The organism is Nocardia sp. NPDC059240, from assembly GCF_042753865.1.
Classification (GTDB): Bacteria; Actinomycetota; Actinomycetes; order Mycobacteriales; family Mycobacteriaceae; genus Nocardia.
Genome location: NZ_JBHZAC010000013.1, coordinates 114,067 through 229,409 on the forward strand (window position 1 = coordinate 114,067; position 115,343 = coordinate 229,409).

101 protein-coding genes and 4 tRNA genes (2 of these 105 only partly in view) are annotated in these 115,343 nt (G+C 66.4%); 51 read left to right on the plus strand and 54 right to left on the minus strand.

The window, feature by feature from the left end:
* Positions 1-675: the 5' portion of a helix-turn-helix domain-containing protein gene (locus tag ACFXHA_RS36975; protein WP_379364584.1), read on the minus strand. It extends 234 nt beyond the left edge of the window; 675 of the gene's 909 nt are visible here — the first part of the coding sequence; its start codon is at positions 673-675; its stop codon lies off the left edge, out of view.
* 86 nt (positions 676-761) lie between these two features.
* On the opposite strand from ACFXHA_RS36975, the gene ACFXHA_RS36980 reads away from it, so the two are divergent.
* The 10 genes from ACFXHA_RS36980 (at position 762) to ACFXHA_RS37025 (ending at position 7,736) form a co-directional block, all read left to right on the plus strand.
* Entirely contained in the window at positions 762-2,000 is a 1,239-nt protein-coding gene (locus ACFXHA_RS36980) for a DUF445 domain-containing protein (protein WP_379364586.1), read from the plus strand.
* 217 nt (positions 2,001-2,217) lie between these two features.
* A complete protein-coding gene (locus ACFXHA_RS36985; protein WP_379364588.1) occupies positions 2,218-3,639 on the plus strand; it encodes a short-chain fatty acyl-CoA regulator family protein in 1,422 nt (473 codons plus the stop codon).
* A gap of 243 nt (positions 3,640-3,882) precedes the next feature.
* Positions 3,883-4,275 carry a hypothetical protein gene (locus tag ACFXHA_RS36990; protein ID WP_379364590.1) on the plus strand — a complete coding sequence of 131 codons (393 nt, stop codon included), beginning with the start codon at positions 3,883-3,885 and terminating at the stop codon, positions 4,273-4,275.
* Positions 4,265-5,134 carry a hypothetical protein gene (locus ACFXHA_RS36995; RefSeq protein WP_379364592.1) on the plus strand — a complete coding sequence of 290 codons (870 nt, stop codon included), beginning with the start codon at positions 4,265-4,267 and terminating at the stop codon, positions 5,132-5,134. Before ACFXHA_RS36990 ends, ACFXHA_RS36995 begins: the two co-directional genes overlap by 11 nt.
* 126 nt (positions 5,135-5,260) lie before the next feature.
* The gene (locus ACFXHA_RS37000) at positions 5,261-5,650 is read left to right on the plus strand and encodes a roadblock/LC7 domain-containing protein (RefSeq protein WP_379364594.1); all 390 of its coding nucleotides are present in this window, start codon (positions 5,261-5,263) and stop codon (positions 5,648-5,650) included.
* Positions 5,651-5,674: 24 nt separating this feature from the next.
* Positions 5,675-6,046 carry a hypothetical protein gene (locus ACFXHA_RS37005; RefSeq protein WP_379364596.1) on the plus strand — a complete coding sequence of 124 codons (372 nt, stop codon included), beginning with the start codon at positions 5,675-5,677 and terminating at the stop codon, positions 6,044-6,046.
* A 223-nt stretch (positions 6,047-6,269) separates the two neighbouring features.
* A tRNA-His gene (locus tag ACFXHA_RS37010) sits at positions 6,270-6,341 on the plus strand.
* Positions 6,342-6,368: 27 nt separating this feature from the next.
* A tRNA-Glu gene (locus ACFXHA_RS37015) sits at positions 6,369-6,444 on the plus strand.
* Positions 6,445-6,753: 309 nt separating this feature from the next.
* Positions 6,754-6,975 (plus strand): DUF397 domain-containing protein, encoded by a 222-nt coding sequence (locus ACFXHA_RS37020; RefSeq protein WP_379364598.1) that lies wholly within the window; start codon positions 6,754-6,756, stop codon positions 6,973-6,975.
* A gap of 44 nt (positions 6,976-7,019) precedes the next feature.
* On the plus strand, positions 7,020-7,736 hold the full coding sequence (locus ACFXHA_RS37025) for a hypothetical protein (protein ID WP_379364600.1): 717 nt from the start codon (positions 7,020-7,022) through the stop codon (positions 7,734-7,736).
* Positions 7,737-7,756: 20 nt separating this feature from the next.
* On the opposite strand, the gene recG is transcribed toward ACFXHA_RS37025, so the two are convergent.
* Together recG and ACFXHA_RS37035 are read right to left on the minus strand one after the other, a co-directional pair.
* Entirely contained in the window at positions 7,757-10,030 is a 2,274-nt protein-coding gene (gene recG, locus ACFXHA_RS37030; RefSeq protein WP_379364602.1) for an ATP-dependent DNA helicase RecG, read from the minus strand.
* A complete protein-coding gene (locus tag ACFXHA_RS37035) occupies positions 10,031-11,893 on the minus strand; it encodes a DAK2 domain-containing protein (RefSeq protein ID WP_379364604.1) in 1,863 nt (620 codons plus the stop codon).
* A gap of 223 nt (positions 11,894-12,116) precedes the next feature.
* Here ACFXHA_RS37035 and rpmB point away from each other — a divergent pair, with 223 nt between their 5' ends.
* Both rpmB and ACFXHA_RS37045 read left to right on the plus strand, forming a co-directional pair.
* Positions 12,117-12,308 carry a 50S ribosomal protein L28 gene (gene rpmB, locus ACFXHA_RS37040; RefSeq protein WP_011210730.1) on the plus strand — a complete coding sequence of 64 codons (192 nt, stop codon included), beginning with the start codon at positions 12,117-12,119 and terminating at the stop codon, positions 12,306-12,308.
* Between the two features lie 87 nt (positions 12,309-12,395).
* Complete coding sequence (locus ACFXHA_RS37045; protein ID WP_379364606.1) at positions 12,396-12,893, plus strand: GNAT family N-acetyltransferase; 498 nt, start codon at positions 12,396-12,398, stop codon at positions 12,891-12,893.
* Here ACFXHA_RS37045 and ACFXHA_RS37050 read toward each other — a convergent pair.
* From ACFXHA_RS37050 to ACFXHA_RS37060, 3 genes are read right to left on the minus strand one after another with little or no spacing between them, the layout of a single operon-like run.
* The gene (locus tag ACFXHA_RS37050) at positions 12,877-13,137 is read right to left on the minus strand and encodes a hypothetical protein (RefSeq protein ID WP_379364608.1); all 261 of its coding nucleotides are present in this window, start codon (positions 13,135-13,137) and stop codon (positions 12,877-12,879) included. The genes ACFXHA_RS37045 and ACFXHA_RS37050 overlap by 17 nt on opposite strands.
* 35 nt (positions 13,138-13,172) lie before the next feature.
* Positions 13,173-13,850 carry a uracil-DNA glycosylase gene (locus ACFXHA_RS37055; protein ID WP_379364610.1) on the minus strand — a complete coding sequence of 226 codons (678 nt, stop codon included), beginning with the start codon at positions 13,848-13,850 and terminating at the stop codon, positions 13,173-13,175.
* A gap of 47 nt (positions 13,851-13,897) precedes the next feature.
* Complete coding sequence (locus tag ACFXHA_RS37060; RefSeq protein ID WP_379364833.1) at positions 13,898-14,857, minus strand: thiamine-phosphate kinase; 960 nt, start codon at positions 14,855-14,857, stop codon at positions 13,898-13,900.
* A 109-nt stretch (positions 14,858-14,966) separates the two neighbouring features.
* Here ACFXHA_RS37060 and ACFXHA_RS37065 point away from each other — a divergent pair, with 109 nt between their 5' ends.
* Positions 14,967-15,668, plus strand: a complete 702-nt coding sequence (locus tag ACFXHA_RS37065; RefSeq protein WP_379364612.1) for a DUF3515 domain-containing protein — start codon at positions 14,967-14,969, stop codon at positions 15,666-15,668.
* A gap of 12 nt (positions 15,669-15,680) precedes the next feature.
* Here ACFXHA_RS37065 and ACFXHA_RS37070 read toward each other — a convergent pair whose 3' ends face one another.
* From ACFXHA_RS37070 to ACFXHA_RS37080, 3 genes are all read right to left on the minus strand, one after another.
* On the minus strand, positions 15,681-15,980 hold the full coding sequence (locus ACFXHA_RS37070) for a DUF6191 domain-containing protein (RefSeq protein WP_379364614.1): 300 nt from the start codon (positions 15,978-15,980) through the stop codon (positions 15,681-15,683).
* A gap of 77 nt (positions 15,981-16,057) precedes the next feature.
* Positions 16,058-17,155, minus strand: a complete 1,098-nt coding sequence (locus tag ACFXHA_RS37075; RefSeq protein ID WP_379364616.1) for a D-alanine--D-alanine ligase family protein — start codon at positions 17,153-17,155, stop codon at positions 16,058-16,060.
* A 44-nt stretch (positions 17,156-17,199) separates the two neighbouring features.
* Entirely contained in the window at positions 17,200-18,195 is a 996-nt protein-coding gene (locus ACFXHA_RS37080) for an NAD(P)H-dependent glycerol-3-phosphate dehydrogenase (RefSeq protein ID WP_379364618.1), read from the minus strand.
* A gap of 105 nt (positions 18,196-18,300) precedes the next feature.
* On the opposite strand from ACFXHA_RS37080, the gene cofC reads away from it, so the two are divergent.
* From cofC to ACFXHA_RS37095, 3 genes are all read left to right on the plus strand, one after another.
* Positions 18,301-19,002, plus strand: coding sequence for a 2-phospho-L-lactate guanylyltransferase (gene cofC, locus ACFXHA_RS37085; RefSeq protein ID WP_379364620.1), 702 nt, complete (start codon positions 18,301-18,303; stop codon positions 19,000-19,002).
* A gap of 62 nt (positions 19,003-19,064) precedes the next feature.
* Positions 19,065-21,230, plus strand: a complete 2,166-nt coding sequence (locus ACFXHA_RS37090; protein WP_379364622.1) for an RNA degradosome polyphosphate kinase — start codon at positions 19,065-19,067, stop codon at positions 21,228-21,230.
* Positions 21,227-22,210, plus strand: coding sequence for an NUDIX domain-containing protein (locus ACFXHA_RS37095; RefSeq protein ID WP_379364624.1), 984 nt, complete (start codon positions 21,227-21,229; stop codon positions 22,208-22,210). Before ACFXHA_RS37090 ends, ACFXHA_RS37095 begins: the two co-directional genes overlap by 4 nt.
* Positions 22,211-22,373: 163 nt before the next feature.
* Here ACFXHA_RS37095 and ACFXHA_RS37100 read toward each other — a convergent pair whose 3' ends face one another.
* The 3 genes from ACFXHA_RS37100 to leuC form a co-directional block, all read right to left on the minus strand.
* Entirely contained in the window at positions 22,374-23,012 is a 639-nt protein-coding gene (locus tag ACFXHA_RS37100; protein WP_379364626.1) for an HU family DNA-binding protein, read from the minus strand.
* A gap of 156 nt (positions 23,013-23,168) precedes the next feature.
* Positions 23,169-23,777, minus strand: coding sequence for a 3-isopropylmalate dehydratase small subunit (leuD, locus tag ACFXHA_RS37105; RefSeq protein WP_379364628.1), 609 nt, complete (start codon positions 23,775-23,777; stop codon positions 23,169-23,171).
* Positions 23,778-23,834: 57 nt separating this feature from the next.
* Positions 23,835-25,259, minus strand: coding sequence for a 3-isopropylmalate dehydratase large subunit (leuC, locus tag ACFXHA_RS37110; RefSeq protein ID WP_379364630.1), 1,425 nt, complete (start codon positions 25,257-25,259; stop codon positions 23,835-23,837).
* 131 nt (positions 25,260-25,390) lie between these two features.
* Here leuC and ACFXHA_RS37115 point away from each other — a divergent pair, with 131 nt between their 5' ends.
* Entirely contained in the window at positions 25,391-26,092 is a 702-nt protein-coding gene (locus ACFXHA_RS37115) for an IclR family transcriptional regulator (protein WP_379364632.1), read from the plus strand.
* Between the two features lie 160 nt (positions 26,093-26,252).
* On the plus strand, positions 26,253-26,753 hold the full coding sequence (locus ACFXHA_RS37120; protein ID WP_379364634.1) for a pyridoxamine 5'-phosphate oxidase family protein: 501 nt from the start codon (positions 26,253-26,255) through the stop codon (positions 26,751-26,753).
* Between the two features lie 103 nt (positions 26,754-26,856).
* Here ACFXHA_RS37120 and ACFXHA_RS37125 read toward each other — a convergent pair.
* From ACFXHA_RS37125 to ACFXHA_RS37140, 4 genes are all read right to left on the minus strand, one after another.
* A tRNA-Glu gene (locus ACFXHA_RS37125) sits at positions 26,857-26,929 on the minus strand.
* Positions 26,930-26,995: 66 nt separating this feature from the next.
* Positions 26,996-27,067 (minus strand) — tRNA-Gln (locus ACFXHA_RS37130).
* A 134-nt stretch (positions 27,068-27,201) separates the two neighbouring features.
* Complete coding sequence (gltX, locus tag ACFXHA_RS37135) at positions 27,202-28,668, minus strand: glutamate--tRNA ligase (RefSeq protein WP_379364636.1); 1,467 nt, start codon at positions 28,666-28,668, stop codon at positions 27,202-27,204.
* Positions 28,669-28,681: 13 nt separating this feature from the next.
* Positions 28,682-29,455, minus strand: coding sequence for a fumarylacetoacetate hydrolase family protein (locus ACFXHA_RS37140; protein ID WP_379364638.1), 774 nt, complete (start codon positions 29,453-29,455; stop codon positions 28,682-28,684).
* A 327-nt stretch (positions 29,456-29,782) separates the two neighbouring features.
* Here ACFXHA_RS37140 and ACFXHA_RS37145 point away from each other — a divergent pair, with 327 nt between their 5' ends.
* A complete protein-coding gene (locus ACFXHA_RS37145) occupies positions 29,783-30,985 on the plus strand; it encodes an MFS transporter (RefSeq protein ID WP_379364640.1) in 1,203 nt (400 codons plus the stop codon).
* A gap of 288 nt (positions 30,986-31,273) precedes the next feature.
* Here ACFXHA_RS37145 and ACFXHA_RS37150 read toward each other — a convergent pair whose 3' ends face one another.
* Together ACFXHA_RS37150 and ACFXHA_RS37155 are read right to left on the minus strand one after the other, a co-directional pair.
* Positions 31,274-32,281 carry a 3-isopropylmalate dehydrogenase gene (locus tag ACFXHA_RS37150; protein WP_379364642.1) on the minus strand — a complete coding sequence of 336 codons (1,008 nt, stop codon included), beginning with the start codon at positions 32,279-32,281 and terminating at the stop codon, positions 31,274-31,276.
* A 128-nt stretch (positions 32,282-32,409) separates the two neighbouring features.
* Positions 32,410-32,721: a hypothetical protein gene (locus ACFXHA_RS37155; RefSeq protein WP_379364644.1), complete on the minus strand. Its 312-nt coding sequence runs from the start codon at positions 32,719-32,721 to the stop codon at positions 32,410-32,412.
* A gap of 60 nt (positions 32,722-32,781) precedes the next feature.
* Here ACFXHA_RS37155 and ACFXHA_RS37160 point away from each other — a divergent pair, with 60 nt between their 5' ends.
* Positions 32,782-33,024, plus strand: a complete 243-nt coding sequence (locus ACFXHA_RS37160) for a hypothetical protein (protein ID WP_379364646.1) — start codon at positions 32,782-32,784, stop codon at positions 33,022-33,024.
* Between the two features lie 23 nt (positions 33,025-33,047).
* The gene (locus ACFXHA_RS37165) at positions 33,048-33,290 is read left to right on the plus strand and encodes a hypothetical protein (protein ID WP_379364648.1); all 243 of its coding nucleotides are present in this window, start codon (positions 33,048-33,050) and stop codon (positions 33,288-33,290) included.
* Positions 33,291-33,372: 82 nt separating this feature from the next.
* Here ACFXHA_RS37165 and serA read toward each other — a convergent pair whose 3' ends face one another.
* The 4 genes from serA to ACFXHA_RS37185 form a co-directional block, all read right to left on the minus strand.
* A complete protein-coding gene (serA, locus tag ACFXHA_RS37170; RefSeq protein WP_379364650.1) occupies positions 33,373-34,971 on the minus strand; it encodes a phosphoglycerate dehydrogenase in 1,599 nt (532 codons plus the stop codon).
* A gap of 219 nt (positions 34,972-35,190) precedes the next feature.
* The gene (locus ACFXHA_RS37175) at positions 35,191-35,595 is read right to left on the minus strand and encodes a globin domain-containing protein (RefSeq protein WP_379364652.1); all 405 of its coding nucleotides are present in this window, start codon (positions 35,593-35,595) and stop codon (positions 35,191-35,193) included.
* A 101-nt stretch (positions 35,596-35,696) separates the two neighbouring features.
* The gene (locus ACFXHA_RS37180; protein ID WP_379364654.1) at positions 35,697-36,425 is read right to left on the minus strand and encodes a DivIVA domain-containing protein; all 729 of its coding nucleotides are present in this window, start codon (positions 36,423-36,425) and stop codon (positions 35,697-35,699) included.
* Positions 36,416-37,582, minus strand: a complete 1,167-nt coding sequence (locus ACFXHA_RS37185) for a globin domain-containing protein (protein ID WP_379364656.1) — start codon at positions 37,580-37,582, stop codon at positions 36,416-36,418. Before ACFXHA_RS37185 ends, ACFXHA_RS37180 begins: the two co-directional genes overlap by 10 nt.
* Before the next feature lie 650 nt (positions 37,583-38,232).
* Between ACFXHA_RS37185 and ACFXHA_RS37190 the strand changes: the two genes are divergently transcribed.
* Positions 38,233-39,036, plus strand: a complete 804-nt coding sequence (locus ACFXHA_RS37190) for a DNA polymerase beta superfamily protein (protein ID WP_379364658.1) — start codon at positions 38,233-38,235, stop codon at positions 39,034-39,036.
* Positions 39,037-39,099: 63 nt separating this feature from the next.
* Here ACFXHA_RS37190 and ACFXHA_RS37195 read toward each other — a convergent pair whose 3' ends face one another.
* Both ACFXHA_RS37195 and ACFXHA_RS37200 read right to left on the minus strand, forming a co-directional pair.
* Positions 39,100-39,318 (minus strand): cold-shock protein, encoded by a 219-nt coding sequence (locus ACFXHA_RS37195; protein WP_379364660.1) that lies wholly within the window; start codon positions 39,316-39,318, stop codon positions 39,100-39,102.
* Positions 39,319-39,939: 621 nt separating this feature from the next.
* Complete coding sequence (locus ACFXHA_RS37200) at positions 39,940-41,991, minus strand: ATP-binding protein (RefSeq protein ID WP_379364661.1); 2,052 nt, start codon at positions 41,989-41,991, stop codon at positions 39,940-39,942.
* Positions 41,992-42,352: 361 nt separating this feature from the next.
* Here ACFXHA_RS37200 and ACFXHA_RS37205 point away from each other — a divergent pair, with 361 nt between their 5' ends.
* Together ACFXHA_RS37205 and ACFXHA_RS37210 are read left to right on the plus strand one after the other, a co-directional pair.
* A complete protein-coding gene (locus ACFXHA_RS37205; RefSeq protein ID WP_379364663.1) occupies positions 42,353-43,450 on the plus strand; it encodes a heparan-alpha-glucosaminide N-acetyltransferase domain-containing protein in 1,098 nt (365 codons plus the stop codon).
* A gap of 93 nt (positions 43,451-43,543) precedes the next feature.
* Positions 43,544-44,551, plus strand: a complete 1,008-nt coding sequence (locus ACFXHA_RS37210; RefSeq protein WP_379364665.1) for an MBL fold metallo-hydrolase — start codon at positions 43,544-43,546, stop codon at positions 44,549-44,551.
* Positions 44,552-44,579: 28 nt separating this feature from the next.
* On the opposite strand, the gene ACFXHA_RS37215 is transcribed toward ACFXHA_RS37210, so the two are convergent.
* Positions 44,580-45,041, minus strand: coding sequence for a winged helix-turn-helix transcriptional regulator (locus ACFXHA_RS37215; RefSeq protein WP_379364667.1), 462 nt, complete (start codon positions 45,039-45,041; stop codon positions 44,580-44,582).
* A gap of 82 nt (positions 45,042-45,123) precedes the next feature.
* On the opposite strand from ACFXHA_RS37215, the gene ACFXHA_RS37220 reads away from it, so the two are divergent.
* Complete coding sequence (locus ACFXHA_RS37220; protein ID WP_379364669.1) at positions 45,124-45,801, plus strand: nitroreductase; 678 nt, start codon at positions 45,124-45,126, stop codon at positions 45,799-45,801.
* On the opposite strand, the gene ACFXHA_RS37225 is transcribed toward ACFXHA_RS37220, so the two are convergent.
* The 3 genes from ACFXHA_RS37225 to ACFXHA_RS37235 all read right to left on the minus strand — a co-directional run bounded on the left by ACFXHA_RS37225 (position 45,802) and on the right by ACFXHA_RS37235 (position 49,518).
* Positions 45,802-46,296, minus strand: a complete 495-nt coding sequence (locus ACFXHA_RS37225; protein WP_379364671.1) for a GNAT family N-acetyltransferase — start codon at positions 46,294-46,296, stop codon at positions 45,802-45,804. It lies immediately after the preceding gene.
* A gap of 4 nt (positions 46,297-46,300) precedes the next feature.
* Positions 46,301-48,370, minus strand: coding sequence for a neutral/alkaline ceramidase (locus tag ACFXHA_RS37230; protein ID WP_379364673.1), 2,070 nt, complete (start codon positions 48,368-48,370; stop codon positions 46,301-46,303).
* Between the two features lie 269 nt (positions 48,371-48,639).
* Positions 48,640-49,518 (minus strand): alpha/beta fold hydrolase, encoded by an 879-nt coding sequence (locus tag ACFXHA_RS37235; RefSeq protein WP_379364675.1) that lies wholly within the window; start codon positions 49,516-49,518, stop codon positions 48,640-48,642.
* A 653-nt stretch (positions 49,519-50,171) separates the two neighbouring features.
* Between ACFXHA_RS37235 and ACFXHA_RS37240 the strand changes: the two genes are divergently transcribed.
* The 4 genes from ACFXHA_RS37240 to drmB are packed head-to-tail and all read left to right on the plus strand — an operon-like array spanning position 50,172 to position 61,414.
* A complete protein-coding gene (locus tag ACFXHA_RS37240) occupies positions 50,172-54,923 on the plus strand; it encodes a sacsin N-terminal ATP-binding-like domain-containing protein (protein WP_379364677.1) in 4,752 nt (1,583 codons plus the stop codon).
* Positions 54,920-56,437, plus strand: coding sequence for an NERD domain-containing protein (locus ACFXHA_RS37245; RefSeq protein ID WP_379364679.1), 1,518 nt, complete (start codon positions 54,920-54,922; stop codon positions 56,435-56,437). Before ACFXHA_RS37240 ends, ACFXHA_RS37245 begins: the two co-directional genes overlap by 4 nt.
* The gene (locus tag ACFXHA_RS37250) at positions 56,437-59,589 is read left to right on the plus strand and encodes a helicase-related protein (protein WP_379364681.1); all 3,153 of its coding nucleotides are present in this window, start codon (positions 56,437-56,439) and stop codon (positions 59,587-59,589) included. Before ACFXHA_RS37245 ends, ACFXHA_RS37250 begins: the two co-directional genes overlap by 1 nt.
* Position 59,590: 1 nt before the next feature.
* A complete protein-coding gene (gene drmB / locus ACFXHA_RS37255; protein ID WP_379364683.1) occupies positions 59,591-61,414 on the plus strand; it encodes a DrmB family protein in 1,824 nt (607 codons plus the stop codon).
* Positions 61,415-61,438: 24 nt separating this feature from the next.
* Here the strand turns inward: drmB and ACFXHA_RS37260 are convergent, their stop codons facing one another.
* On the minus strand, positions 61,439-62,632 hold the full coding sequence (locus tag ACFXHA_RS37260) for a DNA cytosine methyltransferase (protein WP_379364685.1): 1,194 nt from the start codon (positions 62,630-62,632) through the stop codon (positions 61,439-61,441).
* Positions 62,633-62,816: 184 nt separating this feature from the next.
* Between ACFXHA_RS37260 and ACFXHA_RS37265 the strand changes: the two genes are divergently transcribed.
* Entirely contained in the window at positions 62,817-63,965 is a 1,149-nt protein-coding gene (locus ACFXHA_RS37265; RefSeq protein ID WP_379364687.1) for a DNA cytosine methyltransferase, read from the plus strand.
* A 19-nt stretch (positions 63,966-63,984) separates the two neighbouring features.
* On the opposite strand, the gene ACFXHA_RS37270 is transcribed toward ACFXHA_RS37265, so the two are convergent.
* The 4 genes from ACFXHA_RS37270 to ACFXHA_RS37285 form a co-directional block, all read right to left on the minus strand.
* On the minus strand, positions 63,985-66,918 hold the full coding sequence (locus ACFXHA_RS37270; RefSeq protein ID WP_379364689.1) for a Z1 domain-containing protein: 2,934 nt from the start codon (positions 66,916-66,918) through the stop codon (positions 63,985-63,987).
* Between the two features lie 17 nt (positions 66,919-66,935).
* Positions 66,936-67,913, minus strand: coding sequence for a PD-(D/E)XK motif protein (locus ACFXHA_RS37275; protein WP_379364691.1), 978 nt, complete (start codon positions 67,911-67,913; stop codon positions 66,936-66,938).
* Positions 67,906-69,438, minus strand: a complete 1,533-nt coding sequence (locus ACFXHA_RS37280; RefSeq protein WP_379364693.1) for an ATP-binding protein — start codon at positions 69,436-69,438, stop codon at positions 67,906-67,908. Before ACFXHA_RS37280 ends, ACFXHA_RS37275 begins: the two co-directional genes overlap by 8 nt.
* A 140-nt stretch (positions 69,439-69,578) precedes the next feature.
* Positions 69,579-70,235: a TetR/AcrR family transcriptional regulator gene (locus ACFXHA_RS37285; RefSeq protein WP_379364695.1), complete on the minus strand. Its 657-nt coding sequence runs from the start codon at positions 70,233-70,235 to the stop codon at positions 69,579-69,581.
* A 123-nt stretch (positions 70,236-70,358) separates the two neighbouring features.
* Between ACFXHA_RS37285 and ACFXHA_RS37290 the strand changes: the two genes are divergently transcribed.
* The 3 genes from ACFXHA_RS37290 (at position 70,359) to ACFXHA_RS37300 (ending at position 72,604) form a co-directional block, all read left to right on the plus strand.
* Entirely contained in the window at positions 70,359-71,129 is a 771-nt protein-coding gene (locus tag ACFXHA_RS37290; protein WP_379364697.1) for an SDR family NAD(P)-dependent oxidoreductase, read from the plus strand.
* Positions 71,130-71,397: 268 nt separating this feature from the next.
* Positions 71,398-72,117 (plus strand): hypothetical protein, encoded by a 720-nt coding sequence (locus tag ACFXHA_RS37295; protein ID WP_379364699.1) that lies wholly within the window; start codon positions 71,398-71,400, stop codon positions 72,115-72,117.
* A 166-nt stretch (positions 72,118-72,283) separates the two neighbouring features.
* On the plus strand, positions 72,284-72,604 hold the full coding sequence (locus ACFXHA_RS37300; protein WP_379364701.1) for a hypothetical protein: 321 nt from the start codon (positions 72,284-72,286) through the stop codon (positions 72,602-72,604).
* A 106-nt stretch (positions 72,605-72,710) separates the two neighbouring features.
* Here the strand turns inward: ACFXHA_RS37300 and ilvC are convergent, their stop codons facing one another.
* The 3 genes from ilvC to ACFXHA_RS37315 all read right to left on the minus strand — a co-directional run bounded on the left by ilvC (position 72,711) and on the right by ACFXHA_RS37315 (position 76,206).
* Positions 72,711-73,712, minus strand: a complete 1,002-nt coding sequence (gene ilvC, locus ACFXHA_RS37305; RefSeq protein ID WP_379364835.1) for a ketol-acid reductoisomerase — start codon at positions 73,710-73,712, stop codon at positions 72,711-72,713.
* A 74-nt stretch (positions 73,713-73,786) separates the two neighbouring features.
* On the minus strand, positions 73,787-74,290 hold the full coding sequence (gene ilvN, locus ACFXHA_RS37310) for an acetolactate synthase small subunit (RefSeq protein WP_379364703.1): 504 nt from the start codon (positions 74,288-74,290) through the stop codon (positions 73,787-73,789).
* Positions 74,287-76,206, minus strand: coding sequence for an acetolactate synthase large subunit (locus ACFXHA_RS37315; protein ID WP_379364705.1), 1,920 nt, complete (start codon positions 76,204-76,206; stop codon positions 74,287-74,289). The genes ilvN and ACFXHA_RS37315 overlap by 4 nt, the downstream gene beginning before the upstream one ends.
* Positions 76,207-76,527: 321 nt before the next feature.
* On the opposite strand from ACFXHA_RS37315, the gene ACFXHA_RS37320 reads away from it, so the two are divergent.
* The 3 genes from ACFXHA_RS37320 (at position 76,528) to ACFXHA_RS37330 (ending at position 79,246) form a co-directional block, all read left to right on the plus strand.
* Positions 76,528-77,010: a PH domain-containing protein gene (locus ACFXHA_RS37320; RefSeq protein WP_379364707.1), complete on the plus strand. Its 483-nt coding sequence runs from the start codon at positions 76,528-76,530 to the stop codon at positions 77,008-77,010.
* 67 nt (positions 77,011-77,077) lie between these two features.
* On the plus strand, positions 77,078-78,919 hold the full coding sequence (ilvD, locus tag ACFXHA_RS37325) for a dihydroxy-acid dehydratase (protein ID WP_379364709.1): 1,842 nt from the start codon (positions 77,078-77,080) through the stop codon (positions 78,917-78,919).
* A gap of 27 nt (positions 78,920-78,946) precedes the next feature.
* Positions 78,947-79,246: a hypothetical protein gene (locus tag ACFXHA_RS37330; RefSeq protein WP_379364711.1), complete on the plus strand. Its 300-nt coding sequence runs from the start codon at positions 78,947-78,949 to the stop codon at positions 79,244-79,246.
* A 60-nt stretch (positions 79,247-79,306) separates the two neighbouring features.
* Here ACFXHA_RS37330 and ACFXHA_RS37335 read toward each other — a convergent pair whose 3' ends face one another.
* Positions 79,307-80,281, minus strand: coding sequence for a DoxX family protein (locus tag ACFXHA_RS37335; protein ID WP_379364713.1), 975 nt, complete (start codon positions 80,279-80,281; stop codon positions 79,307-79,309).
* Between the two features lie 179 nt (positions 80,282-80,460).
* On the opposite strand from ACFXHA_RS37335, the gene ACFXHA_RS37340 reads away from it, so the two are divergent.
* A complete protein-coding gene (locus ACFXHA_RS37340; RefSeq protein ID WP_379364715.1) occupies positions 80,461-81,630 on the plus strand; it encodes a PQQ-dependent sugar dehydrogenase in 1,170 nt (389 codons plus the stop codon).
* 297 nt (positions 81,631-81,927) lie between these two features.
* Here ACFXHA_RS37340 and ACFXHA_RS37345 read toward each other — a convergent pair whose 3' ends face one another.
* From ACFXHA_RS37345 to ACFXHA_RS37365, 5 genes are all read right to left on the minus strand, one after another.
* The gene (locus ACFXHA_RS37345) at positions 81,928-82,743 is read right to left on the minus strand and encodes a MerR family transcriptional regulator (protein WP_379364717.1); all 816 of its coding nucleotides are present in this window, start codon (positions 82,741-82,743) and stop codon (positions 81,928-81,930) included.
* 48 nt (positions 82,744-82,791) lie between these two features.
* A complete protein-coding gene (gene gatB / locus ACFXHA_RS37350; RefSeq protein WP_379364719.1) occupies positions 82,792-84,306 on the minus strand; it encodes an Asp-tRNA(Asn)/Glu-tRNA(Gln) amidotransferase subunit GatB in 1,515 nt (504 codons plus the stop codon).
* A gap of 102 nt (positions 84,307-84,408) precedes the next feature.
* A complete protein-coding gene (locus ACFXHA_RS37355; protein ID WP_379364721.1) occupies positions 84,409-86,910 on the minus strand; it encodes an FtsX-like permease family protein in 2,502 nt (833 codons plus the stop codon).
* Positions 86,907-87,701, minus strand: coding sequence for an ABC transporter ATP-binding protein (locus ACFXHA_RS37360; protein ID WP_379364723.1), 795 nt, complete (start codon positions 87,699-87,701; stop codon positions 86,907-86,909). Before ACFXHA_RS37360 ends, ACFXHA_RS37355 begins: the two co-directional genes overlap by 4 nt.
* Positions 87,702-87,739: 38 nt before the next feature.
* Complete coding sequence (locus tag ACFXHA_RS37365; protein ID WP_379364725.1) at positions 87,740-88,087, minus strand: hypothetical protein; 348 nt, start codon at positions 88,085-88,087, stop codon at positions 87,740-87,742.
* A 201-nt stretch (positions 88,088-88,288) separates the two neighbouring features.
* Here ACFXHA_RS37365 and ACFXHA_RS37370 point away from each other — a divergent pair, with 201 nt between their 5' ends.
* The 6 genes from ACFXHA_RS37370 (at position 88,289) to ACFXHA_RS37395 (ending at position 95,273) form a co-directional block, all read left to right on the plus strand.
* Positions 88,289-89,614: a sensor histidine kinase gene (locus ACFXHA_RS37370; RefSeq protein WP_379364727.1), complete on the plus strand. Its 1,326-nt coding sequence runs from the start codon at positions 88,289-88,291 to the stop codon at positions 89,612-89,614.
* 29 nt (positions 89,615-89,643) lie between these two features.
* Positions 89,644-90,297 (plus strand): response regulator, encoded by a 654-nt coding sequence (locus ACFXHA_RS37375; protein WP_379364837.1) that lies wholly within the window; start codon positions 89,644-89,646, stop codon positions 90,295-90,297.
* 58 nt (positions 90,298-90,355) lie between these two features.
* Complete coding sequence (locus ACFXHA_RS37380) at positions 90,356-92,182, plus strand: serine/threonine-protein kinase (protein ID WP_379364729.1); 1,827 nt, start codon at positions 90,356-90,358, stop codon at positions 92,180-92,182.
* Positions 92,172-93,125 carry a hypothetical protein gene (locus tag ACFXHA_RS37385; protein ID WP_379364730.1) on the plus strand — a complete coding sequence of 318 codons (954 nt, stop codon included), beginning with the start codon at positions 92,172-92,174 and terminating at the stop codon, positions 93,123-93,125. Before ACFXHA_RS37380 ends, ACFXHA_RS37385 begins: the two co-directional genes overlap by 11 nt.
* A 134-nt stretch (positions 93,126-93,259) precedes the next feature.
* Positions 93,260-94,153 carry a hypothetical protein gene (locus ACFXHA_RS37390; protein WP_379364732.1) on the plus strand — a complete coding sequence of 298 codons (894 nt, stop codon included), beginning with the start codon at positions 93,260-93,262 and terminating at the stop codon, positions 94,151-94,153.
* 88 nt (positions 94,154-94,241) lie between these two features.
* Positions 94,242-95,273: an ATP-dependent 6-phosphofructokinase gene (locus ACFXHA_RS37395; RefSeq protein ID WP_379364734.1), complete on the plus strand. Its 1,032-nt coding sequence runs from the start codon at positions 94,242-94,244 to the stop codon at positions 95,271-95,273.
* Positions 95,274-95,361: 88 nt separating this feature from the next.
* Here the strand turns inward: ACFXHA_RS37395 and ACFXHA_RS37400 are convergent, their stop codons facing one another.
* Positions 95,362-95,943 (minus strand): CGNR zinc finger domain-containing protein, encoded by a 582-nt coding sequence (locus ACFXHA_RS37400; RefSeq protein WP_379364736.1) that lies wholly within the window; start codon positions 95,941-95,943, stop codon positions 95,362-95,364.
* Positions 95,944-96,052: 109 nt separating this feature from the next.
* Between ACFXHA_RS37400 and ACFXHA_RS37405 the strand changes: the two genes are divergently transcribed.
* The 3 genes from ACFXHA_RS37405 (at position 96,053) to ACFXHA_RS37415 (ending at position 97,202) form a co-directional block, all read left to right on the plus strand.
* Complete coding sequence (locus tag ACFXHA_RS37405; protein ID WP_379364737.1) at positions 96,053-96,547, plus strand: carboxymuconolactone decarboxylase family protein; 495 nt, start codon at positions 96,053-96,055, stop codon at positions 96,545-96,547.
* A 50-nt stretch (positions 96,548-96,597) separates the two neighbouring features.
* Positions 96,598-96,816 (plus strand): hypothetical protein, encoded by a 219-nt coding sequence (locus ACFXHA_RS37410; RefSeq protein ID WP_379364739.1) that lies wholly within the window; start codon positions 96,598-96,600, stop codon positions 96,814-96,816.
* 116 nt (positions 96,817-96,932) lie between these two features.
* Positions 96,933-97,202, plus strand: a complete 270-nt coding sequence (locus tag ACFXHA_RS37415) for a hypothetical protein (protein WP_379364741.1) — start codon at positions 96,933-96,935, stop codon at positions 97,200-97,202.
* A gap of 2 nt (positions 97,203-97,204) precedes the next feature.
* Here ACFXHA_RS37415 and ACFXHA_RS37420 read toward each other — a convergent pair whose 3' ends face one another.
* Both ACFXHA_RS37420 and ACFXHA_RS37425 read right to left on the minus strand, forming a co-directional pair.
* Positions 97,205-97,402 carry a DUF397 domain-containing protein gene (locus ACFXHA_RS37420; RefSeq protein ID WP_379364743.1) on the minus strand — a complete coding sequence of 66 codons (198 nt, stop codon included), beginning with the start codon at positions 97,400-97,402 and terminating at the stop codon, positions 97,205-97,207.
* Positions 97,399-98,280, minus strand: a complete 882-nt coding sequence (locus tag ACFXHA_RS37425; RefSeq protein ID WP_379364745.1) for a helix-turn-helix domain-containing protein — start codon at positions 98,278-98,280, stop codon at positions 97,399-97,401. The genes ACFXHA_RS37420 and ACFXHA_RS37425 overlap by 4 nt, the downstream gene beginning before the upstream one ends.
* A 334-nt stretch (positions 98,281-98,614) precedes the next feature.
* Here ACFXHA_RS37425 and ACFXHA_RS37430 point away from each other — a divergent pair, with 334 nt between their 5' ends.
* Together ACFXHA_RS37430 and ACFXHA_RS37435 are read left to right on the plus strand one after the other, a co-directional pair.
* Positions 98,615-98,824, plus strand: coding sequence for a hypothetical protein (locus tag ACFXHA_RS37430; RefSeq protein ID WP_379364747.1), 210 nt, complete (start codon positions 98,615-98,617; stop codon positions 98,822-98,824).
* Between the two features lie 120 nt (positions 98,825-98,944).
* Positions 98,945-99,622, plus strand: a complete 678-nt coding sequence (locus ACFXHA_RS37435; protein ID WP_379364749.1) for a type 1 glutamine amidotransferase domain-containing protein — start codon at positions 98,945-98,947, stop codon at positions 99,620-99,622.
* Positions 99,623-99,628: 6 nt separating this feature from the next.
* On the opposite strand, the gene ACFXHA_RS37440 is transcribed toward ACFXHA_RS37435, so the two are convergent.
* The 4 genes from ACFXHA_RS37440 to ACFXHA_RS37455 form a co-directional block, all read right to left on the minus strand.
* Entirely contained in the window at positions 99,629-100,534 is a 906-nt protein-coding gene (locus ACFXHA_RS37440; protein ID WP_379364751.1) for a LysR family transcriptional regulator, read from the minus strand.
* The gene (locus tag ACFXHA_RS37445; protein WP_379364753.1) at positions 100,531-102,867 is read right to left on the minus strand and encodes a protein kinase; all 2,337 of its coding nucleotides are present in this window, start codon (positions 102,865-102,867) and stop codon (positions 100,531-100,533) included. Before ACFXHA_RS37445 ends, ACFXHA_RS37440 begins: the two co-directional genes overlap by 4 nt.
* 68 nt (positions 102,868-102,935) lie before the next feature.
* On the minus strand, positions 102,936-103,595 hold the full coding sequence (locus tag ACFXHA_RS37450) for a response regulator (protein ID WP_379364755.1): 660 nt from the start codon (positions 103,593-103,595) through the stop codon (positions 102,936-102,938).
* Positions 103,596-103,679: 84 nt separating this feature from the next.
* Positions 103,680-104,894 (minus strand): sensor histidine kinase, encoded by a 1,215-nt coding sequence (locus ACFXHA_RS37455; protein ID WP_379364757.1) that lies wholly within the window; start codon positions 104,892-104,894, stop codon positions 103,680-103,682.
* A gap of 166 nt (positions 104,895-105,060) precedes the next feature.
* Here ACFXHA_RS37455 and ACFXHA_RS37460 point away from each other — a divergent pair, with 166 nt between their 5' ends.
* The gene (locus ACFXHA_RS37460; protein WP_379364758.1) at positions 105,061-105,894 is read left to right on the plus strand and encodes a hypothetical protein; all 834 of its coding nucleotides are present in this window, start codon (positions 105,061-105,063) and stop codon (positions 105,892-105,894) included.
* A gap of 266 nt (positions 105,895-106,160) precedes the next feature.
* A complete protein-coding gene (locus tag ACFXHA_RS37465; RefSeq protein WP_379364760.1) occupies positions 106,161-107,438 on the plus strand; it encodes an alpha/beta-hydrolase family protein in 1,278 nt (425 codons plus the stop codon).
* Here ACFXHA_RS37465 and ACFXHA_RS37470 read toward each other — a convergent pair.
* The 3 genes from ACFXHA_RS37470 to gatC all read right to left on the minus strand — a co-directional run bounded on the left by ACFXHA_RS37470 (position 107,399) and on the right by gatC (position 111,357).
* The gene (locus tag ACFXHA_RS37470; protein ID WP_379364762.1) at positions 107,399-109,387 is read right to left on the minus strand and encodes an ADP-ribosylglycohydrolase family protein; all 1,989 of its coding nucleotides are present in this window, start codon (positions 109,385-109,387) and stop codon (positions 107,399-107,401) included. The two genes, ACFXHA_RS37465 and ACFXHA_RS37470, sit on opposite strands and share 40 nt — an antisense overlap.
* A 204-nt stretch (positions 109,388-109,591) precedes the next feature.
* Positions 109,592-111,061, minus strand: coding sequence for an Asp-tRNA(Asn)/Glu-tRNA(Gln) amidotransferase subunit GatA (gene gatA, locus ACFXHA_RS37475; RefSeq protein ID WP_379364764.1), 1,470 nt, complete (start codon positions 111,059-111,061; stop codon positions 109,592-109,594).
* Positions 111,058-111,357, minus strand: a complete 300-nt coding sequence (gene gatC / locus ACFXHA_RS37480) for an Asp-tRNA(Asn)/Glu-tRNA(Gln) amidotransferase subunit GatC (protein WP_379364766.1) — start codon at positions 111,355-111,357, stop codon at positions 111,058-111,060. Before gatC ends, gatA begins: the two co-directional genes overlap by 4 nt.
* 243 nt (positions 111,358-111,600) lie before the next feature.
* Between gatC and ACFXHA_RS37485 the strand changes: the two genes are divergently transcribed.
* Positions 111,601-112,251: an amino acid-binding protein gene (locus ACFXHA_RS37485; protein ID WP_379364768.1), complete on the plus strand. Its 651-nt coding sequence runs from the start codon at positions 111,601-111,603 to the stop codon at positions 112,249-112,251.
* Positions 112,252-112,266: 15 nt separating this feature from the next.
* On the opposite strand, the gene ACFXHA_RS37490 is transcribed toward ACFXHA_RS37485, so the two are convergent.
* Together ACFXHA_RS37490 and ACFXHA_RS37495 are read right to left on the minus strand one after the other, a co-directional pair.
* Complete coding sequence (locus tag ACFXHA_RS37490) at positions 112,267-112,998, minus strand: hypothetical protein (protein ID WP_379364770.1); 732 nt, start codon at positions 112,996-112,998, stop codon at positions 112,267-112,269.
* A 61-nt stretch (positions 112,999-113,059) separates the two neighbouring features.
* On the minus strand, positions 113,060-115,343 hold the 3' portion of the coding sequence (locus ACFXHA_RS37495; protein WP_379364772.1) for an amino acid adenylation domain-containing protein. Its footprint extends 2,234 nt past the window's final position; the window shows 2,284 of its 4,518 coding nt (coding positions 2,235-4,518); its start codon lies off the right edge, out of view; its stop codon occupies positions 113,060-113,062.

The following is a 115,343-nucleotide window of genomic DNA, read 5'->3' on the forward strand; positions in this document are numbered from 1 at the left end:
GGCGGCCAGCTGGGCCAGCACGCGACCGCGCAATTCCTTGCTGGCGGGCTGATCGGCGAGGTGGTCGGCGACCTCGGACAGCACGCGCAGGTTGGGGAGGCTGTCGGATTCGAGCTTCCAGACGCAATGGCCGGTGGCGCGCAGCGCGGCCAGCACGGCACGGTATTCATCGCGGCGTTCGGGGCCGCGGGTCTCGAGCCAATCCTGTTGGCGGGCAGTGCCCCAGTGCGCGATGATCGCCGCCCCGGCGGGGGCCAGCAACGGGATACGCGCACCGGATTCGATGCCGACGGTGTAGCGGTCGCGGGTCACCGCCAGGAATTCCACGTGATCGAGGGTGATGGTGGTCAGCGCCGCACCGCAGTCGACCCGGTCGGCCAGGTGTTCCAATTCCCGTTCCAGCCAAGCATGGTCGTCATCGGCCTCGGCCGCGCGCCGGCCCAGGGTGGCGATCGCGGGGCCGAGTTCGTAACTGAGATCGGGCAGCCGCCGCACCCAGCCGCGTTCGGTGAGCGCGGCCAGGATCGCGCCCGCCGTGGACCGGTTCAACTCCAGCCGATCCGCGATCTCGGCCGACGTCCGCGGCCCGGAGGCGGCGGCCAGTAACTCCACGATCGCGATGACCCGTTGCGTCGGCGGCGAGCTCGGAACCGACCTGGTCTTGCCAGCGGGCACGCGGGTCTCCTAGCCTGAGCCGTCGATACGAATAATCGTCATCCGAAATACGAATACTCGCACCGAGGAGCAGGCATGGCAACCACGTGGACGCAGGAGCGCAGCGCGTCGTGATCGCGGACTTCGCCGACCACTGGCTGCTCTACTGCTCGATACCCGTCGTCGCCGCGCTGATCGGCTGGATCACCAAGATCGTGGCCGTGCGGATGCTGATGTATCCGCTCGAATTCAAGGGCATCCCACCGTGGCTGGGCTGGCAGGGCGTGATCCCCCGCTCCGCGCCGCGGATGGCCACCATCGCGGTGGACCTGATGTTCGGCAAGCTCATCGATCCGCAGGACATCATCGCCCGCATCGATCTCGCCGAACTGACCACGCGCCTGCGCGAACCCCTGGACGCCGGTGTCGATTACATGGTCCGCGCCATGATGCTCAAACATCAGCCCCGGCTGTGGGTGAACATGCCCGATTCCGCGCAGCGCGCCATCATCGAACGCGCGCAACGGGATCTGCCGCAGTTGATCGAGGACCTCGTCTACGACCTGCGCACCAATATCGACCAGGTGATGGACCTGCGCGGCATGGCCATCAGCGCGCTGGTGGACGACAAGTCGCTACTGGTGGAGATGGTGCGGCGGGTGGGCCGCAACGAGTTGCGCTTCATCGTGCGCTCGGGCCTGATCTTCGGCACGGTGCTCGGCTTCGTGCAGATGATCACGTGGTCACTGACCCATTCCTCCTGGCTCATGCCCGCTTTCGGCGGTTTCACCGGGTTGGTCACCGACTGGCTGGCACTGCAGATGATCTTCCGGCCGATCCGCCCGGTCGGTATCGGACCGTTCAAGTGGCAGGGCCTCTTCCACAAGCGCCGCGAGGAGGTCTGCACCGACTACGGCGACCTCATCGCCACCGAGATCCTCACCCCGGCACGCATTCTCGAAGCGGTCCTCAACGGGGAACGAGCCGACCGGTTGGCCTCGATCCTCAGCCGCCACGTCAGCGACTTCCTGGAGTTGCAGACCGGCCCCGCCCGCCCACTCATGCTGATGGTGGCCCGCGACAGCTACACCGCCCTGGAACGCGATGCCGTCACCTTCGTGCTCGATCACGTCAAGGCCGCCGCACACTCCGGCTTCGACCGGCACGCCATGGAGGCCCTCGATGTCCGCAACCTGGTGATCGAGAAGACGAAACAACTGACCGACGACGAATACGAGGGCCTGCTGCGCCCGGCCTTCAAACAGGACGAATGGAAGCTGGTCGCCATCGGCGCGGTCCTCGGGTTCCTGGTCGGCGAACTCCAGGTTCACCTGATTTTGGGATGAACCCGCTGATATCGCGGCACATTCCGGATGCCGTTCCACCTCGGTGGCGTCGGGTTGGTCGTACGATGGGGACTCGCTTCAGAAACCGCCCGTAGTACCGAATTCGCATGCTACGCAGCACCGCCGTCACGATGAAGTGGCACGCAGGGTGGGCGAAATCCTGGCGAGTCTCCCCAATTTGCGATGTTTGCGAAGCCGAATCGGTACCATCCTGCACGTGCGCAAGATGTATGCGGGGGCCCGACTACGACGGTTGCGCGAGGAACGGCGGATGACCCAGGCGGCCTTGGCCAAATCCCTGGATCTGTCCCCCAGCTACCTCAACCAGCTCGAGCGCGATCAACGACCGCTCACCATTCCCGTGCTGCTGAAGCTGAATTCGACGTTCGATCTTGATGTCCAGTTCTTCGCCGCGGACTCCGACGCCCGCCTGGTGTCGGACCTACACGAGATCCTGGTCGAGGCGGCGGGCGGGAACGCCGCCCCGGTGGCCGAGGTCGAAGACCTCGCCACCCGCATGCCCGAGGTCGCGAAAATCGTTGTGGCCATGCACCGCCGACTACGCGCGGCGACCGACCAGTTGGACCTCTTGTCCTCCAAGGTGGCCACCCCCACCGGCGCACCCGGGGTCCCCATGCCCTACGAGGACGTGCGCGACTTCTTCTACGACCATCACAATCACATCGCCCAGCTGGATCTCGCGGCCGAGCGGCTGTTCGACGAGAGCGGGCTGACCATCGGCTCACTGGACCGGCAGCTGGCCCGGGTGGCCGAGGAACGCGCCGGAGTCACCGTGCTGGTACGCGGCGACGGAGCCGATCCGAACATCCCCAAGCGCCACTACGAACCCGAGTCGCGCACCCTCACCCTGGCCCGGCGGCTGCGCCCCGGACAGCGCGCCTTCCAGATCGCCACCACGCTCGCCTTCCTGCTGCACGGCGCGTTGCTGGACGAGGTGCTGGACGAAAGCCCCACGCTCACCGACGAATCCCGCACCCTGGCCCGCATCGGGCTGGCGAACTACTTCGCGGGCGCGCTCATCCTGCCCTACGGCAAGTTCCTGCGCTCGGCCGAGGAACTGCACTACGACATCGATCTGCTGAGTCTGCGTTTCGAGGTCGGCTTCGAGACGGTCTGCCATCGCCTGAGCACCCTGCAGCGGCAGGGGCAGCGCGGGGTGCCGTTCTTCCTGATCCGCACCGACCGGGCCGGCAATATCTCGAAACGCCAGTCCGCCACCGCCTTCCACTTCTCCCGGGTCGGCGGCAGCTGCCCGCTGTGGGTGGTGCACGAGGCGTTCAATCAGCCCGGCCGGATGCTCAGTCAGATCGCGGCCATGCCGGACGGTCGCCGGTATCTGTGGGTGGCCCGCACCACCACGCCGACACCGACCGGGTTCGGAACGGCCGGTAAGGAATTCGCCATCGGACTGGGCTGCGATATCGAGTACGCCGACCGGCTGGTGTACTCCCGCGGCCTGGAACTGGACGATCCGGCCGCGGCCGTCCCCATCGGCGCGGGCTGCAAGGTGTGCGAGCGCCCCAACTGTGCCCAGCGCGCCTTCCCGCAGATCGGCCGGCCACTGGCGATCAGCGAGCACACCAGCTCGGACTTGCCGTATCCCCGTATGCCCCGGTGACTTTCTCCCCTATCGCGGGGAAACGTGGTGCGGTATTGCGCAATTCCCGCATCCATATTGGATATCCACTGCGTCGCATTGCATCAGAACCGAAAGGTATCTAATACCGTCAAGTATTCTTGATCCGCTACCGGCGAGAACGATGACAGCTATCGATTAATCCGGCGTTTGCCACACATCACGAGCACATCATGTGTAGCGTCTGGATTCGCTCGAAGTCTCTCGATAACAAGCGGTGGCGCGGTGATCGGTATTGACGGATGTCTCAAACGCATCATGGACATTCCCGGCGCACGCAGCGTCACCCTCGTAGACGGCGCGAGCGGTCTGGCCATTGCGGCCGCCGGGCGTCACGACGTGGTCGACCAGCACGAAGACGCCGCCGCCGCAACCGATGTCGTGCGGTCGGTGCTCACCTCACCGGCCCTCGTCACCGGACTCCCCGGCGACGACATCACCGAGATCATCGTGTGCGGAACGCGGGGATATCACCTGCTGAATTTGATCGACGGCGATTTCGACGGGCGGCTTTTCGTGCACATCCTCTTCGACGGCGACAGTGGCAATCTCGCCATGGCCCGATACCAGCTGCGGGCAATTCTCGCCGAATTTGCCGAGGACGATCATGGACAGTGAACTCCTGATCGAACTGCGGCGGCTCGAGCAAGAACACGGTACCGGCGTACTGACCGTGGGCGACGGCGCATTTCACCTAGTCGAAGGAGCCATCGTCGCCGCCGAATGCGAGCGCACCACCGGACTCGACCGGATGGTGGTGGCGTCCGGAGTGGCGACCACCGAGCATTGGCGGCGCGCTCGCACCGGCGGCGACGATCGGCTACTGACCAGCCCACGTTTGGAAACCCTTGCGCTGCTGTCGGTCTTCGACGCCGCCTACGTGATGCTGGGGGCGCCGGTACTGCTGCCCCAACCGCCGGACGCACCGGTGGTGGAGTTCCGGCCCGGGCCCAAACACCGTCTCGCCCATGCCTGCCGGATCACCCCGGGTGCGCTCATCCACGAATGCGCGCGGCGCGGCGACCCCGGCGCGGGGGTGTGGCCGGTCGAACTGATCGACCGCGTCACCGTCGTCCCGGCCCGGCGGGTGCGCCGCCGGCGTGTGGTCCTCACCGGCGGCCAGGCCGAGGTGCTCGCCGCCGTCGACACCCGCCGCACCGTCAGCGCCCTCGCCGAGGAACTGGGGCGCACCACCTACGGCTGCCTGCTGGCGGTCCGTGAACTCACCGCGATCGGACTGATCGAGCCACCGGTCACGGTGACTCTCACCGACCGCGTCAGCACCGCACCGGCCGCGCCCCTCGCGGCCGGTGCGGTCGGTACGGAGGAGGCCGAACCCGCCACCGCCGCACCGGATTCCCCGCCGCCCCTGCGTCGGCGGGTCCGGCAGGCCGCCGTGGTCGCCGTCCCCGACCGCTGGGAACCGCCCGACCGGGACGTACTCATACGCCTGCGTGCGGCGCTGGAGGAGCTGTGAAGCAACAGATAGGGAGGCGGCCTTGGAGGAACTCGCGTGACCGCGCGGAAGAGGCGGCTCGGTGAATTGATAGGAAGGTTGACCAAAGTGGCGATGTCCGGCCCAGAACCGAACACGCAGGTAGTCATGGAGCTGAAAGCACTGCGGGACCGGGTACCGCAGCTGATCGGCACCCTGGTGGCATCCACCGACGGGCTGCTCATCGCGCACGATCTGCCCCCGAACATCGAGCCCGCGGGCATGGCGGCGCTGACGGCGGCGCAGCTGTCGCTCTCACATCGACTGGCCGCCACCGCCAATGGCGGCGGCTTCCACGAGGTGGTGGTACACGGCGAAGGCGGGGACGTCGTGATCTACGCCGTCGGCTGGACCGCCTCGCTCACCGTACTCACCGGCCCCGGCGCGAATATCGGCCGCCTGCACCTGGAATCGCGGCCGGCCGCCCGCACCATCGCCGATCAATTGGCGGCCGTCGCCCCCGAGGCCGCCCCGACACCGACTCCCAACCCCAAGTGATAACACCGATTGAAAGGAAAACCCATGTCCAACATGGATATAGCACTGAAGGACATGATGGTGATCGACGGCGCCATCGGCGCGGCCGTGGTCGACTACAACAGCGGCATGGCACTGGGCATGCTCGGTAGCTCCAAGGCCCTCGACCTGCAGGTCGCCGCCGCCGGCAACACCGAGGTGGTGCGCGCCAAGATGCGCACCATCGACCAGCTGGGCATCAAGGAGGACATCGAGGACATCCTCATCACGCTCAGCGGGCAATACCATGTCATCCGGCCCATGACCGGGCGGAAATCCAAGGGACTGTTCCTGTATCTCGCGCTGGACCGCGGCCGCGCCAACCTCGCCATGGCCCGCCACCGGCTCAAGGGGATCGAGGAAGACCTCGAGGTGTGAGACCAACCCCGAGATAAATAGGTGGCGTCGGCCGCGCGGCGGAGTTAGCGTTACATCCATCATCCCGCCGACGACGAAAGGACCGGCAGTGCAGCATCATTCGACCTCCGTCGCCGCCGCGTCGTCGTCCGCCTTCCGAGAACATCTTGCGCCGGAAGCGCTTACCTCAGACCATCGCAGCCGCTGACTATCCGCACGGCTCCACCCCGTGCGCACCCCATGTTGAGCGAAGCCGAAGTGGTCGAGGCACCGGTTTGTGACACCGGTATCAGCGGGTTCGAGTCCCGTCGCTCAGCCTTCTTCCCTGGATAGTCAGCCTCACGGCGCAGTTGCTCTGCTGGCATGGGCAGCCTGATTTTCACTCAGGACCCTCGTCGGTTCGATTCCGACTTGCGTCACCGCAGGCAACGGTGCTTGACGCGCCGATTGCCACCCACTGCGGATTCCCACATACACCCCGAACAGGCGAAAGCCGCGCTCCCCCAGGCTGTCGGCCCGAGGCTTCATTCTTGAATCTTCATAATGGGTTGTCGTTTCGAGTCGATCGGAGCAATGGTTCGCCCTGGCTTCGGTAGTGTGGTTGCGATCGCGAAACGATCGAAATTCGCTCAGCCGATGCCAGACGGCGTTGTCCCGCATCGCGGACCTGTCCGGCTGCCTCCCTTGTCCTCGGCCCGGACCACACCAGGATTGGGAAGGAATCGGTGATGATCACCAAGGCGGACCTGCCCACGGGGCTCCTGCCGCAGCACACCGCGGTCGGCGATCCCGAGCGCAGCTGCGTCCAGGTGGGCTATCTACCCGGCCGCGGCATCGTGGTCGCCCACAGCCAGGAAGGCGGCAACGGTGCGGTGCTGCTGTTCACGGTCCGCGAATGGGAAGCCTTCATCAGAGGCGTGAAAGCCGACGAATTCCCCGCCATGGCCTAGCCGAGAGCAGACGCTCGGGCCGCGACGCATTAGGTTCGGTGGCTGTGGCGGTCGAATATCGGGTCGGGGACATAGTCGAATTGTCCTGTCCGTTCACCGAAGCCAGGGTGAACGCGCTGACCGAGGACGAGGTCCCGGTCGAATGGCCGTGGCGGGCCGCGGATCCCGACGGTGCCGGGGGCGCGGGTCGGATTGGCATTCCGCCGACACTGGTCCGGATCACCGAGGTGAGTCACCGACAAATCGGCTTCGTGCCCGCGGGCCCGCACCGGGGACCCGACGCCGAACCGCACACCGCCACCTTCGATCTTGATGACGCCGTCCCCCGCACCGTGGAATTGCGGTTCCGCCCTTACGTATTCCTCGAACCCGGCGACGAGGTCGCCGACGCCGCGGCGCGGGTGTGGCGGTTCGAGTCGGCCTGGGACTGGCACCCCTTCGACGGCCGGGCGGGTACTGCGCCCAGCTGGCCGCTCATGCTGCTGACCCGCCACGGGGACAGCGGTAGCGATTCGGCCGCCGTCGATGTCGGGGAAGCCACCCACACCGGTTCGCATCACGAGGAACTCGCGCAGTGGGCGGAACTGGCCGGGCTGGAGACCGAACCCGACACCGCAGCCGAACCCGACAGTGACCTCGGGCTCGACGACGACCTCGGGCTCGACGACACCGAACCCGAGAGCTACAGCGACACAGGATTCGACGACGACAGCGAACTCGACTTCGACAACGAGGCCGCACCCGTCGAGCCCCTGGACTAGCCGACGTCACCCGTCATACGTCAGGACTTGGCCAGGTACTCCAGACGTTCGCCGTCGACGGCTGCGCGCATCATGCTTGCCAGGCCCGGGTGGTTCTTCAGGCCCGGATCGGATTCGACGATCTCGCGGGCCAATTGTTGTGCGGCGGTAATTACTTCGAGGTCATCCAGGAGGGAGAGAAGGCGGAGGCTGCGGGCGGTGCCGGATTGCGCGGAGCCCAGAACGTCACCTTCGCGGCGTTGGCGGAGGTCCAGGACGGCAAGTTCGAAACCGTCGGTGGTGCCCGCGACCGCTTCGAGGCGGGCCATCGCCGTGCCGACCGGGCCGGACTCGGTGATCAGAAGGCAGAGGCCCGCGTGTTTGCCTCGGCCGACGCGGCCGCGCAGCTGGTGTAGCTGGCTGACGCCGAAGCGGTCGGCGTCGACGATCACCATGACCGTGGCGTTCGGGACGTCGACACCGACCTCGACGACCGTGGTGCACACCAGGACATCGATTTCCGCGTCGTTGAAGGCGCGCATCACACGGTCCTTCTCGTCGGCGGGGAGGCGGCCGTGCAGCAGGCCGACGCGCAGCCCCTTCAGCGGGCCGCTGCCGAGCATCTCGTACATGTCCACGGCCGAATGCGTGGTGGGAGCTTCCTTCTCCTCGTCGGATTTCTTGCGGCCCTTGCCTTTTCCGGCCTTACCGTCCTCTTCGTCGCCGATGCGCGAGCACACCACATACGCCTGGCGGCCCGCGTCGACCTCCTCGCGAATGCGTTCCCACGCCCGATCCACCCATGCCGGTTTCACCTTGGCAGGAACGACTTTCGAGGTGATCGGGGAGCGGCCGCGCGGAAGCTGGGTCAGCACAGAGGTTTCCAGATCACCGAGCGTGGTCATGGCGATGGTGCGCGGTATCGGGGTGGCCGTCATGACCAGCAGGTGCGGGCTGGCACCATCCTTGGCCTTGGCGCGCAGGGCATCCCGCTGCTCCACACCGAAGCGGTGCTGTTCGTCGACCACCACCATGCCGAGATCCCAGAACTCGACATTGTCCTGGATCAGCGCGTGCGTGCCGATCACCAGACCCGCCTCACCGGTGACGGCGTCCAACAGCGCGGCCTTCTTCTGGCCCGCCGACATGGAACCGGTCACCAACACCACCTTGGTGGCCAGCTCGTCCGCACCCAGTTCCCCGGCGGTGCCGAGATCGCCGAGCATCTTCTTCAACGACCGATAATGCTGTGCCGCAAGCACTTCCGTCGGCGCGAGCAGCGCGGTCTGCTGCCCGTTGTCGATCACCTGCAGCATGGCGTGCAGGGCCACGATGGTCTTACCCGAACCCACCTCACCCTGCAGCAGCCGGTGCATGGGATGGCTGCGCGACAGATCCGCGGAGATCTCGCCGACGACCGTCAACTGCCCCTCGGTCAACTCGAACGGCAGCCGCTTGTCGAAGGCCGCAGCAATGCCGTCGGTGCGCGGCGGGCACGGTTTGGCGGCCCGTCCCTCCACCTGGTGACGGCGCTCGGCCAGCACCAACTGCAGGGCCATGGCCTCGTCGAAACGCAAACGGCCCCGGGCGGCTTCGATATCGGACTTGTGCTCGGGTAGGTGGATCAGGCGCAGCGCGTCCGAGACCGGGATCAGCGCATGCTCGGTGATCAACGGCTCCGGCAACGGATCGTCGATGGGGTCGAGCTGATCGAGCACCTGCCGCACACAGCGCAGCAGATTCCAGCTCTGCACCTTCGCCGTCGACGGATACACGGGGATGAACTCACGCTCGAAGAACGACATGTCGATGCCCCCGGCACCCTTGGCGCTCTGCGCGAGACCGCGCAACGCACCGCCGCCGTGCACCGAGGTGAGGCTCTCGACCGAGCCCTCACCCTTCTCCGGGAGAATCAGGTAGTCGGGGTGCGAGAGGTTCCATTTCGTGGGCTGCCAGTAGTGCACGGTGCCCGACATCATCGCCCGCGCACCCTCTTTCACCAGGTGGCGCACCTTGTCGCCACTGAAGAAGGTGATCTCCACCGGTTTGGTGCCGCCCGCGTCCAGGCTCACCTTCAGCAGGCTGCCCTTGCGGTTCTTCATCGGCCGCAGATCGGTCTTGGTGATCCGGCCGATCACCGTGAGATGCGCGCCCTCCTCGGGCTCCTCCTCGGTCAGCGGCTGCCCCTGCGTGGCATAGCGCAGCGGATAGTGCCGCAGCAGATCCTCCACGGTCTGCATGTCGAAACTCTCCTGCAGCTGCTCGGCCGCCTTCACCCCGAGCACATGATCCAACCGATCAGCCAGTGTCGCCATCTATTCCACCCCGATCTGGACTACATCTCCCGCTTGCCCGCCCGGATACACAACCACCTCCACGCCCGGGAAACCGGCGGCCACATGTTCCGCCAGCTCCTGCGAAAGCCCTTCCGGCGCATCGCATCCGATAAGCATCGTCACCAATTCCCCACCCAGGCCCAGCATCCGATCCAACAGCGTCCGCCCGGCGGCCCGCACATCCGAATCGATCACCACCACGTCCTGCCCCACCAGCCCGAGCCCATCCCCCGCCTCACACATGCCGACCATGGTGAGGGCCCGTTCCGGCGCGACCCGCAATGCGCCCCAACGACTTCCAGCCGCCGCCTCCGACATGGCGAACGCATCGTCGGCAGCAGCCCGCCCCGCGTCATGCATGGCCAACGCCGCCAACCCCTGCACCATCGACCCGCACGGCAGCATCAAAACCTCCCGCTGCCCATCCCGCGCCGCCACACTCACCGCCACCAACTCGTGCGCCGGCAACGCCCCGTTCGGCAACACCAGCACCTCCCGCCGAGCCACCCCCCGAATCGCCTCCAACAACACCTCGGCGGTCACCGCCCCCTCCAACACCACCGCCCCGCCGTCCTCGAACAACCGCACCGCCCCCGGCCCGGTAACCACCGCCAGAATCGCCCGATCGGCGACACTGCGATCGGCATGCATATCCGCGGTCAACGTCTCGATCCGAATCCCACTCAACTGCCCGGCCGCCAGCCCCGCCTCCACGGCAGCACCGGCATCCGCGCAATGCACATGAGCGGACCAGGTCTGAGCCCCGTCCCCCACGACAACCACCGAATCCCCCAGTGCATCAAGCTGATCCCGCAATGCGTCGACCCGAGGCTCATCGGTATCGCGCACCAGGAACATGACCTCATACTGCGGCGCGACGGCAGCCCCACCCGTCATCCCGGCGTGCTTTTGGCCGGGATCCAACGCCGTGGGGTGGATTCCGGCCAGAAGCACGCCGGAATGACGAAGGGGGCCGCCGGCCCCGCCGCCGCGTTCGGGCCCGCCACGCCGATATTCAGGCCGAGTCGGCGCAGTGCCACCGGCCGCCGCCACCAATTCATCCAAGAGGACAAGCAATCCACGCGCCCCCGCATCGACCACTCCGGCCTCGCGCAGCACCCCCAACTGCGTCGGCGTCTCCCCCAAAGCCTTGGCCGCCCCATCCGCTGCCGCGAGCGCGACCGAGACCAGATCCCGCTCCGAACAATCTGCCGCCCGCTCGGCCGCTCGATCCAGCACGGTGAGCATGGTCCCCTCGACCGGCGAACTCAGTGCCTCCCGCACCAGTCGCGCGGCCTGCCGCAACGCGACCCGCAACGACCTTTCGGTCAGTGGCCCGTCGACGGCGGCATCCGAAATACCCCGCAGCACCTGCGAAAGGATGATCCCCGAATTTCCCCGCGCGCCGATGGTTGCCGCCCGAGCCATGGCCGCCGCGACCTCACGCGCCTGCGGTCCGGTCGCTTCCTCGATGGTCAGAGCTCCCTCGTCATCGGCCTGCGCGGACGCGAGGCCAGTGACTTCGGCCACCGCGGGCAAACGATCGTCCGAGGACGGATCGGGCGCGGGCACGGCGGATTCCTCGGCCCCGCGCACGGCGGCGCGCATTGTGCTGAGCAGGTTGGTGCCGGTGTCGGAGTCCGGGACCGGGAAGACATTGAGGGCGTTGATCTCGTCGCGGTGGCGTTCGAGGGCGGCGAGGGTCGAGCGACCCCAGCTCAGCAGGGCAGTACCGTCGAGCGCGTCCGCTACCCCGGGCACCGTCACCGTCCTTCCGCTCACGTCGTGGAATACCGCAGCCAGCCTAGTCGGGTAGCCCGACACCACGCTGTCACCTGGCATTCGTACGGCGCATACGCGGCGCGGACGGGGGACCCAATTGGACATCGGATGCAGGGGTTGGCTAGTCTTGTGCGGTTGCCTCACGCAGGCATGGTCCTGTGCTTCCAGGTATCAGCCCGCGTTGGCCAGCTATTCGCTGGTAGGTACGTCCAAGACATAAGCTTTCGGACACGCTGTGCATCGTGCAGCGGGTCCCACTATGACCATGAAGGAGTTCGCGACTATGGCTGCCGTTTGTGACGTCTGCGCCAAGGGCCCCGGCTTCGGTAAGTCGGTTTCGCACTCGCACCGGCGCACCAACCGTCGCTGGAACCCGAACATCCAGACCGTGCGCGCTCAGGTTGCCCCCGGCAACACCCGCCGCATGAATGTCTGCACCTCCTGCCTGAAGGCGGGCAAGGTCGTTCGCGGCTGATATCCAGTTCTCGTCGGAAGCCCCGGTCCCCCAGAATGGTGGGCCGGGGCTTTTGTCGTACCCGGCCTATCGAATTCAGGGGTGGGAATGAGCGAATGGCAAGTGTCGCCGCTGGCGGCCGAGCACACCGCAGGTCTGGGCATCTGCCATGTCGCCTGCTGGCGTGAGGCGTATCAGGATCTGGTGCCCCAGCATGTGCTGGACGCCTTCGATGTGGTGCAGCGGGCCGCGGCCTGGGATCGGATCCGCGTCCGATATCCCGGACACGTCGTGGTCGCGGTCGTCGACGACGAGGTCGTCGGATTCGCGGCCTGCGGGCCGTCGCGTGAGGAAAACCCGCCCGCCGAACTGGAACTCAGCGCCATGTACGTGCGCGCCGCCTACTACGGGACCGGCCTGGCCCACGATCTGATGCGGGCGGTGCTCTCGGACGAGGACGCTACGTCGCTCTGGGTATTCGAGAAGAACCCGCGAGCGCGGGCCTTCTACGAGAAGTACGGCTTCGAACTCGACGGCGAGCGCCGAGTCGAAGCCTTCACTCCCGCAATGCAGGTGCGAATGGTGCGTACTAGGCAGCACCGTTGAGGCAGTCCACCTGCTGGCTGATCGACTGCACGACGCACGCCAGGCGCGAGGTCACATTCGACGACAGCCCACTCACGCTATTGGTGTCGAACAGGCTGCCCACGGGCTGAACCGTGGTGTGCGTGGTGTCGGGGGTGTAGTTCTCCAACGGCAGCCCGTCGGCATTGGCGACGGCGGGAGCCGCCGCGAGCGCCGCGCCGGCGGCCAGCGCCACGAAAACACCACGGGCAGTCTTGTTCTGCATTCACATGCTCCTGAATCAGGTCAACGGGATTCGCGCTAGGGCAGACGCCAGTCCACCGGTGCGGCCCCTAGGGTACCCAGCAATTCGTTGGTTCGGGAGAATGGCCGCGATCCGAAGAATCCCCGTGACGCCGACAGCGGTGAGGGATGGGCGGATTCGATGTACGGCGTGCTGCCCAGCATCGGCTTCAACGTCGAGGCATCGCGGCCCCACAGAATCGCCACCAGCGGCTGATCGCGGGCAACGAGCGCGCGAATTGCCTGCTCGGTCACCGCTTCCCAGCCCTTGCCGCGATGCGAGGCGGGCTGGCCCGGCTGCACGGTGAGCACTCGATTGAGCATCAGGACACCCTGATCGCACCACGGCGAGAGATCCCCGTTGGACGGCATCGGCAGCCCGAGGTCCTTGGTCAGCTCCGAATAGATATTGGACAGACTGCGCGGAATGGGCGAAACGTCCGGAGCCACCGAGAAACTCAGCCCCACCGGATGCCCCGGCGTCGGATACGGGTCCTGGCCGACGATCAGGACCCGGACCTTGTCGAAGGGCCGTTGGAAGGCCCGCAGCACGTTCTCCCCCTTGGGAAGATAGCCACGGCCCTCGTTGTTTTCGGTTCGCAGGAATTCGCCCATGGCGGCAATGCGGTCGGTCACCGGCTCGAGGGCCTCGGCCCAGCCCGTATCGATGACTTCCGACAGTGGTTTCGCACCCATGTCGGGAAAACCTATCGTGTCGAGATCCATTCCGTCATTGCACCCGTCTATGCGAAGGATTCCCAACCCGCGAGTCCGGATCGGGCACTGCCGTCCACCGTCACGCCCGACCCTGCGCGAACACGGCCGATATGCACCCAGCCTTCGGGCAAATCACCCGAATCGGCGAAGGTCGCGGCGAATGCGTGGTCTTCGCCGCCCGCCAGAATCCAGTCAAGGGGGTTGACACCCAAGGCCTTCCCGACCGCCTCCAACTCGGGCACGGCCAGTGCCGCGGCCTCCAGATCGATGGCGACCCCGGAAGATTCGGCGATATGCCCGAGATCGGCGAGCAACCCGTCGGAGACGTCGGTGAGCGCGGTGACCTCGACGGTGTCCGGCAGCTCCAGCACCGCCTCGTACGGCGGCTGCGGAACCCGGTGCACGGCAACCACATCCGCGAATTCCGCGAGCAGTTCCGCGCTCGCGTCCTCGGCATGCTCCGCCGCCGACAGCACCGCCAGGCCCGCGCCCGACCAGCCGAGCTTCCCGGCCACCGCCACCACATCACCCGGGCGCGCGCCGGAAATCTTGATCGGCGCGCGGCGCGGATCCCCGAACGCCGTCACCGAAATGATCAGCATCGGGCTGCGCACCATATCGCCGCCCGCGATGGACGCTCCGGCCCGACCGGCCTCCGCCCACAGTCCGTCCGTCAGTTCCCGCACGAACTCGACCGGGGTCTCCGAGGGGCAGCCCAGTCCGACCACGAACGCGCTCGGCACCGCGCCCATGGCCACCACGTCGGCGGCGTTCTGCGCGATCGCCTTGCGCCCGATGTCGTGCGCGCTCGACCAGTCGGTCCGAAAGTGCCGGTCCTGCACCAGCATGTCGGTGGTCACCACGAACCGGCCCTCGGGCGCGGCGATCACCGCGGCATCGTCACCGGGCCCGAGCAGCACGCCGCGGGTCTGCGTGCGCCCCGCGTTCACCAGCGCGATGAGCCCGAATTCCCCGAGTTCGCCCACGGTCTGCGCCCCCGGTCCGGACTCCGGCCTGCTGCTGGCGGTGATGACGGTCTCCTTCGGGGCGAGTGTGATGCGGTCGGCTGACCGCTCGACGGTACCCTCGTTCCCGATGAGCAACGACACCCGCGGCACGGAGCCGGACAGCAAAGACACCGAGCCGGACACCACTCCGGAGAGCACCGAATCGGACCAGGCCGACGCCGACGCCGCAACGACTCCGGTGACCGAGGACTCGGACGAATTCGAGACCCGCCGCTCCCCCGCGCTCATCGCCACCGCGGTGGCGCTGCCGATCGCGCTCATCGTCGGCCTGCTGGTCATGGGTGTGCTCGCGAACCGTCATCACAGCCGCGACCCACTCGCCCTCGGCGCGGTGCCCGCGCCCGGCGCGTCCAGCAAGGAGTGCTCGGCGCTGATGACCGCACTTCCGGACAAGATCGGCGATTACACCACCTCCGACCTGGTGGCTCCCGCCCCGGCCGCGACCCACGCCTGGCAGCTGCCCGACGGTGGCGACCCGATCGTGGTGCGCTGCGGCCTGGACCGGCCGCAGGAGTTCAACAAGGCGTCCTCGACCAACCAGATCCAGACGGCCAAGGCCATCGGTAAGGACCAGGGCGTCAACTGGTTCGAGCTGCGCGACCCCACCAGCGGCGTCACCTCCGGCACCTACTGGGCGGTGGACCGCGGCACGTACATCGCGGTGACTACCCCGGACAAGGCCGGAGCGACTCCGTTGCAGGATATTTCGGCGGCGATCCAGCAGACGATTCCGCAGCAGGCGATGGATCCCAACCCGCTGCCGAACTGACAGATATATCTTTCAGGGCTTACGGAGAACGACTTTTCCGGCGGTGAGATCGACATCCACCCCGTCGTCGCCGTCGCCCGGGTTCTCCCGGTGCATGAGCACCGAGTGCCGCTGTTCGATCTCGTGCTGCTTGCCCGCGTTGAACACCGCGTCGAACTGCTCCATCCCGACGGCGGCGGCCTTACGGTCTTCGCCCTCGGTCCGCATCCACGGCAGCGCGGTGCGGCCGGTCGCCTTGCGGTAGGCCACATCCGCGAATGCCACCACGATGATCAGCATCGCCAGGCCCGGAATCGTCATAGCCACGATCACCCGATCGAGGCTACGCGCCGGGCGGGTGGCCCGGCGTCAGCCTGAAGTCGGATATCAGCCCTGCCCGAAGGGGAGATTCAGCGCAGCCCGGTGCCGCGCGCCCGCGCGGTCTCGATGAGCGTGCTCACCAGCGTCCGGTTGTCGATGCCGGTGGCTTCCCACATGCGCGGGTACATGGAGATGGAAGTGAATCCTGGCATGGTGTTGATCTCGTTGATGACCGGCCCGTCGGCGGTCACGAAGAAGTCCACGCGCGCCAGCCCCTGGCAGTCCAGCGCCCGGAACGCCCGCACCGCAAGCTCCCGAATCTCCTGCGACACATCGTCGTCCAGCTTCGCCGGAACATCGAACTCGCAGACGTCGTCGAGGTACTTGGTGTCGAAGTCGTAGAAGTCGGGGGCCTCGGTGTCGTCCTCGGGCATTCGAATCTCGGCCACCACACTGGCTTCCACCCGGCCGTCCGGGAATTCCAGTACGCCACACTCGACTTCGCGTCCGACGATGCCCGCCTCCACGATCACCTTCGGATCATGTTCGCGCGCAACGGCAATCGCGGCATCCAGGTCGGCCCAGCGGTCCACCTTGGTGATGCCGATGGAGGATCCGCCGCGCGCGGGCTTCACGAACACCGGCAGCCCGAGACGCTCCCGGTCGGCGTCGGCGACGGTGGCCACACCGGGCCGCAGCACCACCTGCACACCGATCGGAAGTCCTTCGGCGGCAAGGAGTTTCTTGGTGAATTCCTTGTCCATGCCGGCCGCGCTGGCCAGCACGCCCGGACCGACGTAGGGCAGTTCGGCCAACTCCAGCAGACCCTGCAGCGTGCCGTCCTCACCGAACGCGCCGTGCAGCACCGGGAACACCACGTCGACGGTGCCCAGCACCGCGGTCTTGCCGTCCAGCGGCACCAGCGCGCCGGCACGCGACGGGTCGGCGGTCAGGGCCAGCGCGGTACCGGATTCGTCGACCGTGGGTAGCGCGCGGTCCGAGGCGGTCAGCGCCCGCGGGTCCGCGTCGCCGAGCACCCAGGTGCCCTCGCGCGTGATCCCGATCGGAACCGCCTCGTACCGTTCGGGATCGAGGCTCGCCAGCACGGTGCGTGCCGAAACACACGACACCCCGTGCTCATTGCTGCGGCCGCCGAACACCACCGCCACCCTGGTCCTGTTGGTCATGCCCGGAACCGTACCTGGTCGAATATGGCGGCAGTGTTACGCGGTCACTCCGATTTCAACCGGCGGCCCTGCAGTTGCCCGACCGCCTCGGCGGCCGACATGCCCTCGTGGCAGACCTGGTGCACGGCATTGGTCAGCGGCATTTCCACGCCGTGCGCGGCGGCCAGCGCCCGCACCGATGTGCAGGACTTCACACCCTCCACGACCTGGCCATGAGTCGCTTCGAGGGCGGTCTCCATGGACCCGCCCGCGCCCAGCGCATGCCCGAAGGAGCGATTGCGCGACAGCGGCGAGGTACAGGTGGCCACCAAGTCGCCGACGCCCGCCAGGCCTGCGAAGGTGACCGGTTCCGCGCCCACCGCGACGCCGAGCCGGATGATCTCGGCCAGCCCACGCGTGATGAGGGTGGCAATCGAGTTGTCGCCCAATCCCATTCCCGAGGCAATGCCGCAGGCGAGCGCGATGACGTTCTTGCAGGCCCCGCCGATCTCGCAACCGATCACATCGGAATTGGTGTACGGCCGGAAGTAACCGGTGGCGCTGGCCTGCTGAACCGCTTCCGCGCGCGCCACATCCGGGCAGGCGATGACGGTCGCGGCGGGCTGTCCCGCGGCGATCTCGTGCGACAGGTTCGGCCCCGACAGCACCGCGATCCGGCTCGCGTCCGCGCCACTGACCTCACCGATGACCTGACTCATGCGCAGCAGCGTCCCGGTCTCGATGCCCTTGGCCAGGCTCAGCAGCGTGGCATCGGCGGGGATCAGGTCCTTCCAGGCCGCGAGATTGGTGCGCAGCGACTGCGAGGGGACGGCCAGCACCACGATGTCGGCACCGTCCAACGCGACCGCCGGATCATCGGTCGCGGCCATCGCCGGCAGTTCGACATTGGGCAGATACCAAGGATTACGATGTTCGGCCGCTATCACTTTCGCGACCTCCGGCCGCCGCGCCCACATCGTGGTCTCGGTCCCCGCCTCCGCCAACACCTTCGCGAACGCGGTCCCCCACGACCCTGCTCCCAACACCGCTGCCCTAGCCATTGGATCAATATATGCGCGCATGCTGGGAGCCATGCCGTGTGTGGCCACAGCGGAAAATTCGACGCCGCTCACGCGCGCGTCACTTACGAGTGGGAGGATTCGGGCATGCGTCCGTCCGTGCACGCGGTCATCGCGGTGAAGAGTCTCGGACTCGCCAAAAGCAGATTGTCGCCTCGGCTGGATGCGGAGCATCGGCCGCGGCTGGTGCTGGCCATGCTGACCGACACCGTGACGGCGGCGGTCGAGACGCGGGGTATCGCGTCGGTGACCGTGGTGACGCCGGATCCGACCGTCTCCGAACTGGTGCGCGGGCTGGGAGCGGCGGTCCATCCGGAACCCGATATCGTCCCGGCGCACACCAGTGGCCTCAATGCCGCGCTGGCGGCGGGCGCGGCGGCGATCCGGCACCGGTACGGCCCGGTCGATCTGCTTGCCCTGCAAGCGGATCTGCCCGCACTGCATCCGACGGAACTCTGCGACATGCTCTCCAGTACCGGGCATCGCCGCTCGGTGGTCGCCGATCACGAGGGCAGCGGCACCGTCGCCCTGCTGGTGCGCGACGAGGCCACCGCGCTCAACCCGCTCTTCGGTCCGGACTCCGCGCGCCGTCACATTGCCGACGGCGCGGTGGAATTGCTGGGCGACTGGCCCGGACTGCGGCAGGACGTCGACACCGCCGCGGATCTCGAGCGCGCCGCCGCGCTCGGCGTCGGGAAGGCCACCGCTGCGCTGCTCCGTGAATTCGGCGTGTCGCTGGCGTGTCGACCAACAGAAGATCTACGCCGAGCCGGGTCGACACTGTGCTGACGCGGCGTGATCTGCGCTGCAATGGACGGTGTCAGTTCGGCACCCCACCCGCGACATAAGGAATGATCGTGAGAGTGAGCGATACGGATACCGTCAAGCAACCGCCGCTACTACCGGCGGCACCGCCCGCGGCAACCCCTCCGCCCACCGCCGCCACCCCGCTTCCGGCCGACCGGTACGTGAACCGGGAACTGAGTTGGCTCGATTTCAACGCCCGCGTCCTGGCACTCGCCGAGGACCATTCCCAGCCCCTGCTCGAACGGGCCAAATTCCTCGCCATTTTCGCCTCGAATCTGGATGAGTTCTACATGGTCCGCGTCGCCGGGTTGAAGCGCCGCGCCGAGACCGGACTGTCGGTGCGCTCCGCCGACGGCCTCTCCCCCACCGAGCAGCTCGAGATGATCCAGGTCCGCACCCAGGAGATCGCCGAGCGGCACGCCAATGTCTTCCTCGACCAGATCCTGCCCGCGCTGACCGACGAGGGCATCGCGATCATCCGCTGGAACGAACTCGAGGACACCGAAAAGCAGCGCCTGTCCGGGTATTTCCAGGATCAGGTCTTCCCGGTGCTGACCCCCCTGGCCGTCGACCCGGCCCACCCGTTCCCCTACATCAGCGGCCTGAGTCTCAATCTCGCCGTGACGGTGAAGGATTCGGTCACCGGTGGTGAGCACTTCGCGCGAGTCAAGGTGCCCGACAACGTGGATCGCTTCGTGCGCGTCCGCCGTGTCGCGCCCGGCTCGCCGGTGGCCGCCTTCCTGCCCATGGAAGAACTGATCGCCGCCCACCTCGATCAGCTGTTCCCGGGAATGGAAGTGGTGGAACAGCATTCGTTCCGCATCACCCGCAACGCCGACCTGGAGGTCGAGGAGGACCGCGACGAGGACCTGCTGCAGGCCCTGGAACGCGAACTCGCCCGCCGTCGCTTCGGCTCCCCGGTGCGCCTGGAAGTCTCCGACGATATGACCGAGCACATGCTCGATCTGCTGCTGCGCGAACTGGATGTGGACCCCGCCGACGTCATCCAGGTGCCCGGCCTGCTCGACCTGTCGTGCCTGTGGCAGGTCTACGGCGTCGACCGCCCCAACCTCAAGGACGCCCCCTACGTCCCGGCCACCCCGCCCGCCTTCGGCGAACGCGAAACGCCCCGAAACGTTTTCGCCGCCCTGCGCGAGGGCGACGTGCTGGTGCACCACCCCTACGACTCCTTCTCCACCAGCGTGCAGCGCTTCATCGAGCAGGCCGCCGCCGACCCGCAGGTGCTGGCCATCAAGCAGACCCTGTACCGCACCTCGGGCGACTCGCCCATCGTCAATGCGCTCATCGACGCCGCCGAGGCGGGCAAGCAGGTCGTCGCACTGGTCGAGATCAAGGCCCGCTTCGACGAGCAGGCCAACATCAAATGGGCTCGCGCACTGGAACAGGCGGGCGTGCACGTCGTCTACGGCCTCGTCGGCCTGAAGACGCACTGCAAGACCTGCCTGGTGGTGCGGCGCGAGGGTGCCACCATCCGTCGCTACTGCCACATCGGCACCGGCAATTACAACCCCAAGACCGCGCGCCTCTACGAGGATGTCGGATTGCTCACGGCCGCACCGGAGATCGGCGCGGACCTCACCGACCTGTTCAACTCGCTGACCGGGTATTCGCGAAAGGCCAACTACCGCAACCTGCTCGTCGCCCCGATCGGCGTGCGCGCCGGGATCATCGAGCGCATCGAGCGCGAGATGGAACTCGCCGCGCAGGGCGAGGCGGCGCGAATCCGGCTGAAGGCCAACGCCATCGTCGACGAACAGGTCATCGACGCGCTCTACCGCGCGTCGCAGGCGGGCGTGCCGGTGGAGATCGTGGTGCGCGGCATCTGCGGCCTGCGCCCCGGCGTGCCGGGCATGAGCGAGAACATCGAGGTGCGCTCGATTCTCGGCCGCTACCTGGAACATTCGCGAGTGCTGCACTTCCAGGCGCAGGATCAGTACTGGATCGGCTCGGCCGACATGATGCACCGCAACCTCGATCGGCGTGTGGAAGTGCTGGCGCAGGTCAAGGATCCGCGCCTGTCCAAGCAACTGGGCGGCATGTTCGACTCCGCCATGGATCCCGCCACCCGCTGCTGGGTGCTGCGCCCCGACGGCAGCTGGCAGGCCCAGCCCGATCCCGATATCCCCGGCGAGCAGATTCGCGACCATCAGGAGTACCTCATGCGACTGCGGCGTCCGGACCGCCCGTGAGCCCAGCCACCACCGACCCCGCCGCCGAATACGCCGACCCCCCGGTCAAAGCCAACATTCTCGCGGCAGGGGCCGTGTTGTGGCGTCCCGCAGGGGGAACCGGCTCCGACACCGGTTCGGACGCACTCGAAATCGCGCTCGTGCACCGGCCCAAGTACGACGACTGGTCACTGCCCAAGGGCAAGCTGGATCCCGGTGAGACACCGGTGATCACGACCGTGCGCGAGGTCGCCGAGGAAACGGGCCTGAATTCGCGCCTCGGCCGTTATCTCGGCCACGTGACGTATCCGGTGACCGGACATCGCAAACTCAAGCGAGTGGACTACTGGGCCGCCCGGGTCGTCGACGGGGAGTTCGAGGCCAATCTGGAAGTCGATGTGCTGGAGTGGCGTCGGCTCGACACCGTCATGGACGCCCTGTCGTATCCGATGGACCGCACCATCGTCCGTAATTTCCTGCGCCAGCCCGCCGACACCGCCACCCTTCTTCTGGTGCGGCACGCCAAAGCGGGCCGTCACGACCGCTACAACGGCGCCGACGACGACGCCCGCCCCCTCGAAAAGGCCGGTCGCGCACAGGCTCGCGCCCTGGTGCCGAATCTGCTCGCCTTCGGGGCGGCCGAAATCGTCTCCGCCCCAGCGGCCCGCTGTGTCCAAACCGTGACCCCGTTGGCCGAGAACCTGGGCGTGGACGTGGAACTGGAGCCGCTGTTCTCCGAATCCGGTTATGCGGCAGCGCCCGACGCCGCCCTGAAACGTGCCCGCGACCTGGTCTCCGCCGACGTCGTGCGGGTGATCTCCAGTCAGGGCAAGGTGATTCCCGACCTGCTGGAGAACTGGGCCGCCACCGACGGCATCGCCCTGCCCCCGGCTCGCAACCGCAAGGGCAGTGTCTGGGTGCTGTCGTTCCATCAGGGCCGCCTGGTCGCCGCCGACCACCTCGACCGCCACCTGACCCCGACGGATCTCCCCCAAGGCTGACCCGAGAACCCTTGGAACACCCCCGTACCGGCCCGTGAGCGGCCGAATACACCCGTCGCGTAAGACTATTGCCCCCAGAAATGCGAAACGGCCCGGCGATGCCGGGCCGTCTCACATGTCGTCCTGCTTCGAAAACCCCCGTCAGAGACGGGTTGTGGCCTGCTTACCGACGAGCGGTGCGCTTGGCAGCGGTCTTCTTGGCGGGAGCCTTCTTGGCCGTCTTCTTCGCGGTGGCCTTGGTGGCAGCGGCCTTGGCCGGAGCCTTCTTGGCGACCGTGGTCTTCTTGGCCGCAGTGGCCTTCGCCGGGGTCTTCTTGGCGACCGTCTTCTTGGCGACCGTCTTCTTGGCGGTGGCCTTCTTGGCGGGAGCCTTCGAAGCAGCCTTCTTGGCGGTGGTCTTCGCCGGCGCCTTGGTAGCGGCCTTCTTCGCCGTCTTCTTGGCGGTGGTCTTCTTCGCACCCGCCTTACCCGAAACCGGGGCAGCCACACCACGCTTCACGGCCGGGCCGCTCGAAGCGATCTTCTGCTTGCCGGCGATGATCGCCTTGAACTGAGCGCCGGGACGGAAGGCAGGCACCGAAGTCGGCTTCACCTTGACGGTTTCGCCGGTGCGCGGGTTACGAGCAACCCGGGCGGCACGCTTCCGCTGTTCGAAGACACCGAAACCCGTGATGGTGACGCTCTGACCTTTGTTCACAGCACGCACGATCGTGTCGACCATCTGCTCGACTGCAGCAGTAGCGGTGCGCCTGTCAGTACCCAACTTCTCGGTCAGAACATCGATCAGTTCCGCCTTGTTCATTGAATCCTCCGCAGACTAATGGCCCGTCGTCGGACCGACTAGGTACCACGGTAAACCCTTTGCGGGCAAGAGTCTATGTGCCACGCGGAAATACATGACGCATGGCACACGCTCAGCTACCTGGTTTCAGGGTGTTCAGCTAACGCCCATCAATGATTACGTCTGCGAAATACGGGCCGGAATGGTAGCGGGTTTCCAAGTCGGCCTTGCGTTTTCGAACTGACCGATCTCGTCGCTGTGCCGCAGAGTGAGGCCGATGTCGTCCAGCCCTTCGAGCAGCCGCCACCGGGTGTAGTCGTCAATATCGAACGGCAACACGACCGTTCCGGCCGACACGGTTCGCGTCTCGAGGTCCACCGCCAATTCCAAACCCGGCTGTTCCTCGAGCAACTTCCAGAGCAATTCCACATCGCTCTGCGCCATCCGAGCGGTCAGAAGACCGTCCTTACCGGCGTTTCCACGGAAGATGTCGGCGAAGCGGGACGAGATCACCACCCGGAAGCCGTAGTCCTTGAGCGCCCAAACGGCGTGCTCACGTGAGGATCCGGTCCCGAAATCCGGACCGGCGACCAGCACACTACCGCTCTTGTAGGGCTCGGTGTTCAGAATGAAGTTCGGATCCGTTCGCCACGACGCGAACAGACCATCCTCGAAACCCGTTCGGGTAACGCGCTTCAGATAGACCGCCGGGATGATCTGGTCGGTATCGACATTGGATCGGCGGAACGGAACCCCGATCCCCTTGTGGACCTTGAAGGCTTCCATCGTTGATTCTCCTGAGTCGGTGGGGGCGGCCGCATCTGGGCCGCCGCGGGCGAGCGATCAGTTCAGATCGGCAGGTGAGGACAGGGTTCCGCGCACCGCGGTGGCCGCCGCGACCAGCGGCGAGACCAGGTGCGTACGGCCGCCCTTGCCCTGTCGCCCTTCGAAGTTCCGGTTGGAAGTCGAGGCACAACGCTGACCGGGGGAAAGCTGATCCGGGTTCATACCCAGGCACATCGAGCAGCCCGCCTGACGCCATTCCGCGCCCGCGGCGGTGAAAATCTCGCCCAGACCCTCGTTCTCGGCCTGCAGCCGCACCCGCATCGAGCCCGGCACGATCAGCATGCGTACACCGTCCGCGACGTGCCGACCCTTCAAAACATCGGCCACCGCGCGCAGATCCTCGATCCGGCCGTTGGTGCAGGAGCCCACGAAAACCGTGTCCACGGTCACCTCACGCAGCGGAGTGCCCGGCGTCAGATCCATGTACTGCAGCGCCTTCTCGGCGGCCGCGCGCTCGTTCTCGTCGAAGATCTGCTCCGGGTCCGGCACCGAGGCGCCCAGCGGCAGGCCCTGTCCCGGGTTGGTGCCCCAGGTGACGAAGGGGGTCAGCGTGGAGGCGTCGATGTGCACCTCGGCGTCGAAAACCGCACCCTCATCGGTCTTCAGGGCGTCCCAGGCGGCGACGGCCGCATCCCACTCCGCGCCCTCCGGGGCGTGCGGACGGCCCTTCAGGAACTCGTAGGTGACCTCGTCGGGGGCCACCATGCCCGCCCGGGCACCGGCCTCGATCGACATGTTGCACATGGTCATCCGGGCCTCCATGGACATGGAGCGCACGGCCGCACCGCGGTATTCGAGGACATAACCCTGACCGCCGCCGGTACCGATCTGCGCGATGACCGCCAGGATCACATCCTTGGAGGTGACACCCTCGGGCAGCTCGCCATCGATATTGATGGCCATGGTCTTGAAGGGACGCAACGACAAAGTCTGCGTCGCCAGCACGTGTTCCACTTCCGAGGTGCCGATGCCCATGGCCAGCGCACCGAACGCGCCGTGGGTGGAGGTGTGCGAATCACCGCACACCACCGTGGTTCCCGGCTGGGTCAGACCCAGCTGCGGGCCGACCACGTGCACGATGCCCTGATCGAGATCGCCCATGCGGTGCAGGCGGACACCGAATTCCTGACAGTTCTTACGCAGCGTCTCGACCTGGGTGCGCGACACCGGATCCGCGATCGGCTTGTCGATATCGATCGTCGGGACGTTGTGGTCCTCGGTGGCGATGGTGAGATCCGGACGGCGCACGGGACGGCCGGCGGCGCGCAGGCCGTCGAACGCCTGCGGGCTGGTGACCTCGTGCACCAGGTGCAGGTCGATGTAGATGAGATCGGGCTCGCGATGCTCGCCCTCGCCACCGCCGCGAACGACGACATGCTGATCCCAGACCTTCTCCGCCAGAGTGCGTGGCCGGTCGGCCATAGCTCCATCACCTCTCGATAGACAATCCCGCGCCCGGGCTGGTGACGCAGGGCTCGCGTCCGAGCTGGGGTGGCCGGTCAGCCATGCAGTCAATTTGCATTTCCCAACATGCGAGACGCTAATATCGTTCTATGAGACAGCATAGCGGTATCGGAGTTCTGGACAAAGCCATGGCAGTCCTGCACGCCGTAGCCGAGCAACCCTGCGGCCTCAACGAGCTCTGCGCCCGCACCGGCCTGCCCCGAGCCACCGCACACCGCCTGGCCGTGGGCCTGGAGACGCATCGCATGCTGTCGCGCGACAGCCAGGGTTTGTGGCGGCCGGGCCCGGCCCTGTCGGAACTCGCGACAACCGCCAGCGACCCCCTGCTGGACGCCGCTTCCACCATCCTGCCGCGCCTGCGCGAGATCACCGGCGAGAGCGTCCAGCTCTACCGCCGCGACGGCAATGCCCGCGTCTGCGTGGCCGCCATGGAACCCGCCGCGGGTCTGCGCGACACCGTGCCCATCGGAGCCCGCCTGCCGCTGACCGCCGGCTCGGCCGCGAAAGTGCTACTGGCCTGGGCCGATCCGGATCTGCAGCGGACCGTCCTACCCGAGGCGGTCTTCGGCGAGCGCGCACTCGCCGAGGTCCGCCGCCGCGGCTGGGCGCAGAGCGCGGCCGAGCGGGCGGCCGGGGTGGCCAGCGTGTCCGCACCCGTCCGCGACGCGGCGGGCGGCGTGATCGCGGCCGTCTCGGTCTCCGGACCCATCGACCGCATGGGCCGCCGCCCGGGCGCGCGCTGGGCCGCCGACCTGGTCGCCGCCGCCGACGCCCTCCACAAGCGCCTCTGAGGTCCACAAGCCACGCTGACGGACTTTGCCGCCCTCGGGTAACCCCCGGGGTGGCCTCAACCGTCACGACAGCCCCAGCGGCCGCCCAGCGGTCCTGGGGCTTTTTGCTGCCCGACGGGCACTGTGACCGGGCTCATACGCCGTAAATTACAGTCGGCCCATGGGAGTTAATCAACGCGCGCAGATCGTGATGTCAGATGCTGAGATCACCGAATTCATCGAGCGCAGCCGCATCGCCACCATGGCCACGCTGGGCGCCACGGGCGCGCCCCACCTGGTCGCCATGTGGTACGCGGTGATCGATGGCGAGATCTGGTTCGAGACCAAGGCCAAGGCCCAGAAGACGGTGAATCTGCGCCGTGATCCGCGCATCACCGTGATGCTCGAGGCCGGCGACACCTACGACCAACTGCGCGGAATTTCCCTGGAGGGCCGCGCCGAGGTCATCGAGGATGCCGAGGCCCTGTTCAAAGTGGGAATCAGCGTGTGGGAGCGCTACACCGGGCCGTACAGCGAAGAGATGAAACCGTTCGTGGACCAGATGCTGCACAAGCGCGTGGCCGTGCGGGTGGTGCCCGAACGCGTCCGCAGTTGGGATCACCGGAAACTCGGATTGCCCGCGATGCCCAAGGGCGGCACCACAGCTCAGCCGCTGGACTAGTACCGCAGCGCACTTTGCGCCAGTTCCACTAGTTGAACCGAGAAAGCCGCACACCGCAAAAAAGTGAAGGCCCCCAACCGATTGGCTGGGGGCCTTCACCTTGTAGTCCCGACGGGATTTGAACCCGCGCTACCGCCTTGAGAGGGCGGCGTCCTAGGCCGCTAGACGACGGGACCAGGAGTTGAGATTCCGATGGTTTGCACCACCGGAGCTTCTCGAATCGAGAGCCGAAGCTCTCGCAGCTGGGGTACCAGGACTCGAACCTAGAATGGCTGAACCAGAATCAGCTGTGTTGCCAATTACACCATACCCCATTGACCTGGGCTTTCAGGTTCTCCCCGGGGGAAGTTCCTGACCGCTTTCCGGCCGAGAAGAAGATTAGCAGCAACCTACCGTAGATACACAAACCGGCTGGTCAGGGGCCGGTTTGTGCACCTTTTCAGCTACTTCAGGAGAGCTCGGCAGCGGCTGCGCGGAGCCGTTCCATGGTGAGCTCGCGACCCAGCAGTTCCATCGACTGGTAGAGCGGCGGGCTGATGTGGGAACCACTCACCGCGACGCGCGCAGGCGCGAACGCCTTGTTGGGCTTGAGACCCAGGTCGTCGACAAGCGCCGCCTTGAGCACCTCCTCGAGTGCGGCCGAGTTCCATTCCGAAACGCCTTCGAGGGCTTTTATCGTCGCCTGCAGCACCGGGGCGGCATCTTCCTTGAGATTCTTCGCCTTCGACGCGGGGTCGATAGCGAACTCTTCAGGCTTGATGAACAGGAACTTCACCAGATCCCAGGCTTCGCTGAGCACCTTGATCCGGGTCTGCACGAGATCGGCCACAGTTTCGAACATCTTCTCGTCGATCTCGGCGCCGATATGTCCGTGTTGTGTGAGGTACTCGCGCAGCCGGTGAGCAAAATCACCGGGCTCCAACAGACGAATATGTTCGCCGTTGAGCGCATCCGCCTTCTTCTGATCGAATCGCGCCGGATTCGAATTCACTTTCGAGATATCAAAGGCTTCGACCATCTCCGCCATGGAGAAGACGTCATGATCATCCGCGATGCCCCAGCCGAGCAGCGCCAGATAATTCAGCAAACCCTCCGGAATGAAGCCCCGATCCCGGTGATGGAAGAGATTCGACTCCGGATCGCGCTTGGACAACTTCTTGTTGCCCTGACCCATCACGAACGGCAGGTGCCCGAACTCCGGCGTGAAGTCCGCGACGCCGATTCGGATCAGCGACTCGTAGAGCGCCAGCTGGCGCGGAGTCGATGACAGCAAATCCTCGCCACGCAAAACGTGGGTGATCTTCATCATCGCGTCGTCGACCGGGTTGACCAGCGTATAAAGCGGATCACCATTACCGCGGGTGAGTGCGAAATCGGGGACCACGCCCGCCCGGAAGGTGGTCTCACCGCGCACCAGGTCGCGCCAGGTGAGGTCGTGGGCGGGCATGCGCAGGCGGATCACCGCGTTGCGGCCCTCGGCCTTGTAGGCGGAGATCTGCTCGGGTGTCAGGTCGCGGTCGAAGTTGTCGTAGCCCAGCTTGGGATCCCGGCCGGCGGCCTTGTGACGGGCCTCGACTTCCTCAGGCGTGGAGAAGGATTCGTAGGCCTCCCCCGCCGCCAGCAGGCGCTGCACCACATCGAGATGAATGTCACGCCGCTGCGACTGCCGGTATGGCTCGTAGGGGCCGCCGACCTCCGGGCCCTCGTCCCAGGTGAGGCCGAGCCAGCGCAGGGCGTCGAGGATGGCCGCGTAGGACTCCTCGGAATCGCGTGCGGCGTCGGTGTCTTCGATGCGGAAGACGAAGGTGCCGCCGTGGTGGCGCGCGAAGGCCCAGTTGAACAGGGCGGTGCGGACCAGTCCCACATGCGGTGTGCCCGTGGGAGACGGGCAGAAACGTACCCGGACGTCGGTCATGGCTCTCTCTCGTTCAGCGTTTGGCGGCAACGGGATTGGACAGGGTGCCGATACCGGACACGGTGACCGACACGGTCTGACCGGCCTGCAGCGGACCCACGCCCTCCGGCGTGCCGGTGAGGATGACATCGCCGGGGAGCAAGGTCATTACGGTGGTGACCCATTCGATCAGCTTCGGAATATCGTGCAGCAGAAGTGAAGTGCGACTGCGCTGCTTCACCTGGCCGTCGACCTCGGTGACGATCTCCAGATCCGAAGGGTCCAGCGAGGTCTCGATCCACGGGCCGAGCGGGCAGAAGGTGTCGTAGCCCTTGGCGCGGGTCCACTGGCCGTCGTGGCGCTGCTGATCGCGGGCGGTGACGTCGTTGGCGACGGTGTAGCCCAGGATGACCTCGTTGGCGCGGGCGGCGGGCACGTCCTTGCAGGGGCGGCCGATCACGATCGCCAGCTCGCCCTCGTAGTCCACCTGAGAAGAGCTGGGCGGCAGGATGATCGGCGCGTTGGGGCTCTGGATCGAGGTGCTCGGCTTCATGAAGATGACCGGGTCGGCCGGGGCCGGGCCGCCCATTTCCTCGGCGTGCGCGGCGTAGTTCTTGCCGATGCAGATCACCTTGCTGGCCAGGATCGGGGCGAGCAGGCGGACGTCGGCCAGCGGCCAGCTGCGACCGGTGAAGGTCGGGGTGCCGAACGGGTGTTCGGCGATTTCACGGGCGACGGCTGACGAATCGTCTCCTTCGATACTGACGAAAGCGACTCCATCTGGGCTGGCAACTCGACCTAGGCGCATGGTTGGCATCCTATCGACCGGCTTCGACCTGCCCGAACGCGCCCGACCGCGGGGCAGGACCGGGCAGCGGGGTGGTGGTGTGGCGGCGGCTCGGGCGGGGCGGCGGACCGGGTGGCATTCCGGCCCGCATCGTCCCGATCCCATTGTGGAAAGCGCTTATACGCAAGGCAACTCACTTTTCGCCACCCGTCTATCAAGATCGGTAGCCGGGTGTGAGCAAACTGACAGCTCGTCCCGGAAATCGTCTTGCGCCCCAGGTGTACCGTAGGGTCCGATGTTCAAAGAGTAAGACGTTGGTTCCACATAGTGAGACGCGAGGTGAGGGTCATGACCACCGTGACACGGATAGGTGCGACGCGACGGTGGAGCATGCTGGCCCTCGGCGTCTTCGCGCAGACCTCCACCGCGGTCATGACTAACGGCGCCCCCTTCCTGCTGCCGTCACTGACCCAGCGCGGAATGTCGCTGGCCACGGCCGGTCTGCTGGTGGCGATGCCGCTGATCGGGCTGTGCTGCACGCTGATCGCGTGGGGCTGGATCGTCGATCAGGTGGGCGAGCGCACGGCCCTGGTGGCCGGTCCCGCGATCATGTTCGTGACGGGCATCGCGGCGGCCTGCGTCACGAACTACGTTGCGCTGGGGGCATTGCTGTTCCTGGCCGGGGCGGGCGGCGGCAGCACCAACGGGGCCAGCGGACGGGTCATCGTGGGCTGGTTCCCCAAGGATCAGCGCGGACTGGCCATGGGCATCCGGCAGACCGCACAACCGCTGGGTGTGGCCGTCGGGGCCGTGACGATTCCCGCCGTCGCTGCGGCGCACGGCTTCTCGATGGCCGTGCTGGTGCCCGCGGTGATGGCGGGTCTGGCCGCGATCAGCTGCTTGGTCGGGATTGTGGATCCGCCGCGGCCCGAATCCGCCGGTGGCGCAGGACGTCCCATGAATCCCTATCGCGGCGATTCGACGCTGTGGCGCATTCACGGGGTATCGATTCTGCTGGTCATCCCCCAGGCCACCATCTGGACGTTCGGTCTGCTGTGGCTGCACCGCGATGTCGGAATGTCGCTGGCGGCAGCGGGTGCGCTGGTCACGGGCACCCAAATCGTGGGCGCGGCAGGGCGAATCGGCGCGGGTATCTGGTCGGATCGGGTCGGCAGCCGGTTGCGGCCGCTGCGCACGGTGGCGGTGATGGCCGTTATCTCCATGGCCGCCTTGGCCGTATCGGCGTGGGCGCACTGGTGGTGGGCAGCCATCCCGATTCTGGTGGCGGCCTCCGCGATCACGGTGGCCGACAATGGCCTGGCCTTCACCGCGGTGGCCGAGATCGCGGGTCCGTACTGGTCCGGGCGTGGATTGGGCATCCAGAACACGGGGCAGAATCTGGCCGCGGCCGCGATCGCGCCGGCCTTCGGCGCGCTGATCACGGCGTCCGGTTTCCCGATCACCTATGCGCTGGCCGCGCTGATCGCACTGGCGGCGGTGCCGCTGGTGCCGAGGGGTTCAGTCCCGTTGGTGCCCACCGGTTCCCGCTGAACTGCTGATCTTCGGCAAATCAGGAAGAGCTGCGCCCGTTACGTTTTCGCATCCGAATGCAATGATGCGATATGCCTCACTGCCCCAGCAGGTTTCACGAAACCCGCTCTCAGGATGGCATTTCGGTCACGGTTAGGGAACGGGCGAAGGGTGTGACTCGGTCGGATTTCGATCAAGCGGGCACTGGTACGAACCAGTGAATCACCTTGTCGCCGTCGATATTCGGCCACGGACACGAACAAGCCCCCGTCCCCGCAGCAGCGGGAACGGGGGCTTGACCGTTATGTCCTACAGCGAGGCGGCGATCCGGTCGCCGATCGCGACGGTCGAGGCCGCACCCGAGCGCGACTCCAGATCCTTGGCGACGGCGGTCTCGATGCGCGCGGCCTCCTCGGCCTTACCGAGATGGTTGAGCAGCAACGCCACCGACAGAATCGCGGCGGTCGGGTCGGCCTTCGACTGGCCCGCGATGTCCGGGGCCGAACCGTGGACCGGCTCGAACATGGACGGGTTGGTGCCGGAGGCGTCGATATTGCCGGAGGCGGCCAGGCCGATACCACCGGAGACGGCGGCGGCCAGGTCGGTGATGATGTCGCCGAACAGGTTGTCGGTGACGATCACGTCGAAGCGGCCCGGGTCGGTGACCATGTGGATGGTGGCGGCATCGATGTGCTGGTAGGCGGTTTCGATGTCCGGGTACTCCGCGCCGACCTCGGCGACCGTGCGCGACCACAGCGAACCGGCGAACGCGAGCACGTTGTTCTTGTGCACCAGGGTCAGGTGCTTGCGGCGCTTGCGAGCGGTCTCGTAGGCGTAGCGGACCACGCGCTCGACGCCGAAGCGGGTGTTGGTGGAGACCTCGGTGGCCACCTCGTGCGGGGTGTTCACGCGGATCGCGCCGCCGGTGCCGGTGTAGGGGCCCTCGGTGCCCTCACGCACGACCACGAAGTCGATGTCCGGGTTGGCGGCCAGCGGGCTGGTGACACCCGGGTACAGCTTGGAGGGGCGCAGGTTCACGTGGTGATCCAGCTCGAAGCGGGTGCGCAGCAGCAGGCCGCGCTCGAGCAGGCCGGACTGTACCGACGGGTCGCCGATGGCGCCCAGCAGGATGGCGTCGTGCTGCTTGAGCTCCGGGATCACGTTGTCCGGGAGGATCTCGCCGGTGGCATGGAACCGCTTGGCTCCCAGGTCGTATTCGGTCTTCTCGACACCGGGCACCACCGTGTCGAGCACCTTGAGGGCCTCGGCGATGACCTCGGGACCGATACCGTCGCCCGGAATGACAGCCAGTTTCATGAAATCCATGCTCCGTTTCGTGATCCGCTCCGCGCTGGCAGGAGACTCCATCGGCCACCATAGCGGGTAGCCTCACAACCCCTTTCACCAGGGCGAATCGCTCCCAACCAGTGGGACGGATCGAGGGTTCAGGGCTGAATTCCCGCTCGCCGGCACTCCTGTTGCACCTTGAGCGACAAAGCGTCCTGCTGCGCGGACACCGTGTGGCACCACTGCTGGGCCTGCTCGCCGCAGGCCCGCTGTTGCTGCCCACCCATCGACCCGGCGGAAAGCACTGCGACACAGCCGTTCTCGGAGCGGCTGTAGTCGGGCCGATGATCGAAGAGCGCCCACGCCACCGCCCCGGCCACGATCAGCACGGCGACCAGGGCGGTACCGATCACCAGATGGCGCCGCTCCCGCCCGGTGAGCGGCTCGGTGGGCGGCGTCTTTCCACGCATTCACCAATAATCCGCGAGAAACCCGCCCGCTTCACCCGATTCGGGCGCGAAAATCGAGTCATGCACGCGTCGTACCCGCTCCACTCGACCGTCCACTGTGTCGTCACCGGACATGGAGCCCATTGGGTTTCGGTCCGCACCGCCTCGGGCCGGTCCGGCACCATCGAGTGCGATCTCCTGCACGAACGGTCCGGGCCCTGCCGTCCGGGCGTTTGGCCCCGCATCGGTGACCACCTGACCTGCACCGTGCTCGGCTACACCCGCAACGGGTTGATCCGCTTCGGCGCGCCGACACCGGACTGAACGCGCCGGGTAGGGTTCGGCAGATGTTCGATAATCTCCGACTCGAGCGCAAACTCGTTCGCCTGGAACGCAAGATCGATCTCATCATCGAGCACCTGGGCATCCACGATCCGGCCGGCACCATCGACTACGCCGAGATCGACGAACTCCTGCAGCGCGGCAAGAAGATTCACGCCATCAAGGCGTACCGCGAGCAGAACCCGACGGCGAGCCTCGTCGAGGCCAAGGACATCATCGACGCCCGCTCCGACCGCCGCGACCGCTGATCCCCGAATCACACCGACCCTGAACAGCACTGTGCCCCTGCCGTTTTCGACGGCAGGGGCACAGTGTTTCAGACGGTGTGCGTCAGCTCAGGTCGACCTGGGCGACCTTCGCGGCGCCGACGGCCTCGGTGATGGCGGTCTGGACGTCGGCGGGGACGTCCTTGTTGACGCGGAGGATGACGGTGGCACCCTCCTTGTCCAGGTCCTGGGTCATCTGGGCGGCCTGGATGTCGATGCCGGCGTCGCCGAGCTTGGTGGCCAGGCGGCCGAGCTGGCCGGGCTTGTCCTCGTAGTTGACGACGGCCAGGTTGAGGCCCTCGGCGCGCATGTCGTAGTTGCGGCCGTTGATGTTGACGATCTTCTGGACCTGGTGCGGCTCGGTGAGGGTGCCGGCCACGTTCAGGGTGCGGCCGTCGCCGAACACGGCGCGCAGGTCGACCAGGCTGCGGTGAGTCGGGCTCTCCGAGATGGTGGTGACGGTGGCCTCCAGGCCGCGGTCCTTGGCCAGCGACGGGGCGTTGACGAAGGTGACCGAGTCCTCGATCAGGGCCGAGAAGACGCCGCGCAGGGCCGAGAGCTCCAGTACCGCAACATCATTGGCGGTCAGCTCGCCGCGCACCTGGACCTCGAGCGAGACCGGCAGCTCGTCGGCGAGCGCACCAAGCAGGGCGCCCTGCTTGCGGACGATCTCCAGCCACGGGGCGACCTCTTCGGTGACCGAGCCACCGGTGACGTTCACCGCGCCGGGCACGAACTCGCCCGCGAGAGCCAGCTGCACCGACTTGGCCACATCGGTGCCCGCGCGGTCCTGGGCTTCGGCGGTCGAAGCGCCGAGGTGCGGGGTGACGACGACCTGCGGCAGCTCGAAAAGCGGGCTGTCGGTGGACGGCTCGGTCTCGAACACGTCGATACCGGCGCCGCGCACGTGGCCGGAGGTGATGGCGTCGGCCAGGGCCTGCTCGTCGATCAGACCGCCACGGGCGGCGTTGACGATGATGACGCCCTTCTTGGTCTTGGCCAGCGTCTCCTTGTTCAGCATGCCCTTGGTCTCAGGAGTCTTGGGCAGGTGAATGGAGATGAAGTCGGCGCGCTCGAGCACCTCGTCCAAGGTCAGCAGCTCGATGCCCAGCTGGGCGGCGCGGGCCGGCGAGGTGTAGGGGTCGTACGCGATGACCTTGGTCTCGAAGGCGGCGAGGCGCTGCGCGAACAGCTGGCCGATGCGGCCCAGGCCGATGACGCCGACGGTCTTGCCGAAGATCTCGACACCGTTGAACTTGCTGCGCTGCCAGGTGTGCTCGCGCAGGGTGGCGTCGGCGGCCGGGATCTGACGCGCGGCCGAGAGCAGCAGGGTGACGGCGTGCTCGGCGGCGGTGTGGATGTTGGAGGTCGGGGCGTTGACGACCATGACACCGCGCTCGGTGGCCGCGGGCACATCGACATTGTCGAGGCCGACGCCGGCGCGGGCGACGATCTTGAGGTTCTTGCCGGCCTCGAGCACCTCGGCGTCGACGGTGGTGGCCGAACGCACCAGCAGCGCATCGGCTTCCGGCACGGCCGCGAGCAGCTCGGCGCGGTTGGGGCCGTCGACCCAGCGAACCTCGACGCCGGAGCCCAGCGCGTCGACGGTCGACTGGGCGAGCTTGTCGGCGATCAGAACAACAGGGCGGCCTGCTTGGCTCACGGTGGGGTACTCCTGAGGAAGGGATCCGGATTTACGGGCGTCAGCTTAATGGGCTTGGTTCCGAGGTGTTTTACCGCCTGGTAGGCAACCGCCATCAAAGCTGTGAACTGCGGGTTTCCGAACTCGTATATCTATACGGGCCGGTTGGTCGATTTACTTCCGGCCGGAGAGAGCAGAAGCCGGTCCCGACATCCGGGACCGGCTTCCCACGAGCACGACTCAGGCGACGGAGATGTCGGCCGACAGCATCAGATCCGCCACCGCGCCGTAGGCCGCGGTCCAGGTCTGCGCGAGTTCCGGCGTCCAGCCGTCACCCAGGAAGTGCTCGAGGGTGGCGAGCAGCGAGGCGCCCGCCACCGGATAGTGCTCGGCGACGACGCCGAGGCGGGCGTGGTGCGCGCCCAGCTGCTGCACGAAGGACGGGTCGTCGGCGAGGGTCTGCACATTGGTGACGATCCGGGCCAGACCCGACAGGAAGCGCTCCCGCTGCGGTCCCAGATCCTCGGCGAACATGCCCCGCACCTCGGGGTGCGCGGCGAAGAGGTGGTCGTAGAAGTACTCGACGGCCTGCGGGCCGATCGCGTCGACCTGCTGCCAACTGGACTGCAACGCTTCGATATTCACAGGAGTGCTCCCCAATTCTGTTCTCGCGTGGGCTGTTCCTCGCGGGGCTGTCGCGAGGACTCGATGCTGTGACTACGTATTTCAGTGCTGTGCTGCGTATTTCAGTGCTGTGCTGCGTGTTCCACGCCCGCGGCCGGTAGGCCGGAGGGGAACGGATCACCGGGCAGCGCACCGACGGTGGCTCCCGGCAGCGGCAGCAGTGCCAGCTTGTCGACCTCGATGTTCAAGGTGGCGACAATGGCCTGCAACTGCGACCGCAGCAGCTCGGAGTAGGCGCGCAGCTGCTCGTGGCGCTGGTCCTCCAGCTCCGGATCCGGATAGCCGACTCGGGTCGAGCCCGCGGAATCCCTTGCCCGCTGCAGCAATTCGCGCTGCTGGGCGCGCGCGACCGACATCAGGTCGCGCGCATGCTGTTCGGCCTGTTCGACAATGCTGTCGGCGGAGAGCTGCGCGCGGTTGAGGACGTGCACGGCGCGGGCGCTGATGCCCAGCTCGTCCTTCTCCAAATCGTCCTGCAGCCTTGCGATCTCCCAGTGCGCGTTGGCCAGCTGCTGCTGCAACTCGGCCACCTCACCGGCCGACGCCATGGTCTGCATCTGCATCTGCAGGGCCTCGCTCTTGGCGGACAGCTGCATGTTCTCCCGTTGCAGCCGAGCCAGTTCCGGGGAATTGCTGGTGAGGGTGAGATTGCGGTTCTCGCGGGCCAGCCGGGTCATGGCGGCGCGGACATGCTCGAGGAAGCGGTCGACCTCCTCGGCGTCGTAACCCTTGCGGCCCAGGCGCGCGTTCTTGAAGCGAACGGAACGAATGTCGTCGGGCTTCACATCCATTGGGCCACCTTGTTCCTCTGTGACTCGGCGTGGTTGGCACCCGGCGCCTGTCCGAACGTCTCGAATCTGATTGCGTGGCGCGGCATTCCGGCGGTGGTCAGCGCCGTCACGGTCGCAGTGACCATGGCGGGCGAGCCGCAGACCAGCGCGGTGGTGCCGGTCAGGTCGCGGCCGCGGGCGGCCACCGCGCCGACGGTGCCCTGCACGCCGTGGAAGCCCGGATCCTCGGAAACCACGGGGGTATAGGAGAACCAGGGATTGTCGGTGAGCGCGGTGAGGGCCTCGTGGTCGTAGAGATTCCACGAGGTGCGCACTCCGTGCAGTAGTTGTACGCGCGGCACGGTCATGTGCTCGGCCTCCTGGGCGAACCTGTCGACCAGGGCGCGCAGCGGCGCGAGACCCGAGCCGCCCGCGATCAGCAGCAGGTTTTCCACTGCACCGGAAGGGATCTGGAAGGCGGTGCCGACGGGCGAGCCGAGCCGGACCTGATCGCCGGGGCGGACCTGCCGGGCGAAGGTGGTGCTGACCTCGCCGCCGTCGACCACCTGCACGTGGATCTCGAAGGTGCCGTCGGGGCGCGGGGCATTGGCGGGCGAGTAGTAGCGCCACAGGCGCGGGCGCTGTGGGATCTCGACGGCCAGCGACTGGCCTGCCGCGTAGTTGTAGGGCAGATGCGGGCGCAGCGTGTGCACGGTGACGTCGATGCTGCGGCGTTCGGTGGCGACGATCTCGGCGTCCCACCAGGCCGGAGTGTTCGAGGCCTGCTCGGCCGCGTCGATCATGATGTCGGCCACCGCATAGTAGGCGGCGGTCCAGGTCTGGGCGAGTTCGTCGGTCCAGCGCGGGCCGAGGAAGTGCGCGAGGGTGGCCAGCAGGGAGGCGCCCGCGGCCGGGTAGTGCGCGCCGACCGCGCCGAAGCGGCGGTGGTCACGGCCCAGCTGGGCCACGAATTCGGGGTCGGCGGCCAGGGATTCGACATTGCTGACGATGCGGCCGAGGGCGGCGAAGAACTTCTCGCGCTGCCCGGTCATCCGGATGGGGAACATCTCGCGCACCTCGGGGTGCGCCAGGAACAGGTGCGCGTAGAAGTACTGGACGGCCTCGTCGCCGACCCGCTCGACCAGCCGCCAACTGCTCTGCAGTGCCTCGACGTTCATGTGGACACCAACACTCGAACACTCCCTCTGGACACGACCATGTCCGCATCATCAGTGCGAGTGAGTCATGGACGACCGTCCGGATGCGGCAAACATAGGGCATTGCCGTGGGTGTGTCTAAACGAAAGTGCGACACCGAATTTCAGCAAACGTGCAGCGAATTGCGCGTCCGATGTGGGGAATTTAGGGCGGCAGAGACGCCGGTCACAGATAGCCGAAAGCCCGGCATCGGAGCTACGGAGTCCGAGGCCGGGCTTTCGAAAGTCGAATCAATCGACGGTCAGCTGCTATCAGCGGCCGAAGGAACCCGTCCACAGGGTGTTCAGAATGCCGGACAGCGCGGCCGAGCCGGTGTTCAGCAGGCCATTGAGAGCAGCGGAACCGGTGTCGATGATAACGGGGATCATGAAATTACCTCTTCGAGTATTCGAGTCGAACTTCTTGACATGAAGCGTATCGGGCCGATTTCCGGGCCCGTTACGGGAATTAACGCGATGTGACCGGCGTCACGTAGCAATGAATCTGTGGCCTCATTCATATTCGTGTCGAATTCCCGCCATATAACGCACCCATCACGCCCCTATTTCTGGGGGCTTAACGCGCGAAAAACGCTTGGACCAGTGGGATCCCGGGCACTACCGTCGGCTCCCATGACCCTGCGCTCGATCCCTGCCTCCATGGACCCGGCGGTGGTCGCCACGATCGACGGCGAACTGGACCGAATCGTGCGCGAACACCGCGTCGACATGCTGCTCGTCATCGAGAGCGGCAGCCGCGCCTGGGGGTTTCCCTCCCCCGACTCGGACTATGACTGCCGTTTCGTCTACCTGCGGCCGCTCGACGACTACCTCACGCCCTGGCCCGGCCGGGACGTGATCGAGACGCCACTGGTCGGTCTGCTCGATGTCAACGGCTGGGATCTACTGAAGGCGCTGCGGCTGCTGGTCAACGGCAACGCGGTACTGATCGAATGGCTGATGTCACCGATCGTCTACCGGGGCGACCCGCAATTCCGGGACGAATTGCGCGCCCTCGCAGACGAAGTCGCCGACCGCAACCGGGTGGCCCGGCACTACCTCCACCTGGGCCGTCGCCAGTGGCAGTTGTTCGACTCGAATCGGTCGCTGAAAAAGGTGTTCTATTCGCTGCGCCCGGCCATGGCATTGCGGTGGCTGCACGAACATCCGGAGAATGCGGTGGCACCGATGCATTTGCCGACACTCTTGGCCGAATGTGAGCTGCCGGGGGATTTCGTCACGTCGGTCGCGGAATTGACGGAATTGAAATCCCGCACCCGGGAAATGGGATCGGGGGAAGTCCCCGCACCGATAGCGGAATTCATCTCGGCCGAGTTCGAGCGGGCCGCAGTGGAATTCGTGCGCGATGAGCCGGCCCAGCGGCAACATGCACAGGCTCTATCAACCGAATTCTTCCGGCGGCGGTTGCGCGGCTGAGAGAATCCATCGAGCATCACCTCGCGGCGGCCGGTCCGACCGGCCGCCCCGGGGCTGCGTTCGCTAGCGCCCGACCTTCGCCGCGACCCACACCGCGACCGCTTCGGGCCCCTGCTTGGTCGACCGCATCTCGAATTCCACCCGCTGCCCCTCCAATAGCGACCGGAAGCCCTCTCCCTGCACGGCGGTGTACTCCACGAACACGTCCGGCCCGCCATCATCAGCGCTCAGGAACCCGAAGCCCTTCTCGCTGTCGAACCACTTCACCGTGCCGCGCACCATTACCAACCTTCTCGAAACCGTTCGGCTGCATTTCACGTCCCCGCACGTGCCGCGGTCCATGGTGTCACGACAGCGCCCCGCCCGGTCGGCCACCCGCAACACGCCAGCCGCCACGCGACCGCCCGCACAAACGCGGCCTCACCCATATATCGAAAATTCAGCCCCCACCGCATCATCCGTACGCCACCCGGCACAGACGAATCCACCAACCCCGGAAGATATATCTTCCTGCCCACCGCTCCGCCGATTACTCACGCACGCACCAACTCCCGATACGCTCCGGCCACACTGCTCCGCCCTCTCGTGCCGCAATTGGCTGCACCCCGTCACAGCCTCTCGGCCGGCGAACTATCTACTCGCCCCGCGTATCCGTGCGGCGGGCCCGCCGTGTCGGGCGTGCACCACAACGGATCAAGGTCAGGGAGTACTCAGCGTGGTGATTCGGGCGAAATTCCTCGGTGAGTACTCCCTGATCTTGGTTCCGCGCAGGGAGTCTCGGGGAGGGGTGGTGCCCGGGCTGCCCCTCGGATGGCCCGGGCACCGGGGCCCGCGCTGGGCACCGGCGCGTCTGTCGGGTCGTGCTCGCTTCGACCCGGCGCTGACGGTGCGGCGCGGGTGGTCTCAGCCGGCGCGCATGTCGCCGGTCCGGGATTCCTCTTCGGGGTCGGAGCCGCGCATGGTGTAGACGCGTTCGAGGAAGTCGCGGTGGGCGCGCAGGGTGGCATCGAGTAGTTCGCGCCAGGTGCGGCGATCCACCCGTTGGTCGCTGACCAGGGAGGACAGCGAGGCGGGGCCGAGCTTGTCGATGTGGTCGACGATGAAAGTCAGGCGGCGGCGCGGGAATTGGGCGCCGATGCGGGGGTTCTCGTCGAGGAAGTGGTCGAGTTCGTAGAGGTAGTTGACGGCGCGGTTGTACTCCTCGTCGGTGAGGTGATAGTCCATGCGCTTGATCTCGACGATCCACAGTTCGCCGGCGTCGTGCAGCAGGACGAAGTCGGGTTCCCGCTTCGGGCTGCCGATGGTCGTGGTGACCAGCGGGGAGCCGAATTTCTGGGCGTACCAGCGTTCGAAGCTGGCGCGCACCCGCTTGAGGGATTCGTTCATGCCCAGCGGCGTCCACTCGGGGGCGAGCAGCCAGGGGGCGCTTTCGATCAGCTCCTGGAAGGGTCGTTCCAGGGAGCGGCGGTCGTCGATGAGGGCACGCAGGCGGGCGACCACGGCGACTCGCTCGCTGGCGATCTGGCCCAGCGAGTAGATCTCGGCCACCCGGGCCCGCTCGAACAGTGCGACCACGACATCCAATTCGGGATCGCCTTCCTCCTCGGCGATCTCCTTGAGAGTGTCGAGCAGGCTGCGCTGCGGGCCCAGCGACAAGGCCAGGCGCAGCATGTTCTGGATGTGCGCCGGATCGTCGAGGGAGGCACGGTCCTTGTGCGCCACCAGGATTCGCGCGGCATCCAGCACGGAGTCGCGGAACAGGCGGTCGCCGGGAGCGATGGCGTCGAGGGTCTCGTGGATGCGGGAGCGCTCCACGAACTCCTCCCAGACCCGGCGGCGAATGGATTTCTCGCCGAGACGGCCGATCTCCTTGATCAGCGCCCGGCCCCACTGGGCGAGCGCCTCGCCGCGCGGAGAGTTCCACATAATGTCCTGGCGGTCGGAGCGGACGAGGTCGTCGTCATCGTCGAGCCAGTCCACATTGATCGCGCCGACCAGGTAGGAGCGCAGCTTGAACTCCCCGGTGAATCCGGCGGAGATGCCGAAATCCCTTGTCTGCGCGACGATCTTGCCGCGCGCGTAGATGCGCACACCGGCCATGGCGTCATCGCGGTACGGCTGCTTGGAGTAGGCGATCCATCCGGTCAGGGGCAGGAACTGCCGCCCGAAGCGCACCGGCACCCGGCCGACATCGATGCGGGTCTCCTCCATGACGTCGATGGGCAGCTGGGCGAGGATGAAGCTCTCCTGCCCGATGGTGTTGCGCACCTCCACCCGCCAGTCGGCGCGCTCGATGCCGAAGCGCGCCGCCAGCTGGCGGTTCAGCTCGGTACCCGTATTGACCCGCTTGCGAAGGAAATTGCGCAGGATGATGGTGGTCCCGCGCTTGGACGTGAAGGTGCCGTCCAGAGGTCCGGGCCGCGGGAAGTAGTCGCTCTCGGTATCGGAGAGCATGTCGTCGAGATCCATCACGATGTGAGAGACGTTCCAGCCCAATGGGGTTCGATCATCCTCGCGGCTGCCCGCGGTGATCACCTCGATGGTGCGGCAGATCCCGAAGGCCGCCAGCTTCCCGATTCCCTTGCGCCCCATGACCGGCCGCCGCCGCTCGCGGGACAGATCCGACCCGGTGCGCACGCGCCGGTCGGAGCCGACCATCAGATAGTGCTCGTTGATCTCGTCGGCGGTCATGCCGTGCCCATTGTCGGACACGACGATCTCGTATGCCGGTTCGTCTGCGGCCCGGACGGTTCCGGCCAGCATCGCACCCCACGGCAGCACGACCTCCACCTCGGTGGCGTCGGCGTCGTAGGAATTGGCGATGAGTTCGGCCAGAACCGCCGAAACCCTGTCGTACAGCCGGATACCGAGCTTGTCGATCGCCAGCCGGCTGATGCGCATCGTGTACTTGTGGTCATCGCGATCGTGCGCGGCCACATGCACTTCCGGGTACATGGAAGGCCCCTTTGCCCTTCGAGTAGCCTTCGTTCAGCTACCTCTGAAATCGATGCAACGCCGATTGATTAACGAGGGGCTGAACATTTACAGACCGCTTGGTCACAGTGTGATTCCGGGATTCACCGACCGATAGCCCACGGCAACGGCAAGGTCTCGGTTACCTCCGCGACGGTGCGAATGCCCTTTTGCACCCGCCCCAGGCGTTCCACCGCAGTTCCGCAGCCGCTCACAATTTCCCGGCGAATCCCCCCGAATTCCTCGCCCGCCCCACCCTTCCCGAGCCGCCGCATCCCCCGTCCAGGCAATCGATACTCGCCTCCTCATGATCCGCTCATGATGCGCTGGGCACGATGCGGGTATGACGATCGGATTCGCCGTGCCCGCGCGGCCATCGACGGCCGCGACTCGGCTGGCGGGGATCGATGCCGCACGGGGGATTGCGGTGCTGGGCATGATCACGGTGCATGTCGGGGTGCTGCGGGAGTTGGCGTGGAGCGATCCGGGGAGTTGGCTTGCGGTGGCGGCGGGGCGGTCATCCATTCTGTTCGCGACGCTGGCCGGGGTGTCGATCGCGCTGTTGAGTGGGCGGGAGCGGCCGCCGAGCGGGGCGGAGCTGGTTGGGGTTCGGCTGCGAATTCTGGTGCGCGCCTTGGTGTTGTTCGCGTTGGGTGGGGTGCTGACGATGCTGGATACCGGGATTTCGGTGATTCTGCAGACTTATGCGTTGTTGTTCGCGTGCTGCCTGCCGTTCCTCAACTGGTCGCCGCGGCGTCTGCTGGTCCTGGCGGCGGGGTGGGCGGTGGTCGCGCCGCCGTTGACGGTGTGGTTGGGCACGCTGGTGCCGTCGAGCTGTGATTCGATGGCGGCGGAGTGCTCCGGTGCGCAGGTGACCGATCTGGCGATCACCGGGGATTATCCGGGGCTGGTGTGGATCACGTTCGCGCTCATCGGACTTGCGCTGGGCCGTAGCGATCTGACCGCGCGGGTGACTCGGCTGCGGATGCTCGCGGCGGGTGTGCCGATGATGATTCTCGGTTACGGCGGTGCCTGGGTGCTGGGTCGTTTCGACGCTGCCGATGCCACCGAGTGGACCCAATTGCGCACAGCCGAACCGCATTCCGGATCGACCTTCGAGATCGTGGGATCGGTGGGATTCGCCTTGACGGTGATCGGTGCGTTGCTACTGGCGGCAGAACGATTGCGGCCCATACTGTTTCCCGTCATCGCCGTCGGAACCCTTCCATTGACGGTGTATTCGGCGCACATCGTGGCGGTATGGCTACTCGGCGACGTGGTGGCGGAGGCATCCGGCAATGCCCTGCTGGTCGTCTTCCTCGCGCTCACGGTCGGGGCGTCGACGCTGTGGGTGCTGGCCTTCGGCCGGGGGCCGCTGGAGCGCGGGATGTCGTGGCTGTCGGATCGGGCGACGGCGGGGCGGGCCGTCGCGGTCGGGTGAGGGCGATTGGGTGACAGTCCGGTCGGTACCGGGCAGAATGCGGGACGGCGCGCCCGGGTCCGACCGGCCGCGACGCGAGACAAGGGGATTCGGGTGCCCAGCAGTCAGATGATCGCCGCACGTCAGCGCTTCTTCGGCGAGGCTGCCGTGGATCCGGTCACCGGCGCGGTGCGCGACGATCAGGTGCTGGTGTCGTGGTTCGGGTGCGCGAGTTTCGCGGTCGCCATGGGCGGTGTGGTGTTCCTCCTGGATGCGTGGGTGCCGCGCGGGGCGACCTCCGGGTACGTGCCGACCACGCCCGAGGAGGTGGCCGCGCTGGAGCCGGTCGCGATCTTCATCGGGCACGGGCACTTCGACCACGCCGCCGACGCGGGGGCGATCGCGCGGGCCAGTGGCGCGGTGGTGCACGGCACTGCCGAGCATTGCGTGACGGTCCGCAAGCAGGTACCCGGAGCCGAATTGGCTTGCAAGGAACTGGGTTCCAGTACGTCCGCGCCGGGTGAGCGTCACGATTTCGAACTCGCCCCGGCGCTGTCGGTGACAGCGATCCGCCACATCCACTCCGCGCGGACACCGCGCCACGAGGGGCATGATGCCTCGACTCCCGTGCGGCCCCGGCCATGCCTCTGCGATATTCGCACGTACCCACCGAATCTCACCGATGCCGGGCATCTGGCACGGAATCTGTTCGCGCCGGAAGGCGGGGTGCTGCTGTACCAGTTCCGCCTCGGTGAGTTCGTGCTGACCTGGCACGATTCGTCCGGGCCGCTGCTGGACAAGGCGCCCGGTGTGCTGGACGTACTGCGCGGCCTGCCCGCCTCGGACGTGCATATCGGTGCGGTGCAAGGCTTCAATCAGTTCACCAACGGGCTGCGTGATCCGCGCAGTTACGTCGAGGCCTTGCGCCCGAAGGTGTTCGTGCCCAACCATCACGACAACTGGCTGCCGGTGATGACCGCGCGCGCCGAGGCGTTCCGGACACCCGTACACGAGGAGCTGGCCCGGATTCCGGAGGCCGATCGCCCCGACATCAAGATGCTGATCGACCGCGACGATTACCTCGCCGCCGGATGCCTGGCCTTCGATCTCGCGAAATCCTGAGCGCTACAGCCTGATTCGACTCGGCCCGTCATTCCCGGACCGGCGCGGTCATGCCGGGACCGGCTTCGGGAGCGACGTCACGTGCGGTGAGTTCCTTTCCGCAGGAATCACATTCGAGGTGTACGTGCGCCTCGCCCGGGCAGTCGCGATGGCGGTAGTAGACCGGCGGTCCGTCCGGGGCCATATGGGTGTCGCCCCAGTCCCGGAAGGCCATCAGGATCGGGTACACGTCGTGGCCCTTGGCGGTGAGCCGGTACTCCTCGTAGGTGCCGGTTTCGGTCGGCTGCTTGGCCAGAATCCCGTGCTCCACCAGCCGGTCGAGGCGATCCTGCAGCCGGCCGCGGGAGATGCCGAGATACGCCTGGAAGCCGTTGAACCGGCGCACCCCGGAGAAGGCCGCCTTGAGGATGAGCAGCGTCCACCGGTCGCCGAAGACGACCAGCGCCCGGGTGATCGAGCACGGCTCGTCGGAAAGTTCCTCGTACCGCATCTTCCGATCCTACCCATCTGGTCCTAATATGAGACTGCATTGGGCCTGGTCTCGAAATGGGACCACATTCGGAGGGTGAGACATGTCCGACCGCTACGCCACGCTGGAATCACTACTGGCCGACCGCTACACCTGCCGGGCCTTCCGCCCGGACCCGGTCCCCCGCGCCGACATCGAATCGATCCTGCGCCTGGCCCAGCGCACACCGTCCTGGTGCAACACCCAGCCGTGGCAGTTGGTGATCACGGAGGATCCGGCCGCCACCGACCGCTTCCGCAAGGCACTGCTCGACCACATCGACGGTGCGGCGATCGCCACCGACATCCCGTTCCCCGCTTCGTACGAGGGCGTGTATCGCGACCGCCGCCGGGAATGCGGCGGGGCGCTGTACACCGCGGTCGGTGTCGCACGCGGAGATCACGCGGGCAGCATGCGCCAAATGCTGCGCAACTACGAGCTTTTCGATGCGCCGCACGTCGCGATCCTGACCACCGAGGCTGATCTCGGCACGTACGGCGCGGTCGACTGCGGGCTGTATCTGACGTCGTTCCTGCTCGCGGCGCAGAGCCTGGGTGTGGCCACCGCGCCGCAGGCCGCGCTCGCGACCTACTCGCCGTTCCTGCGGGATTACTTCGACCTGCCCGCGAATCGCCAGGTGCTGGCCGGAGTGTCGTTCGGGTATGCGGCGGACGAGCACGCCGCCAACGGTTTCCGGACCTCGCGGGCCGCACTCGACCAGGTGGTCACCTGGCACAGCTGATCAGAAACGCAGAACCATGGTGACGCTGACGCTTCCGGCCGGATTGGCCTTGCGGGAGCCCTCCACCTCGACGAACCCGAGCCGCTCGTAGAGCCGCAGCGCCGGATTCTCCAGGCGGACACTCAAACTGACGGCGTCGTAGGTGTCGCGTGCGGCGTCGAGCAGGGCGGTCATCAGGGCCGTGCCGAGTCCCGTGCCGCGGCCCTCGGGCGCGACACCGATGGCCAACTCCGGAGTGTCGGCGTCGATGTACCCGTAGGCCGGGTCCACGGGATCGAACAGTCGCAGCCAGGCAGCACCCAGCGGCACCCCGTCGAATCCGCCGACCACGCCGAGATCGCCTGCCGCGCCCCAGCCTTCGACGTAATGGCCGAGGTGGGGGACGTCTCGCAGCTCGTCGGGCGAGTGCCTGCCCTGCTCGCGGGAGTAGGAGGCTTCATAGAGCATCGCCCAGAGGAGCTTCTCGTCGGCGGGTTCAGCGGGTCGAACGAACATTTCTTCAGCCGATCATGAATTCTGCCGAGGTGCCAGTGAATTCGTTGATCGTCCCGGCGGCGTCGCGGCTGTTACCGGTGTAGGCGATCCGGTATCGCCCCGAGGGCGCGTCGTCCGGAACGGTCCACTGGATGCGAATGGTCGATGCGGCGGGCTGTCCGTCCGGGCGGGACCAATGCAGTTCGGTGCACCAGTCGTTGTCGTCGTAGCTGCGCCGCCAGATGTCACCGACGCCCTGCTGGATCTCGAAGTAGGTGCCGTCGAGCCGGAAGTCGTTGTTGGGGTGCGCGCCCACGAACTCCACCGAAACAGTCTGCCCCGCACCATAGTTCGCGTCCGCCTTGGTGAGTACGTCACCGAAGGCGCGCCCGGCGTGCGGCAGATCCGCGGGCACCGGCGGCAGGAAGTTCGGCTGCAGCCCGAAGCTCCAATCGAGCGGCGCGGGTCCGCGCCCGAGGTCGATGCGCGCCGCCAAAGCCTTTGCCAGCCGGTCGAATTCCTGCATGTGCGCCGACAGCGTCCACCGGCCGTACAGGGTTTCACCACCCTCGTACTGCTGGGTCGCGTATTCCTCCGGCGTGGTGACATACCCGTTGTAACCGTTCGAATAGCCCTGCACGAGCACATTCTCGATCGGAACATTGAGCGCGCGGGAGACGATGCGGCGAATCCGCAACCCCGACACCACCGTGTACTCCGACGGCCCCGACGCCAACACCAGATCGCCGATCCGCATCAACTGCAACGGCACCACCTGCGGCACCCACGGCCGCGGCGGCAGAATCCCCAGCGGCGCCAGAATCAGCTTGGGCGCCTGCACATCCCGCATCCACTGCTCGATCGGCGAGTTCAGCCCGCCGAGCGCGGCCACCATCGGATTCGAGTCACCCTCTTGCAGGAACGACAGCTGCGAATTCCAGTTGTCCTCGGTACTGGTCGCCATCGCCGCCGCACCCATCATGGCGGGCGAGGTGCGGGCAGGCTTCCCATCCGGCGTGTAGTCACCGTCGATGGCGGTGTCGGAGAGGTCCACATAGTGCAGCACCGAGTCCACACCGGCACTGCTCATCGGCGACGCCGCGTCGAAAGCCTTTCGGCCCGCCTGATATTGGCGCTCGCCGATCATGGCGCAGTTGGTGCGATTGTCCTCCGTGGGCCCCGACGGGTGCATCGGCCGGATCCACAGGTTGGGGGTCATATCCCCCGGGTTGGTCTGCGGGAACGCCGCCACGAACGCCGGCGCGCCATCCAGATGCCGCACCCCCATCTCGTCGTGCTCCCAGCGGTAACTGGCATAGCCCTTGTTATCCGCGGAGATCAGAGTGTTGCGATCGGTCAGGCTGGTGCCGTGCGTGGCAAACCACGTGATAGCCCCAACATCCCTGCCGCCCTTACGGAATCGCAGCACCGTGATCTTCGGATCGATGGCATCCGGAAACTCCGCCTTGTCCTCGGCCGGATTCTCCTCGAACGCCACCCGCGACCGATTCGCACTCGCATCGTGCAGCTCCCCATGCCCCAGCATGATCGACCCCGGCCCGATGTTCTCATGCGCGTTCACGATCGCCTTGACGATCCCGTTCACCTCGGCATCATGCGAGTTCTGCTGAAACCCCATCGCCGCAAGCGAATACGCATACTCCCGAGCGCTGCCACCACACGAGTTGTGGTTATGCGTCGCATTGAGATTCACGTTCCGCTCGGTGTACATCCCCCCGAACCGCTGCTGCAACTGCTGCATCACCACCAGGTGCACCGACTGAAACAGACAAGCATTATCGGTGTTCACAAACGCAACCCGATCCCCGGTCGCCTGATCCACCACGATGTAGGCCCGCGCATAACACCGAGTGAGGAGCCCCGTCGTAACCTGATCCGCCTCGGAGTACCCCATCATCCCCTGCCCAGCAGGAGCCCCCGTGATATCCGCAATCCCCACCCCAACCTGATAATCCTGCCCCGCCCCCTGCCGCTTCAACGGTTGCACCCCAACCGCATTCGCGCCAACCACGACGCCGGCCCCCACGCCACCAACCGCAGCACCAACCAGCACAGCCCGCCGGGACAGCGTCATAGCACCCTCACTTCCACACCGCGGCATGCCAGGCACCCGGCCCGCACCCACAAAAGAGTGAACCCGTTCTATTTCAGGTTTCCCGCAGACTAGTCGGTCACTTGACCAATTTCTAGCCGTAGACCCCAACCGCGCCCGCCACCCTAACCCCGCAATCCCCTGACCCCGAGTCGCACACGCCGAATACCACCAGGTCATCCCCCTCCCCCAACCCGCAGCAACCCGATGCGCCAGCGAGCCCTCAGCGAAAAGTTAGCCTCCGCGAAACGTCAGCGAGTCTCCCCCGCCAACCGAATCAACGCTTCCCGAACCAACTCCGGCCGTTCATCCACGATGAAGTGCCCACACCCCTCGACGTACTCCACCGTGTAGTCATCCGCCCGAACCGTCTCCGCCGCCGCCAACGAGTAATGCACGGCAGCATCCCCCTTCCCGAACAACGCCCGAACCGGCACCGTCGCCGGCCGAACCTCCGGACTCCGCACCGAAGCAGGAATCTCCTTCAACAGAAACGTCCGATACGTATCGGTAGCCGCCCGAGCCACCACCGGATCCCTGAACCGCTCCGAAAACACCTTGATCGTCTCCCGATCCATCCCATGCCCCTCGGACATGGCATTCCCGAACAGCCACTCCAAGAACCGAGTCCGCCGCTGCAACGGCACCCCCACACTCGCCATCAACGGCTGATAGGCCAACAACCGCCACGCATGCCGAGCCACATCCCCCTTCGGCGCCCACGGGTGGGCCATGTTCAGCACCAGAAACCCACTGAACCGCTGCGGCTCCCGCAGGACCATCCGGTACCCGATGAACCCACCCCAGTCGTGCCCGATCAACAGCACGTCCTTATCAAGTCCCAGCGCATCCATCAGCGCCAGCACATCCGAGGCCACATCATCTTTGGCCCACCGATGCGGCGGCGCCCCCGACCACCCATACCCCGGCAGATCAGGCGCGATGATCCGTATCCCTTCCGGCGGGTTCGCCAGCATGTCCCGATAGACATAGTGATGTTGCGGCCACCCGTGAAGCGCCAGCACAGGCCGTCCCTCCCCCGCCTCGGTCACCTGGAATCTCACACCTCGCGCCTCGACAGATGTCCGACGAACCCCAGCGATGACGGGCAAATCCTGATCAGCAGCCATAACCCACGCTAGCCCGCCGCCCGCCTGGTCATCACGATTCCGAGAACCATCAACGGAAGCCCGCATCCACCACTACAGCCGCGAAGATCACCGCCGACCCAAAACAGGAATTCGACCGCTCGACATCAGTCCGGCCATCGACATATCCGCTGCCCCCGATTGGAATCAGTCGCAAAGACCCTTCCGAAAGCGCCAGGAATCCGACACGAAGCGATTCTAAGCACGTGCCGGTGAAGAAGACAAGGCGCGAGATACCGAATGATTAGAATGAAACCGTTCGGTACTTAGATTCCCTAAACAATTAGGCCGACCTATCCAATGACCGATACATACCACCATCGAGTGACCGATCCATGCCACTGGATAGCATGATAAAGGCACGCCACCAAGAAGACATCGCGTGCCAATCGAGCCGCACCCCCTTGCGTTTAGATCGACGGTCAGCTATTGACCCCAAACGCGTTACGCCGCACAGACGAATTTCTTCTTGACAACATGACCCCCAATGGTGTGAGGTTTCGTCCTGAGCACAAAGGTGGGGAGTAGCGGCAGGTTGCACCACTTCAAAGCCGATCCACCTACAGGTGTGCGCGTTGCGAAGCTTTCTTGATACCGGGGGAATACGTCTTTTGACACAAAATCGAAGGGCAGAATTGACAAAGGAAGATGCGGGGATATTCGCCGAGCCGTGGGCGAACGACCCAATCCTAGCCAGCGAACTGGAGGCACAGTTCGAACGTGCAGAGGCGGCTTACTGGGCAAATCCCCATCTAATCGCCGAACATGCGAATCATGAAGATACTATTCGCGTGGGCGGTTATTCAAGTCGCACATTGCTCGAGCTGGTACAGAACGCCGCCGATGCTATGTCTGGAACGAATGACGATGACCCCGGTCGCGTCGAGATCGTCCTCGACACCAATAAGTCCACGTTGTACTGCGCAAACTCGGGCCGACCCTTCTCTCGGAGCGGCTTGATCTCGATCTCCCACGCGCATCTCAGCGGTAAACGTGGTGACGAGATCGGGCGTTTCGGACTCGGCTTCAAGTCGGTGCTGGCCGTCTCTCAATCGCCGCAGGTGTTCAGTCGTTCCGTCTCATTCGAGTTCAACTCTCCGTCGGCCCGGGAGACGATTGCGCGCATTCAACCCAATACGAAGCGTTTCCCGATCCTCCGCACGGCGACCCTGATCGATCCTGTTGAATCGATCAGGGCGGATCCCATCCTTTCGGGGTTGGCGACGTGGGCTACAACGATAGTTAAGCTCCCCGAAGCGTCCAACATGGAGCGGCTGCGGAGTGAGATCCAGTCTTTCGCCTCAGAATTTCTACTCTTCGTCGGATCGGTTCGTGAGATCAGCCTGCGGGTTATCGGCAATGAGGGATTCGAGACGAGTCACGCATCTCGCGATCTGGGCAATGGAATCCTCAGGATCGAGCGCCCGGATGGAAGCGGCGACGAGTGGATCGTCAAGGAGCGCATGCATTCACCTTCCCGGGAGGCCCGTCGGGAAGTCGGTGAAGCGGTATCTCGAGAGAAGGTAAAGATCACGGTCGCGGTACCCGTTCGCCACTCGCAACAGCGCGTTGGGCGATTCTGGTCGTACTTTCCGTTGCAAGACTCCACGTCAGCATCGGCATTGTTCAATGCCCCATGGAGCGTGAACGACGACCGTACGACATTGCTTCGCAATGACTACAACCGCGAGATCTTGAGGGCCATGGCAGCGATGCTGGTCGACGTTCTTCCCAGGCTCAGCACGCGCGATGATCCAGCGGCACACCTCGACTATCTGCCGGCACGAGGCCGAGAAGAGCGTTCGTTCGGCGATAACGTGCTGTGCGCTGCTGTTCCTCCCCTCGCCGCAGCGGTAGAGATGGTTCCGGATGCGGCGGGCGAGCTTCAGCTTCCGGTATCTCTTCGACCACTCGACCTGACCATTCCAATCGGGAAAGACGGCGAGAAGGACAAGGTCAGCGAGAACGACTTTCAGGCGTGGATCACCTCGCCCAACACCAAAGACGACGTACCACACTGGCGTGCATATGCGTCGGCACAGCGCTTTTTGCGACTGCGTGAGCTCTGCGTGATCGGAACCGACCTCGATATCGGAGAGACGAAAGGACGCGACCGGGCGCCCGATGTCTCGCGGGTACCGACTCGGGGCCTCAGAACATGGCTCTTGGAGTGGGCGAACGGGGGTGATCTCGACTCCACGGTTGCCGCGTTCAAGTTCGCTGTCGAGCACCAGCGGAAGTTGCCCGACGCCGACAAGGCCCGCGTCATCCCGACCACCGAAGGCATGCGTGCGCTGGACGACCGCAATACCGTCTTCCTCGAACAAGCGGAGGACATCACGGTTGATGGGGCAGCCTTCGTGCAGCCCAGATTCCTTGGCGTACAAGGTGTTCGGAAAGCCCTCGAGGGAGCAGGGTTCCGAAAGCTCGACCCGGTCGCCATCCTCAACGCTCGGATAGCGCGTCTGACTGCCGAGTCCGACAGTCACGAACTCGAGCGGTTCTGGGACGCCGTCGATGATGTCTCGGTGCGCGACGCGGCCAAGGTGATCAAGGACCACCCGCGCCATGCAGTCAAAGTGCCGACACAAGACGGCGGGTGGGCATGGCCGCAACAGATCACCGACATCGGTGAACCGTTGGCTGGGTACGAGCGCTATCTACTCGATGGTCACAGGTGCAGTGTGGAAGTCGCCCACTTGCTCGGCGTTATCCGTGAGCCCGTCCGGAATTACAACTTCGATGACGAGCCGCTCCGTGCTCAGTACATCGAGTGGACCCTCAAGACGCTCAACGGAAATCTCGGACCAGGCGAACGCCCGATCGAACGAATCAGCGTCTATCCCAAGGGCGGCAACTCGCCGGGACCCTGCTCGATGCTGGTGATCCTGGAGACCGCAGCCGCATCGAGCCAAATACGTGTGGACTGGACCGAACGTCTCCTCGCTCACGGTGATGCGCCTTGGGACTGCGAGGACATCGACTCCGGCACGGACTACACCGTCATCTCACCGCTGCGGTGGGCTGTCGAACACGCCGGCCTGGTCAGATCGACCAAGGGACCGCGGCGGCCCGACCAAGTAGTCGCGTCTTCCCTAGCCGCATATCGAGACTTGTTGCCGCTCTTCATGGGTCCGTCCACGGTGGCGCAGGTCTTGGCGTTGCCGGACGTGCTCGGACAGATACCCGTCGCGATCCTTCAGGAAGCACTGGCGGTCGATCTCCTCCCTCCTGCGATCAACGATGACGTACTTGCCGAGTTCATCGTGGCCGCAAGTACCAGCGCATACCCGGACAGCCAGCCACCGAAGATTCCGGCTCGGGTGGGTCGGGCGGTGGAATCGCGTCCGCCGAAGTCGGTGTACACCGCCACAACCGATGAACAGCGAGACTTCCTCAAAGCGCGCCAACGCCCGTACCTATTCACCACCGCAGAACGTGCCGCGCAACTCATCGAGACGGTCGGTTGTCTCCGATTCGAGGACACATTCTCGTTCTCGATGTCCATCGACGGCGTGCAGCCCACCGAGGACCTGCTCGACGTATTCACCGGTCTCCGATACGAACTGGTGGCCGACAGCGTGACGAATGCAAAGCTGATTCGAGCGGCCAAGATCACCAAGCGAGTGACGACCGACAGCGGCGTCGAGGACCAGTCCGTCGATTGGCATCTCGATGGGGTCAACCTCATTGTCCAGAACAGCCTCGACGATCATCAGGTGCTCGACGTCGTGAACACCGCCTTCGCTCTGCGCCTTACGAACGCCGACCTCGCCAACGTTCGTAAGGCAGGCCTCGACGACTACCTGGAGGGACTTCGCCAGCAGGCCCTCGCCGCCGACACGGATGCCGAACGTCTCGAAATCTACTTCGGTGACGACGATCTGCGAGACGAACTGCCGAAGGGCCTCTGGCGTGCGCTCAAAGGCCAGAGGCTGGTCGACGAGTCGACATCCGTCGCGGAGCTCTATCTCACGGTGTATGGATCGGACTCCATCAAGCGCCTTGCCGAGCCTTTCCGACGCGAAGGCTTCACGGATGTCCCGAACATGTGGGCTGGTGGAGGGTCGACAATCGGCTGGCTCAGGCGAATGGGATTCGGCACCGGCTATGCCGGCCGCCGCGCCCAGCACGAAGACTCGGAGTTCGTTGTCCCAGGGGCGATCCGGCTGAACAGCTTGCACTCGTTCCAGCAATCGATCAGTCAGAAGCTGCGGGCCGTCCTCACCGAACCCGACGAAAACGGCCGGGCGCAAAAGGCGATGGTGGAGCTTCCGACTGGTGCGGGTAAGACTCGGGTAGCCACCGAGACCGTCCTTCGCCTGTTCACCGAGGATGCCCTCAGCGGAGTCGTGTTGTGGATAGCGCAGTCCCAGGAGCTGTGCGAACAGGCGGTACAGACGTGGAGTACGGTCTGGCGCGGTCTGGGCGACGAGCGACCGCTGACGATCGGCCGTCTGTGGGATCGAAACGATGTTCACGAGCCGGATACCGAGTTCAGTGTCATCGTCGCCACGGATGCGAAGCTCGACAGCATCCTGAACAGCCCCGAATATGCTTGGCTTCGGGATCCCGTCGCCGTCATCATCGACGAGGGCCACCGAGCCGGCGACTCCGAACGCTATACCCGACTCCTGACCTGGCTGGGCGTTGCGGGGCGCGGCTGGGCCAGGCCGCTGGTAGGCCTATCGGCCACCCCGTTCAAGGGAACCTCCGAGGACTCCACCCGAGCGCTAGCCGCGCGCTTCGGCAATCGCAGGCTCAGTGCGTTCGCAAGTAACCCCTATCGGGAGCTGGCGGAGCAGGGCATCCTCGCGCGTGTACGTCACGAGGTCTTGCATGGCGTGGATGTGAAACTCTCCACCAAGGAGCGTGACGAGGCGCGCAGCATGAGACGTGTCAACGCATCGGTCCTCGATCGCATTGCACAGGACCAGAATCGTATGTCGATCCTGGTGTCCCACATCATGAGTCGCGATCCGGACGAGCAGGTCCTGGTCTTCACACCGAACGTTCTGTCGGCTCAGATTCTTGCAGCGACACTTCGCTACCGTGGAGTCGAGGCCGCAGCCGTCAGCGGAGAGACCGGTCGCCACGAACGACGCGACACGATCGAGCGGTTCAAGAGAAGCGAGATTCGAGTACTCGCCAACTGCGACTTGCTGATTCAGGGCTTCGACGCTCCTGGCGTTCAGGTCCTTTACATCGCCCGCCCGACCTTCAGCCCGAACGCGTATATCCAGATGGCAGGCCGCGGTCTTCGTGGCCCCGCCAATGGCGGCAAGGCCGAGTGCCTGATCGTCGACATGGAGGACAACTTCGGAGATATCAACAATCTTCTGGGTTTTCGTGAGTACGAAAACCTCTGGACGGAGCAGATTTCATGATGCTGATTCCGGATCTTCCGGAGATCCATCGAAACGCGAAGAGCGGCGCCGAGCGGCGAGTCGCCGAGTTGCTGAAGGAAGTGGATGGGCCGCCCGACGCCGTTGCCTTCTGGTCGGTCAACCTCCGTTCTCATCCGTACAAGCAACAGGCCGAGGCCGACTTCGTAATCCTTTGGAAGGGTGTCGTTCTCGTCATCGAGGTGAAGGGCGGCGGGGTCAAGAAGTACGAGGGGGTGTGGTATTCGGTCAACCGGCACGGCGACTGGAAGAAGCTGCAGACCTCCCCGATGGAGCAGGCCCGCTCGGCGATGTACGCACTCCGAGAGATCTTCCACCGTGAGGGCCTGGGCTGGTTCGCACACGAGGCGATGGTCATCACCCCGGAGATCGACTCTCCCCCACCGTCGATCGAGTGGGAGCCCACGCATTGGCTTGCGAAGGACGAGATGACTGTCGCCGCGCTCACCGAGGCACTCGAAACCGTCTCGAACAAAGGTCGATCGGCTCCGCAGGGAACGAAAATCGCACGTGCCCAGGATCTTCGGGAGAGGCTGTTCGGAGCCTTCTCGCGGATGCCGGTGATCGATGCCCAACGGGGTGCCGTCATCGAAGATCAGAATCGGGCAACGGATGCACAGGCTCGGGTACTGGCCTCGCTCGCCCGCAACCAGCGCTTGATGGTCCTCGGTGGAGCAGGAACCGGGAAGTCCTTGGTCCTCGCCGAGGCTGCGAAACACGAAGCGGCTGAGTGTCGTTCGGTCTTGATCACATTTCGTTCGCCGGCTCTCATGAACTTCTTCTCGCCACTCGTCGGTGGCCGTCCTATCGATATCGTGCCCTTCGACGAGCTGCCCGAAGGCAAGCAGTACGACGCCGTGCTGATCGATGAGGCCCAAGACCTCATGACCGCGGAGTCGATGGATCGACTGGACACCGTGATTCGCGGTGGACGAGGCGACGGCCGGTGGAGGATGTTCCTCGACCCGAACAACCAAGCCCACGTTGACGGACGCTTCGACCAAGACGTCTACGAGTTGGTCGCCACCGAAGCGATGACATTCGATCTGGACCGAAATATCCGGAACACCCAGGCAATCGTGCACGTGGTCCAGGAGTACCTCGGAGCCGATATCGGTGACCCCGGAATCGTCCACGGCGAGAAGCCCCAGTGGAACGTGACAAGGGGAAGCGCCGGCATCGCGGATGCGGAGGCGGTTGCGCGCAAACTCATTGCCGACGGTGCTCGTGAATCCGCCATCTGGATCATCAGTGTGACCTCGGATTCGGCGCCGACCCCCAATGCGGACGGCGTCGTCGTGACGAGCCCGCGATATGCAAAGGGGTTGGAGGCCGAGCGGGTGATCGTATGCGATCTGCCCGAAAAGTACGACACGAATGCCATGGCCGCCTTCTACGTCGCCGTGACCCGCGCGCGTGTTTCTCTCCACATCGTGCTGTCGCAAGATGACAAACGGCGCCTGCAAGAGCTCATTCGAGGGCGAGGGCCGCACTGATGACTTTGACAAGCGCGCAGATCACTGCGCTCGGTCACCTTCGGGCCGCCTACATCGGTCCCGAGAACGGTCCCAAGGAAGTCCTTTTCAATCGACCACATCTCCAGTACTCGGTCGGCATGCTATTTCCGACGAGGTCCGAGGTGACCGAAGCCGCCGTGACCGCCGAAGAAGCAAGGCGGGTTTCGGCGGTCCGGGAAGGCGATGTCGAAGAAGCAGGTGGGGCTGTTCCACTGGCTGAGGACTGGCGGCCGTCCTCGATCGCAATCTCGTTTGTGACTGATCGACCCGCCGTTGTCTGCAAGCTCGAGGGTGGAACGTACTCGCAGGTCGTCGGGGATGGACCACCTCGCTGGCAAAGGCAACCTTTTGAGTTCGGCGACCTCGGACTCACCAAGGAGAACAAGTCCAAACACCTCCGTGCCGGCAATGTCCCGATCGAGATCGGTTCGCGTTGGCGCACATACGGTGATGCGCATTTGGTGACCATCCATGCTCGCTTGTCGACCCCTTCGACAGGTGATGACAAAGGCGACATCGAGCGGATGTTGTTCCAGGTGCGTCTGGAAGTCACTCCTGCTGACGGTGCACAGATCCTCGAGTACGACACGGCTCGGACGTTCGACATCGATGCGGAATCCGCAGAGTTGCGTCTCCGCTTCCGCAACCGAAAGACCTTCGCGGTCGGCCATGGTATGGCCGCAGACTGGGATACCGAATCCGGTAGGTGCACAAAAGTCTTCCTGACACCTATGCCGGCGTTCGTAGTTCCGAGCGTAGAGACCACTGCTTTCAAAAAGGATTCGGTAGAGGTGCGGGCGCTGCGGCTCGATGTGCTCTCCCGAATGGACAGTGAACCCGAACGCGTGCTCTCGGCATTGGACGCGTTCGTCCAGGCCTTCTCGGTGTGGGTTTCGAGCCAGGAATCAGCAGTCGACGGGTTCGGTCCCCAAGCCGTAGTCGCCGCGGCAATCGTCAACCGCTCCAGGCTGGCCCTTGAGCGTATGGCTGCAGGCGTCGCACTGCTACGTGAACCCGAGAGCGGAACGCTGCGAAGCGCCTTCGCATTGGGTATGACATCGATGCGCAGTCAGATGCGGCAGGCGCAATTGGTCCGTGACGGGTCACAGGGTGAACCTGCCTGGCGCCCATTCCAACTCGGCTTCCTGCTGGTATCTCTTGCATCGACCGTCGAGGAGCAGCACTCCGATCGGGAGTTGGTAGACCTCATCTGGTTCCCCACCGGAGGCGGTAAGACCGAGGCCTATCTGGGACTCGCGGCGATCGAGATCTTCCGCCGTCGACTCGTGGACGGGATGAAGGGCGGTGGTACAGCGGTGATCACGCGATACACGTTGCGCCTGCTCACCGCCCAGCAGTTCCAGCGAGCAGCGGCCCTCATCTGCGCGATGGAAAACCTACGACGGACCGATCCGCGCGCAAAGGGAATGTCACGGTTCTCCATTGGCCTATGGGTGGGAAACGAGGTGACACCGGCGACGAGACCTGACGCGATTAAAGCGCTGGAACGCCTGTGGAGAGCAAAGCGACCCGAAGAAGCGAACCAGTTTCAAGTCGAAAGCTGCCCTTGGTGTCTCACCAGCCTTGTCCCAGAGGCGCACGAAGACGATCACACCAAGTACGGGATGCGTGTGGTCGGGAGTGACGTGGTGCTGTACTGCACCGACCCCACCTGCGATTTCAGCGATGAGCTCCCGCTCGATGTCGTCGACGACGTCCTGTACGAAAACCCACCCACCATCTTGTTGGCCACCGTGGACAAGTTTGCGAGGCTTCAATTCAAGCCGGAGGCTGGAAAGCTTCTCGGACTGAACACCACCTTTCGGCAGCCCTCGCTGATCATCCAAGACGAGTTGCACCTGCTGTCGGGCCCACTCGGTACGACGGTCGCCGTATTCGATGCGGTGATTCAACTTCTCCTGAGCCGCAGTGGCACGGCCCCGAAGATCGTCGCATCGACCGCGACCATCCGGGCTTCGGACGAACAGATCCGCGGCCTGTACGGCCGAGAAGTCGCGCTGTATCCGCCGGCGGGGCTCGAAGACGACAAGACCTTCTTCTCACAACCGGTGAAGGACGGAACCGGCCGTTTGTACATCGGAGTGATGCCGCAATCGGTGTCACAGGCTTCCGCGCTGGTATCCGCGACCGCGCCGCTCGTCGAGCTCCCAGCGGTCCTCGCCGACGGCCCCGAGCCGGACCAGCCTCTCGATGCGTTCTGGACACTGGTCATGTACCACAACAGTCTTCGCGAACTCGGTCGCACCGGAACGCTGGTAATCGATGACGTAAACGGCCGGCTGGAAACACGGGCCGACCGACTCGGACACCTTCTCCGGCCTGTCCGTGCTGATCGAGTACTCGAACTGACTAGTCGGCGTGGCCCCGAAGAGCTTCCGAACGATCTGCGCGAACTTCGCACAACCGCAGATAGTTTCGCTGACACCGGAGCGATCGACGTTGTGCTGTCGTCGAACATGCTGTCCGTCGGCATCGACATACCTCGCCTCGCCTTGATGCTCATGGTGGGCCAGCCCAAGACCACCGCCGAATACATCCAGGCAACAAGTCGGGTCGGCCGCGGTGCCAACAATGGCATCGTCGTCACGCTGTTCCGGTCGAACCGTGCACGTGACCGCTCCCACTTCGAGACCTTCCGGGGCTACCACGACGCGCTCTACCGGAGCGTGGAACCGACGAGCGTCACGCCGTGGTCGCTGGCATCGAGAGATCGATCGCTGGCGGGCGCGTTGATCGCTCTGATGCGGCATTCCTTTCGACCACTCGCTCTCGATACCGATGCGGACCGACTTGATCTGGACGACGCCCGCATGAGCAGCGCGGTCGAGGCGGCAATCGACCGCCTTCTCGCCCTCGTCCGGCGTTCCGATGAGATCGAGTCGGCGGAAACCGAGAGTCAGGTCTGGTACCTCCTTCGAGATTGGGACCACCGAGCAAGGCGTGCACGTGAAGAGCGCAATCCCCTCCGGTACGACCGGCGCACGAGCACGGACGAGGCGCTGACGAGGCGGTTCGGTCAAAGCGGCGAGGGCTGGCTGGTCGGCGACTCCATGCGATCCGTCGAACCCAATGTGGCAATCGAAGTGCAGGAACCTCGGGAGGCGATCTAGCGTGGAGAAGATCAAGCACGACCTTCGTCTGTCCGAGACAATTTCGCCGTTCGGCGTGGGTGCGATCGTGGACATTCGCGGTCAGTCACTCATCGCGCCGGACACGTCCTGGTGGGACCGCAAGCACGCGCCCTTGATCAGCTGTGATCGACTGCTGTCGCGACTGAACCCGCGAGGAGAGCTCCGCCAACCGCCGACCCATGCGGGTCGAGCCGCGAAAGAGACTCCGGGCCTGCTGTATTGGCGATTCCCAGCATGGCGGTTCTGCGAATGCTGTTCCAAGCTTTCTCTGCTGACCGGAAAGCAGAAGGGTAAGTGGACCAACAAATGTGACTGCGGAGGCATGCAGATTCCGATGCGATACGTCGCGGTCTGCGAGCGCGGTAGTCACATTCAGGACATCCCTTGGTTCAAGTGGGCCCATCGGGGCCAGGACGAAGGGGTTACCGAAGAGGTCCGCTTTTGTAAGGCGTACACCGAGCTCAGGTTCGAGCGGTCCGCGAAGCACGGCGAAGGTCTCGCGTCATTGCGGGTTACCTGCTCAGGCTGCAAGCGCTCACGTTCGCTGGCCGATCTGGTCGGGAAGAGCTCGCTCGGGCGTGACGGCATCAAGTGCGGCGGACGGCAGCCCTGGCAGGACGACAAGCCCGTTACGGAACTCTGCGAATTCTCACTCACGGCAGTTCAGCGCGGTGCTACCAGCAACTACATCATGGAGCGGATTTCAGCACTCGACATTCCAGAGGCGGTCACGCAATCGGAGGCGCAGGCGGACAGCATCCGTGGGCATGTGTACTTCGACAAAGTCGTGGCCGACAACGCCGGCCCGCAGGCAGAGATGGTCGCCGGCTGGATTGCGGAGGAACTCGGTGTACCACAAGAGCTTGTTCTCGCTGTGGCTGCGGGCGAAGGCAAGTCCGATCAGAAGTCCGAAATCATGCTCGACCTCAAAGACGGCGAATGGGCCGCGTTTCTGGGAAAGCTCGACGGCGGAAGAGACCGTAGCGGTGAGGACTTCATCGTCGACGGCTGGCGCGTGGAGCCAGAGCTCGGGAGCTCCCGAGCTCTGGCCCAACGGCTTTCGCATATCGGACAGGTTCGGAGAGTCCGGGAGGTAAGGGCGCTCAAGGGATTTCGCCGGAAGGATGGCGGCGCGGAGCTGATCGGCGCCGACCTTGGTCCCGACCACAAGCGCCGTCCGGTGTTCCCTGCGGTCGAGATGTTCGGCGAAGGCATATTCATCAGATTCGATGAAGATGCCGTTGCAACATGGGAACGCGATGCTGCGGTCAAGTCACGGGTCGACATCCTGGTCAATCGCCGACTCGACCTCGAATGGGCGCAGCGTCTGGATGTTCCGGAGGCGCGGTTCATTGCTCTACACACGATCGCCCATCTGCTGATCCGCCGACTTGCCTTCGCCAGCGGATACGCATCCGCAGCGCTGCAGGAGCGCATTTATGCGAACAGTGATCGAGCTGACCGCACCGCGGGCATTCTGATCTACACCGCCGCGGGCGACGCTCAAGGCACTCTCGGAGGATTGGTACGTCTCGGTGAGCCTTCCCGCCTCATTCCGCTGATCATCGCCGCACTCGACGACGCCGATGTCTGTTCGAACGATCCCGTTTGCATCGAGAGTGACCGACAGGGCTCCTCCACTCTCAATCTGTCGGCTTGCCACGGCTGTGCCCTGGTCAGTGAGACGTCATGCGAATTTGGCAACGGCTTTCTGGATCGCCAGCTGGTGCTGGGTGGAAATGAGGTGACGGGCCTGCTGGAAGCTGTCCTACCTGAGGTGCGGCAGGCTGTTCACCTGCACTGAGAATGCATGACTCGGCCTGGATGTTCAGGCGGTAATGGCGTCCAGGTCGAGCATGAATTGTGGGCTCCGGTCGGCGAGATCGACTATGTCCATCCCGCCCTTCAACGGCTCCAATTTGGCATGCAGGCGGTATTCGTGAGCCTTTTTCCAAGAGCCACTTACGGCCTCATCCAACGCCTCCACCCTTGGTTTCTTACCGAAGACCGCCGCAGCAAGGATGTGAGCTCCGACCCGCGGCGGGACTGCATTGCCGACCTGCTGGTACTGGTCGAGTCCCGACCATGGGTAGTCGATCGGGAAAGTCTGCAGTCGGCCGGCTTCATATGGCTCGAGCCGATCCTGGTCGTGGCCATCGGAGACAATCCGGTTACGCCGGACCTTGCCGGTCACCGTTGCCGACGGTTCATCGGATCGACGGCGGCCACGAAGCTTCGGATTTCCGCCGGTACCGTAGTTGGAAACGACATCAAATGCATACGGGCGATCGGACAGGGCATTGCCCATCGTTTCCCAGGGAAGAAATTCCGGCTTTCCGTCCTCTCGGGAAATTCTCTTGTTGTAGCGGCGATGGGACGCCTCTGGGAAGTGGGCAGCGCGGTCGCGGCAGGCGATCAGAATAGCTCGGCGACGGGTCTGCGGGACTCCGAACTCCTCGGTATGGACGATACCCACACGGACCTTATAACCCTTGTCCTCCAACACTTCTCCGGTAGCAAGCCAGACCGGTAACACGGTAGGCACCTGCTCCAGCACAATTGTCTCGAAGGGACGGCCCTGCTGGATTGCCGCCAACGCCCAGCGCAACGGCTCGAGCACCAACCCCGTTCGCTCGTCATCGAGGGTTTCGAGCTCGGCGGTGACGTCCTCCCCCGCCGCGATCTTCTCCATAAAAGCGAGCACCCGGACGAGAGCCTTTCGGCCGACACCTGAGCCTGCAACGGAGTACGTCTGGCACGGCGGTCCGCCGGTGAGGATCTTCGCGTTCGGGAAGTGATCCAGCAGTCCGATACTACGGACGTCGGCTTGGCGGGTACCGAGTCCTGCTTTGAGCCGGGTGTTGCAAGCATCGGTGTCGTACTCGATCCCGACGCTGTGGATACCCAGCCACTTCGCAGCGACGTCAAGACCACCAGGACCCGCGAACAAGTCGATCATGTCGACCTTCGATGGATGCACGTCGTCGTGGAACAACACGTCGTCCGGGAGTTCGAAGGCCATGTGATCAGATCCTAGTCGGGTCGACGCACCACCAGATAGGCGATCTCAACTTCGCACCCTCTGGGCAACCGGGGCGAGTCGCACGCCGGTAGAAGGTGATTCACGGCTCGTCCAGTTGTCGGTGGGGAGGCATACAGTCCGATTGACGGGTTCGAGTGACCGACACACTTACGGGGGGACTGAGATGACCGGATTCAGCTCGATCGAGATCTGCGCGGGGGCGGGCGGGCAAGCACTAGGTCTACAACAAGCAGGCTTCGAGCATCTCGCGTTGGTGGAGATCGACAGTGACGCGGTGGAGACGCTGAAACTGAACTTCGAACGCCGTGCGGGCTGGGAGCGTGATCATTGCGACATCCTTTCGGCAGATGTCAGGACATTTGATCCGCTTCGCGATCTGGACCCGGCCAATCTCGCTCGACTAAGACATCATGATCTCGATCTCTTGGCCGGCGGAGTCCCGTGCCCCCCGTTTTCGTACGCAGGCAAACAGCTGGGTAAGGATGACGAGCGGGATCTCTTCCCAAGAATGCTCGAGCTCGTTGAGCTACTGAAGCCCCGAGCCGTGATGATCGAGAACGTCCGAGGAATCATGGATCCTAAATTCAGCTCCTACCGCGACTGGATTACGGCAAAGTTGGAGGGCGGCATGCACTTCGGCGACAACGGCCAGTTCATCGATGAAGTGGGACTCGGTTACACAGTCTCCAAATGGGACATCCTCGAGGCACACGATTTCGGCGTACCACAGCTACGACCGCGTGCCATCCTCGTCGCGTTCCGCAACGATGTCATCAAAAACGCCACGTATCAGTGGCCCGCCCGGACCAATTCGGTGCCGGTCACCTTCGCAGGAAGCCTCGAAAAGTCGATGCACGAGCGGTTCAGCCGCTACTTCGATGGATCCAGCTGGGGCGATGCCCGGGAAAGCTTCGCGAGATGGCTACGCAAGGCGCGCGAACACGGTGGCGTCGCACCCACTCTCGTTGGCGGTTCGAAGAAGCACGGCGGAGCGGATCTAGGTCCTAGCAGAGCCAAAGCAGCATGGCGGCAGCTCGGGGTCGACCCGATGGGAGTCGCGAACGATATCGAGACATCAGCTGTCAAGGGCACCGAAGAACGTGACCTATTCAGACCCGACGGTCCCATGCTAACGGTCCAGCAAGCGGCCATCATTCAAGGGTTCCCCCTCGAGTGGCAGTTCTCAGGTGGCAAGACCGCACAGTATCGGCAGGTGGGCAACGCTTTTCCGCCACCTGTGGCAAGAGCGGTCGGGGAGTCGATCATCGAGGTGTTGAAGGCGAGTCGGGCGGCCGATCGTCTCGCCAGTTGAGCGGCCGTCCGGTCCACTCCTAGCCTGCGTCGATGATCACCGAGTCCTTCGACGAGTCGATGGTGGTGAAGCGGACTACACGGTCGCCGCCGATCATTGCGGTGTACGGAGCCACGAAGCAGAAGGCCATGGTCAGGTGGGCGGGATCGATTGTGCCGGTTGCCACTTCGGGGCGGTAGTTCTTCTCGACCACCGGGTAGAGGACTATGACGCCGCGACGGTGGCGGGATAGGTCGATGGAGAGTTGGTCGTCGGATGTGTTGCGGGGGCCGGCTATGCGGAGGGCGGGGGCTCGGTGTTTGGGGTCGCCGATGGCGCCGAAGAGGTTTTGGCGGCGGCGGTCTCGGGCGAACCAGGAGTAGGTGCGGCCGCCGGGGGCGGGCGAGAAGTGGTTTCCGGCTCGGACGTGTTGGGGTGCGAGGATCAGCCAATCCTGCACCAGTTCACGGCCTTTGGTGATGTGGCGGAGGTATTCGAGGTGGGGGTCGAATTGGCTCGGTGCGCCCCATTTCAGAGACTCCGCCAGCGTCAGGAAGTCCGGAGCGCTGACCGTTCCGGTCAGGAACGGGATCGGGAAGGTGCCCTTGTCGCCGAGATTCGCTGTCAGGGTGAGTGGTTCCGGGTCGAGGGATTCCAGGACGGTGAGCCAGATGGTGGAGTTGTGGCGTAGGGCGGACTGCGTGGTGGGGTAGGCGGTGGGTTCGACCCACTGGCCGGGGGATTGCACTTCGACGAGCTTGGCGTTGTACATCTTGTTCGCGCTCGTCGGCTTGAGCCATGGGAGGTGTTGGGAAACCAAGGGCGGCACCTGGGCGGGGGTGACCTGGGGTTCGCCGTCGACCAGGACCGAGTACTGCTGGAGTTCCTCGCGGAATTTTTCTTCGTCCAGGCAGATTGCTTCGAACGCCTGGTACAGGTCGACGTCCTTGGCACCCATGGCTTCCTGGCGGCCGATGTAGAGGCGGACCAGGTCTCGGTAGCCGTGGCGGAAGCCGAACCAGCGGCCCATCTGCATCATGGTGGAGGCGTTCGCGGTGGCGCGGCGGAAGTAGGTGACGGTCAAGCCTTCGACGGTGAAGCCGCGGGAGAGCTTTTGGCCGCCGACCAGGATTTTCCAGATGGGGCGTTTGTCGAAATCGGCTGCGCCCGTTTCGAGTTCCTTGTCGCTGTTGATGACGAGGATCGGGCGGTCGTCGCCGCCGATGCGTTGGATCGCTGCTCCGATGTGCTCGGCCAGTTCGTCGAAGGACGCCGGCACCGGATAGCCTTCGGCGCGGACCGCGGAGACCGGGGCCACGTCGCTGTCGTACAGCAGGCGCAATCGTTCGCGGCCGGTCGGGCCGATATAGCCGGAGTTCCACCACATTTGGGTGATTCGACCGGCAAGCTCGCGGTGGTCTTCGGTGAGGCGGGATTCGTTGATCAGCATCGTGTGATGCTTGAAGGTCTTTTCCGGATCACGCATCTCCCGGAAGACCTTCATCGCCGCGGTCAGCACGAACATGTCGAGTGCGCGCTGCAGGTCGGCGGTGTCGTCGCCGTCCTCCGGTGCGGTGAGGTCGCGGACGTGTGCCAGCTCGTTCGAGTTCTCGAAATTCCGTTCGTCGAGCGGGATCTCGGAGTCGATGTCATGGAAGTCGGCGACACCCATGTAGCCGTCGGGGCGCGGCAGCGAGATCAGGAAGTCCTTGGGGAAGATGTCCTCGGTGTCGGCCGGGTCGACGAAGACGTTGGCGAAGGGGGTCGCGGTGTAGCCGACGTACTGGGCGCGGGGCAGCATGCGCAGCAACTCGGAGATCTTGAGGTTGATCGCGGTGCGCTCCGCGTTGGGCTTCCCCATGTTCGTGGTGTTCAGCGACGCCTCGTCGGATTCGTCGTCGATGATCAGCACCGGGATCTCACGCAGGTCGGTCTTGATCTTCTTCAAATCCTTGACCAGCTTGCCGAGCACCGTCTTGTTCTTCTTCACCACCATCAGGCGGGCATTGGCGCGGTGCAGGTTCTTCGGGTGGTAGAGCGGCAGATTGGGCTCGTGCTTCTCGAACTCCAGCGCCATGATGCCCTGCAACAGGCTCTTGTAGTCGTCGTCACGGGTGGTCATTCGGACGATGTCGAAAGCGCCCAGCTTGGAAGGCATTTCGCCGAACGAGACGAACTTGCCTTTGCCCCAGTCGGGGTCGTCGGCATAGTCGGAGTCGAACTCGTTGGCGCCGCCGAGGATGTTCTCGCGACCGATGAGTTCCATGTCCAGTCGACGCTGAGTCTGTTCCCTGAGCATGTTCAGCGTGCCGCCGAGCACGATGACCAGGCGATAGCCCGCATCCACGCCCTTGGCGATCACACCGGTGAAATTCGCGGTCTTGCCGGACTGCACGTAGCCGACGACCAGTCCCTTCGCCTGGTAGGCGGCTTCGGCCGTGGGGTTCGCCAGGCGCTCCACCACACGATCCGTGGCATCATCCAAACCCGCGATAGCGTGGGCCGGCCAGCCTTTACGGTCGAGCAGCTGGTGGTACGCGGGCCAGTAGAACGACCGACCGGCCTGCCACTGCGGGGTGTACCACGGCGTGAATTTCTCACTGATCACGACGGGTGCGGCGAAATCATGGACCGGGATGTACTCGCTGAGCAGATCCCCTGTCTCGGGCTCGATAGCGAGCAGTCGATACACGTCGCCGCGGCGCTCGGCACTGCGCGGCGGCTGCGCGGACCAGTCGACGACCGGCTTGAAATCCCAGGCGGTCAAATGTTTCCGCCACAGCGCCACCAGCTGATCGGTGGAACTCGCGGATCGCAACGCCTCCAGGAAGTCCTTTTCCGTCGCGAAGGACTCCGCCCCCGCGAGTTCCTCGGAATGATAGGAGAGCGCACGCTCGAGCTTCTTCGGTCGACCGGACATGCCGGCCAGCGCTTCACTGTGTAGCTCGAGCCGGACCGGATCGGAGCTCACCATGACAGAGTCCTCAATTCTCAGGGAAGTTGTAGCGTGGCGGGATCGATGGGCGGATCGGCGGTGGGCGTCAGCCCGGCGAGGTTGATGTCGTAGCGGACGGCGGAGATTCGCGCCAGCGCATCGGGATCGAGCTGCTCGAGTGGTATCCGGGGTAGCCGGTCGACGGCCAGCGGCAGAGGGTCGTTCCGAAGGATCCATCGATCCTCTTCCCCGCCTTCACAACCCGTCCTCGCCGCCTCCAACGCCTTCGTGAAGCGCGATTCCACCATCGCGCCCGCCGCGGCAGCCGAGAGCGCGAGCGCATCGATCGACTCCTGCAAGGTGCGGCCGTTGGCACCACCGCGTGTCAACTGGATCGAGATCAGCCACAACGACTGTCCGACGGCGGGAGTCAGCTGGTCGGCACCATTGATCGTGTGCCGGCGAACCTCGGACGCCGTCGTCTTCACCTCGATACCGAGATCCCCGACAACGAAATCGTGTTCCTCACCGAAAGGACCCAGCCAGGCTTCCACTGCGGCTTCCCAGCCGTGCTTCTCGACCAACGATCGAAGGACCGCAAGCTCGCCGTGCAGGCCCAACCGACGCTGCAGGTTTGTCAGAAGTCCACGATCGACCAGCGCCGACCAGGATCGGATGGTCTCGTCGAAGGCATCGGACAGCGGATAGCCCTCCCGCACAACACGATCCGCGATCGCGGTGATCAGATCGTGGAAGTCCCGCATCAGCTCGGACCGTGTGGTCCGGAATCGCGCCATGATCATGCCGCGATGGTCGACTCGATCGACACGAACGGCTGGCAGCGGAGATTTCGGTACCGCGGTACGGGCCACGAGCTCGACGTAGAGGACCACTCCGTCACCGTTGTCACTCACCTCGTAGACGACGACGGGGTGGCTTCCCGAAGACGACAACGGGATACTGGCCGCCTCCCCCCGCCCCAGGAAGTACTCGGCGTCCGACCACGGCGGAAGGTGCGATAGACCGTCATCCATCGGTGCTCAACCGCTTCTCCTCGGCCGACGCGGCGGAGAACAGGATCGACTGCCACAGTTGCAGGTTGTCCTTCTCCCGGCTGCCGCTGTACTCCTTCTCGAATGCCTTGTGCATCAACAGGAACAACAGCGACTTGATCATCGGGACGTCGTTCATTCCGCCCCGGCGACCCCCGAGCAGCGCAGTGCGGAAACGCTTGTTCAGGTAGATGGTTCGGTCTTCGCGGTCCAAGTCGAAGAACACGTCGCCCTCGAGGTTGCTCCAGCGGATGTCGATCGGTTCCTCACCGGGCAGCACCGGCAGTTCGTCCTCGATGGTCTCCCGAACGCTGGGTTCCATGCCGCGCCCCGGTGGGATCACCGGCTTTCGGGTCGCTCCGGCACGCTTTCGCGAATCACGGTACGTAGCTTCGGCATCCGCGATGTACTGGCCGAAGCGGGCACCTTGTTCATCCACGGCGGATTCGAGATCCGCGATCAGGTGGGGTGCTACTTCGACACCGTCCTTCTTGACCGTCAGCCGAATCAGGTCGCCGATGCCGTCCGGAATGTCGATCGCGACGCGGGCCGGGGAGAGGTGTTGTTCGGGCTGGCGGAAGTTGTTCCAGCCGCCGGCCTGCACGAGGCGGTTGTGGCGGTAGAAGTAGAAGCCTTGACGGCTCATCAGCGAGCCGATGGCTCGGTATTGGTCGACCGACGATTTCGGAGGCCAGATGTGGGCTTTGAACAGGACCGGTGGAGCCTCACCGGTCCGCACCGTGAAGGTTCTCGGGTAGTCCGGGCGTCCGGAGACCGGATAGCCGAAGGGGTCGAGAGGCAGGACGCTGAAGTCCATGTAGATGGTGCCGGTGTCGATGTCCTCCACGGCCACGGTGATATTGAAGTCGTCGTGTTCCAGGAATCGGTGCAACTGCAGGCCGAGGTGCATGCCCAGTTTGTTGATCGTCCGCTGCAGGTAGCGATCGGTTTGGCCCCGTTCACCGTGCTGGGGAAAGTCTTTGACGCCGTCCCAGCGAATCACCGTGCCCTGCCAGGTGATCGGCTTGTCGGCGTAGCGGTCGATCAGCGACTGCGCATACATCGGTTCGACGATGTCGCACTGGAAGCCGTTGAGCGCGTTCTGCATTGCCCAACGACGGCCGGCAGGTCGCGAGGTTCGAGTGCGGCTGACCACCGTGACCGCCGAGGCATGGCTCAACGAGGCGGATTTGAGGCCGGTGCCGAACATGCCCAGCGCATTGCTGCGGTAGTCGCGACGGCCGCCGACGGTCATCGCCACGTCGAGTTCTTCCTCGGTCATGCCGTAGCCGTCGTCGATGACCAGCAGGCTCACCAAGCGGTCACCGGAGCGGAGGAAGTGGACAACGACGTCTTTCGCGCCCGCGTCGATCGAATTGTCGACCAGGTCGGCGATCGCGGCCTCGAAACCGTAGCCCTGACTGCTGAGGGCCTCCATGTATCTGGAGTCGGGCGGTAGGTACTTGGTACCGGTGGTCGGGACGTCGAACTTCCACTCTTCAGTCATGGCACCCCCGAGGTTATGTCCGCCGGTCGCTGTCGGCGAAATGCTCGTGAGACATCCAATTACTTCCGGATGGTGTTACATTCGCCACTCCATCCGGATGTTAGCCGAAAGCTAGCCGGACCTGCTGGAACTCCGGCAAATCAGCTTGACGAGCGGGGCATGTCCGAAATTTGCCCCGATGCGAATGTGCGCATGCATCGAATGACCAGACCCGCCGGGGAGGCATCCTCTCCCGCCGCGACACTGTCCTCGGCAGCCCACAGTTCCAGCGCGACCCGAATCGCACCGGCCGCGGCAGCCGCCCGAATGCGGAGCTCGACCGGATCCGCTTGGGGCCCGGTCAATTCCATCAGGATTCGGTACAGCTCACGCTCCGCTTCGAGATTGATGCGCTGCCAGACGGCACGAAGTCGCGGATCCGTGTCCATGGCATGGAGTAGGCCGCGGGTGATCTGCAGGTCGTCATGGCCGTCGACCGGAGTCATCGAGGCGACCGCGGCCGCCTCGAATTCGGAAAGGGTGGGCAGGCGATGCGGGCCGGTGGCGATGTCGGCCAGCCAGCGTTGGGCGCCGGCGGCGAGCATGGGTTCGACTGCTTCTTCTTTGGTGCCGCAGTAGCGGTAGAAGGTGCGCAAGGCTACGCCGGATTCGGCGGCTATTTGGTCGGCGGTTACCGCGGAGGTGCCGTGTTCGGCGAAGAGGCGGGCTGCGGTTCGGGCTATTTCCATGCGGGTTTCGGATTTGCGGCGTTCCGCTAGGGATGGGCGGCGGGCGGGTTCGAGGGGTTGGGCGGACATATCACCTCCTTTGATGTGGGACTTGGGTTAATCCTAGTCGACGGGATGCCAGGGTGGCACGTTGTGCCATTCGGGCGTAGCGTGTCAGGTAGAGGCTGACGTACCTAGTTAGGAGCAATCGCAATGGAGCGTTTTGATGGCCGGCGAGTAGTGGTGACCGGGGCCGGGTCGGGGATCGGGCGGGCTACCGTGCATCGGATCTTGGCCGAGGGTGGGCAGGTTGTCGGGGCCGATGTCAATGAGGCGGGGCTGGCCGAGACTGCCAAGCAGGCGGCGGAGAAGGGGAATGGGGATCGGCTCACCACGGTGGCGATCGATATCTCCAGTGAGGAGTCCGTGAAGACGGGGGTGGCTGCCGCCGTCGAGTCCCTGGGTGGGATCGATGCGCTGATCAATGCCGCCGGCATTCTGCGGTCGGCTCATACCCACGAGATGCCGGTCGCCGACTTCAACAAGATCATCACCGTGAACCTGACCGGCACCTTCCTGATGATCAAGGAAGCCCTCCCCCAGCTGCTGGCGTCCGACAAGGGTGTGATCGTGAACTTCACGTCCACGTCGGCGTTCTTCGCGCATCCGTACATGGCCGCGTATGCGGCGTCCAAGGGCGGGATCATGTCCATGACCCACGCGCTCGCCGCCGAGTACTCCAAGCAGGGCCTGCGCGTGGTTGCCGTTGCGCCGGGGTCGATTTCGAGTGATATGACCGATGGTCGCGGCCCGGGGCTGCCGGCCGATGCCGACCTCAGCCTGTTCATGAAGCTCGCTCCCGGAATCGGGCAGGGCTTCGCATCGCCGGATACCGTTGCGGGCGTGGTGGCCATGCTCGCCTCCGATGATGGTGCGTTCATTACCGGCACCGAGATCCGGATCGACGGCGGCACGCACTACTGACCGCCGCATTGCGAACGGCCCCGCAGGAGAATTCCGCGGGGCCGTTGCCATGCAATGGGTTTCATGGCCACCCATCCCGCCATGCCCGATTTGCATGTTTTGCGATCTGCGGCATAGTGCGTGTCATACGGTTTGACCGATGCAAAACCGTAGGGGGGTTGGGGCCATGTCGCCGATACCGGCAATTGCCTACTGGCACAACGACACCGGTTGACCGATCCCGCGGTGCTCGAACGTTGTTGTGTACAGGAAAGGTTGGGCTTCACCCATGGCGAAGCACCGTAGGCAGACGGCAACTCAGCGCGTATTGCTGCGCGCCGCCGTCTCGGCCATCCCGATGACCGCGGCGCTGGGTATCAGCGCCGTCGCCCACGCCGCGCCGCAACCCGGTGTGACCCAGCCGGATCCGGGCTCCCCCAATGCGGGTGCCGCCCAGCCGGGCGTCAGCACGCCCGCGCCGCCGACTCAGAAAGTCTCGCCGCAGGACGACGCGCACGGCGTGGCGCCGCAAAGCGATTACGCACCGACCCGGCCGGACCCGAAGCGCGACTATCCCGCCGCTCCCATCGAGCCGGGCGACCTGCACCCGCCGACGGCGACACCGGATATCGGCGTGATCGTCCCCACCAACCCGCGCGAACTGCGCGCCGGTGACCTCACCGCCATTGCCCCGGACTTCCTCAGCGACGACCAGGTCGCCCAGGTCAACAGCGCCCTGGCGGGCCCCGAAGCCCAGATCTCCCAGTTCACCCGATCCGTCGGTATCGCGCCCAGCCGCTCCGACCATATTGCGGCGGGCGCCTTGGCCGGCGCCGCCGGTGGCGCCATCGTCGGTTGCATCGCGGGCGCGGCCCTCGCGACCCTCCCGGCGGGCCCCCTCGCTCCCATCATCGCCCCGCTGACCGCACCGCCCGGATGCGTGATCGGCGGCGTGATCGGCCTGGCGACCGGCGCCGTCCTCGGCGCGGGAGCAGGCGCGCTGATCTGACAGCCGTACCGCGAACGGCCCGGCGGGAGGAATTCTGCGGGGCCGTTGCTGTGCAACGGGTTTCGGGGTGGTTCAGGGTGAAATGTCATACATAAGGACCATTCGGCCCTGAATTCACAGGGAATTCATTCCTATCCCGGAGTGATCTCGGGCATCGTCTATGACCATGAAGTCGATATCCTTACGCCGGACCGTCGCCCACGTGGCCGCTGTCGGCGCGATCGCTCTGATTCCCCTTGCCGCAGTGACAGTTCCGGCCTCCGCGGAGGTTCCGCTGCAGCCCACCCCCGGTGATGTGGCGTGGCCGCATCACGATGACGGTGGCTGGAACAACGGCTGGGACAACGACGACTGGCACCACCGCCACGACCGCGACCGCGACGACTGGAACCGGGACCGGGACGACTGGAACCGCGGCGACAACGACGACTGGAACCGCGGCAACTGCTGCTGGCGCCAGATGCTGCCGCCCACCGGCAGCTGGTAACCGGCCACAGACGAATACCTCGCGCATAACCCCCTTCATGCGCGAAATGCGAAGGCCCGCCAGGAGATCCCTGGCGGGCCTTCGCATTGACGAAAAGCCGGAAACCTTAGGCGGTTTCGGTGATCGGGCGATCGACCCAGCTCATCAGGCCGCGCAGCTTGGCACCGGTGACCTCGATCGGGTGCTCGGCGTTGGCCTTACGCAGACCCTCGAGCTCCTTGTTGCCGCCCTCGACGTTGGCGACGAGGCGCTTGACGAAGGTGCCGTCCTGGATGTCGGTCAGGATCGCCTTCATGCGCTCCTTGGTGCCGGCATCGATGACGCGCGGGCCCGACAGGTAGCCACCGAACTCGGCGGTGTCGGAGACCGAGTAGTTCATGCGGGCGATGCCACCCTCGTACATGAGGTCGACGATCAGCTTGAGCTCGTGCAGCACCTCGAAGTAGGCCATCTCCGGCGCGTAGCCCGCCTCGACCATGACCTCGAAGCCGACCTTGACCAGTTCCTCGGTGCCACCGCAGAGCACGGCCTGCTCACCGAAGAGGTCGGTCTCGGTCTCTTCCTTGAAGGTGGTCTTGATGACGCCCGCGCGGGTGCCGCCGATGCCCTTGGCGTAGGACAGCGCCAGGGCCTGGCCCTCGCCGGTCGGGTCCTGGTCGATCGCGATCAGGGCCGGAACGCCCTTGCCGTCGACGAACTGGCGACGCACCAGGTGGCCGGGGCCCTTCGGGGCGACCATGCCGACGGTGACATCCGCCGGAGCCTTGATCAGGCCGAAGTGGATGTTGAGGCCGTGGCCGAAGAACAGCGCGTTGCCGGCGACCAGGTGCGGCTCGATGTCGTTGGTGAAGATCGAGGCCTGCGCGGTGTCGGGTGCGAGGACCATGATGACGTCGGCCCACTCGGCGACCTCGGCCGGAGTGCCGACGGTGAGACCGGCTTCCTCGGCCTTGGCGCGGGACTTCGAGCCCTCCTTGAGGCCGATGCGGACGTCGACGCCCGAGTCGCGCAGGCTCAGCGAGTGCGCGTGGCCCTGGCTGCCGTAGCCGATGACGGCGACCTTCTTGCCCTGGATGATCGACAGGTCAGCATCGTCGTCATAGAACATCTCGACTGCCACAGTGTTTCCCTTCAGAGTGTTTTGGTTAGAAAGACGTTATCTGCCAGCGGTTATCGCTGAACTTATCGGGTAGCCGTGATCGACTTGGGGCCGCGGCCGACAGCCACGACACCCGACTGCACGATCTCACGGATCCCGTACGGCTCCAGCATGCGCAGCAGCGCGTCCAGCTTGGAGCGGGTGCCGGTGGCCTCGATGGTCAGCGCGTCGGGCGACACGTCGATCACCTTGGCGCGGAACAGGTTCACCGACTCGATGACCTGGGTGCGGACGCTGGCGTCGGCACGCACCTTGACCAGGATCAGTTCGCGGGCCACCGAGGACTCGGCATCCTGCTCGACGATCTTGATCACGTTCACCAGCTTGTTGAGCTGCTTGGTGACCTGCTCGAGCGGCAGATCCTCCACGGTCACGACGATGGTCATGCGCGAGATCTCGGGGATCTCGGTGCCGCCGACCGCGAGCGACTGGATATTGAAGCCGCGGCGGGAGAACAGGGACGCCACGCGTGCGAGCACGCCCGGCTTGTCCTCCACCAGCACGGACAGGGTGTGAGTGGTGGTCATTCGTGCGACCCCTTCTCGTGCGACATGGCCTCGTGGATGACGGCCGGTTCGGCGATCGACTCGTCGTCATCGAACAGCGGGCGGATGCCGCGCGCGGCCATGATCTCGTCGTTGGAGGTGCCGGCGGCGACCATCGGCCACACCTGCGCGTCCTTGCCGACGATGAAGTCGATCACCACGGGACGGTCGTTGATCGACTGCGCCTCGCGGATCGCGGCCTCCACGTCCTCTTCCTTCTCCACGCGAATGCCGTGGCAGCCCAGGGCTTCCGCGAGCTTCACGAAGTCGGGGATGCGCAGGGTGTGGGTGCCCAGGTCGGTGTTGGAGTAGCGCTTCTCGTAGAACAGGGTCTGCCACTGGCGGACCATGCCCAGGTTGCCGTTGTTGATCAGCGCGACCTTGATCGGCACGCCCTCGACGGCACAGGTGGCCAGTTCCTGATTGGTCATCTGGAAGCAGCCGTCACCGTCGATGGCCCAGACCTCGCGGTCCGGCAGGCCCATCTTGGCGCCCATGGCGGCGGGCACCGCGTAGCCCATGGTGCCCAGGCCACCGGAGTTCAGCCAGGTGCGCGGCTTCTCGTACTTGACGAACTGCGCGGCCCACATCTGGTGCTGGCCGACGCCGGCACAGTAGATGGCGTCGGGACCGGCCATCTGGCCCAGCTTCTCGATCACGAACTCCGGCGACAGCGAACCGTCGGACGGGGTCTTCCAGCCCAGCGGGTAGTTGTCGCGGATGCCGGACAGGTAGCCCCACCACTCGGTGAGATCCAGCAGCGGCGCCTTGCCCGACGCGGCCGGGTCGGCCTTGAGGGTCTCGATCAGCTCGGTGATGACCTCGCGGCAGTCACCCACGATCGGCACATCCGCGTGCCGGTTCTTGCCGATCTCGGCCGGGTCGATGTCGGCGTGGATCACCTTGGCGCCCACCGCGAACGAGTCCAGCTGGCCGGTGACGCGGTCGTCGAAACGCGCACCCAGGGTGATCAGCAGATCCGAACGCTGCAGGGCCGCAACGGCTCCCACGGTGCCGTGCATACCCGGCATACCCATGTTGAGGGTGTGCGAGTCGGGGAACGCGCCGCGCGCCATCAGGGTGGTGACCACCGGGATGCCGGTCAGCTCGGCCAGCTCCAGCAGTTCCGCGCTGGCGTCGGCCTTGATGACACCGCCGCCGACGTAGAGCACGGGCTGCTTGGCGTCCATGATCATCCGGGCGGCCTCGCGGACCTGCTTGCCGTGCGGCTTGGTGACCGGACGGTAGCCGGGCAGCTTCATCTCCGGCGGCCAGGAGAACGTGGTCTGCGCCTGCAGCACGTCCTTCGGGATGTCGACCAGGACGGCGCCCGGGCGGCCGGTGGAGGCCAGGTGGAACGCCTCGGCGAGCATCCGCGGGATGTCGATCGGGTCGGTGACCAGGAAGTTGTGCTTGGTGCACGCCATGGTGATGCCGGAGATGTCGGCTTCCTGGAAGGCGTCGGTGCCGATCAGCGAACGGCCGACCTGGCCGGTGATGGCCACCAGCGGCACCGAGTCCATCTGCGCGTCGGCGATCGGGGTCACCAGGTTGGTCGCGCCCGGACCGGACGTGGCCATGCAGACGCCGACCTTGCCGGTGGCCTGGGCGTAACCGGTCGCGGCGTGACCCGCGCCCTGCTCGTGACGCACCAGCACGTGGCGGACCTTGACCGAGTCGAACAGCGGGTCGTAGACAGGAAGGACCGCACCGCCCGGAATACCGAAAATCGTGTCGACGCCGAGCTCCTCGAGGGAGCGGACAACAGACTGCGCGCCGGTGACCCGCTCGGGCGGGACCTGGCGACGATTCGGAGTAGCAGCCGCAGCCGGGGTCGGCTGGGCCGTAGGCGCGGGCTTACGGGCTGAAGGCCCGGGCCGTGCGGTAGGTGCGCTCACCGTCTTGGTTCCTTTACTGCTTGTCGTTCCAGTTCATGGACTTGCCTGAACACAAAAAAGCCCCCGACAGCCAGGTGGCTGTTCGAGGGTGGCGCGTCGCAGCTGCGAGCTGACGTAAATGACCTAGAGTCGTCGGCTCAGCGCTGGACGCGCCGGCCGATTACGAGAAGCTCGGTTCGATTCACGCGCTCGACGGTAATTGCGCGTTGGTCGATGAGTCAAACAGCTGACCTATTGGGTCTCATTATGTGAGACAGTGCGGTTGATCGGGTCCGTTCACCGTGATGCAAGGATGTGGGTGTGTCCTCACAGCATCAGTCCGTGCCACCTGCTCGATCGTCCCACACGCCCGAGTCCGAATCGGACGCGGGTCAGGTGATCCGCATCCCCCGGCTCGCTCACATGGGCGTGTTCCTCCTGCTGTTCTGCGTGGCCTTCCCCTTCTTCGGCTGGCCGCAGGTGCTGTGGATCCTGTTCGTGATCCCGGTCGTGGTGGCGATCTGGGTGGAGCGCACCCGGACCACCGTCTCGGACAATGGGATCGACACCCGCACCCTGTTCGGGTCGCGGCACGTCGACTGGTCCGACATCAAGGGCCTGCGCATTCCCAAGCGCGGCTACCTGCAGGTGCATCTGGCCGACGACTCCGATGTGACATTGCCCGCAGTGGGCTACGGACAGCTCGCGACGCTCGTCGACGCCTCCCACGGCCGCATCCCGGACCCCTTCGCGGAGCCCGAGGAAATCGAGCCCGCGGAGACCGAAGAAGAGGACGACGACGAGGGCGCCTCCACGCCGGAGTAACGTTGAGCTCCGCCGGAAACGGCTCAGTCGCCACAGCCCACCGCGACACGAACCGAGGACTTCACCCATGCCACCGCTTCGCTCACGCACCACCACCGTCGGCCGCAATGCCGCGGGCGCTCGCGCCCTCTGGCGCGCGACCGGTCTCACCGACAACGACTTCGGGAAGCCGATCGTCGCCATCGCGAACTCCTACACCCAGTTCGTACCCGGCCACGTGCATCTCAAGGACGTCGGCGAGATCGTGGCCGAGGCGGTGCGGGCGGCCGGTGGCGTGCCCCGTGAGTTCCACACCATCGCGGTCGACGACGGCATCGCCATGGGACACGGCGGCATGCTGTACTCGCTGCCCTCGCGCGAGATCATCGCCGACTCCGTGGAGTACATGGCCAACGCGCACACCGCGGACGCGCTGGTCTGCATCTCCAACTGCGACAAGATCACGCCCGGCATGCTGAATGCCGCTATGCGCCTGAACATTCCGGCCGTCTTCGTCTCGGGCGGCCCGATGGAGGCCGGTAAGGCCGTGGTCGTGGGCGGCGTCGCCCAGGCCCCGACCGACCTGATCACCGCCATCTCCGCGAGCGCCTCGCCGAACGTGAGCGATGACGGCCTGTCCGAGGTCGAGCGCTCCGCGTGCCCGACCTGCGGCTCCTGCTCGGGCATGTTCACCGCCAACTCGATGAACTGCCTCACCGAGGCGCTGGGCCTCTCGCTGCCGGGCAACGGCTCGACGCTGGCCACGCATTCGGCTCGCCGTGCCCTGTTCGAGAAGGCCGGACGGGTGATCGTGGACATCGCCACCCGCTGGTACCGCGACGACGACGCGTCGGTGCTGCCGCGAAATGTGGCCAATGCCAAGGCTTTCCACAACGCGATGGCCCTGGATGTCGCCATGGGCGGCTCCACCAACACGGTGCTGCACACCCTCGCCGCCGCGCAGGAGGGTGAGATCGAGTTCGATCTGCAGAGCATCGACCAGATCTCGCGTCAGGTGCCGTGCCTGTCGAAGGTGTCGCCCAACTCCGATTACCACATGGAGGACGTGCACCGCGCCGGTGGCATTCCGGCCATCCTCGGCGAGCTGCGCCGTGCCGGGCTGTTGAAGACCGACGTCACCACCGTGCACACCGCGTCCTTCGACGAGTGGCTCGACACCTGGGACATCCGCTCCGGCAAGGCTTCCGAGGAAGCCGTCGAGCTGTTCCACGCCGCGCCCGGCGGTGTCCGCACCACCGTGCCGTTCTCCACCGACAACCGCTGGTCCTCGCTGGACACCGACGCCGAGGGCGGCTGCATCCGCGACAAGGCGCACGCCTACACCGTCGAGGGCGGGCTGTGCGTGCTGCGCGGCAATATCGCTCCGGACGGCGCGATCCTCAAGACCGCCGGTATCGACGAGGAACTGTTCACCTTCGAGGGCCCGGCCGTGGTGGTCGAGTCGCAGGAGGAGGCGGTCTCCAAGATCCTGAACAAGGAGATCCAGCCCGGCGACGTGATCGTGGTCCGCTACGAGGGTCCCAAGGGCGGTCCGGGCATGCAGGAGATGCTGCACCCCACCTCGTTCCTGAAGGGCGTCGGCCTGGGCAAGGTCTGCGCGCTGATCACCGACGGGCGCTTCTCCGGCGGCACCTCGGGCCTGTCCATCGGCCACATGTCCCCGGAGGCGGCGGCCGGCGGGTCCATCGGCCTGATCGAGAACGGTGACCGCATCCGCATCGACGTGCACACCCGCGCGCTCGAATTGCTGGTCCCCGAAGAGGTTCTTGCGGAGCGCCGCGTGAAAATGGAAGCGTCCGAACGGCCCTGGCAGCCCGTGAACCGGGAGCGTCCGGTGACGACCGCGCTGCGTGCCTACGCCGCGCTCGCCACCTCCGCCGACATGGGTGCCGTCCGGCGCGTGCCGTAAGTCCCGAAAGACCCAGAAAGACAGGGAATGACAATCGAATACATCGGCAAGGCGGACACGATGCTTGCCGAGTACACGGCCATGCTCGCGCGGTCGGATGCCCGCAACGCCGAAGCGAAGGCGTTGCTCGCCGAGGCCGAGGAGTTGGCGGCCGAGGTGCGGCACCTGGAATCCACGGAGTTCATGATGACTCCGGACGAGATCGCGCAGAGCACCGCGCACAAGGCGATGCTCAGCCAGCAGATCGATATGAAGTCGAGCCGGGTGCTGAGACTGCATCGGGAGACGTTCCAGGAATGGGAGTCCTGGACGACTCGCCAGTACTGAGACCGAAAAGCAGCGGCCGGGATGATCCGAGATCATCCCGGCCGCTGTGCTTTCCAGGCGTCAGAACGGGCCGATACCGGCCAGTGGGTTGCCGCCGTGCAGATAGATGTACGTCAGGATGGCCACGGCCACCGCAGCCACGAAGGCCGCCAGCGAGCCCATGAACGGTCTCGTCGACCAGCCGCGGTTGCGGTCCAGCGACAGGCGACCGGGTCCGGTGAGGATCAGCACGGTGGTCAGGCCGACCAGGATGGATTCCAGTTCGACCGAATTGCCCTTGGCGGAGTACTGGAATCCGGGCACCATGCCCTGCTTCCACATCCACGCGTCCAGGATCACCGCGAGCAGCGCGCCCGCGGCCAGCGGGGAGGCCAGGCCGATGGCGACCAGCACGCCGCCGCCGAGTTCACCGGCGATGAGCATCGGGGCGGCGATGTCGACATGCTTCCAGCCGCCGCTCTCCATGGCGGTCTTGATGCCGTCGAGGCCCGGCCCGTGGAACCAGCCGGTCGCCTTCTGCAGGCCGTGGTAGATGAAGGTGCCGCCGATGACCAAGCGCAGCAACAACAATCCCAGGTCCAGGGTGCCGCGCCGGTCGTCGCGGCGGCGGGGGCGGCCGTTGCCGTCGGCGGGCGCGGACGGTGCGGGCGGGATGCTGGCGAAGGAGTAGGTCGGGGACGGCTCCGTGGTGGTCGAGTTGGCCGCGCCCGGAATCGCGTTGCGCACCTTCGAGTAGAGCGGGACCTCCGGATCGAGGCCGAGCTCTTCGTCGGTGCGCGGCAACTTCTCGGTGGTCTGCGCACCGGACACGGTGGTGGTCTGGGCACCGGACACGGTGGTGGTCTGCACGTCGGTGCGCGGCAGTTTCTCCGTGGTCTGGACGCCGGAGGCGGTGGTGGTCTGGACGCCGGACACGGTGGCGAACGTTTCGGTCGGCGAATCGAAGGGGCTGCGGACCGGTTCACCGGCCGGTCGCGGCGCTGCGGGCGTGGTGTCGCCCGGCGCGGCGGACGGCTCGGTCGGCTTGTCTGTCACGCGGGCCAGACTATTAGCCGGAAGGCTGCGACACACAGCAGAACACGGGCGTGTCCGGCGTCCGATTCGTGACACGTGTGGCAGAACGACATCGCGTGCACGGCCCGGCGACATCTCGATCGAAAGAATGCGACACCCCGTCCGAGCATGGGCGGCGGGTTTTCCGTAACGTTCCAGGCATGAGTTTGGTTGCTGCTGGCCGGGTTGGGGTGGGCGCACGCAGAGTCAGCCTCGGCGCAAGCAGGGTCGTGCTGGGCGTGACCCTCGGTGCCGTGCTGCTCTCGGGCTGCGCTCGCTTCGACGATCGCGCCTCGAGCCCGTTCACCACCGAGCCGACGTGGCAGGATGCCGAGCCCAACACCACCACGCCGAAAGTGCCGCCCACCAATGCGAAACGGCCGGACCTGCCCTGCGTGGATCCCGATGTCGCGGTGGTGGTGTCGTGCCTGGACACCACCGGCGGACTGGTCGCGCTGCCCGACGGCGGTAGCGCGCTGGTGGCCGAGCGCACCACCGGGCGGATCCTCAAGGTGGTCGCCACCGACGAGGGCGAACCGCCCGCGCCCATCGAGATCGCCAAGCTGGATATCGATCCGGCCGGCGACGGCGGCGTCACCGGGCTGGCGCTCTCGCCCACCTTCGGCGAGGACGGCCTGCTCTACGCCTACATCACGACCGCCAGCGACAATCGGGTGGTGCGCATCTCGACCGACGGGGGCGGCGCGCCCAAGCCGATCCTGACCGGAATTCCGAAGGGCCTCAACGGCAATCGCGGCTCCATCGACTTCCTACACGATCGCATGCTGATCCTGACCGGCGACGCGGGCAATCCGGCGCTGGCGGGCGACACCTCCTCGATGGCGGGCAAGCTGCTCAGCATCGACTCCCCCGCGCCCGGCGCGGCCGCGAATGTCATGGTGTCCGGGATCGGTGTGGCGGGCGGAGTGTGCTCGGACGGTAAGGATTCCGTCTGGTTCACCGACCGCACGGCCACCGAGGATCGGCTGCAGCGGGTCGGTCCGGACGGTGTCGCGGTGAAGGCGTGGACCTGGCCCGATCATCCGGGTGTCGCGGGCTGTGCCGCGGCGGCCGACGGCGTGGCCATCTCGCTCACCAATCAGCGGGGTCTGGCGATTGCCACGGCCGACAAGAACTCGCACGCGGTGACCGCCGCGCCGTCGGTGCTGGCACAGGACAAGTACGGCCGGCTCGATGGCGCGGCCTTCGGCGGCGACGGCAATATCTGGGTGGGGACGGTCAACAAGCCGGACGGCAATCCCAACCAGTACGACGATCGGGTGGTGCGGATTCCGCCGCCGACCGCGGGTCAGGGCAACGGACCGGACTAGCCCGACAACTCTCCGGCAAACACTGCGGCGCACAGCGAATGCTGTGCGCCGCAGTGCTGTTCATCTGCGTTCATTCAGTGTCGACACTGGCCAGTGCAGGTACCGAACCGAGTGAAATCCCGGTGTTTACATCGATCGAACCGCGCCCTTACCGTGGATTGGCAATCAATTGGCAACACTGGAGGAATCAGATGGGCAGCGTCGATTTGGGTTCAGCGGCTTTGAATTTGGCGGATGTGATCACTTCGATCTCCGCGAACATCACCTACCTGCTGCACTCCTGGGGCAGCGCGTAGATCACTCGACCGGCATCTGCAGTTCGACGACCCACTCGTCGGACGCGGGATCGCCGGGCGCCTCGAGGTAGACCTCGCGAATGGGAGCGTTGGGCTTGTAAGCGTTTTCGTCGGCCCAGCGCCCCATGGCCTCGAAGGTCACACACAATTCCGTCAGCTTCCCGCGATGCGCCAGCGTCGCCGCGCGCGGCACCTCCGGCAACAGCAGCAGATCGAACGGGCTGCCCGGGGCGGCGGTACCGGTCACCTGGTGCGCGACGTGCACCCGCAGACCCTCTTGCAGCTCTTCGTAATACACGATGGGCGGGCCGCTGATGGTGAGCCCCGACTCCGGAATCGCCTTGGCCATCCGGGCATACAGCTGCTCGATGATCGGCCCGACGGCAGCCTCGCCGGATTCGGCCGCGACATCGGTCAATTCGGCCACGAGAGTCGCCGACAACGGCTTCACAATGATTTCCTGCTCGGGCATGACGCCCTCCCTTTCGATACGCAGGAGCCTCGCGTCGACGGATGCGAGTCGTGCGGTATCCGCGGCCACCTGATTGGCCAATTGCGCACGCCGCAACTGCAACATGCCCTGCAGGCGTTCCGCGGACAGTTGCCCATCGAGCATCTCGGCCACCTGTTGCAAGGTGAACCCGAGATCCTTCAACGCGACGATCCGGTTGAGCCTGGCGAGCTGATCGGCTTGATAGAACCGATACCCCGTCCACTCATCCACCTTGCACGGCGGCAACAACCCGATCTCGTCGTAGTGGCGCAGCATCCGCACCGACACCGACCCGAACCTGGCGAAGTCTCCAATACTGAACATGACCCCTCCAGGTTCGAGCCTCACACGGTGTGAGGGTCAAGCCGTGAACTAGCCCTCCACGCCGCAGGCGGCGAGGACGAGTTCGCGGACTCGGGCGGCGTCGGCTTGGCCGCGGGTGGCCTTCATGACGTCGCCGACTACCTTGCCGGCGGCCTGGATCTTGCCGGAGCGGATCTTTTCGGCGATGTCGGGGTTGGCGGCGAGGGCCTTTTCGACTTCGGACTGGAGGGCGGAGTCGTCGGAGACCATGCCGAGGCCCTTGGCTTCGACGATGGCGGCGGGTTCGCCTTCGCCGGCGAGGACGTAGTCGACGACCTGCTTGGCTACCTTGTTGTTGATGGTCTTGGCCTCGACCAGGCCCGCGACCTCCGCGACCTGCTTCGGGGTGATGGCGAGGTCTTCGAGCGAAACCTCGTTCTCCTTGGCCTTTTCGGTGAGGTAGGCGACCCACCAGGAGCGGGCGGCGTCCACCGAGGCGCCGGCGTCGACGGTCGCGATGATCAGGTCCAGGGCGCCGGCGTTGACCAGGTCGCGGAAAACCTCGTCGGAGAGGTTCCAGTCGGACTGGATGCGGGCGCGGCGCAGCCACGGGTACTCGGGAATGGTGCCGCGCAGTTCCTCGACCCAGGCGGCGTCGGGGGCGACGGGCTCGAGGTCGGGCTCGGGGAAGTAGCGGTAGTCCTCGGCGGACTCCTTGATACGGCCGGAGGAGGTGGTGCCGTCGGTCTCGTGGAAGTGGCGGGTCTCCATCAGGATCTCGCCGCCCTCGGACAGCACCACGGCCTGCCGCCGCATCTCGAAGCGCACCGCGACCTCGACGCTCTTGAGCGAGTTCACGTTCTTGGTCTCGGTGCGGGTGCCGAGTTCCTTGGCGCCCTTGGGCATCAGGGAGACGTTGACGTCACAGCGCATCGAGCCCTGCTCCATCTTCACGTCGGAGACATCGAGGGACTTGAGCACCTCGCGCAGCGCGGTCACGTACGCACGCGCCACCTCGGGGGCGCGCTCACCGGCACCCTCGATGGTCTTGGTGACGATCTCGATGAGCGGCACGCCCGCGCGGTTGTAGTCGAGCAGCGAGTGCGAGGCGCCGTGGATGCGACCGGTCGCGCCACCGACGTGCAGCGACTTGCCGGTGTCCTCCTCCATGTGGGCGCGCTCGATCTCGACGCGGAAGATCTCGCCGTCATCGAGCACCACATCGAGGTAGCCGTTGGTGGCGATCGGCTCGTCGTACTGGCTGATCTGGTAGTTCTTGGGCTGGTCCGGGTAGAAGTAGTTCTTGCGCGCGAACCGCCCCCACGGGGTGATGGAGCAGTTCAACGCGAGCCCGATGCGGATCGCGGACTCGACGGCCTTCTCGTTCACCACCGGCAACGAACCCGGCAGGCCCAGGCACACGGGGCACACCTGGGTGTTGGGCTCGGCACCGAATTCGGTCGGGCAGCCGCAGAACATCTTGGTCGCGGTACCCAGCTCGACGTGTACCTCCATGCCCAGCACCGGTTCGTACCGGTCGATGACATCGGAGTAGTCCATCAAGTCCACGGTCGCTGCGCTCATGCGCACCATCCTATTAGTGACCGGTCCGACCACCGTCGAGGTGGTCGGACCGGGCGAGCTGTGCAGCCGGACAAGAACAACTGGGCAGCCGGACAAGAACAATCAGTCGATGGCGATGGCCTCCACGATGGGCAACCGCGCCGCGCGCAAGGCGGGCGGGATCGCGCCCAGAAGGGACAGCACGAGCGCGATAACCGCGTACGCCACCAGCAGCGGACTGGCGTGATACGGGATGTCCATGGCGATGGCGTGGCCGAGGGCGAAGGTGGACAGATAGTGCACCGCCGAGCCGACCGCCAGACCCAGCAGCGCACCGGTCACCCCGATGCCCGCCGCCTCGGTGAGCACCGTGCGCAGCAGGAACTTGCGACTCGTGCCCATGGCCCGCAGTACCCCAAGTTCGCGACGGCGGTCGAGCACCGACAGCATCAGGGTGTTGAGCAGGGCGACGGCCGAGACCAGGACCACGATCCAGAGGATGGCGGCGCTGATCGCGGTGCCCTGCTGGACACTCGACGAAATCGCGGTCACCGCTTGCCGTCCGGTATCGACGTGAATGTCGGCGGGCACGGCGGCACGGACGGCGGCCATCACCGCGGCATGATCCGCGCCGGGCGCGAAATCGAGGCCGAGGATCGTCTCACCGGGACGCTGATACCACTGCCGCATGATGTCCAGGTCCATCAGGACCACGCCCGCGATGGCCGAGAAGTACGGCACCACCTTCAGGACCGTGACCTGATGCTCACCGCTCGGAGTCGGCAGGGTCAGCGGCGAGCCCTCGTGCACGCCGAGCGTGCGGGCCACGTCGCGGGAGATGACGATGCCGGTACCGGCGGCCATCTGCGCCAGTTCCGTGGGGCTCACACCGTCGAGTGCCTGGGTGCGCGCAACGGCGACGCCGCTCTCGTAGGCCTGCAGCATCACTCGGCCGCGGCCCAGAGTGGCGAAAGCCATTTGCGCCGAACCGACTCCGGCCACGCCGGGAATGGCGCGCAGTTTGTCCTTCAGATCCGCGGGCAGCAGCGGACCGGTCGGGAACTGTGCCATGTCGGTCGGGCTCACGAAGATATCGGTGCGAGCGAGGCCCTCGAAGCTGTCGGTGGCGGCGGAGACCATATTGCGGCTGGCATTGCCGATGGCCACGATGGCGGTCACCCCGATCATGACGGTCATGACGGTGGCCCAGACCCGGCGCGGGGCGCGTTCGATGGTGGTCGCGCCCAATGCGCCGGGCGCACCGAACAGGCGGGCCACCCCGGCGACGGCGCGCACGATGGGCTCGGTGGCCGCGAAGCACAGGAACACCGCGCCCGCGATGGACAGCGAGACGGCCGTGATGGACAGCTTGCCGAGGTCGGCGCGGGCGACCACGATCGCACCCACCACCAGGATCAGCCCGAGAAGTGCTACGCCCCAGCGCAGCAGCGGCCGCACCTTGTCGGCCGTGCCGACGCCGACCGGGGCCAGCGCCTCGATGGGTGCGACCTTGTACACCTGCCGCGCGGCGATGGCGGCGGCCGCGACGCTGGCCAGCACACACGCCAGGACCGCTACCGGCACCGCGTAGCCGGGCACCTCGTATTCGGTGCGCGACTCCACGGAGTTCATGATCGCGGCGGGCAGCTGGTTGATCGCGGCGCGGCCCATGAAGATTCCGATGATGGACCCGATGATGCCGCCCCACAGCCCGAGCAGCGCGGCCTCGGTGATCAGGTCCCGCACCATCGGTGTGCGCTTGCCGCCCATGGCGCGCAGCAGCGACAGCGTCGGACGGCGTTGCGCCACGGCCATACTCATCGCGTTGTAGATGAGGAACGAGGAGACGATGAGCGCCGATGCCGAGGAGGCGAGCGTCGAATACCGCACCAGCGTGACCGCCCCGCCCGCCTGCGCGGTGCGCAGGTCCGGGTCGGCGACCACGGCGTGACCGTCCACCACCTTCGTGATGTCCGAACGTAGTTGCCCCACATCGGCATTCGGTGCGGCGACGATCTGGATCGAGTCCAGGCGCCCGACCCGGTCGGTGATCTTCTGCGCCACCGGCAGCAGCGCGATCACGATGTGCCCGCCGTTGATCTTGGCGGCGGCCCCGTCGTCGATGACCCCCGCGACGGTCGCGGTGACGGTGCCCAGCTGGAACTTGTCACCTTCCTTGTGCCCCATGGCCGATCCGACCAGCACCCCGTTGGACACCGTGAGCAGCTTGCTCGCCTGACCCTTCAGGGTGCCGCCGAGATCACTGCCCAGCTGCGCCACCGATGCGTCCGCGCCGATCAGCAACGCGCGATTCTCGTCCGCGCCGATGGCCTGCCGCAGCATGGGTACCGCCGTGCCGACCCCGTTCACGGCACGGATCTGTTGCAGCAGAGTCTGATCGAAGCCCGCGTCGGTGACGCCGCTGACCTCCAGCGCCGCATTGCCGCCGAGGCTCTTGGCGAGCTTGTCCACCGAGCCGGTGATGGAGCCGGAGATGCTGAACACCGAAACCAGCAGTCCCGCTGAGACTCCCATCACCACCATGGACATGAGGGTGCGCCCGCGATGGGCGAGGAGTTCGCCGATATTGAACAGCCGTAGCCGATCCCAGGCCGCCCGGATCACGCGCGCACCGCCCCGGCGTCGTCGGCGGTGTCGGTCGCGGTGTCGGTGTCGTCGTCGGTCTCGATGGAGGCGGAGAGCTCCTCCGGCACGGTGCGCACCTCCCCGTCGTCGGCGCGCTCGACCCGGTCGATGGACCCGATTCGCCCGTCGCGCAGGTTGATCACGCGGTCGCAGTAGCGCACCGCACCCATGTCGTGGGTCACCATGACCACGGAGTTGCCCTCCTTGGTGATGTCGGCGAGCAGCTGCAGAATCGAGGCCCCGGTCTTGGAATCCAGGTTGCCGGTGGGCTCGTCGGCCAGGATCAGCGGCGGATCCATGATCAGCGCCCGCGCCACCGCGACCCGCTGCATCTGACCGCCGGACAGCTCGGCCGGACGGTGCTCGGCGCGCTCACTGAGCCCGACCAGGTCCAGCAGTTCCAGCGCGCGCGGCTTGGCCTTGCGCAATCCGGTGCCGTCCAACAGCTTCGGGATGGCGACGTTCTCCCACGCGCTCAGCGTGGGCAGCAGGTTGAAGAACTGGAAGATGAAACCGACCCGGTGCCGCCGGAATTCGGACTGCCGGTCGTCGTCGAGGTCGCCGATCTCCTTGTCCTGGAATCGAATCGATCCCGAATCGGGCGAGTCCAGCGCGCCGAGCAGATGCAGCAGCGTGCTCTTGCCCGAACCGGACGGCCCGACGATGGCGGTGAACTCCCCCGCATCGATGCGCAGGCTGACCCGATCCAGGGCGTGCACGGTCTGCTCGCCCACCCGGTATTCCTTGGTGACGTCGGTCAATTCCAGCATTCTCTGTTCCCCTTTAGCTTGTTACCAGCCGGTATATATCAGCTGGCCAGCGCTCGCGCATGTGGACGGCGGAAATACAGGCCATCGGTGTCGTACGCGTCGAGGATCGCGCGCAGCGCCGGCTGCTCGGCGGCCAGCTCGGCGCGCACCTGCTGCACCGACTTGCCTTGCGCCAGTGCGTGATCCAACTTGACGTTGAAATGGTTGTCCCAACGGTGCCGCAGCGTGAGCAGCAGGCCGGCGGGACCACCGAACAGGCGCTCGAGCTCCGGCAGGCCCTCGAACAATGTGGGATCGGCGGGATTCAGGGGATGTTTGCCGCGTGCGACCCGATCGAGCACGGTGTGCACGATGTCGGTGCGAGCGTGAAAGTCAGCCCAGGACATGGCCCCAACCTCTTCTTCGGTCAGATACTGCGTGGTGCGCCGCGTCTCGTGGCGGGCGCGATTCCGTTGTCCCCAAGCTACGGTCGCCGCCATACCCGTGTCGTCGTGCCGCGGACGCGACTTGACCTCCTACTCCGGTAGGAGAAGCACCCCTGCCGCCGGACGATGTACGCCACCTGATTCGACGGATAGCCTTGCATCATGAACGTGACCGACGCCACCCCCGCGGTGATCGGGCAGGCGTTGCAGGAGTATCTGCGCGAGACCGGTGGCCGGTGTCGGCGCTTCGTGCGCAACCCGATCGGCGAATACCGGAACTGGGTGGAGAACACCGGTTTCGACTATCCGGTGTCGATGGTGGTCCTGGTGGATCTGATGATGATCGCGATCGGCTCGATCGCCTTCGCCCAGCGCATCGCGGCGGGCTACGCCCCGAGCGGCCTGGCGCTGGGGGGACTGGTTCTCATCGCCATCACCGGGCCGCCGTGCGTGCTGCTCAACTTCCCGCCCCGGCCGGTGCTGCTGGCCGTACTGGCCATGGCGGCGGTGGGCCTGTTCCTGACGCAGCCGGTGCCGCTGGATACCGCGCCCTTGGTCCTGATCGTCATCACCGGGGAGATCGCGGCGATCGTGCGGACCCCGGTCGGGACGGCGGTCGCCCTGGCCATGTTCGCCGAGTTGGTCTTCTTCAAATGGTCCGGGCGCATCGACGGATTCACCTGGTTCTCGCTCGGCATCCTGTTCGGCTGGTTCACCGGTCAGCTGCTCAACTATCAGCGGCGGTATCTCTATCAGGAGCGCGACTATCAGCACATTCGCGCGCTGCAGGCGGCCGGTGAGGAGCGGCGGCGCATCGCGCGCGAGGTGCACGACGTCATCGCGCACTCGCTGAGCGTCACGCTGCTGCACGTGACGGCCGCGCGGCACGCCTTGCAGACCGATCGCGATGTGGACGAGGCCGTCGACGCGCTCGGCGATGCCGAGCGGCTGGGCCGCCAGGCCATGGCCGATATCCGCCGCACGGTCGGCCTGCTCGACGGGCATCCGGCGTCGCTGCGCCCCGAGCCCGGCCTCGACGACATCGAGGATCTGGTCTCGGATTTCGTGCGCGCGGGCATGACGATCGATTTCCGCTCCACCGGCGATCCCAGGGAGGTCTCGGCCGGGCTGGGGCTGGCGGCGTACCGGATCTGCCAGGAATCGCTGTCCAATATCGCCAAGCACGCACCCGGCGCGCAGGCACAACTGCGAATCATGCTGCACGCCAGGCACATCGATCTGGCGGTGACTAACACGATGCCGCCCGGGGCGCTGGCGCGGCCTGGCAACGGTATGGGTATCTCGGGGATGCGCCAGCGCCTCGCGGTGCTGGGCGGCACCCTCACCGCGGGCCTCGAGGACGACACCTGGCAGGTCCACGCCCGAATTCCGACCACCGGCCAGTTCCCGTGCCTGGCGGCAGCCGAGCAGGGTCTGCGTTCCGTGCTCACGACGATGACCCACAAGCCCCTGCAGGAGGGTGTGTGACCGACCGTTCGGACGAGGAGTTGATCGGCGTGCTCGTCGTCGACGATCAGGAGCTGGTGCGCGGCGGTCTGCGCCGAATCCTGCGCCGCCGCGACGGATTCCTGATCAGCGAGGCCGCGGACGGCGACGAAGTACCCGCGGCGGTGGACACCCACCGCCCCGATGTGGTGCTGATGGATCTGCGCATGAAACGCATCGGCGGCATCGAGGCCACCCGCACCCTGCGCACCCGTGCCGACGCGCCCCCGGTACTCGTGTTGACCACCTTCGACGACGATCAGCTGCTCTCGGGCGCGATCCGGGCGGGCGCGGCCGGATTCCTTCTCAAGGACTCCCCCGCCGAGGATCTGATCCGCGCGGTACGCACGGTGGCCGGCGGCGGTTCGTGGCTGGATCCGACCGTCACCCCGCGTGTCCTGACGACCTACCGTTCGGCGCGTCCCGCTCCCGCGCCGGGCGGCAATCGCCTGGCCGAGCTGACCGTTCGCGAGCTCGAGGTGCTCGAACTGATCGGCAGAGGCCGCCTCAACGCCGAGATCGCGGGCACACTCGGTATCTCGGAGGTAACGGTGAAGAGCCACGTGGGACATATCTTCGGGAAGCTTGGGTTACGCGACCGTGCGGCGGCCATTGTCTTTGCGTTTGACCACGGCGTAGTGGCACCGGGAGAATCCACCCTCTAGAGGGGTGGGTCGCGGGTTCTCGTCTGCTTCCCTCCCAATGAGTTGGAGGTTTGACGGGGTGGATGCACCGCCATCGCGGGCCGGAAGCAGGTTCGGGCCGTACGAATTGCAGTCGCTGCTGGGCAGAGGCGGCATGGGTGAGGTCTACGAGGCCTACGACACCTCCAAGGATCGGGTGGTAGCCCTCAAGCTGCTGCCGATCGAGCTCGCCGAGGATCCCGCCTACCAGGAACGGTTCCGCCGGGAATCGCAGGCGGCCGCGCGGCTGGCGGAACCGCATATCATCCCGATCCACGACTGGGGTGAGATCGGCGGTCAGCTCTACATCGATATGCGGCTGGTGCGCGGGCGCGATCTGCGTTCGCTGCTGGACACCTTCGGGCCGATGCCGCCGTTGCGCGTGGTCGGGATCATCGAGCAGGTGGCGGCGGCGCTGGACGCGGCGCACTACTCGGGGCTGGTGCACCGGGACGTCAAACCGGCGAACATTCTTGTCACCGAGGCGGATTTCGCCTATCTCGCGGACTTCGGCATCGCGCGCGCCGAGGGTGACGCCACCATCACCATGGCCGGTACGGCGGTCGGCTCCTACGCCTACATGGCCCCCGAGCGGTTCGACGCCGGGCCGGTCTCCGGCCGCGCGGACATCTACTCGCTGGGCTGTGTGCTGCACGAATGCCTCACCGGTGAGCAGCCTTTCCCCTCGCACAATATGAGCGCGCTGGTGCGCGCGCACCTGTCGGAGCCGCCACCGCCGGCGAGCATGCTGCGCGCCGGGATTCCGCCCGCCCTGGACGGCGTGGTGGCGAAGGCGCTGGCGAAGGATCCGAACGCCCGGTTCTTCACCGCGGGCGAATTCGCCCGGGCCGCACGGATGGCACTGGTCGGCGGCCGGACCGCGCCACCGCCGCAGCCGCCGCGTCCGGGTGGCCGGACCGTGCCGCCGGGTCCGCCCCTGGGTCCGCCGTCCTTCGGGCCGCCGACCACGGTGCTGCCGAATCAGGGCATGCCGAATCAGGGAGTTCCGACCGGTCGGAACTCGGAACCGACACTGCTGCCACCCAATTCACCCGTGACACCGCCGCCGGGTCCGCCCGCCGCGCCCCGGCTGACCACCGCCACCGGCTCCATCCCGGCCTTCATCACCGGTTCGTTCCCGGCGGTCGAGGAGCCCTCCCCCACCGGTGATCTGCCGGTGATCCTGCCCTCGGATCCGACCCGGGTGCGGGTCAGCGACTTCCACTTCACCCCGCTGCCGCCCGAGGCGCAGGAGCATGCGGCCTGGGGGCACGCGCGGGCGAACCAGCAGGACTTTCCCTACGCTCCGGCACCGGATCCCGCGCTCTACCCGACCGCGGAGCACGCCATCGTCTCGGGCCCGACGTTCGAGCCGCGCAAGCGCCGCCGGGGCAAGTCGGTGGCACTGCCGGTGATCATCGGCGTGCTGGTGATCGCGGTGGCCGCCATCGCCGGTGCGGTGGGCTGGCAAGTCCTCGACGGCTCCGGCAACGAAGCACCCATATCGACGGCAGCACAGGGTGTTCCGGGGACCACCGCGCCGCGCTCGCAATCCGCGGGCCCGACGGTGACCACCACGACTCCCACCACGGTGCAGTTGCCGGCGGGAGCGACACCCTGTCCACCGGCGTACGGGGCGCTCGGCGGATACACCACCTCCGCGGTCGGAAACACCGGGACGTCATGTCCTTTCGCGGAAGTGGTTCGCCAAGCCTATGCCGACGCGACTTCTGGTCGGCCCGGCGCGGCGGTTAGTGTGAATGCAGTAAGCCCGGTGACGGGCCGTTCTTACACGATGAACTGCACTGCTGCAGGCAAATTGGTGACCTGCAGCGGTGGCGATAACGCGGTGGTGTATGTCTACTGATCCGATTCCGGCCTGTCGCAAGGGGTTTGTGCGCGGGCTGGCCTTGGCGGCCGTCCTGGCCATGTCCGGCTGCAGCATGAATCTCGGTGCGGCACATCACGCTTCGGCGCATGCCGATGAGATCAAGCCGGTCGGCGACAGCTCCGAACTGCCGTCCCCGAATATGGCCGCGCCCGATTTGCCGGAACTGTTCGGGCTGCCGAAATCCGTCGCCTTCGCAGCCGATTTCGCCGATCTACGCACCGCGCTCGACGGCCGGGTCGGCGTGGCCGTCATGCCCGTCGGCGGCGGCGACGTGACCCAGCTCGGCGACTGGACCACCGGCATCGCCTGGTCCACCATCAAGGTCCCGCTGGCGCTGGCCGCGCTGCGGCACGACCCGACCGGTATGCGCTCCACCGCCGAGGCCGCCATCACCTTCTCCGACAACGATGCGGCACAGCAACTCTGGACCTCGCTGGGCAATGGCAGCCAGGCCGCCGACGCGGTCGAGGCGGTGCTGCGCGAGGCCGGGGACACCAGCACCGATGTCGCCGCCCGCCACACCAAACTGGCCGCCCTGGAATCCGATGATCTGCTCGCCTTCGGCGCGACCGACTGGTCGCTGGCCGACCAGGTGCACTTCGCCTCCAAGCTGCCGTGCCTGCCGCGCGCCAATTCCGTTGTCTCGCTGATGAGCGAGATCACCCCCAGCCAGAGCTGGGGTCTGGGCCGGTTGATCGGCGCCGAATTCAAGGGCGGCTGGGGTCCCGACGACGACACCGGCAAATACACCGTCCGCCAATTCGGCCTGATCCCCACGCTGAACGGACCGGTGGCGGTCGCGCTGGCCGCCGAACCCACCTCCGGAAGCTTCGACGACGCCACCGACATGATGGACAAACTGGCCCTGCTGGTCGGCGACCATCTGCCCGACCTACGCGGCGGACTCTGCTCGCACTAGCCCCAATAACCCTCCTGGCCAGCGTATTTGCCCGGTGTCAGCGCGGCACACAACAATCCTTGCGATTGACGGGCATAGGTGTGTCCGCTAGGAACAGGGAACGCACCGGCACCCGGGGCAGATGGAGGTTCGGTGTGAAAACGCGTTGGCGCGGACGACGGTTCGCGCACGGGTACGTCGCACTGACCTCGCTGGTCGCGGCGCTGACACTGGTGGCCGGATGCACGAGCAAGCCGGTTCTGGTGCCGGACAAGACATCTACCGCGACCGCGCCGACCAACACCATCCCGGCCACGGTGATGGCCCTGCCCGGCACGCTGGCCTGGGATTTCACCAATACGCTGCAGCAGACACTGCCGGGCAAGGTGGGCTTGGCGGTGCTGCCGGTCGGCGGCGACAAGGTGGTGGCGCTCGGGGATTGGACCTCGGGGCCCGGCTGGTCGACCATGAAGGTCCCGTTGACGCTGGCCGCGCTGCGCAAGAATCCGGGCAATCAGGTGGCCGCCGTCAATGCCATCGAGTACTCCGACAACACCGCGGCCGACACCCTCTGGCAGTCCCTCGGCAGTCCGGAGGCGGCGGCCCAGGCCGTGCAGGACGTGCTGCGTGAGGGTGGTGACGGTGAGACCACCGTGCCCGCCGCCCGGACCCGGCCCGACTATTCCGCCTTCGGTCAGGCCGACTGGTCGCTGGCCAATCAGCTGAAATTCACCGCGAAACTGCCGTGCCTGCCGCAATCCGACGTGGTGACCTCGCTGATGGGCAAGATCAGCTCGGGCCAGCGCTGGGGGCTGGGCACCCTCGACGGCGCGGTCTTCAAGGGCGGCTGGGGACCCGATCCCAGCGGCAACTACCTGGTCAGGCAGCTGGGACTGCTCCCCGTCGCGGGCGGGCAGATCGCCATTGCCATTGCCACCCAGCCCAATTCCGGCTCGTTCGACGACGGCACCGCCATCCTCACCAAAATCGCCACGCTGATCGGCAAACACCTCGACGAGCTCCAGGGCGCGGGCTGCCCCGCCGGCTAGCGGAAAGTCGATCCGGCCGAGTAGTTGTAACCGGCGCTTCACGGGGGTGGAGCCCACCGAGCGCGGCGTTCAGGGCAAGATGGGCATCATGCGCATCGGAGTCTTGACCGGAGGCGGAGACTGCCCAGGTCTGAATGCCGTGATCCGTGCTGTCGTTCGTACCGCGAACGGCCGCTGGGGGGATGCGATCGTCGGCTTCCAGGACGGGTGGCGAGGGCTACTCGAGGATCGCAAGATCCAGATCCTCAACAATGACCGCACCGACCGCCTGCTCACCAAGGGCGGCACCATCCTCGGCACCGCCCGCACCAATCCGGATGTGCTGCGCGCCGGGCTGCCCCGCATCAAGCAGACCCTCGACGACAACGGCATCGACGCGCTCATCCCGATCGGCGGCGAGGGCACGCTGACGGCCGCCTCCTGGCTGGCCGACGAGGGCGTGCCCGTGGTGGGCGTGCCCAAGACCATCGACAACGACATCGACTGCACCGACACCACCTTCGGCCACGACACCGCGGTCGCCATCGCCACCGAGGCCATCGACCGGCTGCACACCACCGCGGAATCGCATCAGCGCGTCATGCTCGTCGAGGTGATGGGGCGGCACGCCGGCTGGATCGCCATCAACTCCGGCATCGCCTCCGGTGCGCACCTGACCCTGGTGCCCGAGGTGCCGTTCGACGTGGACGAGGTCTGTGCCATGGTGAAACGGCGCTTCCAGCGCGGGGATTCGCACTTCATCTGTGTGGTAGCCGAGGGCGCGCACCCGGACCCGAGCTCCTTCAGCCTGCGCGACGGCGGCATCGACGAGTTCGGGCATGTCCGATTCACCGGTGTGGCACAGCAATTGGCGCCGGAGATCGAGCGCCGGATCGGCAAGGAAGTCCGCGTCACCGTGCTCGGCCACGTGCAGCGCGGCGGCACCCCGACTCCGTTCGACCGGGTGCTGGCAACGCGTTTCGGCGTGCACGCGGCAGAAGCCGTACATGCCGGGCAATTCGGACAAATGGTGTCGCTGAAAGGCAGCGAGATCGAACTGGTCCCGCTCTCGGAAGCGACCAAGCAGCTCAAGCTGGTCCCGCCGGACCGCTACCGGGAGGCCGCCGCCTTCTTCGGCTGAGCCGGAACAGCCTGCTCTGCACGACTACACGGCCCTCGCTCCTCGGAGCGGGGGCCGTTCTCGTTGCGCGGGAAGGCCCGCCGCGCGCTCAGTCCTCGCGGTGCTGGGCGTAGTGCCGCGCCGCGCGGGCGCGATTGCCGCAGGCGACCGAGCACCACTCCTGGCGCGGATGCGACTTCAGGAAGTAGCGGACACAGCGCGGGGCGGGGCAGGTGCGGATCTGGGATGCCACCGGGCCGGTGAAGAACTCGACCGTGGCGTCGGCCAAGCCCGCCATGACCGTGTCGAGATCGTCGGCGGTGAGCACCCTTTCGAGGGTGCGGGGGCCGCTGCGGCCCCAGCCGAGCAGGCGCTGGGTGGGGGCGGTGGCGTTGTTGAGGGCGGTCAGGGCTTCGGGGAACGGCGGTAGTACGGCCGCGTCCGCGGAGCTGGGCGGCTGGGGCGACACGTATTCCGCGAAGACCGCGCGGACGTTCTGGCGCAGTTCGACCAGGGCGGCGCGGTCGGCCTCGCTGGGTAGGTAGTCGTCGAGATCCATGCGGGTGCCGAGGTGGGCGGCGTTGGTCTGCAACCACTCCCGCGTGGACTCGGGGGTCGCGAAGGCATCGGTCAGGCCAGAGCTGGTGGCGCGGATGGTGTTTGCCAAACGGAGTGCCAAGGGATCGACCATGCCCCCGATTCTAACGGGTATTGATTTCCAGGTCCATTATGTTCTAACGTGTGGATACAAGATCTTCCGTTAGATCGACCGGTTAGCCGTTAGAAGGATGAGGCCCGAGATGATCACTCCCGTCGAGAACGCACCCCTGCTGGACGAGGTCCGCAAGCGCATGGGCCGGGTGCCGAACATGACCAAGGTGATGGCGAATTCGTCCGCGGTACTGGAGGGTTACCTCGGACTGTCCGGCGCGCTGAAGAAGGGCACACTGCCCGCCCCGACCTCGGAACGCATCGCGCTGACCGTCGGCGCGGCCAATGACTGCGGCTACTGCGTCGCCGCGCACACCTTCACCGGCAAGCGGGTCGCCAAGCTCAGTGACGCCGAGGTGGAGGCCGCCAAGACGGGCACCTCCGAGGACCCGAAAGAAGCAGCGGCCGTGGCCTTCGCCCGGGAACTGACCGAGAGCCGCGGCAAGGCCGATCCGGCCGGCGCGCTGGCCGCCGGCTGGACGCAGGAGCAGGTGCTCGAAATCGTCGCCCTGGTCGCCCTGCAGACCCTGACCAACTACGTCAACAAGGTCGGCGAGACCGAGAACGACTGGCCCGCCGCCTGATCCGTCCACCCATCGACAGTCACCAACACTTTTGAAGAAGGTCGAAAATCATGAACGCCGTCCGGACCGTCAGCCCCCAGCCCGCGCAGGTCCTGAACGCCCTGCTGCACAACGGCATCGTCATCCGCGCCCTGGCGCTGGCCCTGGCCACCATCGTCCTGCTGACCCTGCACCACCCGACCTGGATCCCGTACTCGGTGAGCCTGTACGCGATCTGGAACGCCGCCGCACTGACCGTGAACTCGGCCCGTGCCGCCCGTTCGGCCTGATGATCACACGCTCGGGGCGATCGACGGACCGTATATGTTCCCAACGGAATTGCACTCACGGCGCAGTAGATTCTACTGTGAGGTCACGAGTGCATCCGTGAGAAAGTGAAGGCCCTGTGACCGCTCCGAGCGCGACCGTCCCGGTTTCCGAGATCGAATTGATCGACCGGATCGAAACCGATCGCGTCGCAGTCGAGAGCACCGGCCGCCTGCGGGTGCTGCGCAGTCTGCTGCGCAACTGGACCGTCCTGCGCGCGGTGACGCTCGCCGCCGCCACGGTCACCCTGCTGATCCTGCGTCACCCGACCTGGGTCCCCTTCGCGGTCAGCGCGTACGCCATCTCCAACGCCACCGCGATCACCTTCGGCGCGGCCCGCACCGCCTGATTTCAGTTGTCGAAGTGACCGGCCGCGAGGGCGGTGGTGAAGCGGTCCCAGTCGGCGGGCGGGAAGATCAGCGCCGGGCCGGTGGGGTTCTTGCTGTCGCGGACTCCGACACCGCTGGATAGGAAGGCGATCTCCACGCATTCCTTGGCGCCGGTGCTGCGAATGCTCTTGAACCACCGGACGCCGGGTTCGACGGTCACGTCGCGTACTCCTTCGCTGCCCTCCGCAGGAGGTCTCTGCTGGTCGTCTCGTCCAGCGCGGCGCGCTGAATCGCTTGGTATGCCTCGCGATACCGGTCCACCGCGGCCTGCTTCTCCAGGTAGAGGTCGCCGAGGAAGTTCTCCAGATAGACGATCGTGGGTTCGACCGGTCGGTTTCCAGCGTCGCGGCCGAATTCCAGGATCACGAACGGGCCGACGGTGTGGCCGATCGGCACGCCCGCCGAGAAGGGTAGTACACGAACAGCGATCGACGGCAGTGTCGACATGTCCGCCACGCGCCGCAGTTGCGCGGCCATCACGCGCGGGCCGCCGACAACGCGACGTAATGCGGTTTCATGCACCACGACGTCGAAAGTGGCGGGACTTCGCTTGCGCGTCAAGAGGCTTTGACGACGGGTCTTCAACTGCACTCGACGGTCGAGTTGGTCGAGTGCAGCATCCGGCCAGTAATCATTGATCAGCACGCGTGCGTACTCCGCGGTCTGCAGCAGACCGGGGATGATCTCCGGCTGGTAGGAGATGAGGGCGCGGGCCGAAGCCTCCAGGCCCACATACACATTGAAACCTTCGGGGATCAGATCGTCGTATTCGTGCCACCAGGACTTGACGCTGGCCTGTTGCGCGAGACCGGTGAGCGCCGAACTGAACTCGTCGTCGAAGTCGTAGATGCGGCACAACTCCCGGACATCGAGGACCCGGATCTTCTCCGCGTTACCGGTTTCGAGTCGTTGCAGCTTGGACTCGCTCCACTCCATCAGCGCCGCGGCCTCGGCGATCGTCAGATTGACCTGCATCCGGCCTTCGCGCAGGTATCGCCCCAGCTGACGCCTCGGCAATGTCGAACCATGCTCGGACATCGAATCCTCCCCCACGAAGGCGGTTTTCGGTCACTGCGAATGATGCTCCCACGCGATATGAATGCTGACCTGGAGCTTTCGCAAAGTTTCCCACCGCACCGAGGCTTCGATTGTCGGTTCGCCCAAACGGTGCTGGACTGGAGTCGCGCCCGGTGAGAACCGGAGCCCTGATATCTCTGGACCCACTCGTCCCCGAGCCGGGCGCACCCCCACCACCGATACCGGCGTGGCGGAACCCGAATCCCGTTACTCTGTCTGGAGGCCCGGCGCATGTGCGCCGCATGCCGAGCACCAGCGCCGGACCGCGACTTGTTCAGCCCCCTGCGCTGCACCGGTGACCGCCATGATGTATCTGTTCGACTGCACGATGGACCCCGGCGACCTGGCTCTCCACCAGGCCCATCAGGCCATGCAGATTCACAAGTTCTGCACCGTGAACAACTGTCTGGTCCGTCGGCGGGCGCGCCAAATCCTGGTCGACAGAGGACAAATGGTCTTGGGCCCTCGAGCCACCCACAGCCCGTCCTTCGACACCCGGATGTGAACCGCGGCGGATCCGGCTATTCATTCTCCTATGGCCGAGATGCGATCGGTTATTTGATCGCCGATCGTGCGCTCACCTAGTTTCGGTGCTGCCCAGCGCAATTCGATCGAGGAGAATGTCATGACCAAGAAGGTTCTTTTCGCCCTGACCAGCCACCGAGAACTGGGTAACACCGGCCGCACGACGGGTTTCTACGTCCCCGAAGTCGCCCATCCGGCGGCGGTTTTCAGCGCTGCGGGCTATGAAATCTCGTATGTCTCCGTCGCCGGTGGCGCGGCCCCGCAGGACGGCGTGAACGCCGACGACGAGATCGTGACGGCATTCCTGGCCGATCCCGCGACCCGGCAGGCGCTGGCCACCACGCCGACCCCGGCCCAACTGACCGCCACGGACTACGACGTCCTCTACTTCGCGGGCGGCCACGGCACCATGTGGGACTTCCCCGACGCGAAGGAGCTCGCCGAACTGGCCGCCGCCGTCTACGACAACGGCGGTGTGGTCGCCGCTGTCTGCCACGGACCGGCCGGGCTGGTGAACATCCGCCTGCGGGACGGCTCCTATCTGGTTGCGGACAAGCAGGTTTCGTCGTTCACCAATGACGAGGAGGCCGCGGTGGGACTCACCGAGGTGGTGCCTTTCCTGCTGCAGGACAAGCTGGTCGAGCGCGGCGGCCGGCACACCGGGGCGCCGAATTTCGCCGAGCACGCGGTGGCCGATCGCCGTCTGGTCACCGGGCAGAATCCGGCCTCGGCCAAGCGGGTGGCCGAGCTCGCGCTCGAGGAACTGGCCGACGCCTGAGCGTTGTCAGGACCACAGCCGGCCCTTCGACAGCAGATGCCCGTGCAGCAGGCGGAGGTCGGCGGGCAGCTGTGCTTCGCGCCGCACCGCGAGATAAAAGGTATTGATCGGCGGTACTTCGGGATTCAGCAATGCCACGATCTCGCCGCGTGCGATCTCCTCGGTGCACAAATAGGTCGGCAGCACCGAAATTCCGGCGGAGGATTTCACTGCGGCGAGCACACCGCGAAGATCCGGAACGACGATTGCCGGCACTTTCACCGGCTCGGTCTCGAATACCGTCCGCCAATAGCGCCGGATGATCGGAAACGACTCGGCATAACTGACCATCGGGAATTCGGCCAGTGCCGCCGGACCGTCGGTCTCGAGCACCGAGGGGCCGATCCGCTCCGCCAACTCCGGCGAGGCGACGAGCACGAACTCCTCATCGCCGAGCGGTGTCGCCTCGATAGCGCGGTCCCGCGGCCGGATGGTGGACAACACCAGATCCAGCTCACCGTCCCGCAATTGCCGCAGCAGGTCGTCGGCGAGGCCGAAGACGAACCGGAACTGGAATCCTTCGGGGACCAGATCGCTCAGCGCCGGAATCACCCGGGCCGTCATCAACTCCACCGGGCCGCCCACACACAGCGGGCGGCTCGGAATCTCACCGCCCCCGAACGCCTGATCCACCGCCGAGCTCAGCGCGTCGATCGGTCCCTGGATCTGCCGCAGCAGCCGATCGGCGGCCGCGGTCGGTTGCGCACCGTTGCGCACCCGATCGAACAACGCCCGCCCCACCTGCTTTTCGAGATTGCGGATGTGATGGGTGACCGCCGGCTGCGACATCCCCAGCTGCTGCGCCGCCTTCGTGAACGACCCCACCCGATAGACAACAACGAAGGTCCGCAGCCAGTTGAGCTGTACGGTCAACCCGCGACCACCAGAACCGCGACCACCACCAACAACACCAGCGCCACCACCGCCAGCCCCAGCACCAACAACGCCGTCACCTGCGACGCCTCCGCCCGCTGCGACCTCGGAACCAGCCCCGGCCGAACCGAATTCGGCCCGAACGGCCCCGGCGCGCCATACCCGGGCCCACCCGGCATCCCCGGGCCACCCGGGGCGACAGCCCCCGCCGGTGCAGCGCCCCCGTACATCCCGTACTCCGGCTCAGCGCCCGGCGCACCGACACCCGTCGCCCCTTCGCCGGCTGTGCCCCCGGCTGCCTCGGATGTCTCGGCCACCGAGGGCGTTTCGGCCACCATCGAGGCGGAGTTCACCTCGCCGATCGGACCCACCGATCCCGAGCCACTCGTCGGCACGAACGCCCCGGACTCCGGATGCCGCGTCGCCGCACCCGAATATCCCTCCGCCTCAGCGGACTCCGAGGCCGCCGCACGGTCACCCGCGCCCTGCACCCCGGCAGCTCCGGCTGACTCGCCCGTGCGGGTGGCGTCCGCGGCCGTCGTCTGCACCGCGTTCGCCGGCTCGCCGGCCCGCGTCCCGGTATCGGCAACTCCCGCCGAATTCGGCACGACCACATCCGATGCCGAGCCCGCATCGCCCGAAGGTGCGGCGGTGGTGGGCGCATTCGTCGCGGGCGGCGTTGTCAGTGCGGTCGACGGCTCCGCCACGAGCTCGTCGAATCCGGGCGACCCGGGTAATCCATCCCTACGCGGGGACGAATCAGGCTCTCCTGCCGCCGAACTCGTGGCGGTGCGACGGGCGGCATCGGGTGCCGCGGCTCCTGACGTTCCGGCTTCCGGGTCAGCGGTCACACCCGCGGCGGGCTGTGACAAGGTCTCGGTGCTCTGCCCGGCGACATCCTCTTGTGGGTCGGTGGGAACCACCGGTTGCGCGACCACATCGGTCGGCCGCAGCGATGCGTCGTCGGCCGGGGCAGACGTACCCGGGACGGAGCCTGGCGCCGAGGCGGCGGGCTGCGAGGGGGCTGCGGGCAACTGTTGCTGGGGCGCAGGCATGTTGGGTGAGGGGGCGTCCGCGGGATTGGGGCGGACGGTCGGTCCGGAACTGACGCGTTCGGTGGACTGTTCCGCGGAGTGGGGAACCCAGGCCGGGGCGGGATAGCCGGGTACGCCACCCGCGGGATGCGGGGCGGGCGGGGCTGCGGGCTGCGGGGGCACCGGGTATCCGGGCGCGGCGGGCGCATTCGATTGCGGTTGGGGTACAGGGTAATTGGGTGCTGGTACCGGATTCGCCTGCTGCGGGGGCACGACGGCGGGCTGCGGCGGAGCGGGGTACGCGGCGGGTTGTTGCGGAGGCCCGGCCGGTTGCTGGGCAGGAGCCGCCGGGTAGCCCTGCGGTGGGGGCGGGTAGGCGGCCGGGTAGGGCGGGGCCGGGTAGTTGGGTTGGGGGGCCGCCGGATTGGGGTAGGCGGCGCGCTGGTGTACGGGGTGTTGGGCGGGTGGGCCGGAGAGGGCGGTGCGGGCGGCCTTGGCGAAGGCGGTGCAGGTGGGGAAGCGGTCGGCGGGGCGTTTGGCCATGGCCTTGGTGAGGACGGCGTCCATGGCCGGGGAGAGGCCGGGGCGGCGGAGACTGACCGGGGGTGGAAGGAGTTGGAGATGGCCGCGGATGAGTTCGGCGGGGTGCGGGGAGTCGTAGGGGCCCATGCCGATCAACAGCCAGTAGAGGGCGCAGGCCAGAGAGTACTGGTCGGTGGTCGGGTCCAGCGGCGCGCCCGTCATCTGTTCCGGGGAGGCGTAGGCCAGGGTGGCGGTGAACATGCCCGCCTGGGTCAGATGGGTGGAGTCCTCGCGCAGGCGGGCGATGCCGAAGTCGGTGAGGAACACGCGTTCACCGTGACCGGCGACGGCGCGGGCCAGAATGATGTTGGCGGGCTTGACGTCCCGGTGCAGCACGCCCATGCCGTGCGCGTAATCCAGTGCGCTGGCGACACCTTCGATCACCTGCACCGCACGCTCCGGTGGCAGGGTCGCGACATTGATACCGGCCGCGTCGACCCCGTCCACATACTGCATGGAGATCCACAGCATGTCGCTCTCGGTGCCGCGGTCGTACACCTCGACGATATTGGGGTGGTCCAGGCGCGCGACCAGATCCGCCTCGCGTTCGAACCGCGCCCGGATCTCCCTGTCCGCGTACAGTTCCCGATTCAGTAGCTTGAGCGCCGTCAACTTGCCCAGCCGGGGGTGGCGGGCCAGATAGACCGAGCCCATCCCACCCTGTCCGAGCAGCCGTTCGATGGTGAACCCGGCGAACACGTCACCACTGTTCAGCACTGTTCACGACCCCCTTCCGGTGACGTACAAGTCCGTGAGCCTACCCGCCGAAACGCCGTCCGGGCAGGTCAGCCCGGGGTCACCAGACCGGATTCGTAGGCCAGCACCACCGCCTGCGCGCGGTCGCGCAGATTCAGTTTGGTGAAGACCTTCGACACGTGTGTCTTCACGGTTTGCTCGGCCACGAAAAGGCTTTCGGCGATCTCGGCATTGGACATGCCGCGCGCCACCAACTCCAGCACCTCGCGTTCGCGCGGGGTGAGCACTTCCAGCCGCGGTGCGGGCGCGCGCTTGGCCCGGCGGCGGGTCACGTCGGCGATGAGCCGGCGTGTCACCGTCGGCGCGAGCAGCGCGTCACCCGCGGCGACCACCCGGACCGCGCGCACCAGTTCCTCGGCGGGCGCGTCCTTGAGCAGGAACCCGCTGGCCCCGATGCCCAGCGCCTCGTACACGTAGTCGTCGATGTCGAAGGTCGTGAGCATGAGCACCCGCACGGGCGGTTCGAATCCCGCCGACAGGATGGCCCGCGCCGCGTCCAGCCCGTTCATCTCCGGCATGCGCACATCCATCAGCACCACGTCGGGGCGCAGCCGTTTCGCCTCGGCCACAGCGATTTTCCCGTCCGCCGCGTCCCCGACCACACTGATATCGGGTTGCGCCGCGAGCAGCGCCCCGAACCCCTGCCGCACCATCGCCTGGTCGTCGGCGATCAACACGGTTATCCCCACAGTCGCACCTCACGCACGCACCCGAGTTTGCCATGTCACGGGCGGGGTGGCTGCTACGAGCGCAACTTCGCACCCCGCCGGGTCTCAGGCACCGAGTTCGAACGCTCCCGCCGCGATCGGCACCGAGGCCAGCGGCAGCTCCGCGTGCACCTCGAATCCGCCGTCCGGACGCGGTACGGCCGTCAGAATTCCGCCGACCGCGGCCGCCCGGGCCTGCATCCCGGCGATACCGCTGCCCGCCGTGACCGAGTGCTCGCCGGGCCGCACCGCGACCGCACGGTCATTGGCGACCTGCAGGGTGAGCGCGGCCGCACAGGCGACGTGCACCCGGACCGCCGCGCCCGGCGCGTGCCGGGTGGCATTCGCCAAGGACTCCTGCACGATTCGATAGAGCGCCAGCCCCGTCGTATCCGGTACCGCGTCGAGACTTCCGTCCACGGTCCAGGTGATGGGTACCCCGGCTCGCAGCGCGCCCTCGAGCAGGCCAGGCACGTCCGCGGCCGACGGCTGCGGGGCGTGCTCGGGCAGCTGACCGTCGCTGCGCAGCACACCCAGCATGCCGCGAATCTCGTTGAGCGCGGCCCGCGCTCCCGTCCCGATGGACTCGAATTCGGCGCGGGCGTCGGCCGAGAGCCCGTCGATCCGATAGGGCGCGGTCTGCGCCTGCACCACCACCATCGACATGTGGTGGGCCACCACATCGTGCAGATCGCGGGCGATGCGAGCCTTCTCTTCGAGGATGGCGCGCCGCGCACGCTCCAGCTCGGTCTCCTCCTCCGATTTCAGCAGCGCCTGCCGCGACACCACGACCCACCGGATGAGCAGCCCGAACACCACCAGCCCGGTGATGGCCAGCGGCCAACCGAACCCGGCCTCGGCGAAACTGTCGCCGGTCTTGGCCATGGTGGTGGCGAACAACAGTGAGGTCGCGACCCACACCACCCCGACCATCCGGATGGGCGCGCGCACCGCCACCGCGAAGACCAGCGCGAACAGCGCCAGGATGTGCACCACCTGGAACGGGATGGTGTTGCCCGGCTGATTGGGCACGGCCAGCGCGATCAGCAGCGCCGACCCGGCCGAAACCGCCCACCCCAGTAAGGGATTCACGCGTAGTAGCACGATCGGGAACGCCGCGAACCCGGCGATGAACGGGGCGGCCGCCGCCGGCACCTTGTGGGTGAGGTGCAGCGTCGGCCACGCCACCGCGATGAAGGTGATCGCGAGCACCATCGTGAACCCGTCGAACACCTGCCGCGCTCGGGCGGTGCGGGCCTGCACAGACTTCTTTCCGACCATGCCCTCGACGGTAGAGACTCGGTGGGGCCACCACGTCATACCGGTGAGTGATCTAGTACCCCCTACCCCGGTACGACATCGTCCCGCTTCTCCCCCGGCTCGCCTGCCCCGGAACCGTCCCGCAGACTGACGCCCTGGTCGAGACCCGATTCCTAGCTTTTGAGTCATGAGAGCGTTCCCGAATTCCCGCAGGACTTCGCCCCGTTCCACCCTGCCGATGCCGACTGCCGAGCCCGCCGTGTCCACTCCCTCGACCACCCGCCCCGCTGAGCGTCGGGGTGGGCTGCGCCGCGCCGCCGCGCTGGCGGCCGCCGCAGCCGTGGCCTGCTCGGCGGGCATCGCCTTCGCTCCGAGTTCGAGTGCTGCGATCGCGGAGCCCGCCACGCCGGAGAACGCGGCCGCCCGCGTCGCGATCCTGCAATCGGTTGCCGCGCACCCGGATCCCACGCTCATCCCCGAGGATTTCGTCACCTTCGCCGGATATCGCCCGGTGGTGGAGGGCGGCATGCTCATCAACCCCAAGGGCGACTGCTCCTCCCCCGTCCCCCTGCCCGCCGAATTCGATCTGGCCTGCGATGCCCACGATCTCGGCTACGACCTGCTGCGCTACGCCGCCTCGACCGGCCAGCCCCTGGGCCCCTGGGCCCGCCAGACCGCCGACGCAGGCCTGGAACGCCGCATGCACGCCGCCTGCGAAACCCGCGCCAACCCGCTCTCCCGCTCCGAATGCCACGTCATGGCCGGCATCGCCGCCACCGCCGTAGACCTCAACTCGGTCCGCCAGGACTACGGCAACCCGATCTACGAACCCTTCTTCGAACACGACGGCACCCTGCCCTCCCCCGCCACCCTGTCGCTCGCGGGCATCGGCCTCGCCGTCGGATTGGCCACCGCGACGACGGTTCTCGTGCGCCGCAACCGCTCCCGGCGCGCAGCATCCGGCACCTCACGTCCCGGCGGCTCCTACGAGGGGCCCTTCGACCCGGCGGTCGCGCTGTGACTCGCGTGGACGAGACCCAAACTCGTCATCCCGGCGCGCCTTTGGCCGGGATCCATACCGGCCGCCCAACACCGGTGCATGTGGATTCCGGCCAAGAGCACGCCGGAATGACGGAGCGAGGCCACGCCGGGGTGATGACGGGGCGAGGCCACGCCGGCACGGCGCACGGTGTCGCCGGAGAGCGGGGTGGGTCGCGAATGCGGTTCGGGTGGGTCATATTCCGCGTACCCCGGGTGGGGACCAGCGTGGCTGTCGCGGGTGGGACGATGATCTCGCTGGCGCCGGGGTTGTTGCCGCGGACGCCGTCGGCGCAAGCGATTTTGACGGCGGTGGTGGTGTTGATCGCGCTCGGGGTGGCGGCGCTGATTCGAATGGTGCTGCGGTGGACTCGGTTCGGGGCCACGCAGGTCTCACGTGCCCGGGTACCGGTTTTGATCATCACGTTGGGACTTGTCGGGGCCTCGATGAGTTATGCCGAGCATTGGCAGAACAAGCTGCGTGCCGCCATGGGGGTCGGTGGGATAGGACCGTTGTATTGGGCGCAGTGGCTGGCGTGGACTGTGCCGCTGGTCGTTCTGGTGCTGGCCGTCGTCGGCGGAGTGCGCTGGGTGGTACGGCGTTTGGGCCGGGTGCGCAGTGTGGCGGCGGGTGCCGCCCTCCTGATCGCGCTGCAGTTGGTGATCGTCCCGACGGCGGTCGAGTGGCGTCGGTCGGCGTATGCGGCGGCGAACTCGTATGTGGATCCGGAACTGGTGCAGCCGGATTCACCGTCGCGGTCGGGGAGTCCCGTGTCGATGGCGAGTTGGCCGTCGCTGGGTGCGCAGGGGCGGCGGTTCGTGGCGGGCACTCCGGCGCGGACCGTGCGGGTGTATGTCGGGCTCAATTCCGCGCCCGATCTGGATTCGCGGGTGGCGCTGGCGATCCGGGAGTTGGAGCGGACCGGCGGATTGCAGCGCCACAATCTGGTGGTGACGGTGCCGACCGGTTCGGGCTGGATCGACAGTGATGCCGCCAAGGGGCTGGATGCGCGCTTCGCCGGTGATGTGGCGCTGGTCGGCCTGCAGTATTCGGATGCCCCGAGCTGGGTCACCTTCCTGTTCGGGCGCAATGCCGCCGAGGAGTCGGCGCGGACGCTGTTCCGGGCCGTGGAGCAACGGATTTCGTTGCTGCCGGATCCGCCGAAGCTCTACATCTACGGTCAGAGCCTGGGCGCGCTGGGCGGCAGTTCGGTGTTCACCGATGCCGCCGATCAGGATCGCCGCGTCTGTGGCGCGCTGTGGGCGGGTCCGCCGGCCGGGCAGGTGCATCACGGCCGTGCGACGGTGCTGGCGAATGCTTCGGATCCGGTGGTGCGCTGGTCGCCGTCACTGCTGTGGCGTGCACCGGATCTCACCGGCACCCGCCCGGATGCCCCGGTCCCGCAGTGGCTTCCGGTGATCAGTTTCCTGCAGACCACGGCCGACCTGCTGGGTGCGCTCGACGCGCCGCCCGGTCACGGTCACCGCTACGGCACCGACCAGGGCACGGTGCTGCCGGGCTGCTGAGCGGCGGAACGGAATTCGCGGGTGAAGTCGGCGGCGAGCCGTTCGATGGCGGCCGCCGCGTCGAGGCGAGAGCGCCAGGCCGGCGGGATGGCGTGCACGCCGAGCCGCGCGCCCAGCAGCGCACCGCAGACCGCGCCGGTGGAGTCGCTGTCCCCGGAGTGATTGACCGACAGCAGGACTCCGTTGCGGAAGATCTGTTCCGGTGTGCCACCGGCATTCTCGGCGCACACCGCCGCGCAGACCCCGATGGCCAGCGCCTCCGAGCCGATGACGCCGGTACCGAGGGGTTCCAGCAGTCCGGGCAACGGCATGGGCCGTCCCCGGAAGGCGACCGCGTCCGCCAGTCCGACGGCCTGATCGAGCGCGTAGGTGGTCTCCTCATGATCGCGGTGCCGAATCAGTTGCGCCCGCGCGTGTTCCACCGCCGTCCGGATATCCATGCCCCGCCCCAGCCCGTGCACCATGGCCGCGAGCGCGCCCGCGGGCAGCCACGCGCCGGGATTGCCGTGCGTGAGTGCCGCGGCGTCACAGGCCAGTTCGAACGAAAAGTCGGGCGACGGCGTGAATCCCAGTGGCGCGGAACGCACCACGGCCGCGCACCCCTTGGAGTCGTTGATGGGATGCTCCCGCGTGCCCAGCGGCACCCCGGGCCGCTGCCGGGCCGCCACCCGCCGCATGGCCGAGATCGTGGTCTGCGTGGGTCCGCGATTGGTCATCAGTTCCGGGTATCCGGTCAGCCCGCTCTGCAGCGGGACCGGCTGTTCGGGCACCGCCTGCCCCTGGCCGCGCAGCCACACCAGCAGGTTCTCCTGGATCAGCCCGACGGTGGCGGCGGTCCCGCGTTCCCGAATCCGCGCGCCGCGGATGAGCGCCTCCATGGTGAACAGCGCCAGCTGGGTCTCGTCGGAGATGCGGCCCTTGTAGCCGTTGCCCTCCCCGGTCACCCCGGCGATCCCGTAGCGCTGCTGGATGTTCGGCAGCAGCATGGTCTCGATGGGCGCGCCGAGCGCGTCGCCGATCGCCCCGCCGTAGAGGCAGCCGAGCACGGTGTCCTCGCGCGGCGCCCACCCGGTGGCGGTGCCGCGTGGACGCCGTACCAGCGACACCGGTTCGGCCACCGTCTCCCACGCGGCCTGCGCGAATTCGAAGCAGGTCTCGTAGCGGTCGCGCGGATCCTTGGCCAGTGCCCGGTGCAGCACCGCGTCCAGTTCCGCCGGCAGTTCGGGCCGTAGCACGCTGACGTCGGGCGCCGGGGACTGCAGATGCCCGAGCATGACGGTGGCGATATTGGGCGCGTCGAACGGGCCGCGCCCGGTGAGCAACCGGAACAGGGTGCATGCCAGCGAATATTGGTCCGAGCGCGGACCCATGGGCGCGGAGGTCAGCTGTTCCGGGGAGGCGTAGGCGAGGGTCGCGTTGAGCATGCCGGTGCGGGTCAGGTGCGCGGTGTCGTCGAGCACCCGCGCGATGCCGAAGTCGCTGAGCAACGCCCGTTCGGTGAATCCGGTGCCGATGCCGCCGGAACGCGACAGCAGGATATTGGCGGGCTTCACATCCCGGTGCAGGACGCCGCGCCCATGCGCGTAATCCAGTGCGGCCGCGGTCTGCACGATGATCTCCAGCGCGCGTTCGGGCGCGAGATCGTAGGGATCCACCGAGGCCCCGTCGACCCCGTCGACGTACTGCATGGCGATCCACAGCTGCTGATCCTCATCACCCCGGTCGTACACGGTGATGATGTTGGGATGGTCGAGCTGGGCGATGACATCGGCCTCCCGCTCGAACCGCATGCGGGTCTCGGTCTCCCCGAACATCTCCCGGTGCAGCAGTTTGAGCGCGATCAGTCGCGGGAGCCGAGGGTGGCGGGCCGCATAGACCGAACCCATTCCGCCACGGCCCACTTCGCGCTCGATCACGTAGCCAGCGAAGACCTCGCCGCGTCGCAACATCCCCAAGAAAACCCTTCACACACGACGAACGAGAGCCAGCCTACCGGTCTGGACCGACGCGCCGCAGTCGTTGCCGGATCGCTGGGAAGTCGACCGCCCAGAACCGGACAGGTCGGGCGGACAGCATTCGGCCCCCGCCGGTGGGTTCCGACGGGGGCCGAATTGGCTTGCGGGATGCCGCGATCAGGCGGCGTCCACTTCGGCTCAGGCGATCGGGCCGCGGGCTGCCTCGTAGGCCGCGCCGACGCGGTAGAGGCGGTCGTCGGCGAGGGCGGGGGCCATGATCTGCAGGCCGACCGGGAGGCCGTCGTCGGCGGACAGGCCGGACGGGACCGACATGGCGCAGTGCCCGGCCAGGTTGGTGGGCAGCGTGCAGAGGTCCGAGAGGTACATGGCCAGCGGGTCGTTGACCTTCTCGCCGAGCTTCCACGGGGTGAACGGGCTGGTCGGGGAGACCAGCACGTCGACGGTCTCGTAGGCCTTGTCGAAGTCCTGCGCGATCAGGTTGCGGACCTTGTTGGCCTGACCGTAGTAGGCGTCGTAGTAGCCGGAGGAGAGGGCGTAGGTGCCGATCATGATGCGGCGCTTGACCTCCGGGCCCAGCCCGGCCTCACGGGTCAGCGACATGACCTGCTCGGCGGAATGCGAGCCGTCGTCACCGACGCGCAGGCCGTAACGCATGGCGTCGAAGCGTGCCAGGTTCGAGGACACCTCGGACGGCAGGATCAGGTAGTAGGCGGGCAGCGCGTACTCGAAGTGCGGGCACGACACCTCGATCACTTCCGCACCCAGATCCTTGAGCTGCGCGACCGCGGCATCGAAGGAGGCGAGCACGCCGGGCTGGTAGGAGTCGGAGTGAAGTTCCTTCACCACACCGACTTTCACACCCTTCAGATCACCCTTCGCGCCCTCGCGGGCGGCGGCGACCACCGGCGGCACCGGCACATTCCGCGAGGTCGAGTCGCGCGGGTCGTACCCGGCGATGACCTCGTGCAGCAGCGCGGTGTCCAGCACGGTACGACCACACGGGCCACCCTGATCCAGCGAGGACGCGCAGGCGACCAGGCCGTAGCGCGAGACCGTGCCGTAGGTGGGCTTGGTGCCGACGGTCGCGGTGACCGCGGCGGGCTGGCGGATCGAGCCACCGGTGTCGGTGCCGATGGCCAGCGGTGCCTGGTAGGAGGCGAGCGCGGCGGCCGAGCCACCACCGGAACCGCCCGGAATCCGGTCGGTATCCCAGGGATTGCGGGTCGGCCCGTACGCCGAGTTCTCGGTCGACGAACCCATGGCGAACTCGTCCATGTTCGTCTTGCCCAGGATCGGGATACCGGCCGCGCGCAGCTTGCTGGTCAGCGTCGCGTCGTACGGCGACACCCAGCCCTCGAGCATCTTCGACCCGCAGGTGGTCGGCATGTCGGTGGTGGTGAAAACGTCCTTGAGCGCCAAGGGAACACCGGCCAGCGGCGAGGCGACGGTGCCGCCCGCGACCTGCCGGTCGACCTCGGCGGCGGTCACCAGCGCCTGTTCACCGGCGACATGCAGGAAGGCGTTGATCTCCCCGTCGACTTCGGCGATGCGCTGAATGTGCGCCTCGGTCACCTCGACCGCGGACACGGCACGCGAGTGGATCTTGTCCGCGAGATCGGCCGCGGACAGCTTCGTCAGGTCTGTCATGCGCCCTCTCCCAGAATCTGCGGAACCATGAACCGCTGCTCATCGACCGCGGGAGCCATGGCCAGCGCCTGCTCCGGGGTGAGGCAGGGCGCCACCACGTCCGGGCGGGTGACGTTGGTCTCCGGATTCGGGGATGCGGTGGCGGGCACGTCCGCGGCGGCGACCTCGGAAATCTGTGCGACGTGGGTCAGGATGGAATCCAGCTGACCGGCGTACAGATCGAGTTCGTCGTCCGTCAAAGCGAGCCGGGACAGCCGGGCGAGGTGAGCGACCTCGTCCCTGGAGATGGCGGGCACCGCGGGACCCCTTTCGGCATGGTTCGAGCTTGGGTAATGGCCATCCGACAGCCTAGTGGGTGTCCGCGGGTCACCGGTCGCAGGTGTGCGCGAGACCTGGCAACATCAATGTGTAACCGATGGGTAAGTGGCCCGCCTCACACGAAACCTTCGATTCGATAACCGGGTCTCGAGGGTGTAAGTATTGCGGGACTCGGGTACCCGTCCGAAAGTTTCACTGGCAAAAGAAAGAAAGGAAGGCACGTGTCCTACCTGCTTCGCGTGCAACTTCCCGATCGCCCAGGAAGTCTCGGATCGCTCGCCCTCGCGCTGGGTTCGGTCGGCGCGGACATTCTCTCGCTGGACGTCGTCGAACGCGGCGACGGCTTCGCGATCGATGACATCGTCGTGGAGGTGCCCTCGGGCGCGCTGCCCGACACCCTGATCACGGCCGCCGAATCACTGCACGATGTGCAGGTCGATTCGCTACGGCCGTACTCCGGGATCTTGGACACGCACCGGGAACTCGAGCTGATCGATCAAGTCGCCAATGCGCGCGACGATCGGCTGCAGGTCCTCGTCGACGGCGCACCCCGGGTACTGCGGGTCGGCTGGTCGACCGTGATCGACATGGGCCCGCAGGGTGCCTACCGCGTGGTGGGTTCGCAGAGCGCGCCCTCCACCCAGGCCGCGTCCGCGCCGTGGATGCCGCTGGAGAAGCCGACCGTCCTCGACGGCGACGGCGACTGGGTGCCGCAGCTGTGGAAGGACATGGACACCAAGCTGGCCGCCGCGCCGCTGGGCAATACCGGCAAGGTGCTGCTGCTGGGCCGTCCCGGCGGGCCGGATTTCCGGCCCTCGGAGGTGGCGCGACTGGGCTATCTGGCCGGCATCATCGCCACCGTCCTGGGCTGAGTTTCGTTCTGCCCCTTACTTGTTCGCCTGCTTGTTGAGGGCGTCCAGGAACTGTAGAGCCCCGATGCCGCCGAGCGGTCCGGCGATGAAGATATTGCCGATCACCGCTCCGATGGCTCCGAGGGCCGCACCCGTCACCAGGCACCCGCCGAGGAAGCCGGGGATCGCGAGCGCACCGATCGTCATGGTGCCCGCGGCCGCGCCCAGCACGATCCCGCCTGCGACGCAGCCAATGGTCGCGCCGACGACGGTGCCGATCAGGGTGCCGAGGGTGACGCCGAGCCCGGCCATGGTGGAGAAGTTCATGACCGCGGTATTGAAGTCCGGGGACTGCCAGTCGAGGGCGATGTCGTGCAGTGCGGCGTCGGTCAGCGCGGCCGGGATGGCGGGTGCGGCGTCGTGGATCTCGACCGCCCGCGCCGGATCGGTGACGGGGGTCAGGGTCGCCGCGGTGCCGTGAATCTCGGCGGCGATCGGCCAGGCCTTGCCGTCCCGCTGATAGGTCAGCGGAATACCGTCCAGCACTTGCCCGTTCGCGTCACGGACCGAGAAGCGGCCATCGGTGGCTGTGAGCGTCCCGCCATCGGTGCTGACGTGCACGGCACCGTTCACTACCTCGGCGGTGAAGTGCAGGCCGGACGGCTGCGGTGCCGGATTCGGTTGCACCGGTTCGGCGTTGGCGGTGGCGGCGGTTGCCAGAGCCACGGCGGATAGCGCGGCGACGACGGCCGCGTTCGAGGTACGCATGGGGACTTGCCTCTCATCAGGTTGGTGCGAAGGGCCTTCGGAGTCAGGGGCCGAAGGCGAATCAGGCGACGGACGTGGCGTCCGGCGCGGGCAGGAATCCGGTCCGAAGAAAGAACCGGATGCCCGCGTCGACGGCGTGCGCGTCGAGGTGTGGCGTGGCGATATTCGCGCCGCGCAGACCGCGTTCGGTGTGAGTGCGGTCGAATCGGATCGGCCCCCGGGGTATGGGAGGCCGGGCCTGCAGCAGGGCACGGCACTGCTCGCCGTCCCCGCCCAGCCGCGGCAGCAGATCGATCCAGGTCGGCTCGGGCACCGAGGTCAACCGGTAACCGAGCACGTGGAGCCTCTCGAGAACTGTTGCGAGAGACGTGGGTTCAGGCGCGACGTGGTGGTACACGCCGGTCGCGCCGGTGTGCAGCAGGTGGGCCACGGCGTCGGCCACATGGTCCACGGGCACCAGATTCACCGGCGCGGCATCCTCGGGCACGACACCCAGGGCAACCATGGCGCGCACCATGGTCCAGAAAGCGTCGCGGTCATTGCCCGCACCGGTACGGGAGTGCCCGCTGATCCGGCCCGGCCGATGCACGGCGACGGGCAGGCCGAGTTCACCCGCGGCGAGCACGAGCCCCTCAGCCACCCATTTGGCCTGAATATAGCCATTGGCAAGGACTTTCGTGGCGTCCGCGCGATGCCCCTCCAGGATCGGATCGGGATTGATGTCGGCCGCCACGGCGGTGTCGCAGGCGGAGATGTAGTGCACCGGAATTGCGTGATGCGCCACCGCCAGCCGCAGGACCTCACGGGTGCCGTCCACAATGCCGGACCGCAATCGGGCATAGGGCGTCAGATGATGCACCGGCGCACCGTTGTGCACGATGACATCCACCGATTCCGCGAGCGCTCGGTAGGCGTCCGCCCCGAGCCCGAGCGCAGGTCGCGTCAGATCCCCCGCGACCACGCCGACGCGATCCCAAGACACCTCGATTCCATACCGCCGCAGGCTCTCTCGCAACCGGCCGACCGCATCGCGATCACTATCGGCGGCACTGCGACCGTCCCCACCGGGTCGAACCAGACAAGTCACCCGGGTGCCGGGCAGCCGCAGCAGGCTGTCGAGCAGAAAGGCGCCGAGGAATCCGGTTGCGCCGGTGAGCAATATCCGCGCACCGGACGCCGGTGTCCCGATGTCCGAGGGCTGCGCCGCGATACATAGGCGCTGCGCCGCGATATGTGCGGGCGGTGCCGCGACGCCCAGAGCAACGATCCGGAGCGGCGTGTTCGCGGGTCGAACATCGGTGCCCGGCACCTGGAAATCCGGATCGAGTCGGGCATCCGCGGCGAGGTCCGGAACCGGCCTCGGACATGGCCCCTCGGCAGCCATTTCGGCAGCCAGCTCTGCCACGGTGGCGGTTTCGAAGATGGTGCGCACCTCGACCGGCGCGGCCAGTTCGTCGCGGATGCGCGTGGCCAGGCGGGCGGCGGTGACGGAATCGCCTCCCAGCGCGAAGAAATCGTCGTCCACGCCGATCGCGGGGACGCCGAGCACCTCGGCGAACAAGGCGCACAGGCTGTGTTCCCGCTCCCCTCGCGGGGGCCGGAAAGGTTCCGCCACCGCGGGTCTCGGCAGGGCCGCGCGATCGAGCTTGCCGGTCACCGTCACCGGCATTCGATCGAGGACGATGTACGCGGCCGGGATCTGATAGCGCGGCACCCGGTCGAGCAGATGCCGTCGCAACTCCGCCGAACGCGGCGGCACGCCCCCGGTCACCACGTACCCGATCAGCCGATCGTCCACCACCGCACAGGCCGCGGAGGTCACACCGGGATGGGTGGCGAGCGCCGCCTCGATAGCGGCCGGTTCGATCCGCACCCCGGCCAGATTCACCTGATCGTCGGTGCGGCCGAGATATTCGAGACGGCCGTCGAGCAGCCGACGCACCCGGTCCCCGGTGCGGTAACACCGCGTGCCCGAGCCCGCCGGATCGGCGATGAAGCGCGCGGCAGTCTGCCCGTGGCGCCGGTGATATCCGAGCGCGAGCGACTCCCCCGCCAGATACAACTCCCCCGGCGTCCCCGGCGGAACCGGCCGCAACCGGGAATCCAGTACCTGACAGCGAACTCCCGAAACAGCCTCGCCGATAACCGGTTCCGCGCTGTCCTTCACCCGCGCCCAGGTGGCGTCGACGGTGGCTTCACTCGGCCCATACAGGTTGTAGACGGCCATCTCCGGCACAGCCCGCAGCGCCTTCCACAACGCCGGACCCACCGCTTCGCCACCGAGCGCGAGCACGGCGGGCCGATGCGCCCCGGGCGCGAGCAGGCCTGCCGCAACCAGTTGCTCC

Coding starts and splice junctions, on each gene's coding strand:
- rpmB (WP_011210730.1), top strand. CDS start 12,117: ATGGCTGCCGTTTGTGACGTCTGCGCCAAGGGCCCCGGCTTCGGTAAG.
- ACFXHA_RS37220 (WP_379364669.1), top strand. CDS start 45,124: ATGTCCGACCGCTACGCCACGCTGGAATCACTACTGGCCGACCGCTAC.
- ilvN (WP_379364703.1), bottom strand. CDS start 74,290: ATGACCACCACTCACACCCTGTCCGTGCTGGTGGAGGACAAGCCGGGC.
- ACFXHA_RS37265 (WP_379364687.1), top strand. CDS start 62,817: ATGACCGGATTCAGCTCGATCGAGATCTGCGCGGGGGCGGGCGGGCAA.
- ACFXHA_RS37395 (WP_379364734.1), top strand. CDS start 94,242: ATGCGCATCGGAGTCTTGACCGGAGGCGGAGACTGCCCAGGTCTGAAT.
- ACFXHA_RS37385 (WP_379364730.1), top strand. CDS start 92,172: ATGTCTACTGATCCGATTCCGGCCTGTCGCAAGGGGTTTGTGCGCGGG.
- ACFXHA_RS37435 (WP_379364749.1), top strand. CDS start 98,945: ATGACCAAGAAGGTTCTTTTCGCCCTGACCAGCCACCGAGAACTGGGT.
- ACFXHA_RS37195 (WP_379364660.1), bottom strand. CDS start 39,318: ATGGTGCGCGGCACGGTGAAGTGGTTCGACAGCGAGAAGGGCTTCGGG.
- ACFXHA_RS37285 (WP_379364695.1), bottom strand. CDS start 70,235: ATGTCCGCCCAACCCCTCGAACCCGCCCGCCGCCCATCCCTAGCGGAA.
- ACFXHA_RS37340 (WP_379364715.1), top strand. CDS start 80,461: ATGAGTTTGGTTGCTGCTGGCCGGGTTGGGGTGGGCGCACGCAGAGTC.
- ACFXHA_RS37055 (WP_379364610.1), bottom strand. CDS start 13,850: ATGGGTGCGAAACCACTGTCGGAAGTCATCGATACGGGCTGGGCCGAG.
- ACFXHA_RS37345 (WP_379364717.1), bottom strand. CDS start 82,743: ATGTTCAGTATTGGAGACTTCGCCAGGTTCGGGTCGGTGTCGGTGCGG.
- ACFXHA_RS37150 (WP_379364642.1), bottom strand. CDS start 32,281: ATGAAACTGGCTGTCATTCCGGGCGACGGTATCGGTCCCGAGGTCATC.
- ACFXHA_RS37460 (WP_379364758.1), top strand. CDS start 105,061: ATGAGAGCGTTCCCGAATTCCCGCAGGACTTCGCCCCGTTCCACCCTG.
- ilvD (WP_379364709.1), top strand. CDS start 77,078: ATGCCACCGCTTCGCTCACGCACCACCACCGTCGGCCGCAATGCCGCG.
- ACFXHA_RS37290 (WP_379364697.1), top strand. CDS start 70,359: ATGGAGCGTTTTGATGGCCGGCGAGTAGTGGTGACCGGGGCCGGGTCG.
- ACFXHA_RS37405 (WP_379364737.1), top strand. CDS start 96,053: ATGATCACTCCCGTCGAGAACGCACCCCTGCTGGACGAGGTCCGCAAG.
- ACFXHA_RS37160 (WP_379364646.1), top strand. CDS start 32,782: ATGCACGCGTCGTACCCGCTCCACTCGACCGTCCACTGTGTCGTCACC.
- ACFXHA_RS37050 (WP_379364608.1), bottom strand. CDS start 13,137: ATGCAGAACAAGACTGCCCGTGGTGTTTTCGTGGCGCTGGCCGCCGGC.
- gatB (WP_379364719.1), bottom strand. CDS start 84,306: ATGAGCGCAGCGACCGTGGACTTGATGGACTACTCCGATGTCATCGAC.
- ACFXHA_RS37230 (WP_379364673.1), bottom strand. CDS start 48,370: ATGACGCTGTCCCGGCGGGCTGTGCTGGTTGGTGCTGCGGTTGGTGGC.
- ACFXHA_RS37140 (WP_379364638.1), bottom strand. CDS start 29,455: ATGCGCCTAGGTCGAGTTGCCAGCCCAGATGGAGTCGCTTTCGTCAGT.
- ACFXHA_RS37000 (WP_379364594.1), top strand. CDS start 5,261: ATGGAGCTGAAAGCACTGCGGGACCGGGTACCGCAGCTGATCGGCACC.
- ACFXHA_RS37190 (WP_379364658.1), top strand. CDS start 38,233: ATGACCCTGCGCTCGATCCCTGCCTCCATGGACCCGGCGGTGGTCGCC.
- ACFXHA_RS37365 (WP_379364725.1), bottom strand. CDS start 88,087: ATGTCCTGGGCTGACTTTCACGCTCGCACCGACATCGTGCACACCGTG.
- ACFXHA_RS37455 (WP_379364757.1), bottom strand. CDS start 104,894: ATGGTCGGAAAGAAGTCTGTGCAGGCCCGCACCGCCCGAGCGCGGCAG.
- ACFXHA_RS37205 (WP_379364663.1), top strand. CDS start 42,353: ATGACGATCGGATTCGCCGTGCCCGCGCGGCCATCGACGGCCGCGACT.
- ACFXHA_RS37045 (WP_379364606.1), top strand. CDS start 12,396: ATGAGCGAATGGCAAGTGTCGCCGCTGGCGGCCGAGCACACCGCAGGT.
- ACFXHA_RS37410 (WP_379364739.1), top strand. CDS start 96,598: ATGAACGCCGTCCGGACCGTCAGCCCCCAGCCCGCGCAGGTCCTGAAC.
- ACFXHA_RS37115 (WP_379364632.1), top strand. CDS start 25,391: ATGAGACAGCATAGCGGTATCGGAGTTCTGGACAAAGCCATGGCAGTC.
- ACFXHA_RS37465 (WP_379364760.1), top strand. CDS start 106,161: ATGATCTCGCTGGCGCCGGGGTTGTTGCCGCGGACGCCGTCGGCGCAA.
- ACFXHA_RS37245 (WP_379364679.1), top strand. CDS start 54,920: ATGATGCTGATTCCGGATCTTCCGGAGATCCATCGAAACGCGAAGAGC.
- ACFXHA_RS37080 (WP_379364618.1), bottom strand. CDS start 18,195: ATGGCTAGGGCAGCGGTGTTGGGAGCAGGGTCGTGGGGGACCGCGTTC.
- ACFXHA_RS37075 (WP_379364616.1), bottom strand. CDS start 17,155: ATGACCAACAGGACCAGGGTGGCGGTGGTGTTCGGCGGCCGCAGCAAT.
- gatA (WP_379364764.1), bottom strand. CDS start 111,061: ATGACAGACCTGACGAAGCTGTCCGCGGCCGATCTCGCGGACAAGATC.
- leuD (WP_379364628.1), bottom strand. CDS start 23,777: ATGGAAGCCTTCAAGGTCCACAAGGGGATCGGGGTTCCGTTCCGCCGA.
- ACFXHA_RS37100 (WP_379364626.1), bottom strand. CDS start 23,012: ATGAACAAGGCGGAACTGATCGATGTTCTGACCGAGAAGTTGGGTACT.
- leuC (WP_379364630.1), bottom strand. CDS start 25,259: ATGGCCGACCGGCCACGCACTCTGGCGGAGAAGGTCTGGGATCAGCAT.
- recG (WP_379364602.1), bottom strand. CDS start 10,030: ATGGCGACACTGGCTGATCGGTTGGATCATGTGCTCGGGGTGAAGGCG.
- ACFXHA_RS36995 (WP_379364592.1), top strand. CDS start 4,265: ATGGACAGTGAACTCCTGATCGAACTGCGGCGGCTCGAGCAAGAACAC.
- ACFXHA_RS37330 (WP_379364711.1), top strand. CDS start 78,947: ATGACAATCGAATACATCGGCAAGGCGGACACGATGCTTGCCGAGTAC.
- ACFXHA_RS37400 (WP_379364736.1), bottom strand. CDS start 95,943: ATGGTCGATCCCTTGGCACTCCGTTTGGCAAACACCATCCGCGCCACC.
- gltX (WP_379364636.1), bottom strand. CDS start 28,668: ATGACCGACGTCCGGGTACGTTTCTGCCCGTCTCCCACGGGCACACCG.
- ACFXHA_RS37370 (WP_379364727.1), top strand. CDS start 88,289: ATGAACGTGACCGACGCCACCCCCGCGGTGATCGGGCAGGCGTTGCAG.
- ACFXHA_RS37425 (WP_379364745.1), bottom strand. CDS start 98,280: ATGTCCGAGCATGGTTCGACATTGCCGAGGCGTCAGCTGGGGCGATAC.
- ACFXHA_RS37225 (WP_379364671.1), bottom strand. CDS start 46,296: ATGTTCGTTCGACCCGCTGAACCCGCCGACGAGAAGCTCCTCTGGGCG.
- ACFXHA_RS37120 (WP_379364634.1), top strand. CDS start 26,253: ATGGGAGTTAATCAACGCGCGCAGATCGTGATGTCAGATGCTGAGATC.
- ACFXHA_RS37200 (WP_379364661.1), bottom strand. CDS start 41,991: ATGTACCCGGAAGTGCATGTGGCCGCGCACGATCGCGATGACCACAAG.
- ACFXHA_RS37235 (WP_379364675.1), bottom strand. CDS start 49,518: ATGGCTGCTGATCAGGATTTGCCCGTCATCGCTGGGGTTCGTCGGACA.
- ACFXHA_RS37065 (WP_379364612.1), top strand. CDS start 14,967: ATGAGCAACGACACCCGCGGCACGGAGCCGGACAGCAAAGACACCGAG.
- ACFXHA_RS37270 (WP_379364689.1), bottom strand. CDS start 66,918: ATGGTGAGCTCCGATCCGGTCCGGCTCGAGCTACACAGTGAAGCGCTG.
- ACFXHA_RS37090 (WP_379364622.1), top strand. CDS start 19,065: ATGATCGTGAGAGTGAGCGATACGGATACCGTCAAGCAACCGCCGCTA.
- ACFXHA_RS37470 (WP_379364762.1), bottom strand. CDS start 109,387: ATGTTGCGACGCGGCGAGGTCTTCGCTGGCTACGTGATCGAGCGCGAA.
- ACFXHA_RS37250 (WP_379364681.1), top strand. CDS start 56,437: ATGACTTTGACAAGCGCGCAGATCACTGCGCTCGGTCACCTTCGGGCC.
- ACFXHA_RS37360 (WP_379364723.1), bottom strand. CDS start 87,701: ATGCTGGAATTGACCGACGTCACCAAGGAATACCGGGTGGGCGAGCAG.
- ACFXHA_RS37180 (WP_379364654.1), bottom strand. CDS start 36,425: ATGGATGTGAAGCCCGACGACATTCGTTCCGTTCGCTTCAAGAACGCG.
- ACFXHA_RS37300 (WP_379364701.1), top strand. CDS start 72,284: ATGAAGTCGATATCCTTACGCCGGACCGTCGCCCACGTGGCCGCTGTC.
- ACFXHA_RS37145 (WP_379364640.1), top strand. CDS start 29,783: ATGACCACCGTGACACGGATAGGTGCGACGCGACGGTGGAGCATGCTG.
- ACFXHA_RS37020 (WP_379364598.1), top strand. CDS start 6,754: ATGATCACCAAGGCGGACCTGCCCACGGGGCTCCTGCCGCAGCACACC.
- ACFXHA_RS37490 (WP_379364770.1), bottom strand. CDS start 112,998: ATGCGTACCTCGAACGCGGCCGTCGTCGCCGCGCTATCCGCCGTGGCT.
- ACFXHA_RS37280 (WP_379364693.1), bottom strand. CDS start 69,438: ATGACTGAAGAGTGGAAGTTCGACGTCCCGACCACCGGTACCAAGTAC.
- ACFXHA_RS37295 (WP_379364699.1), top strand. CDS start 71,398: ATGGCGAAGCACCGTAGGCAGACGGCAACTCAGCGCGTATTGCTGCGC.
- ACFXHA_RS37155 (WP_379364644.1), bottom strand. CDS start 32,721: ATGCGTGGAAAGACGCCGCCCACCGAGCCGCTCACCGGGCGGGAGCGG.
- ACFXHA_RS37215 (WP_379364667.1), bottom strand. CDS start 45,041: ATGCGGTACGAGGAACTTTCCGACGAGCCGTGCTCGATCACCCGGGCG.
- ACFXHA_RS37185 (WP_379364656.1), bottom strand. CDS start 37,582: ATGAACGTCGAGGCACTGCAGAGCAGTTGGCGGCTGGTCGAGCGGGTC.
- ilvC (WP_379364835.1), bottom strand. CDS start 73,712: ATGTTCTATGACGACGATGCTGACCTGTCGATCATCCAGGGCAAGAAG.
- ACFXHA_RS37165 (WP_379364648.1), top strand. CDS start 33,048: ATGTTCGATAATCTCCGACTCGAGCGCAAACTCGTTCGCCTGGAACGC.
- cofC (WP_379364620.1), top strand. CDS start 18,301: ATGCGTCCGTCCGTGCACGCGGTCATCGCGGTGAAGAGTCTCGGACTC.
- ACFXHA_RS37260 (WP_379364685.1), bottom strand. CDS start 62,632: ATGGCCTTCGAACTCCCGGACGACGTGTTGTTCCACGACGACGTGCAT.
- ACFXHA_RS37275 (WP_379364691.1), bottom strand. CDS start 67,913: ATGGATGACGGTCTATCGCACCTTCCGCCGTGGTCGGACGCCGAGTAC.
- ACFXHA_RS37005 (WP_379364596.1), top strand. CDS start 5,675: ATGTCCAACATGGATATAGCACTGAAGGACATGATGGTGATCGACGGC.
- ACFXHA_RS37035 (WP_379364604.1), bottom strand. CDS start 11,893: ATGCCAGGTGACAGCGTGGTGTCGGGCTACCCGACTAGGCTGGCTGCG.